This window comes from Aeromonas eucrenophila, from assembly GCF_000819865.1.
Taxonomy (GTDB): Bacteria; Pseudomonadota; Gammaproteobacteria; order Enterobacterales; family Aeromonadaceae; genus Aeromonas; species Aeromonas eucrenophila.
Genome location: NZ_CDDF01000016.1, coordinates 112,186 through 215,139, shown reverse-complemented (window position 1 = coordinate 215,139; position 102,954 = coordinate 112,186). Strand labels below are relative to the sequence as shown.

Here is a 102,954-nt window from a genome sequence, read left to right as displayed (position 1 = left end):
ATTCCGCCACCTTCGCACATTGTCATCAATCTTGTTTTACATGCCATCGATGGAGCATGTTGCAGTATGGTGCGAAGAGAGGGACTCGAACCCTCACATCCGTGGGACACTAACACCTGAAGCTAGCGCGTCTACCAATTCCGCCACCTTCGCATCACTGCGGTCGTGGATTCTATAGAGTTTTGGAGGGGCGTCAACAGCCAAAGGGGACTTTTTTCGCTGTTGACGGGTAAAGCCGTATTAAGGGCGCAAAACTTCAGCAATCAACGTCAGACAGAGGCCAGCGCATCCCGGTACATCTGTTCGTACAGAGGGACGGAGTCAGCCCAGTTGAAACGGGTCAGCATGGCGTTGTGCTGCACCTTGGCGAAACGAGCGGGCTCTTGCAGGTAGTGGAGCAGGCTGCGGCGCATGGCATCGAGCAGGGTGCTGGCGGTGGGGTCGTTGAAGCAGAAGCCGGTGGCCCGCTCGGGATCCGCATCCCAATCCACCACAGTGTCTCTGAGGCCACCGACGGCTCGCACCAGCGGCAGGGTGCCATAGGCCAGGCTGTACATCTGGTTGAGGCCGCAGGGCTCGAACAGGGAAGGCATCAGGAAGAAGTCGGCGCCAGCCTCCACCAGGTGGGCCAGTCGATCGTCGTAGGCGTTGATGAAGGCGAAGCGGTCAGGATGTTGCTGGGCGATGGCCTGCAGCTGGGCGGCGAGAGAGGGATCGCCGGAGCCGACGATCACCACCTGGACCTGATGCTGCAGGAACTTGTCCAGCGCCGGGATCAGCAGGTGAACCCCCTTCTGCTCTGTCAGGCGACATACCATGCCATAAATTGGCAGATCTGCAGCAGGAAGACCTGCCTCTTGCTGCAGGATCTGCTTGCAGACACGCTTGCCGGCCAGGTGCTCGACATCATAGGTGGTCGGCAGCAGGGCATCGGTGGCGGGATCCCAGTCCTGATAGTCGCAGCCGTTGAGGATGCCGCGCAGGTCGCTCGCCCGTTGCTGGAACACGCTGGCCATGCCGTGAGCGCCCAGGTGGGTCAGCAGCTCGCTGGCATAGTTGGGGCTGACCGCATTGATCTTGTCGGCATACAAGACCCCGCACTTGAGCAGGTTGATGTGGCCGTAGTCGTAGTTGATGCGCTGCTCGTAGTCACCTATCTCCGGCACGGCCCAGAACTGGGAGCGATCGAATACGCCCTGAAAGGCCGCATTGTGGATGCTGATCACCGAGCGGGTGCGCTGGAAAAACGGATTGCGGGCATGGCGGGTCTTGAGCAGCAGGGGCAGCAGGCCGGTGTGCCAATCGTTGCAGTGCGCTATGTCGGGGGCAAAATCGAGCTGCTCGCAGGCGTGCAGGGCCGCCGCCGCCAGGAAGGCGAACCGCTCACCGTTGTCGGGGTAGGCCTGATTGTTCTCGGCGTAGAGCTGGGGCCGGTCGAAATACTGCGGGCAATCGAGCAGATAGACGCAGATCCCGTCCAGCTCCAGCTGATGGATGCGATAACTGATGTCTGCCTTGTCCGGCGGGGTGGGCAGCCAGCGGGAGGCGATGAGCCTGGCTTCGTCCCGTCGTTTGAGGGTCTGGTAGAAGGGCAGGATGATGCGAACGTCGTGGCCCTCTCGGGCGAGGTACAGTGGCAGGGCCTTGGCCACATCCGCCAGGCCCCCGGTCTTCACCAGCCCCTCAACCTCAGAGGCAACAAACAGGATTTTCAGTGGGTTAATAGCCAACTCTTGCTCCCTTAGGTACCACGACGATACCGCCTTCAGATACGGTAAACCTCTCTCGGTCATGGTCCAGATTCTCACCGATCACGGTGCCGGGTGCAATTTCAACATTTTTATCGATGATGGCGCGTCGAATTGAGCAACCTTCCCCTATTTTTACGTCTCCCAGCAGCACGGATTCACTGATGTGACTGCAGGGGCCTATGTTGCAGCTAAAGCCCAGAATGGAGCGCTGGATCTGGCTGCCTTGAATGAAACAACCGCCCGAGATCAAGGAGTTGGCGATCTTGACCTTGCAATCCTCGGTGTCGATGAAGGTGGCGGGGGGCAGCGGCGGGTAGTGAGTGTGCAGCGGCCACTTGCGATTGTAGAGGGAGAAGGGGGCATCGTCGGCGACCAGGTCCATGTGTGCCTGCCAATAAGAGTCCAGCGTCCCTACATCGCGCCAGTAGACGTTGGGCTTCTCGCCAGGGATCCGGTTGCTGCTGTAGTCATAGACATAGACGGGGGTGCGCGGATAGAGGCTGGGGATGATGTCCTTGCCAAAATCGTGGCTGGAATTCTCCTCGGCGGCATCCCGTTTCAGCTCGCGATAGAGCGCCTCGGTCTCGAAGATGTAGTTGCCCATGGAGACCAGGGCCTGGGTGGGATCCCCCGGGATGTGTTTGGGGTGCTTGGGTTTTTCTTCAAAACCTATCATCCGCCCTTCCTGATCCACCTCGATCACCCCGAAGGCGCTCGCCTCCTCGATGGGCATGCGCAGGGCGGCGACCGTCATGGCGGCCGCCTTCTGTTTGTGGAAGGTCACCATCTGGCTCACATCCATCTTGTAGATGTGATCCGAGCCGAAGATGCAGACATGCTCGGGATCCGAGGTCTCGATGAAGCGCAGGTTCTGGTAGATGGCGTCGGCGGTGCCGTCATACCAGCGCTTGCCCATCCGCATCTGGGCGGGGATGGGGTCGATGAAACGGTCGGTGATGCCGACTATGTTCCAGCCCTTCTTCATGTGCAGATAGAGGGACTGGGACTTGAACTGGGTGAGCACATAGATGCGCAGGAAGTCGGCGTTGACGAAGTTGTTGAGGACGAAGTCGATCAGGCGGTAACTGCCGCCGAAGGGCACCGAAGGCTTGCTGCGGGTGGTGGTCAGCGGCTGGAGGCGAGTGCCTTCTCCTCCGGCCAGAATCATGGTCAATATGCCTGCCATCGTATTTCTCTCCCTGCTTGAAAAGGCTTTCATGTCGCTGCAAAAAAACACCCCTTAAGGGGTGGCAATCGTTTTTCTGGTACCTTATCAGATCCCGTATGGCACTCTCTACTCGTTTTATTACAACCGTTACATTTATTTACGCTTTGCTCAGATACACCTTGAATTTGGTGTCGCTGCCGATGATCTCGGTCCGTTTGAAGTGAGTGTCCAGTATAGGTTGATATCGCAGGAAGGCGTTGGCGACTATGGTCAGGGCGCCGTTGGCGGTCAGGAATTCGGGGGCCCTTGCCAGGAAGGTTTCGGTGGCGGTGTAGAAGGTCTTGAGCCCGGCATGGAAGGGGGGATTCGAGACAATATGTTGGAATTTTTCAGCCACATTGGAGTAGACGTCGGAAGCATAGACCTTGCCCTGCAGGCCGTTGACGGCCAGGGTGCGGCGGCTGGATTCCAGCGCCAGTGCGCTGATGTCCACCATGTTGACGGTCAGCGTCGGGTTGCGCTTGGCCAATACCGAGCCGATGACGCCGGCGCCACAGCCAAAATCGAGCAAGTTGCCCGTCATGGGCGGCAGGCTGGCCAGCAGCAGCTGGCTGCCGAGATCCAGGCCATCGGCGCTGAAGACCCCGGGCAATGCCATCACGGTCAGCGCCGTTTCGCCGGCCTGGCACTCATAACGGCTGAACCAGGCATCCAGCTCGAACGGGGCGACTGGCTTGCTGAGCTCGCCATGATAGAGGGAGCAGCGGCGTGCGGAGTCCCGCTTGATGGGTTGTTCACCATAGGGGGCCAGCAGCTTGTCGGCGCCGTTGATGCCGCCCCGGTTTTCACCGGCCAGCAGCAGATCGGCCCCGGTTTCCAGCAGGGGGGTCATCATGGCGAGCAGATATTGCGCCTCGGCCTTGGCCTTGGGCATCAGCAGCAGCAGGGCATCGAAGCGGGGGGCGCCGCCGAGCTGGTGATCGAACAGAATGTTGTCCCCAAGCGCCTCTTGCTGGCTGAGGTAGTAGCAATAGTCGGTGGTGAAGACCGTCAGGGAATCGGTCAGCTCGGCCAGCTGGTGGGGATAATCATCCTCCAGGGCGCCGCAGACCAACAGCCGCTTGCCGACAAAGAGGGCTTGGTTACGTTCCAGCATTTGGCTGACGGCACTGACAGGACGGCTCATTGGGACTCTCCACACAATTTTGGGCGGCCATTATACATGGCCGCTTTCGCCTTGACATTTATGCCGTGTTCCCGAAATATGCCAGACACCTTATTTAGCCAGAGATGATGCAATGCGGCTTCGCGTATCGAAACGAAAGCATAAACACAGCCTGAACCTTGGGCCTGCTGACGTGCGCGCGTAACCTCTCATCTCTGAGACGATTCAAGCCCCGGTAGCGACCCTCGTACCGGGGCTTTTTATTGACCCATCCATCTATTCAGGAGAAGGAAATCCCATGTTTCAAGGTTCGATAGTTGCCCTGATCACCCCATTTCGACAGGGCCAGCTGGATGAGGCCGCGCTGGCTCGTCTGGTGGAGTGGCACATAGAGCAAGGCACCCACGGCATAGTGCCGGTCGGTACCACGGGGGAGAGCCCGACCCTGACCCACGACGAGCACTGCCGGGTGGTGGAGCTGGTGGTCAAGCAGGTGGCGGGGCGCGTGCCTGTCATCGCCGGTGCCGGCTCCAACAATCCGGTCGAGGCCATCGAATACACCCGTCACGCCGAACAGGCCGGGGCGGATGCCACCCTGCACGTGGCCGGTTACTACAACCGCCCCAATCAGGAAGGCTTGTTCCATCACTTCAAAGCGGTGCATGACGCCACCACCAAGCCCATCATCGTCTACAACATTCCGCCGCGCGCCATCGTCGACGTGCAGCCTGCGACCCTGGCCCGCCTGGCCGAGCTGCCACGGATCGCCGGGGTGAAGGATGCCACCGGCGATCTGGCCCGTCCCTGGACCGAGCGCCAGCTGATCAAGAAGCCGTTTGCCTGGCTCTCCGGCGAAGATGCCACCGCGGTGGCCTACAACATCGGCGGCGGCCAGGGCTGCATCTCGGTGACCGCCAACGTGGCCCCCAAGCTGGTGGCCGAGGTGCAGAACCTGACCCTGGCCGGTGAATGGCAGGCTGCCCGCGAGTTGCAGGACAAGCTGATCCCCCTGCACCAGGCCATGTTCGCCGAGCCGAGCCCCGCCGGCGCCAAGTACGCCGTCTCCCTGCTTGGTTTCTGCAGCGAGGAGTGCCGTCTGCCGGTGATGCCCCTGTCGGAAGCGACCCGTGAGCGGATCCGCGCCGCCATGCAGGCATTGAATCTGTTGTAAAACTGGGCTCTGGATCGCGCTTTTGATTGCCCGCTCAATAAATGGCCGGGCTTTGCCGATATACTCGCTTGGATACATTTCAAGGACGAGTTGGCATGCAAGAATGGGATCCGGAGCACTTCACCAGTTTTGAACAGCTCTGTGAGGTGACGCTGGCCGCGGTCAGAGAGAAGACCGAGGCCGAACAGATCTATCTGTGGCTGCGGGCGCCTGCGCCCCAGCTCTACTGCTATCGACCCGAGCTGGGGTTGCTCTGCCTGCATGCCGACGCCCTGACCAGCCTGGATCTCCCCCTTGCCTTCATCGAACGCTCCCTCGTGCTCTGCCAGTTGCTGGTAGAACCTGTCACGCCGGCCAATGGGCTCTGGGAGAGCGTCGAACCCGAGGCGCCCCGTCTGCGCGCCAGTTTTCCCCTCAAACGCCACCAGGGGCTGGAAGCCGTGGTCTATCTGGAGACGAGGCGTCGCCTCGATCGCCTGCCAAGGCGCCACCAGCAGAGTATTCAGCTGCTTATGCACTATCTGGCAGCGGAACTGGATGGTAGAAGGCTCGCCAGCCAGGTGGATATGGAGCGGGATCAGCGGCTTCATACCCAGGCTGATCTCGTCCGCAGCCAGGCCTTGCAGGATGCCTTTCTCAGCATGTTGCAGGCGCTGCATCAGGTCGGGGTCCGGCTGTCGCGCTGTGACAGCGAAGAGCGCCTGCTGCACGATGCGGTGGCCCTCGCCCGCCAGGAGCTGCAGTTCGATCGCATCGCCATCTTCCTGATCGACCATGAGTGCAAGACCATGCACGGTACCTGGGGCACCAACGAGGCGGGTGAGCTGGTCGACGAGCGCCACTTCGTCAGCGCCATCCCGGAACATCCCATCGTGCAGGAGGCGTTGCGGCGCAAGGACTATGTGCTGGTGCTGGAGGACGCCCCGCTCTATTACGAGCAGCAGGAGGTGGGCCGTGGCTGGAATGCCATGGTGTCCCTGTGGGACGGGAGCACCCCCATCGGCTGGATCGCCGCCGACAACCTGCTCTGGCGCCGTCCCCTCAAGGCCTATCAGAGCGAGATCTTCAAACAATACGCCGCCGTGCTCTCCCAGTTGCTGATCCGCCAGCGTACCCAGGCCACCCTGGAGCGCTTCAACCGTGAGCTGGAGCAAAGGGTGCAGGAGCGGACCCGGCAGCTGGCCGATACCAACCGGGCGCTGGAGGAGGCCAACCGGCGTCTCTCCCTGCTGTCGCTGGAGGATCCCCTGACCGGGATCGCCAACCGTCGCCAGTGGGATCTCACCATGGAGCGGGAATGGGAGCGGGCGCGGCGTCATCAGGGGGTATTGGCGGTGCTGATGATCGACGTGGATGAGTTCAAGTCCTACAACGATCACTTCGGCCACGGCAAGGGGGATCAATGCCTGCAACGGGTCGCGGCCCTGCTGCAGGAGGCGGAGCGACGCCGTACCAATCTGGTGGCCCGCTATGGTGGCGAGGAGTTCGTGATCCTGCTGTGCGCCCCGCAGCCCGGGGAGGCGGAGCGGCTGGCGGAGCAGATCCACCGGGCGCTCGCTGAGCTGCAGATAGCCCATCCGGCCTCCCGGGTGGCGGAGGTGCTCACGGTCAGCATCGGCTTCAGCTATCTCATCCCCTCGGCGGACAAGGGGTGGCAGACCCTGACGGAGCAGGCGGATCAGGCGCTCTATCATGCCAAGTCCCAGGGACGAGCCTGCACCCTGGCGTATCGCTGAGCCCACCCCGGGCACGGCCAGCCATCTTCATTCGCGGTTTTGTCACGGGCGCTCGCCATCGGCAGGGCGCCTGCGATAAATGCGAGAGCAAGCGTTTCTCGGTATCTGGTGGATGGCGATGGGGCATGGCTCTGGCTAGAATGGGGGCCCATTTTCCACAGACAGATCCTGCACCATGACCCTATCCGGATTTCAAGGCCTGGTCTTCGACCTCGACGGCACCCTGGTGGACTCCATGCCGCTGCACCTGGCCGCCTGGGAGCATGCCGCCCGCGAGTTTGGCTTCCAGTTCGATGCCGACTGGTTCTATGAGCTGGGTGGCATGCCCAGCCGCAAGATAGCGCTGCTGGTGGCCGAAGTGCAGCAGATAGCGCTGGATCCCCTGCTGGTGACGCGCTGCAAGACCGAGCACTATGTGGCCAACTTGCACAAGGCAACCCCCTTCCCGGCCATGCTGGAGCTGGTCAAACGCTACCACGGCCAGATCCCCATGGGGATCGGCACGGGATCCCCCCGCATCAATGCCGAAGCCGTGCTGCGCAATACCGGGCTGGATCGCTACTTCCCCGTGGTGGTCACCGCCGACGATGTGGATCTGCACAAGCCCCATCCGGATACCTTCCTGCTGGTGGCGCGCCGATTGGGCATAGCGCCTGACAGCTGTCTGGTGTTCGAGGATACGGGCATAGGTGCCCAGGCCGGGCAAGCTGCCAACATGCAGGTATGCATGATCAAGGAAGGAAAACCGGTCGGATTGAGCTATTGAGATTGGCTTGCCGAGTCAGGCGAGGCGGGTCACTGGGTCGGGGCAGAGAAAAGCCCCACTCTCATACGGGACAGGCAATAAACATGAGAGTGGGGATGGCGTCGGTCAGCGGCTGACGCAGGACGACGAGGGGGCGAGCATCACTGCTCGCTGCTACCGCCTTGATTGTCATCATAACGGCCAGGAGCGCCATGGGGGCGCGGTGCCATGGAGACGCGCGGCTTGCGAGCGCGCTGGATGCTGACGGCAGGGCGGCCGGAGTGCATGGCGATGGTGGAGATCTTGGCCTTGTAAACCAGTTGCTGATTGCCATGGGCGTCGGTCAGCAGCACGCTGTACTGGTCGAAGCCACTGATGGTCCCTTCCAGTTTGATGCCGCTCACCAGGAAGATGGCGACCTGACTGCGGTTCTTGCGCAACCAGTTGAGGGCAGAATCTTGCCCGTTCCCAAGGGAGAAGGCTTGCTCAATCGTAGAGTAGCTTGGGGATTCAGTTGTCATAAATTATTGTCCCGCGGAAAAAAGTGGCGTTTGATTGTGCTAAATGACCACTGGCTTGTCAAAGCCATTCTCTTTCGCTACTGAAGCTGAATGAGCGAATGAACAGGGCTGGTGGTTAGCGGCGGTGACTGCAATAATTGGCGCCTCTGGCCGTTCGCGGCCTCCTGCTGGGGTCTTATCTTGCATTCGGTTTCACACCAACACCCAACCACCTATACCCATGACGCGACGGCCTGTGAAGAGTGCGACCTGCTGGTGCCGGCGACCACGCTCGCGGTAGGGGAGGCGAGCGACTGTCCGCGCTGCGGTCACGTCCTCAGCCGCCACCTGCCGCAGCAGGAACGCAGGCCGCTGGCCTACGGTTTTGCCGCCCTCATCATGTTCGGGCTCTCCAATGTCTTCCCCTTCATGTCGTTCTCGGCCAAGGGCCTCGGGCAGGAGATGACCTTCCTGCAGTGCATCACCACCCTGGTGGATCAGGGCTACCTGTTTCTCGGGGCCGTCTTGAGCCTGACCCTGATCGGTCTGCCGCTGGTCTACATCGGCTCCATCATGCTGGTGCTGTGGCGGCTCGACAAAGAGATGCACAGCAACGCCCTGCGCTCCCTCGGTCGTTTGCTGTGCCGGATCAAGCCCTGGCTGATGGTGGATGTCTTCCTGATCGGGGTGCTCATCTCCCTGGTCAAGCTGATGGGCATGGCCGACATCAAGATGGGGCTGTCGTTCTGGGCCTTCGTCGGCTACACCCTGCTGCTGATCAAGATGATCTCGTCCCTGGACAGGATGTGGCTGTGGCAGCGGCTGTTCGGCCGGGTCGAGGTGCAGGAGCCGGTGCCCGAAGCCAGCGCCCTGCAAGCCGGGCTGGTGGGCTGCCACATCTGTGGCGCCCTGAGCGAGGCCGGCGCCGACACCTGCTCGCGCTGTGGCGATCACCTGCATCAGCGCAAGCCAGGGGGCCTGAACCGCACCTGGGCGCTGCTCATCACCTCGGTGATCCTCTATATTCCCGCCAACCTCTATCCCATCATGGATACCGTGTTTCTGGGGGATGACAGCCCCTCGACCATCCTGGGCGGGGTGATACTGCTGTGGGCCATGGGCTCCTACCCCATCGCCGCCGTCATCTTCTTTGCCAGCGTGGTGGTGCCCATGGTGAAGATCCTGGCGCTGCTGTGGCTGTGCTTCATGGTGCAGCGCGGGGAGGTCAGCTCGCCCCTTGGCAAACTCAAGCTCTACCGCATGACCGAATTTGTGGGGCGCTGGTCGATGATCGATGTCTTCGTGGTGGCCATACTGGCTGGCCTCATCCGGCTCGACAATCTGATGACCATCTATCCGGGCCCCGCGGCCGTTGCTTTTGCCGGGGTCGTGTTGATCACCATGGTGGCCGCCATGAGTTTCGATTCCCGCCTGATCTGGGACTTACAACAAGGAGAGCGCGACCGTGAGTGAGCGTAAGAAAAGGTGGAAACCCGGCTCGGATTTTCTGAGCTCGGCCGCTGCCATCTGGATGGTGCCGCTGCTGGCGCTGTTCATCGGAGTCTGGATGCTGTTCCAGCACTGGTATTCACAGGGCCCCAGTTTCACCCTGACCGTGGCCACGGCCGAGGGCATAGTGGCGGGCAAGACGGTGATCCGCTCCCGGGAAGTGGAGGTGGGCCGCATCGAGGCGGTGGAGCTGAGCGATGACTACAGCCATGCGGTGCTCAAGGCGCGGCTGACCAATGCCGCCGCCGGCATGCTCAAGAAGGACAGCCAGTTCTGGGTGGTCAAGCCCCGAGTCGGGCGGGAAGGGGTCTCCGGCCTCGGCACCCTGCTCTCCGGCGCCTACATCGAGCTCTCCCCCGGCAAGAAGGGCCGGGCCCGCGGCGAATATGCCATGCTGGACAGGCCTCCGCTGGCCTCCCTGGATGCCAAGGGGCTGCGGCTCTCCCTCACCAGCAGCGATGCGAGTGCGCTGGGAGTGGGATCGCCCATCAACTACCAGGGCTTCACCATAGGCCAGGTGGAGGAGGCGAAATTCCTGCCCGAGAAGAGCGAGATGCAGTATCAGCTCTTCATCAACGCGCCTTACGACATCCTGGTGAGCACCAACTCCCGCTTCTGGCTGACTCCCGGTTTTGAAGTCTCCATGAGCAGCGAGGGGATGAAGGTCAAGATGGACTCCCTGGAGAGCCTGATCAACGGCGGCATCACCATGGGGCTGCCTCCGGGCTGGCTGCCGGGGGAAGCGGTCAAGCAGCAGGACGAGTTCGTACTGTTCAAGGATGAGGCGAGCGTGCTGGCCGGTAGTCTGAACCAGTTCATCGACTACGTCTTCCTGTTCGAGAACGACGTCGGTGGCCTGCATCCCGGTGCCGCCGTGCAGTACCGTGGCATCCGGGTCGGTACCGTCATCTCGGCTCCTTACCTCATCGACGATCAGGGTGTGCAGCTATTCAAGAGCCGCCAGATCCCGGTGCTTGCCCGCATCGAGGTGCAGCGTCTGTCCCATCGCTATGCCAACGCCGAGAAAGAGCAGTGGCGCGCCCTGTTCAACAAGCAGTTCAAGGAAGGCCTGAGGGCCAGCCTCAAGACCTCCAGCCTGCTGACCGGCGGCAAGGTGGTGGATCTGAACTTCTATCCGGAGGCACCTGCCTACCGGCCGATCAAGCTGGCGGGTTATCCGGTGTTCCCGACCGCCCAGGCCGGGCTGGATCAGATAGAGCGCAAGGTGAACCTCATCCTCGACAAGTTCGTCGACATGGACATGGCGACCACGCTCACACAAGTCAACAGCACCCTGGTGACCCTGGACAAGACGCTCAAGCACGTCAGCGCCGTGAGCAGCAATCTGGAGAAGTTCACCGGCCAGAGTGAGACCCAGCAGTTACCGGCGTCCCTCAACCAGAGTCTCAAACAGTTGCAGGAGACGCTGCAGACCTATGATGCCGGCTCCCAGACCAATCAGGAACTGCGGCAGTCGGTGCAGTCCCTCAATCAGCTGATGAGCGAGTTGCAGCCGCTGGTCCATTCCCTGAATGAGCAGCCGAGTTCGCTGATCTTCGACCGCTCTCGTCCCCGGGATCCTGAGCCCAAGCGAGGAAAATGATGAAAAAACGGATGATGACCCTGGCCTTGCTGGGGCTGCTGGCGGGCTGCAGCTCGGCCCCCACCAGCTTGCACTACTACTCGCTCGATACCGGCAGCCAGCCGGTGCCTGCCGCGGTGTCACAACCTCAGCACCAGCTGGTGCTGAGGCCCGTCGCCCTGTCGGGACAGCTCGATCGGGTCAGCCTGGTCTACCAGCTGGCAGGCAACGAGCTGCACTTTGCCGAGTACCATCGCTGGGCGGGTTCCCTTGATGCCCAGTTGACCCAGCTGACGCTGAACGGCCTCTCCAGCCGCCTGCCAGGCTGGGTGGTACGCCAGGATGGGGCCCGCAAGGGACCCGTGCTGAGCATCTCGGTGGAACGTTTCCAGGGGAGGGAGGATGGCCGTGCCCTGTTGAGCGGCCGCTGGCGGCTGCTGACGGAGGACGGGGTCGTGTTGCGGGACGTCCCCTTCCAGCAGGAGCGGGTGTTGCCTGCCGATGGCTATGGCGTGCTGGTGGACGAGCTGGGCCAGGGCTGGCAGCAGCTGCTCGACCAGATAGCGGCGGATGTGCGCGCAGGAGCCTGAACGAGGCAATAAAAAACGGGAGGCCAAGGCCTCCCGTTTTATTTGGTGTGGAGCGCGTGAGGTTACTGCTGTACCTCGGAGACCCCCTGTACCTTGACCTCTACCCGACGATCCGGGGCCAGGCAGACGATCAGCTCTTTCTTGGACTTGCTGGTGCAGCTCTCGCCCGTCACCGGATTGTTCTCGCCTTGTCCTTCCACGTTCACCTTGCCAGCGGGCAAGCCCTTGCCAATCAGGTAGTTGGCGACTGTCTGTGCACGCTGCTCGGAGAGCTTATGGTTGTAGGCATCGGAGCCGATACGGTCGGTGTAGCCGATGACGGTGGCGGAGCCATCCTTGGGTCTGGCTTCCTCGATCTGGCTGTAGAGGGTATCCAGCGCCTGACCTGCTTCCGGCTTGAGGGTGGCCTTGTTGAAGTCAAACAGCACATCCGAGCTCAGGGTGAACTGCTTGTCGACGACCACGGGCTCGGGCGCCGGCGCCGGGGCGGCGACCGGCACAGCTGCAGCTACCTGACCGAAGCGGTAGACGGCGGCCAGCGAGAGCAGGCCGTTATCCATGCGCAGGCCAGTATCCTCTCTGCTGCCGTAAGGAGAGCTGTACTGGTATTCGAGGCGGGCCGCCCAATCCAGGTTGAAGGCGTATTCGGCTCCGAGGGCCCCGACGAAGGTGAAGTCATTGTCACTGTCCAGATTGTCGCTGCTGGTCCAGCCATAGCCGCCACCGATGCGGCCATAGAGGTCCAGGTTGTCTGCAACCGGGAAGCCCAGCTTCAGCGTGAGCTGGGCCAGCTGCGCCTCGACAGAGTCGTTGAAGACACCGGCATTTCTGGTGCCGTTGTACTTGAGTTTGCCAAGGTAGTCGTAACCCAGTTCGATTCCCAGATTCTGGTTGATTTGGTAACCAGCGAAGGCACCGGCACCCACTTCATCGTCGTCTTTGTCTTCAGTGATGATGGTGTTGCTCTCGTCGACGCCGTAGAAGTTGGACCAACCCAGTTTGGCACCGCCATACCAGGTATTGTCTTGTCCGGCCGCCTGAGCGTTGGCCGCAAGCAAGCCTGAGACCAGCAAGGTAATCAGTGTTTTTTTCATATGAAGCCTCTGCAATTTTATCTGTGGAGAGATCGAACTCGTATCGCCTCTTTGGGTTGAGCCTGTAACCAGTCACAACATGTTTAAACGTAGACCGTTTCTTTTTAATCACAAGCAACTGATATAAAACATATTGTGATAACTATTCGCATCATAGAGGAGTTAAAAGAAGAAGGGGCTAGTATGGCTCCAATTTGTGATGGGCGTCATATGAGTTATTTTTTACAGACTGTCGTGGGGTTCAAAAAAGGCCGACGGATGTCGGCCTGTTGCAATGGGGTCATTACTGGGGGATGAACTCGTACTGTTGCTCGATAAAGGCTCCGGCCCGCTCGCTCAGGGCGGCGTGTACAAGGGTGGTGGGATGCACCTGATCCCAGAACATCTTGCCTTCGCAATTGAGCTCGCTTGCGCTGCGGCGGGCTATCGGGCTGGCGACGGCCTGGGCCAGCAGGGGGTTGCCGGTGATGGCGAGGCGCTCCTGCGGGGTGAAGGGGGCGAGTTGGCTGTCGGTGTTGGCATTGCGGGAGGCGAACGGCTTCCACACATAGCCGCCGTCGTAGCAGGCATTCTCGGTGTCACTCAGGCCGAAGTTCTGCGGCTCACGCAACATCTCGGCGAATTGCTTGTCGATCTCGAACAGCTTGACCAGGCCGGTGGGAGCCAGCTGGCGTGCCAGGTTCAGCAGTAACTCGTTGTGGTAGGCCGAGACATGGCTGGCTGCCTCCACCACCTTCTGGCTGCGGGCCGACGGGTTCTGGCCCAGATCCGGCAGGTTGAACAGCAGGATCTGCTTTGCGCCGTTCAGCACCAGGCGGTTGGCCGAGTCGCTGATGACGTCGCGCACCCGCTTGGCATCCTGCTCGGTGTTCCAGCCATAGGCCAGATAGTCGTTGGCGCCGACCCAGAGGATCACCAGATCGTCCGGCTTGAGGCTGTCTTTTGCCAGGAACTGGGTGATCTCGTAATCCAGGTTGTTGATGACCTGATACTTGGGGTTCCAGGAGATCTTGTTGTAGGCCACCGCGGTGGCGCCCCCTTCCGCCTCGTTGGCGATCTTCAGCCCTGGGAACTGTTGTGTCAGTTGCTCCAGCCAGACGGGCCCGTTGGAGAAGCGGCCCTGGTAGTAGGGCGGGCTGGAGGGGAGATAACCGCGCATCTTGTCGTACATCTTGCCGGTATCGGACAGGCTGTCACCAAACATCACTATACGGGAGAAGGCGGGGCGACTGTCGGCTGCCTGAACGCTCAGCGCGAAGAGTCCCACTACACATAGAAGCCATTTTTTCATATTGTCGTTCTCATTGAATTGGAAGCAGGCGGTACCTGCGGGCTGTTCCTCGATGGGACAACGCGGGCTGGGTACCCGTTTTGCCATGTTGCAGGGTATTTAGCCGAATAAAATTCTGCAGCATGGGATGTCGATTAAATCGATTACGGTCACACTCGACTCCCCCAGATGGGGGCCGCTTCACGTTTGTTTCACGGAGGAAGGGGCAAGATGGGCTCATACCGCAACGAACAGGAGCATGAAATGAACAAAGCAAGCGTAATCGGCCTGGTGGCCCTGATGTCCGTATCCTCTTTCGCCATGGCGGCCTACACAGGCCCGCAGGAGCAGAACAAGGTATCCGTCGCGCAGCTGAAAGACGTGGCGGATGACCAGTGGGTCACCCTGGAAGGCAAGCTGGTCAAGCATCTGGGTGGCGAGAATTACCTGTTCAAGGACAGCAGTGGCGAGGTGGAAGTAGAGGTGGATCAGAAGGTGTGGCGGGGCACCGAAGTAGGCCCGGACGATCTGATCCGCATCCGTGGCGAGGTTGACCACAGCTGGAACAAGACCGAGGTGGAGGTCGAGAGTCTGGAGAAGGTGGGCGCGGCGGCGCAGAGCCAGGGTGGCTTCATCGCCAAATAAGGCCAATCCCGGCACCAGCTGGCCAGATGTGAAGAGGGCGCTTGATATCAAGCGCCCTTTTTCATGCTGTCAGCCTAACCCGCCCGGCTGGCGACGGTACGCTTGAACCCCTTCTCGGCCTGATTGACCTTGTAGAGGTAGCGGCGCGCCTCCGCCTTGGGGTGTTGCTCGGTCAGCACCTGATAGACCGCCTCAGGGGAGAGCCGGTTGATCATGTCCGGTGCGGCCTTGCGGTTGCTGGAGAAGGTGTTGAGCACTCCACCGGCGCCGCCGTTATAGGCGGAGATCACCGCATAGCGACGGGACTGGGGATCCTGGATATCCGCCAGGTAGACGGTCTGCAGCAGGTGCAGATAAGCCGTCCCCACGTCGATGTTGTAGGCCGGGTTGAACAGGTCTTCCCGGGTCGGCTGGCCATTCTTGCCCTTGACCCGCACATAGACGTCCCGTCCTGCGGTAGCCGGGATCACCTGCATCAGACCATAAGCGTTGGCGTGGCTGACCGCATAGGGGTTGAAGCTGCTCTCGGTCTTGATCACCGCGTAGATCAGGCTCTCGGCGACCCCGTACTTGCGGGAGGCATCGCGGATGATGCTGGCGTACTTGTAACCGCGCCTGTCCTCATGGTTCGCCACCATGGGCATGTCGACGAAGAAGATGGTGCGGATGCCAAGGGTGCGCTTCTTCATCGCCGTGCTGAGCAGGTAGTCGGCATAGCGCTCGGCGCGCCAGTCGGAGCGGATCGGCTGACCCTGATTGTCCAGCACCTGGCCATAGAGGAAGGGCTCGCCGCCGGGCATGATCTCCCGATCCGAGTAGAGATCCACTTCCGCCGGATCGTCCGGGGTCAGCAGGGTCTCTATGATGGCACGGCGCAGATGGGCGCGGGGATCGATGCCAGAGACGGTCTCCACCATGATGTGGCCGTTGGAGAAGTCGATGTGGGCCCGGCTCTTGTACTGATCCGTGTATTTGACGTAGTCAAACTTGCCTGCGAACAGCGCCTCACGCCCCCAGATCTCGTTCACGTTATGGGAGAGCGCGCTGATCATGTGTTCAAAACCGCGCACGTCCTTGCCGTCGACCAGATCCTCCTCCTCTCCACCGGATTCGGGAGAAGAGGAGCAGGCAGAGAGAAACAGCAAGGCGCACAGCAGCCAAAAAATTCGACCCATAAGATCCTCAAGCTGGGCGGTGGGGCCGCCCGTCATTCATCGGCCGTGAGTCAGGAGAGATGGCCATCGATGGCCAGTGTGAGAATGCGTCCCCTGCTCACAAATAAATTTCACTGGCTGCGGGCGAGGAGAGGAATAGCCGTCCATAGCCTGGCGTTCTCACCGCTCATTGGCGGCGCCAAGAGCGGGATGACGGTCCACGGCCACATCTTGGATCCCTCTGCCTTGTTCACCGATAGCGCTTATTGGCTGGGAGGGGTGTAACCGTCGATGGCCACTTCACCCGCTTCGAACAGGTAGCTCACCATCTCCTTCTCCAGCAGCTGACGATGCTCGACGTTCATCATGTTCAGCTTCTTCTCGTTGATCAGCATCACCTGCTTCTTCTGCCATTCGGTCCAGGCTTCCTTGCTGATGTTGTCAAAAATCCGCTTGCCGAGTTCACCGGGATAGAGTTGAAAATCCAGACCTGGTGCCTCTTTTTTCAGACGCTGACAAAATACGGTACGGCTCATGTTGACCTCTATGGTTGTAAGTCCGGGTAGGCGAGCAGACGGGCCGTGGCGGCCGCCAACCCCACCTCGGCAGGATGGCGTAAGTTATACCAGAGTCGGGAATCCGCTTCCATGAGCAGCGGGGGCGGCGGGGCAGCCATTTCGATCAGCAAAGGCCGGATATCGAGGTGAAAGTGACTGAAAGTGTGGCGAAAGCCAGTCAGTTCCCGATAGTCGGTCTCGCCCAGACCCAACGCATTCAGGCGTCCCTCCACCTCGGCCAGCGACTCCACCTGCGGGAAGCAGTAGAGCCCGCCCCAGATCCCCTGCGGGGGGCGCTTCTCCAGCAGCAGCTGATCGCCGTGGCGAATGAGCAGCATGATGCCGGCACGGGCCGGGATGCTCTTCTTCGGTTTGCTGTTGGGGTAGGCGGTGGGATTGCCTTGCGACAGCCCCTGGCAATCGGCCTGCACCGGGCAGCGCTCGCAGGCGGGCTTGCTGCGGGTACAGACGGTGGCCCCCATGTCCATCATGGCCTGATTGTACTGGGCCACCCCGAGCCGCGGGGTGAGGCGGGTCGCCAGCTCCCAGAGATCGGTTTCCACCTGCTTCTGACCTGGCCAGCCCGGCAGCGCCAGCCAGCGGGTGAGCACCCGCTTCACGTTACCATCCAGGATGGCGTGGGGCTGACCCAGGGACAGGGAGAGCACGGCCCCCGCAGTAGAGCGACCAATGCCGGGCAGCGCCATCACTTCTTCCAGCCGTTCCGGAAACAGGCCGCCGTGCAGATCGCGGATAGTCTGGGCAGCCTTGTGCAGGTTGCGGGCCCGGGCGTAGTAACCGAGCCCGGTCCAATGGTGCAGCACCTCGTCAACGGGGGCATCGGCCAGGGCCAGCACGTCGGGGAAGCGGGCCATGAAACGTTCGTAATAGGGAATGACCGTGGCGACCTGAGTCTGCTGCAGCATGATCTCGGAGATCCAGACCCGGTAGGGGGTCTTGTCCTGCTGCCAGGGCAGGGTCTTGCGGCCGTGGATCTGGTACCAGTCCAGGATCCGGGTGGCGAAAGTTGCGTTGTCTGAGTTGCTCACATTATGCTCATGTTATTGATTTAAAACAAAAACGGCTAACGTGTAGCATTCTTGACGCTGATACCAGTGCAACGCCCGGGTGGCGAAAGTCGCGTTATCTGAATTGCTCACGTTGTGCTCATTTTGTGTTCGTTTTATCGATTAAAAAGGGGAGCTCTCGGGCTCCCTCTTGCAATAAGTGACTGGCCAGCGAGGCTGGCCAGTCGGGTTATCCGCGCCAGTCTTGCAGCGCCTTGAGGCTGGCGTGCTGGTTGCCGACCTGCAGGATGATGTAATCCTGGGCGATGGCGACCAGGGTCACCCCGGGGGCGACTTCGCTGCCCTCGTGCAGCTCCCGCCCGTTGATCACCACGGCTCGCTTGGCCGGGTCGGAGGAGTAGTTGTGGGCCCCGTAGGACAGGGGCGGCACCTGCTGTTTCAGGGCCGGATCCAGGGCGCTGAGAGGCATGGCCTGCGGACTGCTGGCCGCCGGTGCCGGGCTGGACTCTTCCTGAAGGGGCGTGTTGTTGAGCGCCTGCATGATGCGTTCGGCCAGGCTCTGGCCGTCATTGCTGGCGGCCGGGGCCGCCTGGGTCGGTGCGGCGGCTTTGGGGACAACCACCGGCTCCGGCAGCGGCGGGGGCAGGGGGCGCGTGACCATGGGCTTGGGCTCGACCCGCACGAAGGGAGGGGTCACCACCTCCTTTATCTCGACCTTCTGCTCTATGGGCCTGAGGTGATAGAGGTGCCAGCCGTAGTTGGCGCCCGCGCCCATGAGCAGGGCGAGGGGGGCCAGCAACCACCAGATCCAGCGGCGGTTCGGCTCCTCTTCCTGGCTTATGGGCAGGCCCATGAGCGGCATGTGGGGAGTGAACTGGGGTTGATCGGCCCGGCGCAGGGCTTTGAGCAGGGTAGACATCAGGAAGCCTCATCCATTTGGGGATCCATGGACTCGGCGGCCATGGTATCCAAATCGACCGGGACGCTGTTGCGCAGGGAATCATCTTCCAGTCTGGGCATGGGTTCACCGGCCTGCACGTTCAGTCGCAGCAGGGTATTGCTGCCGGCGATCCCGTCCGGAGCCAGCCCCTGCTCACGCTGGAACTGCTGCAGCTTGTTCTTGAGTTGGGCATCGAAGCGACTGACCTTGCGATCCGGTTGCTGCATGGCGCGGCTCAGCGCATTGTCCAGCCATTGCACCTGGGTCGGGCCGGCATTGCTGCCGATCAGGGTCACCCCGCCCTTGGGCATGCGCCACAGCAGGGTGTAGCTGCCACCCCAGACATCGGACAGCCACTGCCGGTCCACTTGCCAGCTCTGGTTGCCGATGAGCAGGTTGGCCTTGTCCGGGCCCAGGTTCACCAGGGTAGCGTAATAGATGCCGCCGGTCTCATCGGTCAGGCTGATCAGGGCCGGGTGTTGCAAGGCTTGCAGCTCCGCCAGGGAGGCATCCCCCTCCTGACAGCGCAGGCCGGCGCGGGGCGCGTTGTCACAGGTCGCCTCCTCCAGCTCGGTCTGGTAGCCCCACACCTTGTAGAGATTCTGCATGGCGCTGTCCGGTTCCAGCGCCTGATTGATGGCGCGGGTCAGCTGCTCCTGCTGCTCCGGGGTCTCGTCCACCTTGACCGGCACCTCCACCTTGACCAGGGGCCGGGCGGGGAAGACTCCGAACAACTGCCAGCCCCACCAGCCGGCGGCGACCAGCAGGGCCCCCACCAGGGCGACGGTGAGGCCGGATTGCCAGCTGCCCTCGTCGCGAATGCCGCTCACCTCATAGGCCGCCTGGCTGATGTCGCCATGCACTATCTTGTGGCTGCCACGAGCGAAGGCGGCGATCAGGGCGCGATCACAGATGAGGTTGATGAGCCGCGGTATACCGCCTGAGAGGCGGTGCAGGGTCAGTATCGCCTTGGGGCTGAAGATGGGCTGGATGCAGCCGGCCACCTGCAGCCGGAAGCGCACATAGGCGTCCACGTCCTGGCGCGACAGCGGCAGCAGGTGATAGCGGGCGGTGATGCGCTGAGCCAGCTGGCGCAGCAGGGGCTGGCGCAGCATCTGTTGCAGCTCGGGCTGGCCGATGAGCACCACTTGCAGCAGTTTCTTCTCGTCAGTTTCGAGATTGGTGAGCAGACGTAGCTGTTCCAGCACGCCTGGCAGCAGATGCTGCGCCTCATCCACGAGTACCACGGTACGTTTGCCTGCCGCCAGGTTGGCCAGCAGGTGATCGCGGATGAGGTCGAACAGCGGCTTGAGGCCGGCGTCTTTCTCATAGGGGAGCTGGAACTCGTCGCAGATGGCCGCCAGCAGATCCCGCTCGGTCAGGGAAGGATTGAGGATGTAGGCGATCTCGGTGTCGGCCGGCAACTGCTGCAACAGGCAGCGTGAGACGGTGGTCTTGCCCGTGCCCACTTCACCGGTGAGCAGCACGAAGCCTCCCCCGTCCTGCAACCCGTAGTTGAGGTGGGCAAGGGCCTCCCCGTGACGTTCGCTCATATAGAGGTATTTGGGGTTGGGCGAGATGGAGAACGGCGGCTCCGACAGACCGAAGAACTGTGTGTACATAAGGATCCATTCCATTGTTATGGCGGCAGGTTAAAGCCTCCCCACAGGGATGTCAAAGACCCGGATACCATAAGAGGAGTCTCCTGCCGGATGGCGAAAACGACGAGGGTGATCGGGATCGGATTATGGCGATAAGAAGTGGCTGGCCAGGGGGCGCTGTTCCTCTGTCATGACCCGGTTTGCGGGCCTGATATGAGGGGTATGGATGAGGGGAACGTCGTGTATGGCGGTCAAAAGCGGTATCATCGAGGCAAGTTATCGAGGCCGGTTTATCGAGGGAGAGTGCGCGTGCAGACTTATCTGGTTGGGGGGGCGGTCCGGGATCGCCTGTTGGGATTGCCGCAAGGGGACAGAGACCATCTGGTGGTCGGTGCCACAGTTCAGCAGATGCTGGCGCTTGGCTTCACCCAGGTTGGTCGCGACTTCCCGGTGTTTCTGCACCCCAAGACCCAGCAGGAGTATGCGCTGGCGCGCACCGAGCGCAAGCAGGGGCAGGGCTACACGGGATTTGTCTGTCACGCCGATCCGAGCGTCACCCTGGAGCAGGATTTGCTGCGCCGGGATCTCACCGTCAACGCCATCGCCGAGGATGAGAGCGGCCAGCTGCACGATCCCTATGGCGGCATTCAGGATCTGGAGGCGCGGCTGCTGCGCCACGTCTCCCCGGCCTTCGCCGAAGATCCCTTGCGCATCCTGCGGGTCGCCCGCTTCGCCGCCCGCTTCCATGCCCAGGGTTTCACCGTGGCGCCGGAGACGCTGGCGCTGATGCGGGAGATGACAGAGGCGGGTGAGCTGGCCCATCTGACCCCGGAGCGGGTGTGGAAGGAGCTGGAGAAGGTGCTGCTGGGGCCGACTCCCAGAGTCTTCTTCGAGGTGCTGCGCGAGTGCGGCGCCCTCAAGGCGCTGTTCCCCGAGCTGGACGCCCTGTTCGGGGTGCCGGCACCCGCCAAGTGGCACCCGGAGATCGACACCGGCATCCACACCCTGATGGTGCTGGATCAGGCGTGCCGCCTCTCCCCCGAATTGCCGGTGCGCTTCGCCGCCCTCTGCCACGACTTCGGCAAGGGGCTGACGCCGCCCGCGTTCTGGCCGAGCCACCACGGCCACGGCCAGAAGGGGCTGCCGCTCATTCGGGATTTCTGCGAACGGTTCAGGGTACCGAACGACTGCCGGGATCTGGCGCTGCTGGTGAGCGATCTGCACACCCATATCCACATCGCCTTCGACCTCAAGCCGGCGACCCTGCTCAAGTTGTTCGACAAGGCGGATGCTTGGCGCAGACCGGAGCGTTTCGCCCAACTGCTGGATGCCTGCCGCGCCGACTTCCACGGCCGTACCGGTTTCGAGGAGAAGGTCTACAGTCAGCCGGATTACGTGGCCCAGGCGCTGGAGGCGGCCCAGGCGGTGCCGGTCAAGGAGATAGTGGCGGCCGGCTTCAAGGGGGAGGAGATCCGCGAGCAGCTCGCCAGGCGGCGGCTCGACGCCATCAGCCGGGTGCTGGATGACTGGACCTTTATCGAGGAATAACTGCGTTTGTCGGGGCGATGAGCGAAGCCCCATCGGCCGCTTGAGGCCACCGAGACGTAAAAAAGCCCGAGTCAGTGACTCGGGCTTTTTGTCATCGGGCGCCTGGGCTTCAGGAGAAGCAGGCCTGCAGCACGTAGAAGATGGCGATGGCCAGGATGGCGCCGGCGGGCAGGGTGATGACCCAGGAGATCACTATGTTGCGCAGCACGCCGAGGTTCAGGGCCGCGATACCGCGGGCCAGACCTACCCCCATTACGGCACCCACCAGGGTCTGGGTGGTGGAGATGGGCAAGCCGGTACCCGAGGCGATCACCACGGTGGCGGCGGTGGCGAGCTGGGCGGCGAAGCCACGGCTCGGGGTCAGGTGAGTGATGCCCGTCCCCACGGTCGCCATCACCTTCTCACCCATGGTGGCGAGGCCGATGACGATGCCGATGCCGCCGAGCGGCAGGATCCACCAGGCGATGTGGGAGTTGCCGGTGATCTGGCCGGCGCTTTCCACGGTGGAGACCACGGCGGAGAGCGGGCCTATGGCGTTGGCCACGTCGTTGGAGCCGTGGGCGAAAGCCATGGCGCAGGCGGTGATCACCATCAGGATGCCGAACACCTTCTCCACGTTGGCGAAGTGCATCTTGTTGTCATCCTGCGGATTGTACTGCTGGCCGCGAATATAGAACCAGCCCGCGATGGAGAGCGCCACCGAGATGGCGATGGAGAGCAGTATGCCCTCGCCATCGCTCAGATGCAGACCGACGTGGGTCAACCCCTTCTTGATGGTCACCAGGCAGATGACCAGCGCGGTCAGGAACATATAGAACGGGACGTAGCGCTTGGCGTTGGCCAGCGGGTTGTCCGTGTCGAAGATGAGCTTCTGCACGCTGATGAACATGAAGTAGGCGATGATGCCCGAGATGGCCGGGGTGACGACCCAGGAGCCGACGATGCCGCCAAACTTGCTCCATTGCACCGCTTCCGGGCCTATGCTCACCACCCCGAAACCGACGATGGCGCCGATGATGGAGTGGGTGGTGGAGACGGGCCAGCCGAAGTAGGAGGCCAGGATCAGCCACAGACCCGCCGCGAGCAGGGAGGCGATCATGCCGAGTACCAGCAGATCCGGGGTATCGGCGAAGGCATTGGTGTCGATGATGCCGTTGCGGATGGTGGCCGTGACTTCGCCACCGGCCAGATAGGCGCCGGCGAACTCGAAGATCATGGCGATGATGATCGCCTGACGAATGGTCAGGGACTTGGTGCCGACCGATGTGCCCATGGCATTGGCGACGTCATTCGCCCCTATGCCCCAGGCCATCAAAAAGCCGAACAAGGCCGCCACGAGCACCAGGGTGGTGCCGTAATTTGCGATAATGTCCATTAGTAGTGTTTACCCAGTCAGTCGATTACGAACGAGCCAGCATCAGTTCCAGACGGGCGCCAACGCGCTCGGCCTGGTCAGCCAGGTCACCTACCCATTCGAGGATCTTGTAGAGGAACATAACGTCGATCGGATTGTACTTCTGCTCAACGGCTTGCAGCTGTTGGCGCAGCCCGATCTGCATGGTGTCAGTATCGTCCTCGATGAGATCCAGCTGGTGGATCATCTCGGCAACCATTTCAACTTCACGTCCTTTAAAGCCGGTTTCGAGCAGCTCATCGAGTTCTCCGATGGCTTTTTCGGCTTGGGCGGTCGCATCGATACAACGTTTGAGATAGGCCATGAAGTCGGCACGCATCTCGGTGGGGAATTCCATTTTACGGCCAAGCATACGGCCGGAGATATCCTTGGCACGGTTGGCAATCTTGTCCTGCTGGGTCAGCAGCTCCAGCAGGTCGGTACGGGCGACCGGCAGGAACAGACCACGAGGCAGTTTCAGACGAATTTCACGTTTGAGGATGTCCGCTTCTTTTTCCAGCTGGGCGATCTGCTGCCGGATCTTCTCGGCATCTTCCCAGCGGTCTTCGGCAACGGCATCAAAGAACGGAATGAGCTGCTCGCAGCACCGGTGAACCTTGACGATATGCTTCTGCAGCGGCTTGATGGGGGACTTGGCGAAAAGCCCCAGGATAGTATTTACTGGCATGGCCAAACCTGTGTCGGTGAAAAAACACTCGATACGATTTTAGGAGGGGCGCAGGATAACCGAACTATGCCCTTAATAAAACCGTGAATTAATCTGGATGATTCGCTGGCATTATATCCTCGCGATCGAGATTATGCCCCCCAAAGTTGCCTGCCGCCCGGAATGACTATGCAAACTGAGATCGAGATAAAGTTTTTTGTCGTACGCGACATTCAAGAGAAAATATCCAACTTACTGAATAAACTCGACATTATATCCCATGGTCTACTCGAACTCGGCAATGTCTATTTCGACACGCCGGATCTTGCCCTGCGCCGGCTCGACATGGGATTGCGGATCCGTCGCAGCGACAATTTCTCCGAGCAGACGATTAAATGTCGGGGTCAGGCGGTGGGCGGATTGCACGCTCGCCCCGAATACAACGCCCCCGTGATGGGGGAATTACCGACCCTGGCCAGCTTCCCGGACGACATCTGGCCGGCTCTTGCCGTACGCGACGAGATCCAGCCCCGACTGGTGGCCCAGTTTCGGACCGACTTCGTGCGCCAGCACTGGCTGGTGACTTTCGAGAGTGCCGGAGAGAGCGCCGAGATCGAGCTGGCCTGGGATCGGGGGGAGATTGTCGGTTCCCTGGGGAGTACCGATATCGACGAGCTGGAGCTTGAGCTCAAGTCCGGTGAGGCCAGCGCCCTGTTCGCCCTCGCTGCCGAACTGACCAGCTTGGGTGGCATCCGGCTGGGTGCCCAATCCAAGGCCCAGCGCGGCTACCGGCTGGCGGGGCTCGGCAAGGCGCTGGCGCCGTACCCCCTGCCGGATATGAGCGGGCTCGACACCAAAGCCTGCATCAGCCTCGGCCTGCAGCACTGGCAGCATCACGAGCAGCTCTGGCTGGAGAGCGAGGGGCCGACGCGGCAACAGGCTTGCCTCGGGATCCTGCAGGCCTGTGCGCTGGTGGCCGAGGCGACAGGCACCCTGGCGGCTGAACCCTCCTGGTTGCCAGAACTGCTGGCCCAGCAGGCCTCGCTGGTACAGGCGGCGGAGGGCGGCGACGAACGACTGCTGACGCTGTTCCAGCAGGCGGCATTCGTGAGACTGCAACTGGCGATCGCGGCCTGGTTGCATCTGGATGCCTGAGACCCGGCATCATCGGGTGATGGAAATAAAAAAAGGTGAGCTCGGCTCACCTTTTTTGTGCTCTGAAGGACAACTGACTGCGATCAGTTCACCACGGCCACGTTGATGCTGCCATTGCCCTGGGTCATGCGCACCCGGGCGCCCGGCACGAAGGTGGGGCTGGCCTTTTGCACCACCACTATGGCCTCACCGTTCTCTTTCTTGATCTCGAGCTCGACGCCGTCGACCTGGTTCAACTTGTCTCCGGCCGCCTTGCCCGCGGCGGCACCGGCGATGGCGCCACCCGCGGCGGCGATGTCGCTCCCCGTGCCGCCACCTATGGTGCTGCCGAGCAGGCCACCGACCACGGCGCCACCTATGGTGCCGAGGATGGCGTTGTCCTCACCCTGGATCTTGACCGCGCGGGTGGAGACTATGGTGCCGTAGCTGACGGTCTGTACCTGCTTGGCGCGATCCTTGGTGTAGACATCGCCGGAGTAGACGTCGCTGTTGGCACAGCCGGTGATAGCGGTGGTCGCGGCCAGCAGGGTGACGAGAGTGATACGTTTCAACATGATGAGCCTCCTGGGCGGACATCGGGTTAATCTGGTTGTTGCATTCAACTCTACGCCAACCGGATTGCGCATTAAACCCGCAAAGTGTAACCAAATATAAAATATCGGAGTCGAGAAGGTCCTTGCTGGGCTCAGGCCAGGGATTTTTCCAGCAGCAGGCGATCCTCTCCCGGGCCGAAATAGCCCGGCTCCTCGGCCAGCAACTCATAACCGAGGCGAAAGTAGAGGCGCTGGGCGGGATTGGCGGGATCCACCGTCAGCCTGACGCGCGCCGTCTGCAGCGTGCGCAGCCCTTGCTCCACCTGCAACATCATCCGCTCCGCCAAGCCGAAGCCACGGGCCTCGGGCAGCACGGCCAGCGACAGCAGCCAGCCCTGCGACCGATCCTGTCCCACTCCCCCCAGGGCATAGCCCAGCAGCCTGCCCTCCAGCTCCGCCACTATCAGCAGCTCGGGCCAGAGATCCATGGCTTGACGGAAGAAGAAGGCGGGATAGACCTCCTCCCCGAAGACGTCGGCGTCGAGTCGCCCTATGGCGTGCATGTCGGCGTGGCGGGCCACTCTCAAAACGGGGGGCTGGTGCATCCGGGCTCCTGTGGTTGGATAGCGACTGCCGGGGGCAGTCAAAAGGAGCCACAGGGTAGTGAGCGAGGCGGGTCTATGCAAGGGGGGACTCAGGGCGGGAGTGGTCTGCCCTGGGGTCGCTTGGGTGCCTTGCGGCGGCCGTCCAGCAGGTGGCGCAGGGCTAGCCAGGGGTGATGCCACAGCATGCGCGGGCCGCTCCAGCTCATGATCTGCTGGATTTGCTTGCGCATGGCGGGGGCATAGCAGTGGATGTCGCAGTTGGCGCAGGTCGGCTTGTTGGCCTGACCGTAACGGCAGCGGCGCAGCCGCTGGTGGGCGAATTCCCGTAACTGCTGGCAGTGCCGACAGTCGGGATCCTGATGATGATGGTCGCAGTAGAGACGGATCATGGCGCTGACCGTCAGCTGCTCCCGTCTGAGCCTGGGGTGCTCGGGTGCCTGGCTGGCACGGGCACTGCGACGAGTGCCGGGTCGTTCGATGTTCATGGTGGCCATTGTCCTGACCTGAGGGGCAGGGGTGTTGATTCAGGTCAAAGGCCGGGACAAAAAAACAGGGCCCTCGGGCCCTGTTTCGGCGGACAACCTGGGTTGTCTGCGATCAGATGAGGCTGGTCGCCTGCTCCAGCCAGGCGAGATCCTCGCCCTCCAGCAGCGGGCTCAGGCGGCGGAACACCTCGACGTGGTAGTCGTTGATCCAGCGGAACTCGTCCTGGCTCAGCAGGCTGCGATCGATGAGGCGAGTATCGAACGGCACATAGGTCAGCCGCTCGAAGCCCAGCATCGGCAGTTCGCCGCGCGGCTCCTGCTCGGTCACTATCACCAGGTTCTCGCAGCGGATGCCGAACGCATCTTCCCGGTAGTAACCCGGCTCGTTGGAGAGCACCATGCCCGGTTGCAGTGCCACCAGGCTGCCCTTGGGGGCAATGCGCTGGGGGCCTTCGTGCACGCTCAGGAAGTGGCCGACGCCGTGGCCGGTACCGTGGTCGTAGTTGTAACCGGCCTGCCACAGCGGCATGCGGGCCAGCACGTCGAGCTGGATGCCGGCGGTGCCGCGGGGGAAGCGCGCCTGATCCAGGGCGATGTGACCCTGCAGCACCCGGGTAAACATGGCTTTGTGCTCTTCACTCACCTCGCCGATCTTGACGGTGCGGGTGATGTCAGTGGTGCCGTCCAGATACTGGGCGCCGGAGTCCACCAGATAGATGCTGTCCTGGCCGAAGGCGCGCGGCACACCGTTGGTGTGACGGTAGTGGCACATGGCGGCGTTGGGGCCGAGCGCCGAGATGGTGTCGAAGCTCGGCTCCACATAGTGATCCTGCTCGTGGCGGAAGGCTTCCAGCTGATCTGCCAGGGTGCCTTCATCCACCCCCTGGTACTCGCCACTGGCGACCAGTCGGTCCAGCCAGGCGAGGAAGCGGGTGACGGCGACGCCGTCGCGCAGGTGGGCGGCACGCATGCCGGCCAGCTCAATCCCGTTCTTGCAGGCCTTTGGCAGCATGGTCGGATCCTGACCGGCAACCAGGATGGCGCCGGCCTCCTCCATGATGAGCTGGGTCCAGGCGTTGGCGGTGTTTGGATCGGCCAGCACCTTTTGCTGATCCTCACCGATGCGCCGCAGCACGTCACCCAGCTTGTCTATGGGATAGACGGAGACATCCTGCCCGACGTGACGGGTGAAGGCGATGCAGTCGATCTTGTCGGTGTCGACGAAGAAATCCATGCTGGTGTTGGCGTAGAGCACGGCGAAGCCCAGCACCACCGGCAGGCGCTCCACGTCGCGGCCACGCAGGTTGAGCAGCCAGTTGATGGGCTCGGCCTGGGTCAGCAGCACCGCATCCAGCCCGCGCTTGCGCAGATCGCTTGCCAGCAGTTCGCGTTTGGCTTGGCTCGATTGACCCGCCAGCTCCTCGCTGTAGAGGATGACCGGGGTCTTGGTGGGGACGGGACGATCCGTCCAGTGCAGGTCGATGGGGTTCTGCTTGACCCGCACCAGCTCGATGCCGCGATCGGCCAGCACGGCCTTGGCATTCTGATACCAGGCCAGGCTGTGCAGGCGGGCGTCGAAGCCGACCCGGGCGCCGGATGGCAGCTGCTCCGCCAGCCACTGCACATGGGGATCTTCGTTGAGATGGAGAAACTCGAACAGCGCGGCCGGTGCCTGCATGCGGGCTTGCACAGTGTAACGACCGTCGATGAACAGGGCCGCCCGCTGCGCCAGTATGATGGCGAGCCCGGCGGAACCGTTGAAACCGGTGATCCAGTCCAGACGCTCGGCATGGGCGGGAATGTACTCCCCCAGGTGCTCGTCGTCGTGAGGAACGATGAAGGCGTCCAGTTCTTGACTGGCCAGAGTGACCCTGACCTGGGCGACGCGGCTTTCAATAATCTCGAATTGATTCATGTCGTTACTGCCAGATTGTGGTGATGTGAGTGTTCACTGATGGTGGCTGCCTGCCAGGATCTGTCGGATCGACTGGCCGGCCGCCTCGATATGTTGTTTGAGCAGAACCACCGCCTCGTGCTTGCGGCGGGCGCGGCACAGCTCCAGCAATTTGGCGTGCTCGCGCTCGGCCTTGTCCACCCCGTCCTGGGCAAACAGCAGCTCGAAGCGCACATAGCGATCACAGCTCTGATTGATCTGGGCGATCAGCTCCAGTGCCTGAGGGCGATTGGCAGCCTGATAGAGGGTGGCGTGAAAACGGTGGTTCAATTCGGCCCAGTGTTCGATCTGGGTGCCGGACTCGAGCGCCAGATCAAACTGGGCCAGGATGGCTTGCGCCTGGGCGAAGGTTTCCTCCGTCATCAGGTCGACGGCGTGGAACAGGGTATCGGCTTCCAGCAAGGCTCGCAAATAAAAGAGCTCCTCGATGGCCGAGGCGTCCAGCATGGTGACCACGGCGCCGCGATGGGCCTCGAACTTCACCAGCCCCTGGGCCTCCAGCTGCATCAGGGCTTCGCGCACCGGGATGCGGCTCACCGCCAGCTCCTTGGCGATGGCGTCCTGGCGCAGGGGGGCGCCGGCGGCAAATTCGCCGCGCAGGATCCGGCTGCGGAGGTTCTCCATCACCATCTGGGTGCGAGTCTTGTAGGGTGGGTTCATGCTCGGGTCACGGGGCAGGTTGCAAAATTGTATATTGTATAAAGTTTGGCTGAATCTAACGCGCAACCGCCCGCAAGGCAAGGCTTGGGGGGAGCCATATGCCGCGCATCGGCCAAAAAAATACCGGTCAGCAGGGCTGACCGGTATGCAATGCAACGAAATGGCGGGTTGGATTAGAGCTGCGGGCCCGCAGCGACCAGCGCCTTGCCTTCGTCGTTGTCGGTGAAGCGCTCGAAGTTCTTGATGAAGCGCCCCGCCAGATCCACCGCCTTGGCATCCCACTGCGCCTTGTCGGCGTAGGTGTCGCGCGGGTCGAGGATGGCCGGGTTCACGTCATGGAGCTCGGTCGGCACTTCCAGGTTGAAGATGGGCAGCACCTTGGTGGGCGCCTGCTCGATGGAACCATCCAGGATGGCGTCGATGATGGCGCGGGTGTCCTTGATGGAGATGCGCTTGCCGGTGCCGTTCCAGCCGGTGTTGACCAGATAGGCTTCGGCGCCCGCCGCTTCCATCCGCTTCACCAGCTCCTGACCGTACTTGGTCGGGTGCAGGCTGAGGAAGGCCGCCCCGAAGCAGGAGGAGAAGGTGGGCGTCGGCTCGGTGATGCCACGCTCGGTACCGGCCAGCTTGGCGGTGAAGCCGGACAGGAAGTGGTACTTGGTCTGCTCCTTGGTCAGCTTGGCGACCGGGGGCAGCACGCCGAAAGCATCCGCGGTCAGGAAGATCACCTTGGTGGCATGACCCGCCTTGGAGACCGGCTTGACGATGTTCTCGATGTGATAGATGGGGTAGGAGACCCTGGTGTTCTCGGTGCGGGAGCCATCATCGAAGTCGATGGTGCCGTCGGCCGCGACCGTCACGTTCTCCAGCAGCGCATCGCGGCGGATGGCGTGGTAGATGTCCGGCTCGGCCTCTTCGGAGAGCTTGATGGTCTTGGCGTAGCAGCCCCCTTCGAAGTTGAACACGCCGTTGTCATCCCAGCCGTGCTCGTCATCGCCGATCAGCTGACGCTTGGGATCGGTGGAGAGGGTGGTCTTGCCGGTGCCGGACAGGCCGAAGAAGATGGCCACGTCGCCGTCCTGACCCACGTTGGCGGAGCAGTGCATGGAGGCGATGCCGCGCAGGGGCAGGAAGTAGTTCATCATGGAGAACATGCCCTTCTTCATCTCGCCACCGTACCAGGTGCCGCCGATGAGTTGCATCTTCTCGGTCATGTTGAAGGCCACGAAGTTCTCGGAGTTGAGCCCTTGTGCCTGCCAGTCCGGGTTGGTGCACTTGGCACCGTTCATCACCACGAAGTCCGGTTTGAAGGTCTTGAGCTCCTCCTCGCTCGGGCGGATGAACATGTTCTTCACGAAGTGTGCCTGCCAGGCCACCTCGGTGATGATACGCACCGCCAGGCGGGTGTCCGGGTTGGCGCCACAATAGCCATCCACCACGAACAGACGCTTGCCGGAGAGCTGCTTGGTCACCAGGGATTTCAGATGTGACCAGACTTCCGGGGTAATAGCTTTGTTATCGTTTTTACCCTGGTCAGACCACCACACAGTATTCTGGGTAGTAGCGTCTTTGACGATATATTTATCTTTCGGGGAACGACCGGTGAAGATACCGGTATTGACATTGACGGCGCCAAGCTCGGTGACGACGCCACGTTCGAATCCTTCCAAGTCTGGGCGGGTCTCTTCCGCGAAGAGCTGCTCGTAGGAGGGGTTGCGAACGATTTCCTGGCTGTTTTTGATGCCGTACTGGTCCAGTTTCAGTTGTTGGGCCAGGGCGGGTTCTACCACGATAGTCATTATATTCTCCTGGGTTCAGAGGTTTGTAGGGTTCTATCTGACGTCCATACTACTACCTAGGTGGTAGTTTATAGAGATCGCCATCAAACTTTATAAAATAGGGTATTTTTTTGTTATTTAAGTTAAAGGCGGGTTTTGCCCGCCTTCATTTAGTGTAACTTGTTTGCATCATTACCGGGAGCCCTGCTGAACAGGGTTTCGATGTCTGTCCCATCGAATTGGTACTCGGCGCCGCAATAGTCGCAGTGCATGTCGATCTTGCCGAGCTCCTGCACCATGGCTACCGCTTCTTCCTTTTCTATCTGCAGCAGGGCCCCTTCGCAGCGGGCGCGGGAGCAGGTGCAGCGGAACTCGATGGCCTGGGGATCGAACACCCGCACCTTGTCCTGGTGGTAGAGGCGGTAGAGGATCTCCTCGGCCTCGAGGCCAAACAACTCTTCATCCTTGATGGTGCTGGTGAGCTGAGTCAAGTGATCGAAGTCGGCGCTGTGATCCTCGCTCTGGGCGGGCAATGCCTGCAGCAGTATGCCAGCGGCGCGGGGGGAACCCTCGTGATGGCCGGTGCGGATCCAGAGCTTGGTGGCGAGCTGCTCGGACTGGGCGAAGTACTGCTCGAGGCAGCCTGCCAGGGTGTCGGCCTCGAGGGCTATGATGCCCTGATAGCGCTCCCCCTGCTCCGGGGTGATGGTGATCACCAGCTGGCCGTTGCCGACCAGGCTCTGCAGCTTGCCGTCGCTCGGCAGTTCCCCTTCATAGCGTGCCACGCCGCGCAGTTGCTGGTTGTGATCGCCATTGATCACCGCCAGGCGCACCGGACCGTCCCCTTGCAACTGCACGGTGATCGAGCCTTCAAACTTGAGGGTGGCGGTCAGCAGGCTGGTGGCGACCAGCAGCTCACCCAGCAGTTTTTGCACCTGTACCGGGTAGTTCTGGGCTTCGACTATGTGACGGTAGGTGCGATCCAGCTGGACCAGCTCCCCCCGCACTTCGTACTCTTCGAACAGATAGCGATACAGGAGATCTTGGTTACTCATCATGCATTCCTAGGGTTTTCTTGGGGGAAATAGACAAAAACATTGTTAAACAGCCGGTTAGGAACTTATCCCCCCAGCTGTCGTCATAAAATGGCCACTCGGGCGAGTCAGTATTGTTTGACCTTGAGCAGCTGGCGTCGTTCCTGCTTGTCGGGGCGACGCTCGGGACTGGGGGCAAACTGGCTGTTGAAGCGCCTCGCCTCGCTGTTCTCGGCCCGCTTCTTCAGGCTCTGCTCGGTCTCTTCATAGAGCAACTGGGCGAGGGGAGCGGACTTGCGCTGCTCGCTGACCTGCAGCACTCTAACCTCTCGCTCGTCCTGGCCCTGCCAGACACGAATGAGGGCACCGGCCTCGACGACCTTGCCCGGTTTGCTGCGCTGACCGTTGTAGTGCACCTTGCCGCCGTCGATCTGATCGCGGGCCAGGCTGCGGGTCTTGTAAAAACGCGCCGCCCACAGCCACTTGTCGAGGCGGACCTGAGTGCTGTTTTCTGCTGGATTCGGCATGAATCGGCTCCGGGATGGCTAAAAGAGGAGCCTGATTATACCAGAGGCGGGCCCCGGGATAGAAACAGGGGGGGTGATGGTGTGACGGAATCTGGATTTTCGCCGCTTCATCCCATCCGGTTGGTTGTCTCTGGGGTCATTGCCGTACACAATAGCCAACCGATTTGGATGCCAGAACAATTTGATAACCATGCCGCTACCGTTCAGGGATGACTTGTTGAGCTCCCTTCTGGCCCGTTGCAAGCGCGCGCCACTCTCTCGTTTCAGCCAGCCTCTGTTCTGGCTGTTGTTGTTGCTGCTGGCTCAACAGTGCGCCGGGCTCACCTGGCGTCTATTCAGTCTGACCCAAACCACCCAGAGCCAGCCCTGGCAGCCGTCGATCGCGACCAGCCAGGGGGCGGGCGCCTCCCGGCTCGATCTCAGCGGCCTCAGCCGCCTCTCCCTGTTTGGCAAGGCGCAGCAGTTGCAGCCAGACCAGGCGGCCCAGATGGTCGCGGCCGATGCCCCCAAGACCCAGCTCAGTGCCCAGCTCAACGGGGTGCTGGCGAGCTCGGATCCGGCCAAATCCATCGCCATCATCGCCCACAACGGCTTGCAGAACTCCTACGGCATCGACGACTACATCGACGGTACCCAGGCCAAGATCCGCCAGATATTCGCCGATCGGGTGATCATCTTGCGCGACGGTCGTGACGAGACCCTGATGCTGGACGGGGAAGAGTACGGCAAACCCCTGCCCAAGGTGGCACCGCCGAAGGAGAACAAGCTCTCCTCGGTGCGCGGCGAGCTGATGGGCAACCCGGGCAAGATCACCGATTACCTCAATATTTCCCCGGTTCGGGTGGATGGCCGCATGGCCGGCTACCGCCTCAACCCGGGCAGCAACCCTGAACTGTTCAATCAACTCGGGCTGGTCGCAGGGGATCTGGCGATCAGCATCAATGGTCTGGATCTGCGGGATAACGCCCAGGCCATGCAAGCCATGCAACAGATGGCTGGTGCCACGGAAATGACCGTCACCGTAGAGCGGCAAGGACAGCCCTACGACGTTTATATCGGCTTGTCAGAATAATGAATTGGAGTAGCACCAAGAATGAGAAATAAAGGGAAGGGCTGGCGCTTTGCCACGGTTGCGGCGGCCTTGATGATGGCAGGCTCAGCCTGGGCCACCGAGTATGCCGCCAGTTTCAAGAATGCCGACATCGAAGAGTTCATCAACACCGTCGGCAAGAACCTGAACAAGACCATCATCATAGAGCCCTCGGTGCGTGGCAAGATCAACGTCCGCAGTTACGATCTGCTCAATGAGGATCAGTACTATCAGTTCTTCCTGAGCGTGCTCGATGTCTATGGTTTCGCCGTGGTGCCCATGAACAACGGGGTGCTCAAGGTGGTGCGCGCCAAGGATGCCAAGACCTCCGCCATCCCGGTGGTGGATGACAGCAATCCTGGCGTGGGCGACGAGATGGTGACCCGGGTAGTACCGGTGCGCAACGTCTCGGTGCGTGAACTGGCCCCCCTGCTGCGCCAGCTCAACGACAACGCCGGTGGCGGCAACGTGGTGCACTACGAGCCGTCCAACGTGCTGCTCATCACCGGGCGTGCCGCCGTGGTCAATCGGCTGGTGGAAGTGGTGCGCCGGGTGGATCGCGCGGGCGATCAGGACATGGACGTCATCAAGCTGAAATACGCCTCCGCCGGCGAGATGGTGCGGCTGGTGACCAACCTCAACAAGGATGGCAACAACCAGGGCGCCAACGCCTCCCTGCTGCTCTCTCCCAAGGTGGTGGCGGACGAGCGCACCAACTCCGTGGTGATCAGCGGTGAGCCCAAGGCGCGGGCCCGCATCATCCAGATGGTGCGCCAGCTCGACAGGGATCTGCAGAGCCAGGGCAACACCCGGGTCTTCTACCTGAAATATGGCAAGGCCAAGGATCTGGTGGACGTGCTCAAGGGCGTCAGCTCCAGCATCGCGGCCGACAAGAAGGGCGGCGGTGCGGCAACCAACACCGGGGGCGGCGCCAGCATCGGCGGCGGCCAGCTCGCCATCTCCGCGGACGAGACCACCAACGCCCTGGTGATCACCGCCCAGCCTGACGTCATGGCCGAGCTGGAGCAGGTCATCGCCAAGCTCGACATCCGCCGCGCCCAGGTGCTGGTGGAGGCGATCATCGTCGAGATTTCCGACGGTGACGGCCTGAACCTCGGGGTGCAGTGGGCCAATGCCAACGGCGGTGGCACCCAGTTCACCAACACCGGTCTGCCCATCGGTCCCGCCATCATCGCGGGCAAGGACTACAAGGACAACGGCAACACCGACGGACTCGAGAACCTGCTCGGCAACTTCAGCGGCATGGCCGCCGGTTTCTACAAGGGCGACTGGGCCATGCTGGTGACGGCGCTGTCGACTAACACCAAGAACGATATTCTGTCGACCCCGAGCATCGTCACCATGGACAACAAGGAAGCCTCCTTCAACGTCGGCCAGGAAGTGCCGGTGCAGAGCGGCTCCCAGAGTTCCACCACCAGCGATCAGGTGTTCAACACCATAGAGCGCAAGACGGTGGGTACCAAGCTGGTGGTGACGCCCCAGATCAACGAAGGGGACTCCGTCTTGCTCAATATCGAGCAGGAGGTCTCCAGCGTGGCTCAGGCCCAGGCGGCCGGTACCGCCAACCTGGGCCCTACTTTCGATACCCGCACCGTTAAGAACGCCGTGCTGGTCAAGAGTGGCGAAACCGTGGTGCTGGGCGGCCTGATGGACGAGCAGACCAAGGAGCAGGTCTCCAAGGTGCCTTTGCTCGGCGATATCCCGGTACTGGGTTATCTGTTCCGCTCCACCTCCAACACCACCTCCAAGCGCAACCTGATGGTGTTTATCCGGCCGACCATCTTGCGTGACGCCAACGTCTACTCCGGGGTCTCCAGCAACAAGTACACCCTGTTCCGGGCCGAGCAGCTGAACCTGGCCGCCGAGGAGGGCTATGCTACCTCGCCCGCTCGTCAGGTGCTGCCCGCCTACGGTCAGGACGTGATGATGTCCCCCGAGGTGCAGCAACAGATCGAGAAGATGAAGGCGCAGCAGCAGGCGACCGCCAACGGGGTCAAGCCCCAGGCGCAAAGCCAGGCTCCGGCGCAGGGACAACCCTTCGTGCAGAGCAAGCCCTGATGGCGGCCTATCAACTCGATGACAGCGAGCTGCCGGCCGAGCTGCCCGAGCTGCCGTTTGCCTTCGCCCGCAACTTCGGGGTGATCCTGACCGAGCGGCAAGGGGCGCCCGTGCTGCTGTGTCGCCAGGGGGTGGCACCCCAGACCCTGCTGGAGGTGCGGCGGGTGGCGGGTTGCGGCTTTGCCATCGAGCAGATGGACGGCGATGCATTCGAAGAGCTGTTGATGGTCCACTATCAGCGCGACTCCTCCGAGGCGCGCCAGCTGATGGAGGATCTCGGCAACGAGATGGACTTCTTCGCCCTGGCCGAGGAGCTGCCCCAGAGTGAGGACTTGCTCGACGCCGACGACGATGCCCCCATCATTCGCCTCATCAACGCCATGCTGAGCGAGGCGATCAAGGAAGAGGCGTCCGACATTCACATCGAGACCTTCGAGCGGGTGCTGGTGATCCGGTTCCGCATCGACGGTGTGCTGCGGGAGATCCTGCGGCCCCATCGCAAGCTCGCATCGCTGCTGGTATCGCGCATCAAGGTCATGTCCCGCATGGACATCGCCGAGAAGCGGGTGCCTCAGGATGGCCGCATCTCCCTGCGCATCGGCGGCCGCGCCGTCGACGTGCGGGTGTCGACCATGCCCTCCAGCTACGGCGAGCGGGTGGTACTGCGACTGCTCGACAAGAACAACGTGCGGCTCGAGCTCAAGCAGCTCGGCATGACGCTGGCCAATCGCAAGATCATCAGCGAACTCATTCGCAAGCCCCACGGCATCATACTGGTGACGGGCCCGACCGGTTCGGGCAAGTCCACCACCCTGTATGCGGCGCTGTCCGAGATCAACTCGCGGGATCGCAACATCCTGACCGTCGAAGACCCCATCGAATATGACCTGGAAGGGGTCGGCCAGACCCAGGTCAACGCCAAGGTCGACATGACCTTCGCCCGCGGCCTGCGCGCCATCCTGCGTCAGGACCCGGACGTGGTGATGGTGGGGGAAATTCGCGACCTCGAAACCGCCCAGATCGCGGTGCAGGCGTCCCTCACCGGTCACCTGGTGATGTCGACCCTGCACACCAACACCGCCATCGGCGCCATCACCCGGATGCGGGACATGGGGATAGAGCCCTTCCTGCTCTCCTCATCCCTGCTCGCCGTGCTGGCCCAGCGGCTGGTACGCACCCTCTGCCCGGATTGCCGCGCCCAGCACCCCATCACGGAGCAGGAGCGGATCGCCATGGGCATGGAACTGGCGCCGGAGCAGCAGATGTGGCGCCCGGTCGGCTGCGAGCAGTGCAACCACACCGGCTATCGCGGCCGGACCGGCATCCACGAGCTGGTGGTGATCGATGACGGGGTGCGCGAGGCGATTCACAGTGCCAGCGGTGAGCTCGCCATCGAGCGGCTGATCCGCGGCCATACCCCCAGCATTCGTCGCGACGGCATCGACAAGGTATTGCTCGGCCAGACCAGTCTGGAAGAAGTGCTGCGCGTGACCCGGGAAGACTAAGATGGCAGCGTTCGAATACAAGGCTCTCGACGGTCGGGGCAGAAACAAATCCGGGGTGATGGAGGGTGACTCCGCGCGCCAGGTGCGCCAGTTGCTGCGCGAGCAGGGCTTGACCCCGCTTGAGGTGAACGAGACCACCGAGAAGGCGAAGCGGGAGGCGAATCGCTTCGTGCTGTTCAGACGCGGCGCCTCCACCTCCGAGCTGGCGCTGATCACCCGTCAGCTGGCGACCCTGGTCGGGGCCGGCCTCACCATCGAAGAGGCGCTCAAGGCGGTGGCCGAGCAGTGCGAGAAGGCCCATCTGCGCAGCCTGGTGGCGACGGTGCGCAGCAAGGTGGTGGAGGGGTATTCCCTTGCCGACTCCCTCGGTGCCTTCCCCCATGTGTTCGATCAGCTGTTCCGCTCCATGGTGGCGGCGGGGGAAAAATCCGGCCACCTGGAGAAGGTGCTGAACCGGCTCGCCGATTACACCGAGCAGCGCCAGCACATGCGCACCAAGCTGCTGCAGGCGATGATCTACCCCATAGTCCTCACCTGTGTGGCCATCGGCGTCATCTCCATCTTGCTCACCGCCGTGGTGCCCAAGGTGGTGGCCCAGTTCGAACACATGGGCCAGCAGCTGCCCGGCACCACCCGCTTTCTCATCGGCACCAGCGAGCTGATGCAGCACTACGGGCTCTGGTTCCTGCTGGCGCTGGCGCTGGGGGGCATGGTCTGGCGTTGGTGGCTCACCGACGAGACGCGGCGCCGCCACTGGCACGGCATCTTGCTGCGCCTGCCGGTCATAGGGCGGGTCAGTCGTGGCCTCAACACCGCCCGTTTCGCCCGCACCCTGAGCATCCTCAATGCCAGCGCTGTGCCGCTGCTGGAGGGGATGAAGATCTCGGGGGAAGTGCTCTCCAACGACTTCGCCCGTACCCGCATCGGCGAGGCCAGCGAGCGGGTGCGCGAGGGTACCAGCCTGCGCAAGGCGCTGGCTGAAACCAAGATTTTTCCGCCCATGATGCTGCACATGATCGCCTCCGGCGAGCAGAGTGGCGAGCTCGACAGCATGCTGGAGCGGGCGGCGGACAACCAGGACAGGGAGTTTGAAACCCAGGTGAACATCGCACTCGGGGTATTCGAACCCATGCTGGTGGTCTCCATGGCCGGGGTGGTGCTGTTTATTGTGATGTCGATCCTGCAGCCGATCCTCGAGCTCAACAATATGGTGAATTTATGATGCTGGCGTGCGGGTGACTTCGGCCGATCCTGCAGTCAATTCGCTCGAACTCAACAACATGGTCAATCTCTGATGGCTCTGGCCGTCTCAATTCGTTAGGAGCAAGTAGTATGCACAAGCGTCGTCAAGCCGGTTTTACCCTGCTGGAAGTCATGGTGGTCATCGTGATCCTGGGGATCCTGGCCAGTCTGGTGGTGCCCAACCTGATGGGCAACAAGGAGAAGGCGGATCAGCAGAAGGCGGTCTCCGACATAGTCGCGCTGGAAAATGCCCTCGACATGTACAAGCTGGACAACAACCGCTACCCGACCACAGAGCAGGGACTGGATGCCCTGGTCAACAAACCGACCGCGTCCCCCGAGCCGCGCAGCTACCGGGAAGGGGGCTACATCAAGCGCCTGCCGCAGGATCCCTGGGGTAACCAGTATCAACTGCTGAGTCCGGGTCAGTTCGGCAAGATCGACATCTTCAGCACCGGGCTGGATGGCGAAGCCGGTACCGACGATGACATCGGCAACTGGAATCTGAAGGATTTCCAATAAGTGCTTGATCGCACTCTGGTTCATCACCCCTTGCCGGGCCTGCCTCTATGAGGCAGGCCCCGTCTCGCCAGTCCGGTTTCACCCTGCTGGAGGTGTTGCTGGTTGCCATGCTGATGGGGCTGGTGGCCACCGCCGTCGTCCTCAGTATGGGGGGCGTCAAGGGCGATCGGGAGCTGGACAAGCAGGCGCGCCGCTTCATGGCGACCCTGCAGCAGGCCCAGGAGTATGCGGTGATGGATGGCCGTCTGTTGGGGCTGCGGCTCGAGGATCACGGCTGGCAGTTTATGTCCCGCGCGGCCAAAGACAGAAAATGGCAGGCGCTGACCGGCGACAAGATCCTGGGGCCGGTCGAGCTGCCGGAGGAGATGACCCTGAGCGTCGAGCTGGAGGGTTTCAGCTGGCGTACCGACTCGGACGAGAAGACCGAGCAGGGACGTGACGAGAAGGAGCGTACCCCCCAGATCCTCATCTTCCCGGGGGGGGAACTCACCCCCTTCGTGCTGAGCCTGACCCAGCAGGATGACGAGACCCCCTACCTGCGCACGGTCAAGGGGGACGAGTTCGGCCGCCTGACCCTGTTGCAAGATGAAGAGGAAGAGGAGTGAACGGCCGCGGCATGGGTAACATGAACGCCCGTGGCATGACGCTGCTGGAGGTGATGGTGGCGCTGGCAGTGTTCGCCATCGCCGGGCTCGCGGTGATGAAGACCGCCAGCGAGCACCTGTCCGGCCTCAACTACCTGGAAGAGAAGACGCTGGCGACCTGGGTGGTGGAAAACCAGCTGGTGCAGCAGAAGCTCGAAGCCAAGTGGCCTGGGGACAGCTGGGTGGAAGGGGAAGAGGAGCTGGCCGGGCAGACCTGGTACTGGCGCTATCGCGGCGTCGCCACCGCCGACAACAACTTCAAGGCGCTGGACATGGAGGTGCGCACCGCACCCAAGGCAGAGAGCCCCGTGACCATGATCCGGACCTATATCAGTCGATGAAAGTTCATCTGAATTTAAGCAGCCACCAGGGTGGTTTTACCCTGCTGGAGATGCCGATGGGGCCATCGCCGGTACAACGGCAGCGCATTCGGCAGGCGGGTTTCACCCTGTTGGAGACGCCTATGGTGCCATCGCCGGTACAACGGCAGCGCATTCGGCAGGCGGGTTTTACCCTGCTGGAAATGCTGGTGGCCATCGCCATCTTCGCCAGCCTGAGCATGGGCGCCTATCAGGTGCTGCAGGGGGTGCTTACCAGCGACGAGGTGGCCAAGAAGAAGGAGGCGCGGCTATCCGAGCTGCAGCTCGCCTTCAGCCTGCTGGAACGGGACGTCAGCCAGATGGTGCCCCGCAGCGGTCGCATCGACGGCGAGAACAACAAGGTGCTGCTGGCGGCTTCCCGCTTCGGCCAGCAGAGCGATGACTGGGGCATGGCCTTCATCCGCGGTGGCTGGCTCAACCCGGACGGCATACTGCCGCGCTCCGGCTTGCAGCGGGTCGGCTGGCGGCTCAAGGAGCAGACCCTGGAGCGGATGAGTTACCTCTATCCGGATCCGGTGATCGGCACCGAGCCCCGCATCCAGCCCGTGTTGACGGGGGTGACGGCGCTGCGGCTCTATTTTTACGACAAGGGGCAATGGAAGGAAGAGTGGACCCAGCGCGACGTGCTGCCCTATGGGTTGGCGGTGGAGCTGGATCTGGCGGATTACGGTACCATTCGCCGGCAGTTCTTGATTGGGGCCGGTGGCCAGAGGGCTGAGAATGGCAGCTGATCGTCGTTTTTCCCTGACCGTCACTGAGGGTGACGGTACCATTCGTCATCATCAGTTCCTGATCGGGGCTGGTGGCCAGAGGGCAGAGAATGGCAGCTGATCGTCGCACTCGCCCAGGTCGGCAGGGGGGCATGGCCCTGCTGGTGGTGTTGCTGATCCTGTCGGTGATGGTGATCGTCGCCAGCAACATGAGCGGCCGGTTGCAGCTCGAGCTGCGCCGCACCAGCAACCTCACCATCGGCAAGCAGGCCTGGTGGTATGCCATGTCGGCGGAGGCGCTGGTGATCAAGGTGCTCAATCAGGACTTCAAGGACGACAAGGACGTGGTGAACCTGAATCAGAACTGGGCCCGTGAGGACGGGGTCTTCCCGGTGGATGACGGCACCCTGTCCGGGCGGGTGCGGGATCTGCAGTCCTGCTTCAACCTCAACAGCCTGAGCGTGCCCCTCAAAGAGGGAGAAGACGGCGACGATCTTGAGAAACAGCCCTATGCGGTCAAGGCGTTCCGGGCCCTGCTGGGGGCGCTGGAGGTCGACGATTACGAGGCGGTGCAGCTGACCGATGCCATCCGCGACTGGACCGACAAGGACACCCAGCTGGTCTCCAGCAACGGGGCCGAGGATGCCTATTACGAGGGGCTCAATCCCCCCTATCTGACGGCCAACCAGTGGATGCTGGGGACGGATGAGCTGCGGGCGGTACGCGGGATGAGCGGTGAGCTTTATGCCCGGCTGGCCCCCTATGTCTGCGCCCTGCCCAACGACAAGCTGGTGGTGAACATCAACACCATCAAGCCCGAGCGGGCGGCCCTGCTGGTCGGCCTCTATCAGGGCAAGATATCCCTCGACGATGCCAAGCAGGTGCTGACCAGCCGTCCCAAGAAGGGGTGGAAGGAGAAGAAGGAGATGACGGATGAGCTGCCAGTGCAGGCGAGTACCATCACCGGACTCGAGGCCGCGCTGGGTGTCACGAGCAACTTCTTCGAGGCCAGCCTGCTGGCGGAAGTGGGGGATGCGCGGGCCCGCCTTAAGACGGTGTTCCAACGCGGCAAGGACAACAAATTGGTGATGTTGCGCCGTCTGAACGATGGCGCCGAATAACAGGGAGACGGCCGGCCCAAGGCCCCGCCTGTCCGCCCCCTTAATAGCAGCCCGAGGCTGCGACCCCGCCCATCGACATGGATGCTGGCGGCCATGGCAGGAGAATTATTTGTGAGCGAGAGTCTGGTCATCCGGCTGGGGACCAATGCGCAGCAGCCGGTGCAGTGGCTGGTGTGGTCGACGCAGGAGCAGGAGATCATCGCCTCCGGCACCCTGGCCTCGGCCCATGCCCTCGGCGAGCTGCAGGAGCGTGCCGGTGGCCGCCCCGTGGTGACCCTGGTGCCCGGCAGCGATCTTATCTTCCGGCGGGTCAGCCTGCCGGGCAAGTACAGCCGGCAGGCCGCGGCGGCGCTGCCCTATCTGCTGGAAGAGCAGATCGCCTCCGACGTGGACGCCCTGCATCTGGTGGTACTGGGCCACCAGGGCAACGAGGTGGATCTGATGGCGGTGGACAAGGCGAAGATGCAGATCTGGCTCGGCTGGTTGCAGCAGGCCGGTCTCAAGAGCCTGCAGCTGTTGCCCGATGTGCTGACCCTGCCGCTGGCCAGCGAGGGCTGGTCTGCCTTGCAGCTAGGTGAGGAGTGGCTGCTGCGCCAGGGCCCTCGCCAGGGCATAGTGGCCGAGGAGTCCCTGCTGGCCATGCTGCTGGCGGCCCAGCCCGAGCCCGTCACCATTCACAGCCATACGCCGCCGCCCGCACTGGCGGGCGCCAACTGGCAGGCGGCGGATCCCGAACTGCCCATGCTGCTGCTGGCCAAGGGGGCGCTCGGCTGCCAGGCGAACCTGTTGCAGGGGCCCTATCGACCCCAGACCGAATACTCCCGCTACTGGTTGCAGTGGCGCAAGGTGGCGGTGGTGGCGGGGCTCTTGCTGCTGGTCGCCCTGACCCAGCGCGGCGTGCACCTCTATCAGCTGGCGGAGCAGGACAAGGCGCTCAAGGCCGAGATCAGGCAGGTCTACGCCCGGATCTTCCCGGGAGAGACCCGCATCGTCAACGTGCGCAGCCAGATGACCCAGCACCTCAAGCAACTGGGTCAGGCGCCTCAGGACGGGATCCTGCTGTTGCTGACCGAGCTGGCGCCGGTGTTTGCCGAGGTGCCCGGTCTCAAACCCGAGGTGCTGCGCTTCGACGCGACCCGCGGGGAGCTCAGACTGCAGGTCACGGCGCCCGGCTTCACCGAGATAGAGCGTTTCCGCGAACTGGCGGGCAAGCGCTTCGAGGTGCAACAGGGGGAGGTGCGCAGCACCGAGGGCAAGGTCGAGGGGGCGCTGGTGCTCAAGGGTAAATCATCATGATGGACAAACTGCAAGGCTGGTGGCATGGCATCAGCACCCGTGAACAACGGCTGGTGGCGGTGGGGGGCAGCTGCCTGCTGATCGGGCTCTGCTACTGGGCCATCTGGCAACCCGTTGCCAATCGCATCGCCGAGCGGGAGCGGCAGGTTGTCAATCAGCAGCAGACGCTGGCCTGGCTGAAGGAGAAGGGGCAGGAGGTGCTGGCCATGCAGGGCAGCAGCGGACGCCAGATAGACACCAGCGGCACCCTGGATGGGGTGGTAAACCGCACCGCCTTCAACCAGAAGATCAAGATAGCCCGCCTGCAACCTCAGGGGCAGGAGCTGCAGGTATGGATAGATACGGTACCGTTCGATGCGCTGCTGCTCTGGCTGGCGACCCTCTCCGATCAGCACGGGGTGCAGGTTCAAGTCATCGAAGTGGCCCGTGAGAATCTGGCACCGGGTCTGGTCAAGGTCAGACGTTTGCAACTGAGTCGTCCCCAATGAAGCGTAATATTCTGATAGCAATCCTGTTTTTGGTGGCCTATCTGGGTTTCCTGCTGGTGCAGCTGCCGGCCTCCCTGGTGGTGCGCTATCTGCCGTTGCCCGCCAACATGGTGCGGCTGGAGGGGGTGAGCGGCACCCTCTGGAGCGGCCAGGTGGCGCGCCTGCAATACGCCAGCGAGTCGCTGACCCAGTTGCGCTGGGATCTCAACGGCTGGTCGCTGCTGCGCCTCGCCCCCGAAGCCTCGGTGCGCTTCGGCGAGCGCAGCGGCCTCAACGGCCAGGGGGTTGTGGGTTGGAGCGGCGCGGCCTTCGGCCGGGACATCACCCTCAATGTGCCCGCACCCTGGTTGCTGGAGCGGGTGCCCATGCGCCTGCCCTTCCCGCTGCAGGCGGCGGGCCAGCTACAGCTCAAGGTGGATCAGTTCGCCCAGGGCAATCCCTGGTGTGACAACCTCTACGGCAACCTCTATTGGTATGGCGCCGAGGCCGATACTCCGGCGGGCAAGCTGGTGCTGGGGGATCCCGAGGTCAAGCTGACCTGCCTCGACTCCAAGCTGGTGGCCGAGCTCAAGCAGGGTTCGGAGGCGGTGCAGGTGCAGGGCAAGCTGGAGCTGCAGAGCAACCGCCAGTACCTGTTCCAGGGCTCCCTCAAGCCGGGTCCCGAGTTGCCGGATCAGATGAAGCAGGGGCTGCCCTTCCTCGGCCAGCCCGATGGTCAGGGGCGCTTCCCGCTGCGCTATCAGGGCCGGATATAAGATAGCCTTGAATAAACGACACCCCGCTTCTGCGGGGTGTTTTGTTATGGGGTCGGGGAGAGCTCGTCAGGGGCAATGCCACCGGTGGGCGCCGTGATCAGGTGATTGAGGAAGCAGCCGAACAGCTCGGCCTGTGAGCCGACGCGTAGCTTGCCGTAGAGGTGTTTGCGGTGATTCTTCACTGTGCCGCCGCCTATCCCCAGCGCCGTGGCGATGGCCTCGGTATCCAGCCCCTGCAATAGCAGGCCGGCCACCTGCCGCTCCCGGCGGGTCAGCAGATCCCCGCCGACGCTGGCCATCGCCTGCGCCACCCTCTCTTTCAAGTCGGTCCCTTCCAGGCCGGCGGCGCCACTCTCCGCCAGCAGGGGCCGGGCCGCCGATACAGGCTGGGCCCGTAGCCAGTGCTGGCGACAGAGGGAGTGTATCAGCGGGAACAGCTCCTCCAGCCTGGCCCGCTCACTCGGGCTCAAGGGGCGGCGCTTGCCGAGGCGCCCCAGAAACAGCACCAGGGTCAGCCCGGCTCGAATGGGCAGGATCAGCCCCACCTCCTCCTGCCAGCCGGTAGCCTGATAGAAGCGTCTCTGGTAGTCCGGATCCAGCGGGCCCACCTCTGCCTGGGTCCATACCCCGGCCTCCAGACCGTTTGCCAACGCCAGCATAAAGGGATCCTGACCGAAGTCGCCGGCGAGGTAGCGATCGAACAGCAGCGCCCTCTGATGGCTCAGGTTGTCGTAGAGGTAGACGGGACGCTGACCGACCCCGAGCAGCAGGGCACAATCGAAGGGGACCTGCTGCTGGATGAGCCGCACCAGGGTGGCTGGAAAGGTGCTGCCATGCAGGGCATCGACGGCATCGGTCAGGGCGCTGGTGAGCGAGGGGTGGGTCATGGCGGCGTTGGTTCCCGTCGAGGGCGGCATTGCCCAGGACGGGAATGCTAGCACGAAGGTGGCAAAACTGTCCCCAAAGGGACATGGCCGTGGGACTGTGGCAACGGGAATATGGGAGCTTTTCCCCCGCACCCCGGAGAATCCATGACAGACCCCCAGTTGCTCGATGAGCTGACCCAGCGCGGCCTCATCGCCCAGAATTCCGATCCCCAGGCGCTGGCCGCCCACCTGAGCGAGCCGCGCACCCTCTATTGCGGCTTCGATCCCACCGCCGGCAGCCTGCACATCGGCCACCTGGTGCCGCTCTTGATGCTGCGCCGCTTCCAGCTCGCCGGCCACAGACCGGTGGCGCTGGTGGGAGGCGCCACCGGGCTCATCGGCGATCCCAGCTTCAAGGCGACCGAGCGCAACCTCAACGGTGCCGATACGGTGCGGGCCTGGGTCGCCAGCCTGTCGACCCAGATCGCCGCCCTGCTGCCCGAGGGGGAGGGGATGGCGGCGCCCCAACTGGTCAACAACGCCGACTGGATGGGGCAGATGTCGGCCCTGGATTTCCTGCGGGACGTGGGCAAGCACTTCTCGGTCAACGCCATGCTGGCGCGGGAGTCGGTGCGCCAGCGTCTGGCCCGGCCGGATCAGGGCATCTCCTTCACCGAGTTCTCCTACGCCCTGTTGCAGTCCCAGGACTTCGCCGTGCTGCATCAGAAACTCGGCTGCACCCTGCAGATCGGCGGCAACGATCAGTGGGGCAACATCACCAGCGGCATGGATCTGACCCGGCGCCTGCATCAGGCCCAGGTTTTTGGCATGACCCTGCCTCTCATCACCAAGGCCGATGGCACCAAGTTCGGCAAGACCGAGGGGGGGGCCATCTGGCTGGATCCCGCGCTCACCTCCCCCTACGCCTTCCACCAGTTCTGGCTCGGCACCGCGGACGAGGACGTCTACCGCTTCCTGCGCTACTACAGCTTCCTGCCGCTGGCCGACATCGCCGCGCTGGAGGCCGAGGACGCCGGCCGCCAGGGCCGCAAGGGGGCGCAGCAGGTGCTGGCGGATGAGCTGACCGCCCTGGTGCACGGGGAAGCCGAGCTGGCCGGCGCACGCGCCCTCGGCGAGCTGCTGTTCAGCGGCCGGGTGGGGGATCTTGACGAGGCACAGCTGGAGCAGCTGGCGGGCGGCGGCCTGCCGACCACGACCTGGCAACAAGAGGGGGAGCTGGTGGTGCTGCTGGTGGCGACCGGCCTCGCCAGCTCGAAGCGGATCGCCCGCGAGCTGCTGGCCGCCGGTGCCATCATGGTCAACGGCCGTTTGGTCGAGGGGAATGAGTTGGCTGAGACCGACTGGCGCTTTGGCAGCTTCCTGCTGCTGCGCCGGGGTAAGAAGCAGTATCACCTGGTGCAACGCCCCTGACAGAGCCCCCTCTGCCGGAGGGCGCCGCTTGGCGATTGGCTCGGGTAATGAGTGGATCACCCGGTGCCATTAACTGGTGACGGGAACTCGGTATCCCAGCGGATCTTTAAGGCCGCTTTCCCGCCTCGGCCCCGTGGTGTTCGGAGTGGGAGTCGTTTACTCTTGAAGCACGATTTTTTAACGAGCTGTCAGCCCCCGATGAGTGACTCCCACAAGCGCAAACCCGTACACCTCAGTGTCGAGACCCTGGCTCAGGACAAGAGCAAGCCGGAGATCCTCAAGGCCGAAATCGTGGCCGAGAGCCGGCTGTTCAAGGTGGAATCCCTGCACCTGAAATTCAGCAACGGGGAAGAGCGGGTGTACGAGCGGATGCGGGGGGGCAACCGGGGCGCCGTCATGGTGGTGCCGCTGTATGACGCCCATCACCTGCTGCTGGTGCGCGAATACGCGGCGGGTACCCACAGTTACGAGCTGGGCTTCCCCAAGGGGCTGATCGATCCGGGCGAGAACGCCTTCGAGGCGGGCAACCGGGAGCTGATGGAGGAGGCGGGCTTCGGTGCCAACCGCCTGATCCCCCTCAAGCAGGTGTCCCTGGCCCCCGGCTACTTCTCCAGCCGGATGGACATACTGCTGGCCCTGGATCTCTACCCGGAGCAGCGCATCGGCGACGAGCCCGAGCCCCTCGAGGTGATCCCCTGGCCGCTGAACCGCATCGACGAATTGCTGGCGCGCCCGGACTTTACCGAGTCGCGCAGCATCAGTGCCCTGCTGCTGGCCCAGAAATGGCTGGCGGAGCAGGAAAAATAGCCCCTCGAGGGCGCAAAGATAATCAAAGACAGAGGGTAGCAATATGCAGGAGTTGTTGGCCTGGGTGCCTGGGGTCAAGGAGATAGCCCGCGAAGCGGGGCGGATCCTTCACGAGATCTATCACGGCGGTCAGTTCGAGCGTCAGCTGAAGGAGGATGCGACCCCGGTCACCAGTGCCGATCTTGCTGCCGATGCCTACCTCAAGCAGGCGCTGTCGGCGCTCACTCCCCATATCCCTGTGCTGACCGAAGAGGCGGCCGATGTGCCCTTCAGCCAGCGGGCCAACTGGCGCCAGTACTGGCTGGTGGACCCCCTCGACGGCACCGGTGAGTTCATCGCCGGCAGCGGCGACTTCGCTACCCTGATCGCCCTGGTGCAGGACAACGTGCCGGTGCTCGGGGTCATCTACGCCCCCGAGTCCGACGTGCTCTACTGGGCGGTGCGCGGTCACGGCGCCTTCAAGGAGGCCGCCGGCGAGATCTACCCCATCAGCGCCATGCACCACGAGCACGATCAGCCGGATGCGCTGGTGGTGGCCATCAGCCGTCGCCAGAAGCTGGAGATGCTGACCCGCCGCCTCAACCCGGCCATCAACTACGAGCTGATCCCGCTCGGCTCCAGCTCCCTGAAGTCCTGCCTGGTGGCGGAGGGGGCGGCCGATTGCTATGTGCGGCTCGGCCCTACCGGCGAGTGGGATACCGCCGCTGCCCAGTGTATCGTCGAGGCGGCGGGGGGTCGCATCCTCAGCCTGGCGCTGCAGCCGCTGAGCTACAACGAGACGGAGTCGCTGGAGAACCCGGACTTCATCGTGATGGGGGATCCGGCGCTGGCCTGGGGCAAGATCCTGGCCCACTGAGCAGGCTGAGATTTCATTGTCTCGACATCCACAGGGCGGCCTCAGGGTCGCCCTGTTCATTAGTGCTATTCGCTGGCTTTATGACGCTTAGCAGGGATATCCGCTGGCAAGGTGCGACAACCGCAGTGATTCGTAATCGCCAGGTCATTCGCTGCGAGATGATTAATCGTGTAATTCTGGCAATTCCACATCTATCAAAATAAAAAATTAACCAGAAGTGATATTTTGGTTTTATATATCGCCATATTGCCTAAATTCAGATTTGATGAATTATGAGGATGAGATCCTGCTCCCAATCTCACTGGCCGACGCGAGCTTTGGCAGTGGGATCTGCCAGTGTCGAATTTTGAGAATTAAATGCTGAGATAGCACAATAACTGCAGATTTAAATACTGACAAAAAGTGAATTAACGATGAGTTTATCTGCAGAGGTCACCCGGGAGCTGTCCGGTTCCCAATCCGTCGTCGCCCACACCGGCTGGCGTCGTCACGACACCCACTGGGTCATCAGCCTGTTTGGCACCGCCGTCGGCGCCGGCATCCTGTTCCTGCCCATCAATCTGGGGCTCGGCGGCATCTGGCCGTTGATCATCGTCGCCGTGCTGGCCGGCCCCATGACCTTCCTGGCCCATCGCGGGCTGGCGCGCTTCGTGCTCTCCTCCTCCCGCCCCCATGCCGACTTCACCGAGGTGGCGGAGGAGCACTTCGGCAAGATGGCCGGCCGCCTCATATCGGCGCTCTATTTTCTCTCCATCTTCCCGATCCTGCTGATCTACGGTGTCGGCCTGACCAACACGGTGGAGAGCTTCATGATCAACCAGCTCGACATGGCCGCCCCGAACCGGGTGATGCTCTCCGGCGTGCTGGTGTTCGCCATGATCGCCGTGATGATGGCGGGGGAGAAAGCCATGCTGCGCGCCTTCGCCTTCATGGTCTACCCGCTGGCGGCCATTCTGGCGGCCCTCTCCTGCTACCTCATTCCCCAGTGGCAGTGGCCACAGATGACTGCCTTTGAGGGGGCCAGCTTCCTCAACACCGTCTGGCTGGCGCTGCCGGTGACGGTGTTCGCCTTCAGCCATGCCGCCGCCATTTCCGGCTTTGCCAACGTGCAGCGGCGGGAATACGGCGAGCAGGCGGAGGCCAAGAGCGGTCTCATCCTGCGCAACACCACCGTCATGCTGGTGGGCTTCGTGCTGTTCTTCGTCTTCTCCTGCGTGCTGAGCCTCTCCCCGGTCCAGCTGGCCGAGGCCAAGGCTCAGAACGTCTCGGTGCTCTCCTATCTCGCCAACATCACCGACAACCCGGTGATAGTGACCCTGGGGCCGCTCATCGCCTTCATCGCCATCAGCTCCTCCTTCCTCGGCCACTTCCTGGGGGCGCGGGAGAGCCTCAAGAGCCTGATCGCCAAGCCCACCGGCCTGTCGCTGGCCAAGGCCGACAGGCTCGGCATCGCCCTGATGTTCTTCGCCATCTGGGGGGCGGCGGTCATCAATCCCGGCATCCTCGGCCTGATGGAGACCCTCTCCGGCCCCGTCATCGCCATGATCCTGTTCATCATGCCGGTGGTGGCCATCTACAAGGTGGAGGCGCTGGCCCGCTTCCGCCAGGGCTGGACCAACGGCTTCATCCTGCTGACAGGGTCGCTGGCGGTCTCGGCGCTGCTGTTCAGCCTGCTGAAATAACTCGTCAGGCAAGACGCAGACAAGAGAGGCGACCCCGGGGTCGCCTCTCTCGTTTTATCCGACGGTGGTTGCCGTTTTATCCGCTGACTCAGCCCAGCTTGGCGCCATTCTCCACCGCCTGCTCCGGGATGGCCATCACCACGGCGCCGTCCGCCCGGTAGAAGCCGGTGAGCAGAAACTCCGATTGGATGGGGCCTATCTGCTTGGGGGGGAAGTTCACCACCGCCACTATCTGGCGGCCCACCAGATCCTCCGCCTGATAGAGGTCGGTGATCTGGGCGCTGCTCTTGCGCACGCCGAGCTCGGGGCCAAAGTCCGCCCATACCTTGTAGGCGGGCTTGCGCGCCTCGGGGAAGGGCTCGACCCGCACCAGGGTGCCGACCCTAAGTTCCACCATCTCGAAATCCTGCCAGCTTATGGTCTGCATCTTTGCTCCTCGAATCTGCCTGCTGTGTCTGAGCACCAGCATGCCCGATCCGGGTCCGGCTTGTCTTCGGCGGCGAGCCGACCCGTTACGGCAAGCGGCCGTTTTGCTGGCGCCAGGCGGAGGGCGTCAGCCCGGCTTCGGTGAGGAAGCGCTCGGCGAAGGCCCCCTGATTCTGATAGCCACAGCGGCAGGCTATCTCGCCGATGGGCAGGGCGGTCTGGGCGAGCAGGGTGCGGGCCAAGGTCATGCGCCGCGCCCGGATGTAGTGGGAGACGCTCATGCCGAGCTGTTGGCGAAAGGCGTGCTTGAACTGGCTCTGGCCTAGGCAGGCGAGGGCGGCGAGGCGTGCGTTGCCGAGGGGTTCTGCGAGGTGGGCCTCGATGTGGCGCTGCACCCGTGCGATGCGGGGATCGATGCGGCTCGGGGGAAGGCGTGGCTCCTGCTGCCCGGCCAGCAACTGGAGCCAGACCTGCTCCATACCCTCGATGTGGCGGCCCTGGCCGACCAGCTGGCGCAGGAAGGCGAGGTAGTGGCGCTGGGGTTCATCCAGCTCGATAAAGGGGCGCTCACCCAGGCTGCTCGGCAGCCAGGAGCTCTCCTGCACCAGGAAGGAGAGGGCCGGATCGGCGGCGTAGTCGTGGCGCAGACCTGGGGCTATGACACAGGCGAAACCGGGGAGGAGGCGTTGCCCCTGGCCCTGCACCTCTATCTCGATGGGGCCGTCCAGGGGGATCACCAGCTGGGCGAAGTCGTGGTGGTGGCTGCTGATGTCGCGCTGGTAGCGGCGCAGGCTGAACGAAGGCGTGGGTGCCGACGGGGGAGCAGATAGCGATGACGCGGCACCGGGCCGCGTCATCGAAGGAAGATTGCTATTGGGCATAGGCAATGCTGCCAGGGTTATTCTGCGTCGAAATCTTCGATCTCCTTGCCGAGCGCTTCCATGATGGCGCGCGCCTCGGCAGGGACGCTGTCCGGGTGATCCTTGCGCAAGTCGTCGTCACCGGGCAGCGGCTGGCCGGTGAAGGCGTGCAGGAAGGCTTCGCAGAGCAGCTCGCTGTTGGTCGCATGACGCAGGTTGTTCACCTGACGACGGGTGCGCTCATCGGTCAGCACCTTCAGCACCTTGAGCGGGATCGAGACAGTAATCTTCTTGACCTGTTCGCTCTTCTTGCCGTGTTCCGCATAGGGGCTGACGTAGTCGCCGTTCCACTCTGTACCCATGATTCACCTGTTCTCATTTGGCCGTGAGCGCGGATTTTAACCCTTACGGAATTAGATGGCAATCCAACAGCAAAGCCATTTAGACGTCTAGAAGTGTTGACGGCTTTTTTGCGCTGGCGTAAGGTGGTTCACCATAGGCCAGCAATGGCAGGATAGCCGTGGCAGAGGCACAGCGGCCATCGCCCAGCGACAGTTCAAGGAGAGAGTGACATGACCCACAAGGCCACCCTGGCGGTACGTACCGGGATTGAGACAGACCAGCAACACGGTGCCGTGGTGCCGCCCATCTACCTCTCCAGCAACTACACCTTTGCCGATTTCGGCGAACCCCGTCAATACGATTATGCCCGCTCCGGCAACCCGACCCGCACCAACCTGGCGGACGCGCTGGCGGTGCTGGAAGGAGGGGCGGGCGCCGTAGTGACCGGCACCGGCATGGGCGCCGTCCACCTGGTGACCACGGCCCTGCTCAAGGCCGGTGATCTGCTGCTGGCTCCTCACGATTGTTACGGCGGCACCTGGCGCCTGTTCGAATACCTGGCGGCCAAGGGCCACTACCGGGTGCAGTTCGTGGATCAGGGGGACGAGGCGGCCCTGGCCGAGGCGCTCGCCCAGAAACCCGCGCTGGTGTGGGTGGAGACTCCCTCCAACCCGCTGCTGCGGGTGGTGGACGTGGCTGCCATCGCCGCCGCGGCCCACGAGGTGGGCGCCCAGGTGGCGGTGGACAACACCTTCCTCTCGCCGCTGTTGCAGCAGCCGCTGACCCTCGGCGCCGATGTGGTGGTGCATTCCACCACCAAGTACATCAACGGCCACTCCGACGTGGTGGGCGGAGTCGCCATCGCCAAGGAGCAGGCACTGGCCGACTCCCTGGTGTGGTGGGCCAACTGTCTGGGGCTGACCTCGGGTGCCTTCGATTCCTACCTCACCCTGCGGGGGCTTCGCACCCTGGCGCCGCGCCTGCGCACCCATCAGGAGAACACGGACAGGATCCTCGCCTTCCTGCAGCAACAGCCGCTGGTGAAGACGATCTATCACCCCAGCCTGCCGAGTCATCCGGGCCACGAGATTGCGCGCCGTCAACAGTCCGGCTTCGGCGCCATGCTAAGTTTTGAGCTCGATTGCAACGAGGCGGGGCTGCGCGCCTTCCTGGATGCGCTGCGCCTCTTCTCGGTGGCGGAATCCCTCGGCGGGGTGGAGAGTCTGGTGGCCCATCCCGCCAGCATGACCCACAGGGCTATGACCCCGGCGGCGCAACAGGCGGCGGGCATCAGCGCCCAGCTGCTGCGCCTGTCGGTGGGCATAGAACACGGCGAAGACCTGGTGGCCGATCTGGCCCAGGCATTTGAACAGGCGCAGTTGGCGCAACAGGCAAACTAATAACGACACGGCAGCCAGCCGCACGGAGAGGGTATCGGCAGGTGCGTCGACCCCACGGACAGGGCGTGCTGCCGGCAGCAAGACGCAGGAACAGGTGGTGATCTAAATGGAACAGCAGCAAGGAGAGGTAGCAGTGGCAGCAGAAGCGGTACAAAAGCGGCGCCATGTGCACAAGTTTGGCGGCAGCAGTCTGGCGGATCCGGTCTGTTATCGCCGGGTCGCGGCCATCGTCGAGCAGCAGGTCGGCGGCCATGAACTGATCGTGGTCTCCGCCGCCGGCAAGACCACCAACCGGCTGATCCAGCTGGTGGAGCTGGCGGAAGCCGGGGACGAGGCCGCCGGCGAGGCCATCACCGCCCTGCACGCCTATCAGCAGAGCCTGATCGACGGCCTGCTGGAAGGGGAATTGCTGCTCGACTTGAGCAAGCAGCTTGCCGACGATACCCAGCTGATCGCCAAGACCCTGGAGGGGCAGTTCGATCGCTTCGAGCGCAACGGCCTGCTCGCCTTCGGTGAGGTGTGGTCGGCACGCCTGTTGGCTGCCCTGCTCAGCAGCCGTGGCGAGCCCGCCATCTGGCTCGACGCCCGCAGCTTCCTGCGCGCGGAAGACGGCGCCCTGGTCAAGGTCAACACCGCCATCTCCAGCGAGCTGCTCAAGGCCCGTCTGGCGGAGCATCCCGGCCGCATCGTCGTGACCGGCTTCATCGCCGCGGATCTGGAGGGGCGCTCCTTGCTGCTCGGCCGCAACGGCTCCGACTACAGTGCTAGCCTGTTGGCGGCGCTGGCGGATGGGGAATCCACCACCATCTGGAGCGACGTAGCCGGGGTTTACAGCGCGGATCCGCGTCGGGTCAAGGAGGCGCGCCTGCTGGAGCGCCTGAGCCTGGCGGAGGCCAACGAGCTGGCCCGTCTCGGCTCCTCCGTGCTGCATTCCCGCACCCTGCAGCCGGTGGCCGACAGCCGCCAGCGCCTGACCCTGCGTTGCAGCTACAACCCGGACGAGGGTTGCACCCACATACTGCGCCGGGCACCGCGCTCCGGCGGCGCCCGCATCGTCTCCTCGGTGGATCAGATTGCGCTGATCGAGCTCAAGGTGCTGCCCCAGACCAGCTATGAGCAGACGGTGGCGACCATCGAGGCCCATCTGGCCCGCCATCGCCTCCACCCGCTCACCCTGCAACGCCAGCCGGATCGGCGGGTGCTGCGTCTGGCCTACACCCTCGAGGTGGCGGAAGGTGCCTTCGAGGTGCTGCGGGACTTCCAGCTGCAGGGCAGCTTCACCGGCCTCATCCAGAAGGAAGGCTTCAGCCTGGTAGCCCTGGTCGGCGCCGGGGTGACCGATAACGCCGAGCAGTGCCACCGCTTCTATCAGTTGCTGGCGGATCAACCCCTGGAGTTCGTGCAGGTGGCCAGAGACGGCCTGAGCCTGGTGGCCGTACTGCGTCAGGTGGTGCTCGAGCCCCTGCTCATCGCCCTGCACAGCGCTCTGTTCAGCCGTCCGACCCGGGTCGGCCTGGTGGTGTTCGGCAAGGGCAACATCGGCGGCCACTGGCTCAGCCTCTATGGCCGCGAGAAGGCGCGCCTCGAGCACGAGCTCAATCTGGCGCTTACCCTGTACGGGGTGTTCGACTCCAAGGGCGGCTTGCTGGACGAGGAGGGGCTGGATCCCCTCAAGGTGCGTGACAGGTTCGATCCCAAGCCGCTGATCTGGCCCGAACTGTTGGGTCAGCTGGAGCAACACGGCTTCGATGCCCTGATCGCGCTGGACATGACCGCCAGCGAGACGGTGAGCCGTTACTACCCGGACTTCGCCCAGCTCGGCATTCACATCATCGCCGCCAACAAGTTTGCCGGCGCCGCCGAGAGCGAGTTCTACCAGCGCATCAAGCAGAGCTGCCGGGATCACCAGGTGCAGTGGCGCTACAACGCCACCGTCGGGGCGGGCCTGCCCATCCAGTCCAGCATCCAGATGCTGCGCCAGAGTGGCGATCGCATTCAGGGAGTCTCCGGCATCTTCTCCGGCACCCTCTCCTGGCTGTTCCAGCAGTATGACGGCAGCCGCCCCTTCTCCGAGCTGGTGGACGAGGCCTGGCAGCACGGCCTGACCGAGCCGGATCCGCGGGAAGATCTTTCCGGCCAGGACGTGCGTCGCAAGCTGTTGATCCTGGCGCGGGAGGCGGGCTTCGAGCTGGATTCCGCCGACATCGAGCTGGAAAACCTGGTGCCCGTGCCCCTGCGCAAGGCCACCACGGATCAGTTCATGGACAGGCTCAAGGAGCTGGATGCCCCCATCCTGACGGCGTTCGAGGGCGCGCAGCGGGTCGGCAAGGTGCTGCGCTACGTGGCCCGCTTCGAGCACGACGGCAAGGCCAGGGTCGGGCTGGAGGCGCTGGAGCCCCACCACCCGTTCGCGAACCTGCTGCCTTGCGACAACATCTTCGCCATCGAGAGCGACAGTTATCGCACCAACCCCCTGGTGATCCAGGGGCCGGGGGCGGGGCGTGAGGTGACGGCGGCGGCGATCCAGTACGATCTCTGGCAGATCTGCGCCAGCCTCTGAGAACCTGTGCACGATCTTGCTACGAGGCCGTGATCAAGGCTCATGCGCTACTCGGAATCCTCACGTATGTCTATACGCTCCGGTTCCTGCGCTGCTCTTTACCTTGCTGACGACCTCTCGCGACAGGTCGTCGACAGGTCGTCGACAGGTTCTAAGGCGGCATAAAGAGAGGAAAACAGAAGAGGCGCCCCGGGGCGCCTCTTCTCATTGGATGTGATTGGATGGCGAGCTCGCCCTACCAGAGCACGCTACCCAGCAGGGGAGCGAGCAGCACAGTGGCCATGCCGGCGATCATCATCACCATGCTGGAGACCACCCCCTCCTCGTTGCCCATCTGGTAGGCCCTGGCGGTGCCGGCGCCGTGGGCCGAGGCGCCAAAGCCCGCACCCTTGCCGAGCCGGCTGCGGATGGCGAGCACCGTCAGCACGCTCTCGCCGACCGCCATGCCGATCACCCCGGTCAGCACCACGAACAGGGCGGTGAGATCGGCATTGCCACCGACCGATCGGGTCGCCTCTACCGCGAAGGGGGTGGTGATGGATCGCATGGCCATGCTGCGTTGCAGCAGTTCTGAGAGGTGCAGCCAGCGGGCCAGCAGCACTGTGCTGCCCACCGCCATGATGACGGAGGCGATGACCCCCACCGAGAGCGACAACCAGTGGCGACGCATCAGCTGGCGGTTCTCGTAGACGGGCACCGCGAAGGCGACGGTGGCGGGCCCCAGCAGCCAGAGCAGCCAGTGGGATTCGGCCATGTAGTCCTGATAGGGGATCTTGAACAGCATCACCATCGCCACCAGCAGGGCGGGTGCCAGCAGCAGGGGCATCAGCGGCAGTATGCGCTTGCGGGCATAGAGCCACTTGCTGGCGTAGTAGAACAGCAGGGTGAGGGCGAAACAGAGCAGGCCGAGCAGGGTATCAGACATGGCGACGGCTCCGGCGGGCCAGCATCAGTTCGAAGCGATAGACTCTGTCCACCACCAGTGCGGTAGTGCCAAGCACCAAGATTGTGCTAATCACCAGCACCAACATGATGCGCCATCCCTCTTGCAGCAGCAGATCCTGATAGTTGATCACGGCCACCACGGCGGGCACGAAGAACAGCAGCATCTCCGCCAGCAGCCAGCGGGCACCGGCGCTGAACCAGCGGACCTTGACCACCCCGAGCAGGATGCAGGCGAGCAGCAACAGCATGCCGGTCAGGTTGGCGGGCAGGGGCAGGTGGAAGGTGCGTACCGCAGTGTCCGCCAGCAGCCAGATGGCGGAGAGCAGGACGATTTGGAAGGGAGTCTGTAGCCAGCGCAGGCAGAAGGTTTTCATGATGCAGGTCTTTCTGTGAATCTGGTCACAGTATAGGAGGCTGGTAAACCTGCAAAAAATGAATTTAAATTATGAAAAATATGCCAATTTGGCATTATTTAAATTCCACCACCACGAGCCCCGCCATGGACATCCGAGCCCTGCGTTACTTCGTCGAGCTGGTGCGGGAGCAGAGCTTCACCCGCGCCTCCGAGAAGCTGTTCGTCACCCAGCCCACCATCAGCAAGATGATCCGCAGCATGGAGGAGGAGTTGGGCCAGCCCCTGCTCAACCGGGCGGGACACAGCTTCACCCTGACCGACAGCGGCCAGGTGCTATTCGCCCGTGGCCAGCTCATCTTGGCCCAGATGCAGCAGCTGGAGGCCGAGCTCGCCGACCTGCAGAGCCTGCAGCACGGTCGCCTCGCCCTCGGCATCCCCCCCATGGTAGGCCACGTCTATGCGGATCTCATCCGCACCTATCGCAGCCGCTATCCCAGGGTGGAGCTCTCCATCGTCGAATACGGCGGGCGCCGCATCGAGCAGGCGGTGCTGGAGGGGGAGCTGGATCTCGCCATCACCATGCTGCCGACCCGGGAGGAGGGGGACTTGAGTGCCCTGGCGCTGGACAGCTACCCCATCCAGGTGGTGCTGCCGGACTCGCCGCGCTGGCGGGCCTACACCGAGATCCGGCTGGGAGACTTGAAAGAGGAGCCCTTCCTGCTCTACACCCAGGCCTTCACCCTGAGCGAGCGGCTGGAGCAGGCGTGCCAGCAGGCGGGCTTCACCCCCCAGGTGGCGGCGCGCAGCAGCCAGTGGGACTTTCTCACCGCCATGGTGCGCAGCGGCATGGGAGTCGCCTTCCTGCCCGAGCCCATCTGCCGGCGGTTGACCCCGGATGGCCTGGTGCTGCGGCCACTGTTGCCCGAGCTCAGCTGGCGGCTCGGGGTGATCTGGCCGGCCAGGCGCTACCTCTCCCGCACCGCCGAGGCCTGGCTCGCCCTGTGCCGGGAGAGCCAGGGCATGCCCTTATCGGCCAGCTCTGAAGCTGGGCATACGGGGCCGGAAGCCTAGGATCTCGTCAGCTCACCGAGCTGGCGACAGAGCCGGCGCAGGGTCTGGTTGTCGAGGCAGCCAAAGCCCAGCAGCCAGCCCTCCCGGGTCGGCGTGCCAAGGTAGAACTGCCCGAGGGGGCGCAGCCCCAGCCCCAGAGCATTGGCGCCATCCGTCCAGCGCGCCTCGCCGCCAGGGGGTAGCAGCACGGCGCACTGCAGGCCGGCACCGCTGTGGATGGGGGTGAGCTCGGGGCAGTGCAGGGCCAGCTCGGCCAGCAGCAAATCTCGCCGGCTCTGGTAGATCAGCCGGCTCTGGCGCAGGTGAGCGGCGAAGTGGCCGGCCCGGATGAAGTCCGCGGTGACCGCCTGCTGCAACTGGTTGCTGTGGCCATCGACGGCGGCGCGGGCCCGGCTGAATGCCTCCATCAGGGGGCGCGGCAGCACCAGATAGGCGAGGCGCAAGGAACCGAACAACACCTTGCTGAAGGTGCCCACGTAGATGACCCGCCCCTGGCTGTCGAGCCCCTGCAAGGCGGGCAAGGGGCGCTGATCGTACTGATATTCCCCGTCGTAATCGTCCTCCAGGATCCAGGCACCGTGGCGCTCGGCCTCGGCCAGCAAGGCCATCCGGCGCGGCAGGCTCATGGGCACCCCGAGAGGGTACTGGTGGGCCGGGGTGCAGTAGATAAGTCTGGGCTTCGGATGTTCCCCCGTTGGGTTGAGCCCCTCTTCGTCCACCGGCACCGGATGGAGGCGGGCACCGGCGCTCTCCATGGCGGTGCGCGCCCCTGGGTAGCCCGGCTCCTCCACCCAGACGGTATCGCCGGCATCGATCAGCAGCTGGGTCGCCAGCATGATCCCCTGCTGGGAGCTGGTGAGGATCAGGATCTGATCTGGCTCGCACTGCACCCCGCGCGACTGCACCAGATAGCTGGCGATGGCGCTGCGCAGGGCCTCCAGCCCCTGGGGATCCCCGTAGTTCATCCAGTCACAGGCATTCTGGCGCCACTGTTGCTGCATCAGCCGGCCCCAGATGGCCTGGGGGAAGAGGCGAGGATCCGGCTGGCTGGAGGCAAAGGAGTTGCCCACCTCGGGCACGTCGTGACAGGCGCCCCCCGCCGCCATCTCCTGACCACGGCGGGAGAGCCCCGCCGCCGACTGGGGTGGCCGCCGGGTCGGACGCACCGCCGCCAGCGCCACGAAGCTGCCGGCCCCCACCTTGCGTACCAGATAACCCTCCGCCTCCAGTCGGCCGTAGGCCAGCTCCACCGTACTGCGGGAGACGCCGAGATCCCGGGCCAGCATGCGGCTCGCGGGCAGTCGGCTGTGCTGGGGTAGGTGACCGGCCAGTATGGCTTCGCGTAATGTGCGCACCAGCTGTTCATGTAGAGGCAGGTCGTTTTGCTGCTGGTCGGCGAAGAGCGTCGGCAGGGCGGTCATATTGGGCTCCTCATGGACCAGGGCAGATGACCCCCCACCAAGATGGCGCCGCGCAAGGTGCGCACCAGCTGCTCGTGCAGGGGCAGGTCGTTTTGCTGCTGGTCGGCGAAGAGCGTCGGTAGGGCGGTCATGGTTCTCTCCAGAGTTGGCTGGGGTCGCATAATTGGTCTGCCCATCTTGGCAAAATTGGTCGGCGTGGCAAGGCCATTTTCTCGCTACATTGAGTGAACGGAGCGGGTTTTATCCATCACAAGGAGTCGGGATGTCTGAATTTGGTGCGGTGATCAGCTGGCAGCGGGGGAGCGATGAGCCCTTCGTGGATCAGCGTTACAGTCGGGCCCACAGCTGGGAGTTTGACGGCGGCGTGCGGGTGCCGGCCTCCTCTTCCCCCCATGTGGTGCCCTTGCCCTATTCGGTGGCGGAGCACGTCGATCCGGAAGAGGCCTTCGTCGCCTCCCTCTCCAGCTGCCACATGCTGACCTTCCTCTGGCTGGTGGCCAGGGCAGGCTATCGGGTGGAGAGCTACCGGGATCAGGCGGTCGGCATCATGGAGGCGGACGAGCGCGGTCGCCAGTCCATCACTCGCGTCACCCTGCGCCCCAGGGTGGTATTCGGGGGAGGACGCCAGCCAACTCTGGTTGAGCTGGAGCGGTTGCACCATCAGGCCCACGAGGAGTGTTTCATCGCGAACTCGGTCAGAACCCTGGTCACCACAGAAGTCGTGGCCTAATCACAAGGAGATTTCACATGAGTCAGGTATTGAGCACAGGGGTGGCGAGCCCCGCCGAGGCCAGCGCCTTCTTCGAGGCCCAGCTGGCATATCGCACCGATCCGGCGGATCTGGCCGCGGATCTGCTGAGCGGGGAGGCGGGTGAGGGCGGGAAGATAGTGGTCATCGATACCCGCTCTCCCGCGCACTACGCCGAGGGCCATATCCCGGGGGCGGTCTCTTTTCCCCATCGCACCATGAACCCGGCCAGCACGGCGGCCCTGCCGAGAGACAAGGTCTATGTCTGCTACTGCGATGGCATCGGCTGCAACGGCTCGACCCAAGGGGCCTACAAATTGGCGGCGCTGGGCTTTCGGGTGAAAGAGTTGATCGGTGGCCTGCACTGGTGGCGTCAGGACGGTTTCGCCGTCGCCACTGGCGGCGAGGCCGGTGTCTTGTTGGAAGGAGGGATCGCCTGTGCCTGTTAAGCCATCGATGAACGAGTTCGATCAGCCAGTTGGCGCCGAGGTGCCGGGCTGGGCGGGGGCCGAGTTTCCACCCCACGCTGAGTTGAGCGGTTGGGGCTGCCGGTTGGAGCCGCTGGATCCCGAGCGTCACTGCGGCTCGCTCTGGCAGGCGTTTGGCGCCGACAGCGGGGCCATGTGGACCTATCTCACCAGTGGCCCCTTCGAGGATGAGTCGGCCATGCTGGCCTGGCTGCAACAGAGCGCCGCCAAGGCGGATCCCCAGTTCTACGCCATCGTCGATGAAGCGAGCGGCAAGGCGCTGGGGCTCGCCAGCTACCTGCGCATCGATCCCGTCGCCGGCAGCATAGAGGTGGGTTGGCTGCACTTCTCCCCCGCCATGCAGCGCACCCGCCTCTCTACTGCGGCCATGGCGCTGATGATGGGCAACGCCTTCGCGCTCGGCTACCGGCGCTACGAGTGGAAGTGCAATGATCTCAACTGGCCCTCCCGCCATGCGGCGCTGCGGCTCGGCTTCAGCTACGAGGGCACCTTCCGCCAGGCCCGGGTGGACAAGGGGCGCTCCCGCGATACCGCCTGGTTCTCGGTGATCGACGGCGAATGGCCGGCCCTGAAAACGGCCTTCGAGCGCTGGCTGGCGGATGAGAATTTCGATGGGCAGGGGCGCCAGATATTGCGCCTCTCAGATCTCCGCCTGCCGCACCAAGGGTGATCAGGCTGGCATCCATGGCTGGCTTATAAGAGTGGCAGGCCCATAAAACGAGAGAGGCCCCGGATTGCGGGGCCTCTCTCGTTCATTCTGCGGCTTAGTCGTGATGATCGCCAATGGGGGCGGCAATCCACTTCATCAGGGTCAGCATGTCTTGGGGCGCAACCCCCACCGAGAGGCCGCGCTTGCCGCCGCTCACCAGGATCTCATCATACTGCATGGCGGAGTCGTCCAGCACGGTCGGCAGCAGCTTCTTCTGGGCCAGCGGGCTGATGCCCCCCACCTTGTAACCGGTCAGCTTCTCGGCCTCCGCCGGCTTCATCATCTCCACCTTCTTGAGCCCCGCCGCCTTGGCGAGCTGCTTCAGGCTGCACAGGCCCGATGACGGCACTATGGCCACCACCGCCTGCTTGTCGTGATGGGCGATCAGGGTCTTGAACACCTGGGCCTCCGGCAGGCCGAGCTGGGTCGCGGCATGCTTGCCGAAATCGTCGTGGGCCTCGCACTCGTAGGGGTATAGCTTGTGGGGGATCTTGAGCTTTTTCAGCAGGTTGATAGCGGGTGTCATCAGATTTCCTCGAGCCGGAACAAGGCCAGACAGTCTGCGCCCAGTCGGCTGGTGTGGCAAGAGGTGCCCGGATCCTGCGCGGCTCCCGGGTATGGCTGGCGTGGCCCGGTTGAAAATGCGTGGGCCTATGAGCTGAGATCTTGATCCCCCATGTCTACACTGGATGTGGCTAGCTGCTGGCGATACGAAAGGAATCGTGGCCATGAATACCCCAGTGTTCAGCTCCCTCGACATTAACGCTCTCGGTCGTTACGACGCCCTGGCCCGATTGACCGCCCTCGATCGCGCCTATGGCATCGTCGAGTTCGACCTCACTGGCCGCATCATCTCGGTCAACGCGCTGTTCTGCACCATCCTCGACTATCAACCGGAGGCGCTGATCGGCCAGTCCCACCTGCTGCTGCTACCTCCCGAGCAACATGGGGAGCACGAGCACTTCTGGCAGGGGGTGCTCTGCGGCAAGATCCACACCGGCGCCTTCCACCGCATCGCGCGGGGCGGCAGGAGCGTCTGGATCCACGCCACCTACACCCCGATCACCGACGAGGCGGGCGCCTTGCTCGGGGTGATCAAGCTGGCCCACGACATCACTCCCGAAGTGCTGGCGGAGCAGCGCGTCGAGCAGCAGAGCCAGCTGTTCGACATCATAGTCGCCGCCCATCAGGGCTTTCTGCTGGATCGCAACCTCGCCTCCGCCTGCGACACCGTGTTCGAGCGGCTGCTCAGCGTCAGCCAGAGCGCCTATGGCTTCATCGGCATAGTCCAATACGAAGACGGGCAACCCAGCCTCTACGTTCCCTCCATCTCCAATCTCTCCTGGGACGAGGCCACCCATGCCTGGTACGAGCAACAGCGCCAGAGCCGGGGCGGGCTCATCTTCAGCAAACTCGACAACCTGTTTGGCCATGTAGTGACCCACAACACTCTGGTGTGCTGCAACGATCTGCCGCGCCATCCGGCGAGCCGCGGCACCTCCCCCCGCGGTCATCCGCATCTGGACTGCTTCCTCGGCATTCCGCTGCGCCACAAGGGGGAGGCCATCGGCATGATCGCCCTGGCCAACCGCCCGGGTGGCTTCGACGAGACATTGGTGACCCTGCTCGAACCGCTCACCACGGCCCTCGGTACCCTGGTTCACGCCCGTAATCTGGAGGACGAGCGCAGCCGGATGGAGCGGGAGCTGCGCTTCAACGCCGAGCACGACTTTCTCACCAAGCTGCCCAACCGCAGCCACTTCTTCAGCCAGGCCAACCCCTTGCTCGAGCGTTTCCTGCGCCACCCGGCCGAGGGGGAAACCTGCTGCCTTGCCCTGATCGACATCGATTTCTTCAAGCAGATCAACGATGAACATGGCCATCTTGCCGGGGATGCGGTGCTGGAGACGCTGGCCCAGCTGCTGATGCAGGCGGTGCGCGGCAGCGATCTGGTGGCGCGCTTCGGCGGGGAGGAGTTCATCATGCTGCTGCGCGGCGTCACCCTGGGCGATGCCCAGTCTCTGATGGATCACCTCCGCCAGAAGATAGAGCGCCACCCCTTCCTGTATCAGGAGCGGCAGATTGCCGTCACCATCAGCGTGGGCGTCACCCCCTATCAGCCGGATTACCAGCGGGTGGACGACTGGCTGCAATGCGTCGACCTGCGCCTCTACGAGGCCAAGCGCCTCGGCCGCAACCGCATCGCTTAGGGCTTGCCAGACATCGGGAGGGAATATGTGCGGAAATAAAAAGGGCGCCTTATGGGCGCCCTTTTTGCGTTGGATACGAGGTTCGTGATCAACCCGTGTTACGCATGCCTGCGGCTATGCCGGCGATGGTGACCATCAGCGCCTGATCCAGCTCGGGGTGCAGGGTCTCGGCGTGGTTGCGCGAGCGACCCAGCAGTTCGACCTGCAGCACGTTGAGCGGGTCCGTGTAGGGGTTGCGCAGCTTGATGGACTCCTGGATCCAGGGTTGGTCATCGAGCAGATCCCCTTGCGGGCGCAGCTCCAGCACCACTCGGATGGAATCGGAGAGTTCCTGACGCAGCTGGGTGCCGAGGGCCCACAGCTCCTGCGGCACCAGGCGGGTGTCGTAGTACTCCGCCAGCCAGAGGTCGGCCTTCAGGAACACCATCTCCAGCATCTCGAGGCGAGTGCGGAAGAAGGGCCACTGGCGGCTCATCTCGTCCAATACGGCCTTGTGACCGTCGTCGATGGCCTGCTGCAGCCCCTTGTTGGCGCCGAGCCAGGCCGGCAGCATCAGCCGGTTCTGGGTCCAGGCGAAGATCCAGGGGATGGCGCGCAGGCTCTCGACGCCGCCGTTCGGCTTGCGCTTGGCGGGACGGGAGCCGAGCGGCAGCTTGCCGAGCTCCATCTCCGGGGTGGCGGCGCGGAAGTAGGGCACGAAGTCGGGATGACCGCGCACTATGCTGCGATAGTGCTCGCAGGAGGCCTCGGCGACCTGCTCGATCACGGCGCGCCAACTCTCTTTCGGCTTCGGCGGTGGCAGCAGATTCCCCTCCAGCACGGCGCTGGTGTAGAGGTTCAGGCTGTTGAGGGCGACCTTGGGCAGTCCGAACTTGAAGCGGATCATCTCCCCTTGCTCGGTCACTCGCAGACCGCCGCGCAGGGATCCCGGCGGTTGAGACAGGATCGCCTGGTGGGCGGGGGCGCCGCCACGACCGACGGTGCCGCCACGGCCGTGGAACAGGGTCAGCCGCAGGTTGTTGGCCTCGGCCAGCGCCACCAGGGATTCCATGGCGGCGTACTGGGCCCAGCCAGCGGCCATCATGCCCGCATCCTTGGCGGAATCCGAGTAGCCGATCATCACGTATTGACGGCCCTGGATGTAGCCGCGATACCAGTCCACCGACAGCAGGCGCTCCATCACGGCGGTGCCCGCCATCAGATCTTCCTGGGTCTCGAACAGCGGGGCGACCGGCATGCGGAACTTGCAACCGGCCTCTTTCAGCAGCAACTGCACCGCCAGCACGTCGGACGGGGCGCCCGCCATGGAGATGATGTAGATGCCGAACGCATCCGGGTCGTGCTCGGCGATCACCCGGCAGGTGTCTATGGTCTCGCGGGTCTCGGCGCTCGGCTCCCAGTCGGTCGGGATCAGCGGGCGGCGGGAGTTCAGTTCATTGAGCAGGAAGGCCTGCTTGTCGTCCTCGCTCCACTCGGCGTAGTCACCCATGCCCAGATAGCGGGTCAGCTCGGAGAAGACCTGGCCGTGACGCTCGCCGTCCTGGCGGATGTCGAGCTTGACCAGGTGGATGCCGAAGCAGGCCAGCTTGCGCAGCACGTCCAGCAGCATGCCGTCGGCGATGTTGCCCATGCCGCAGGCGTGCAGGGAGTGGTAGCAGAGCTCCAGCGGCTCGCGCAGCTGGGCCGTGGTCTTGATGAGATCCCGGCTCTCGCTCACCTGACCCTGCACCTTGGCGGTCAGGTATTCCTGGGTCTCGCGCAACTGTTCGCGCAGCTCGCGCACCAGGGCGCGGTAGGGCTCGGGGTTGTCGCCGACCCGCTCGCGCAGCTCGGGGGTACAGTCGGCCATGGAGAGCTCGGAGGTGAGCTCCCGGATGTCCTTGTTGAACAGGCTCACCGCCATCCAGCGGCCCAGCTCCAGCACCTCGGCGGTCACCTTGGCGGTGACGAAGGGGTTGCCGTCACGATCGCCGCCCATCCAGGAGGTGAACTTGACCGGCGCGGCATCCAGCGGCAGCCGCACACCCAGATGGTGCTGCAGGCGCTCGTCCAGGTTGCGCATGAATTCGGGAATGGCGGGCCAGAGGCTGTTTTCCACCACGGCGAAGCCCCACTTGGCTTCGTCCACCGGGGTCGGCCGCTGTTCGCGGATCTCGTTGGTGTGCCAGGCCTGATTGACCAGCTGTTCGATGCGATTGAGGATCTTGTCCCGCTCGCGGGGCAGCAGATCGGACAGCTCCAGCGCTTCCAGGCAGTCGTTGAGCTGCACGTGCTTGTGGATCAGGGTACGACGGGTCACCTCGGTCGGGTGAGCGGTCAGCACCAGATCGATGTCCAGCTCGCGCACGGCCTGGATGATGGCCTCCTTGGAGAGATTGGAGGCCTCGAGTTTGGCGAACATCTGCTCCAGCGGATCCGGGGTGCAGACCTGCTCTTCGCAGCGGCGGGAGATGGTATGGAACTGCTCCGCCACGTTGGCCAGGTTGAGGAACTGGCTGAAGGCGCGTGCCACGGGCAGCAACTCGTCATCGGAGAGGGTGCGCAGGGTCTCGAGCAAGCGTTCCCTGTCTGCTTCATTGCCCTTGCGGGAGGATTTGGCCAGCTGACGAATGGTCTCGATCTTGTCGAGGAAGGCCTGTCCCTGATGATCCTTGATGGACTTGCCCAGCAGTTGGCCCAGCATGCCTACGTTGGCGCGTAGAGCGGCGTACTTTTCGTTCATTCCACATCCTTATTTTGTTGGTGCCTCAACCTTCCTCGGCGAGAGACAGCCTCACTTATTGTTGTGCGATTACAACATATGCTCCGTCATCTTAGGGGGACAATCTAGCCAGATTGTCTGCGCAAGGTCAAATAACAGGCCGATACAGAACATGTATTTCCTTCACCTGTCCCACCTCGGCATGTCATGTAACTTACTTACAATCCCCTCGTCCTAGACACAGAAACGCCGGATCAGGTGTTGCAACACCGCCGTGGTCGGTTTGACGAACGACAGATCCAGATACTCGTCCGGCTGGTGCGCCTGGGCGATGTGGCCGGGTCCCAGCACTATGGTTTCACAGCCGAGCAGCTGGATGAAGGGGGCCTCGGTGCAATAGTTCACGGATTCGGCCGCCCGGCCACTCGCCAACTCGGCCTCGCGCACCAGATCCGAGTCGTCCTTGCAGGCGTAGGCGGGAATGGGCTCGTGCAGGTGCTGCAGATGCAGGCAGCCCGGCTGGTGGATTTCGATGGGGGAGAGCGCCTCTTTGAGCATGCCCATCAGCTCATCCGGCCCAACCTGCGGGGTGGGCCTCATGTCGATGTGCAGCTCGCAGCAGCCGCAGATGCGGTTCGGGCTGTCGCCCCCCTGGATGTAACCCAGGTTCAGGGTCGGCTGGGGCACCGCGAACCTATGATCCGCGTATTTCTCCTTCAGGCTGTGCTGCAGCTTGAGCACCTGGCCCATGGCCTGGTGCATGATCTCCAGCGCATTGACGCCGTTGGCGGGATCCGAGCTGTGACCGCTCTTGCCCGTGATGCGAATGGCCTCGGACATGTGTCCCTTGTGGGCCACCACGGGCACCAGGCCGGTCGGCTCGCCGATCACCGCGTAGTCCGGCTTGAGCTCGGCCGCCGCGGCGATGGCGCGGGCGCCGGCCATGGTGGTCTCCTCGTCGGCGGTGGCCAGGATGCGCAGGGGCTTGCTCAGGGTGGTGAGATCGATCTCTTTGAGCGCCTCCACGATGAAGGCGAAGAAGCCCTTCATGTCGATGGTGCCGAGCCCGTACAGGCGGTTACCCTCCTCGGTCACCTTGAAGGGATCCTTGCTCCAGCCTCCCTCATCGAAGGGCACGGTATCGGTGTGGCCCGCCAGCAGCAGGCCCCCTTCTCCCTGGCCGATTGTGGCCACCAGATTGAACTTGCCGGGCAAGTCCGGCAGCGCCGTCACCTCGCAGTGAAAGCCGAGCTGGCCGAACCAGTCCGCCAACAGCCGGATCACCGCTTCGTTGCTCTGATCCCAGCGGGGATCCGTGCTGCTGATAGAGGGAATCGCAATAATATTCTTATAAAGTGAAAAAAAATCCAGATTGGCCATCAGCTGCTCCTTGCGTCCCCGGAATGTTTCTGTTAGAAAATACAAATGCAAAGTGAGTGCATGAATATTCTTTTCAAGTGCTCATCGACAAGGCTTCTAGTTGTAAGGGAAAGTTAATGTTCTGTCACCTGATCTGTAACCGACGACACAACCCCGCCTGATTGCCCCTCCGCACTCGCTGCGTCAAAGGGGCGATAGATCACCCCTTGCACCACAGCATCGCGCTGTGAACTTCGAACCCAGACTTGGAATACTCAACAATGCTTAACACCGTTATCGTCGGTGCCAGTGGCTACGCGGGAGCCGAACTGGCCGCACTGGTCCAGAACCATCCACAACTCAAGCTGTTCGGCCTCTATGTGTCGGCGGGCAGCCAGGATGCGCACAAGCGTTTCTCCTCCCTGCATCCCCAGTGGGTCGGCGCGCTGGATCAGCCGCTGCTGCCCCTGGACGAGGACGGCATGAGCCGGATCCTGACCCAGGCCGATCTGGTGCTGCTGGCCACCGCCCACGAGGTGAGTGCCGAGCTCGCGCCCAAGTTCCTGGCCAAGGGGCTGCCGGTGTTCGATCTCTCCGGCGCCTTCCGGGTCAAGGATCAGGCGTTCTATTCCTCCTTCTACGGCTTCACCCACCAGAGCGAGCAGTGGCTGGACAAGGCCGCCTACGGCCTGGCGGAGTGGAATGCCGATGCCATCCAGGCCGCTCAGCTGATTGCGGTGCCCGGTTGCTACCCGACCGCGTCCCTGTGCGCCCTCAAGCCGCTGCAGCAGGCGGGTCTGATTGCCAACGGCTGGCAGCCCATCATCAACGCGGTCTCCGGCGTCTCCGGCGCCGGTCGCAAGGCGGCCATCGGCACCAGCTTCTGCGAGGTGAGCCTGAATCCCTACGGTACCTTCAATCACAGGCACCAGCCGGAGATCAGCCACCACCTCGGCAAGGAGGTGCTGTTCCAGCCCCACCTCGGCAACTATGTGCGCGGCATTCTGGCCACCATCTATGTGCAGCTCGCGGACGGCGTGACGCCGACCCAGGTGGATCAGGCCTACCTCAAGGCTTACGAAGGCAAGCCCCTGGTGCGCCTCACCGGCCAGATGCCCTCCATTCGCGGGGTGGCGAACACCCCTTACTGCGATCTCGCCTGGCAGCAGCAGGGCAACATGCTGGTGGTGGTCTCCGCCATCGACAACCTGCTCAAGGGCGCCGCCTCTCAGGCGATGCAGTGCATAAATATCAAGTTTGGGTTTGAACCGGCCACCGGCCTGATTTAAGGACTTAAAGGAAGGATTGCGACGATGGACAAGCAGACGCTGGTAATCAAGTTGGGTGGGGCATTGATCGAGAACGACGAGGCGTTGACCGCCCTGTTCGCCACCCTCAAGAGCTTCTTGGACGAGCAGCATAGACCCCTGGTGCTGGTGCACGGCGGCGGCTGCCTGGTGGACGACCTGCTCAAGGGGCTGGGACTGACTTCCACCAAGAAGAACGGCCTGCGGGTCACCCCGTTCGACCAGATCCCCTTCATCGCCGGCGCCCTGGCGGGCACGGCGAACAAGATGATGATGGCCAAGGCCATCGCCACCGGCACCCCGGCGGTAGGGCTCTGCCTCGCCGATGGCGGCCTCTGTCAGGTGACCCAGCTCGATCCCGAGCTCGGCGCCGTCGGTGACTGCCAGCCGGGCAACCCGGCGCTGGTGCAGGGCATCCTGGGACAGGGCTTTCTGCCGGTGGTGAGCTCCATCGGCATCACCGCCGAGGGTCAGCTGATGAACGTCAACGCGGATCAGGCGGCTACCGCCATCGCCGAGGCGCTCGGCGCGGATCTGGTGATGCTGTCCGATGTGAGTGGCATCCTGGATGGCAAGGGCAAGCTGGTGCCGCAGCTGGACAAGGCGACCGCACTGGATCTGATGGAGAAGGGGGTCATCCGGGATGGCATGGCGGTCAAGGTGAAGGCGGCCCTGCACGCCGCCGAGACTCTGGGCAAGCCGGTCTGCGTCGCCAGCTGGCGCTACCCGGATCAGCTGCTCAAGCTGTTGGCGGGCGGCTCCGTCGGCACCCAAGTCACCCTCTAACCCTGGCCGGAAAAAGGAACATCCGATGCAACATCTTCTGAAAGACAGCGATTTAAGCAAGGCCCAGATCGAGGCGCTGATCGCGCTCGGTAAATCGGTCAAGGCCGATCCTAAGAAGTACAGCCAGGCCCTGGCGGGCAAGAGCGTGGTCACCCTGTTCGAGAAGCCTTCCCTGCGCACCCGGGTCACCTTCGACATCGGCATCGCCCGCCTCGGTGGTCACAGCGTCTACCTGGATCAGCAGAACGGGGCGCTCGGCAAGCGCGAATCGGTACAGGATTTTGCCGCCAATCTGTCCCGCTGGTGTGACGCCATAGTCGCCCGGGTGTTCGACCACCAGACGCTGGTGGGCCTGGCCGAGCACGGCAGCGTGCCGGTGGTGAACAGCCTGTGCAACCTCTACCATCCCTGCCAGGGACTGGCGGACTTCATGACCATAGCCGAGCACTACAGCGATCTGTCCAAGGTAAAGCTCGCCTATCTGGGTGATGGCAACAACGTCAGCCACTCCCTGCTGCTGCTGGGGGCGACGCTCGGCACCGACGTGACCCTGGTCTGCCCCAAGGGCCACGGCCCGGATACCCAGATCTTCCTGCAGGCCCAGGCGCTGGCGGCCCAGTCCGGCGCGCACATCCATATCAGCGATGACGTGGGCGCCATCGAGGGTTTCGACGTGGTTTATACCGACACCTGGGTTTCCATGGGTGACAACACGCCAATGGAGCAGGTAAAAGATATCTTCATGCCTTATCAGATCAACCAGGCCCTGCTCGACCGGACCGGCATCCAGCACGTGCTGCACTGCCAACCGGCGCACCGGGAGCTGGAGATCACCTCGGAGGTCATGGACGGCCCAGCCTCCCTCATCCTGGATGAGGCAGAAAACCGGATGCATATCCAGAACGCCGTGCTGCTGACCCTGCTTGGGCACAAGTGACGCGGCAACCGAGCCTGAATCAAACACCTTATCGAATCATCATGGAGAGAAGTAAATGAGCGGAATCAACAAGATAGTACTGGCTTACTCGGGCGGACTGGATACCTCGGCCATCATTCCCTGGCTCAAAGAGAACTATGACGCGGAAATCATCGCCTTCGTCGCCGATGTCGGCCAGGAGCGCGACGATCTGGAAGGGATCGAGCAAAAAGCTATCGCCTCCGGCGCCACCAAGTGCATCGTCAAAGACCTGCGCGAAGAGTTCGTCAAAGAGTACGTCTACCCGACCCTGAAGACCGGCGCCGTCTACGAAGGCACTTATCTGCTCGGCACCTCCATGGCCCGTCCCATCATCGCCAAGGCCATGGTGGAAGCGGCCCTGGCGGAAGGCGCCGACGCCATCTCCCACGGTTGTACCGGCAAGGGCAACGATCAGGTGCGTTTCGAAGGCGCCGTGGCGGCCCTGGCACCGCAACTCAAGGTGATCGCCCCCTGGCGTCTGTGGGACATGCGCTCCCGTGAGGATCTGCTGGCCTATCTGGAAGCCCGCGATATCCCCTGCAAGGCGACCCTGAAGAAGATCTACAGCCGCGATGCGAACGCCTGGCACATCTCTACCGAGGGTGGCGAGCTGGAAAGCACCTGGAACGAGCCGTCCGAAGCGGTCTGGCAGTGGACCGTCTCCGCCGAGCAGGCACCGAACGAGCCGGAATACGTCAAGCTGACCGTGGCCCAAGGCGAAGTGGTGGCGGTCGACGACCAGCCGCTGACCCCGCACCAGATCCTGATGACCCTGAACGAGCGTGCCGGCAAGCACGGCGTGGGCCGCATCGACATCACCGAAAACCGCATGGTGGGCATGAAGTCCCGTGGCTGCTACGAGACTCCGGGTGGTACCGTCATGGTCGCCGCGCTGCGCGCCGTGGAAGAGCTGGTATTGGATCGTCCGACCCGCGCCTGGCGCGAGAAGCTGGGTGCCGAGTTCTCCCACCTGGTCTATGACGGTCGCTGGTTCACCCCGCTGTGCAAGGCCATTGTCGCCTCCGCCAACGCCATCGCCGAGGATCTCGACGGCGAAGTGATCCTGAAGATGTACAAGGGTCAGGTCACCGCGGTGCAGAAGAAGTCGCCGAACAGCCTCTACTCCGAAGACTTCGCCACCTTCGGCGCCGACGAGGTGTACGACCAGAGCCACGCCGAAGGCTTTATCCGTCTCTACACCCTGGCAAGCCGTATCCGCGCCATGAAGGAGCAGCACCAGGCCATCGGCGGCGACCATACCCACGGCTAATGTTCCGGTTTAACCCGCTAACACCGGTGAGGGGGCTTGGCCCCCTCACTTATAAGCGGCGACTTGATTCCCTCGTCTGTAAGTGAGGGATGGATAACCGGTGAGCTGTGACAAGAGCGGCAGCACCCTGGCCGCTTCTGTGAGATAACAGGGGCGGTCATTGGCGCCGCCCTCACCCTAGCCCTCTCCCAGAGGGAGAGGGAACCGATCGAGGTTAGGTGTGGTGGAGGTGGCTGCTCATTTTTTGTTGGCAGATTAACCACGATTTACCCGTAGAGCACCGTTTTGCTCCCTTCTCCCCTCGCGGGAGAAGGGTTGGGGATGAGGGGGGCGGTAACTGTAACCGCACCGATAGCCACCGCACTGTTATGCAGAAAAATACAGGGCAAGATTTCAGCGCGCAGGCCAAGGGGCCGCGCGAGTGCGGCAGGCGCAAGACGCCTACCGGCAACGTATTCAAGGAGAGCAGTATGGCACTTTGGGGTGGACGCTTCAGTCAGGGAGCAGACAGCAGGTTCAAGCAGTTCAACGACTCCCTGCGCTTCGATTACCGGTTGGCGGAGCAGGATATCCAGGGCTCCATGGCCTGGGCCCGCGCCCTGGTCAAGGTCGGTGTATTGACCAGCGAAGAACAGGCACAGCTGCAACAGGCGATGGAAGTGCTGCTGGCCTCGGTGCAGCAGGATCCCCAGCAGATCCTGAGCTCGGATGCCGAAGACATCCACTCCTGGGTCGAAGGGAAGCTGATCGACGCCGTCGGGACCCTCGGCAAGAAGCTGCACACCGGCCGCTCGCGCAACGATCAGGTCGCGACCGACCTGAAACTCTGGTGCAAGGCCCAAGGGGAGCTACTGCTTGCCTCCATCACGGGGCTGCAGCAGGGGCTGGTGGCGTCTGCTCGTGCCAATCAGGCCGCGGTGCTGCCGGGCTACACCCATCTTCAGCGCGCCCAGCCGGTCACCTACACCCACTGGGCCTTGGCCTATGTGGAGATGCTGGAGCGGGATCACTCCCGTCTGCAGGATGCATTGAAGCGCCTCGACACCAGCCCGCTGGGTTGCGGCGCCCTGGCGGGCACCGCCTATGCCATCGACCGGGAAGCGCTGGCGCTGGACATGGGCTTTAGCGGCGCGACCCGCAACAGCCTGGATTCGGTGTCGGATCGGGATCACGTGGTGGAGCTGATGCACGTGGCATCCCTCTCCATGGCGCACCTGTCGCGCTTCGCCGAGGATCTTATCTTCTACAACACCGGCGAGGCGGGCTTCGTCGAGCTGTCCGATGCGGTCACTTCCGGCTCTTCCCTGATGCCGCAGAAGAAGAACCCGGATGCGCTCGAGCTGATCCGTGGCAAGACAGGCCGGGTGGTCGGCGCCCAGATGGGCATGCTGATGAGCCTCAAGGCGTTGCCGCTGGCCTACAACAAGGACATGCAGGAAGACAAGGAAGGGCTGTTCGATGCCCTCGACACCTGGCACGACTGCCTCGACATGGCGGCGCTGGTGCTGATCGATCTCAAGGTCAACGGTGAGCGCACCAAGGCGGCGGCTCAGGGCGGCTACGCCAACGCCACCGAGCTGGCGGATTACCTCGTCGCCAAGGGCATCCCGTTCCGCGAGGCACATCATATCGTCGGCGAGACTGTGGTCTACGCGATCGGCGTGAAGAAGCCGCTGGAGGGCCTGTCTCTGCCCGAGTTCCAGCGCTTCAGCCCGGTGGTGGAAGAGGACGTCTATCCGAACCTGGAGCTGGAAGCGACCCTGGCCAAACGGGTAGCCAAGGGCGGCGTCGCCCGGGAGCAGATCGAAGGCGCCCTGGTTGCCGCCGAAGCCTGGCTGGCCAAACGCTAGAATAAACAACTCGCTGTCCGAAGGAGTCAAAAACGGCAACCCTATGGTTGCCGTTTTATTGTCTTGGCAGTCCTTATCCTGCCAAGATGGAAGGCCCTGCCGCACAGGGTGATCCGGGTCTAGTCGCAAAAGGAAACTTGCCATATGAAAGTACTGATATTGCCAGGGATAGGAAACTCGGGGCCGGATCACTGGCAGAGCCATTGGGAGCAAGCCAACCGTGGCTATAGCCGGGTTGAACAGCTGGATTGGGACAGCCCGGCGTGCAGCGACTGGGTTGCGTCGCTCGAGGCCAGCGTCAAACACCATGGCGAGGAGACGATCCTGGTCGCTCATAGCCTGGCATGCCTGCTGGTCGCCCACTGGGCGGCGCAAACCGAGTTGACGATCAAGGCCGCCTTGCTGGTGGCGGTGCCAGACCCTCTGGGCCCGGTATTTCCGAGCCAGGCGACGGGGTTTGCACCCTTGCCAATGGCGAGCCTGCCGTTCAAATCCATATTGATTGCCAGCGCCGATGACCCCTATGGTGACATTGCCCACTCGGAGCAATGTGCGGCCAGCTGGGGCAGCACTCTGGTGAACATAGGCGAGGCGGGCCATATCAATGGCGCCAGCGGCCTGGGTTCCTGGCCGGCGGGCCATGAGTGGCTGCAAGCGCTTGCCAGGACCTGATGGCCCTGAGCTGAATATCCGTGCTCGCCGAGGCGAGCTCTTCCCGAATGGAACTCGGGTCTTTCCACCGTCCAAGGAGTGATTATGTATCTGCCAACCCATTTTGCCGTCACAGATCCCGAGGCGCTGCACGCGCTGATGCGGGCCCATCCGCTGGGGGCCCTGATCACTCAGGGCAAGGGAGGGTTGGATGCGGATCACCTACCGTTCGAATTCGATGCAGGGGAAGGGGAGCATGGCGTCCTGCGCGCTCACGTAGCCCGCAACAACCCGCTCTGGCAGGCGGTGACGGACGGGCAGGAGGTGCTGGTGCTCTTCAAGGCCGCCGACGGCTATGTCTCCCCGAACTGGTATCCGAGCAAGCAGGAACACCATAAGCAGGTGCCGACCTGGAACTACGCCGTGGTGCATGCCCACGGCCGCATCCGGGTACGCGACGATGCCCGCTTCGTGCGCCGCCTGCTGGCGAGCCTGACGCGGGTTCATGAGGCAGCCGAGTCCAGCCCCTGGAAGATGGCGGACGCGCCGCGAGACTATCTCGAGGCCATGGTGGCGGCCGTGGTCGGTATCGAAGTCGAGATAAGCGAGCTGGTGGGCAAGTTCAAGCTGAGCCAGAACAAGGAGGGGGCGGACCGGCAGGGAGCCATAGATGCTCTGCAGACCAAGGGCCAGACGGCGCTGGCAGAGGCGATGCAACGCCGACCATCCTGATAGAGGCAGTGATAAATACCAACCTTGCTACATATAGCGAAACGGCAACCTGTTGGTTGCCGTTTAAACGAAATATTTCACTGCTTTCTGGCGCCGTGTCGTCAGCTCCTGGGGCTCAAAGCTCCTTGAAAGGCCGCCGCTTCTCCTCTTCGATGACGATGGCCTCTAGGTTGGCGACCCGCTCCTGCAGCTCCTTGATGATCATGTCCTGCTTGCCGAGACGGTCGGTGATGCGGGCATCCCCCAGCCGGTAGCGGGCACGCTTGCCGAGATAGCCGAACAGCACGCTGATAAAGACGATCAGGACTATGCCTGTCCACATGGTCATAACGGACTCCTTTCGTTCAGAGCTTGCGTGACTGCGCAATACCCCCATTCTCGGCCCTTCTCCCGCCGGAAGGGAAGGGGAAAACAGCGGCCATATCGGTCTGTACTGTTCAGCTCCAACCTGATCTTTCCCCCCGGAGAGCCATAAGGGGAAGATAAACCCTCAAGCTCCCTGCCAGAGCGGTCGTCCGACCCAGAGTCCCCACAGGGTCAGGTGCAGCAGCACGATAAACCAGAACACCAGCCGGTAACTTCCCTTCTGGGTCTTGTGGCGCAGCCAGTGGCGGGCGATAAGCGCCCCCGGCCAGCCGCCGAGCAGCTCCAGCAGGTGCAGACGGGATTCCGGCACGCGCCAGCCGCCGCGCACCGCCTGGCGTTTGTCATGGGCGTAGGCCAGCGCCGTCAGCAGGCTCATGGTGGTGACCAGAGCCAGCGGCCACCAGTTGGCGTCCTGAATGCCGATCCAGCCGGTCCAGAGCAGGGGGAGCAGGGCGAGCCAGATCATGATGTCAGTTCCAGATCCCGTGGCTCGTCCGGGCTCAACGTGCGGATGACTCTGGCCGGGTTGCCCACGGCCAGAGAGTCTGCGGGTATGTCGCGGGAGACCACGGCGCCGGCGCCTATGATGGATCTCGGCCCTATGGTGACGCCGGGGCAGATGATGGCGCCGCCACCTATCCAGCAGTCATCGCCGATGCGCACCGGCTTGTTGTAGGCGGTCCAACTGCGACGCTCCAGGTGGTCCAGGCTGTGGGTGGCAGTGTAGATCTGCACGTTCGGGGCCAGCAGCACATGGTTGCCGATATGCACCTCGCCGACGTCCAGTATGGTGACGTTGAAGTTGAAGAAGGTCTTCTCGCCGATATGGATGTTGCGGCCAAACTCGCAGGTGAAGGGGGTGCTGATCCAGCACGAATCCGGGCACTGGCCGAACAGCTCGCCACACAGGCGCTGGCGCAGGGGATGATCCCCGGAGGAGGAGCCGTTGAGCTGGGCCAGCAAGGCCTGGCCGCGGATGCGGTCGTTTGCTATCTCCTCGGTCTGGGTGAGGGGGCCACCCGCCAGAATGTTGTCCCAATCACTCGCCATGCTCGTCTCTCCTCCGATGCCAAGAGGCGCCAGTATACCTCTGTTGTCGGGTGCCGTCAGGAGCCGATGTCCAGCAGGGGCAGGATCAGCAGCGCCGAGACGAGATAGGGCAGCATGACCCGCAGCCCCAGCCGGCGGCCGCCTATCACCAGGGCCAGCAAGCCTTTCACCAGGGAGTTGACCAGCCCCGCCAGCAGTATGCCCCGGGCCGCCACCGCCAGCGCCAGATCCTTGTGGGCGAGCTGGGAGAGGGAGAGGGTGATGGCGTCCACATCCGTGATGCCTGACACCAGCGACAGCAGATAGACCCCGGAGTCGCCGACCCTGCCCTGCAGCAGTGTCGCCATGAAACCGATCAGCGCCAGCAGCAGGCCGAACTTGATGGCGGTGACGAGATCCAGCGGATTGCGGGTTTCGGGCTGCACCGGGTTGTCGCTGGTTTCCTCCCGCTGGCGCCAGAACCAGAATGCGAAGCCGTAGACGGTGGCAGCCAGCAGCAACAGGGGGGCAGCGAGGCGCATCGCCAGCTCGGTGTGGATCAGCAGCACCAGCACCAGCAGCCGCAGCCACATGGTGGCCCCCGCCAGCAGTATGCCAGTGGCCAGCAGCCGTTCCAGCCCCGGCTGCTCCTTGTTGAGGCGGGCGAACTGCAGGGTGAGGGCGGTGGAGGAGGCAAACCCCGCCAGCATGCTGGTGAGCACCAGCCCGGAGCGGGTGCCGAGCAGGCGCACCGCGAAGTGGCCCGAGAACGAGATACCGGCGATCACCACCACCATCAGCCAGATCTTGAAGGGATTGAAGGCGTTGAGCGGCCCCATCTCGGTGTTGGGCAGCACCGGCAGCAGCACCAGGGAGATGAGCAGGAAGCGCAGGGTGGCGTGAAACTCGGTCTCGCTCAGGAACAGCATGCCCTGCTGGATCTGGCCCTTGAGCCCCATCAGCAGGGCGGCCAGCACGGCGCAGGCTACCGCCTCGCTCGGGCTTTGCAACACCGACATCAGCCCCAGCAGATAGGTGAGCACCATGGCCACCGAGCTGGTGAGGCCGAACTCCCCTTGCCAGCGCTGGGCCAGCCAGACCGAGAGGCCGCAGCCGATGACGACCGCCAGCAGGCCGAGCAGTGCCAGCCAGGCACCCAGGGTCGGCAACAGCAGGGCGCAGACACCGCCGAGCAGGCCGATGAGGCCATAGGTCCGCATCCCGGCGATGCGCTGGTTATCCCCTAGCTGGCGTACCTGCCAGCCGCGCTCCAGCCCGATGATGAGCCCGATGGCCAGTGACACCAGGGCGCCGTAGACGGGTTCGGCCTCTATCCACATGGGGTTCTCCTCTCAAAGCTGTCCCTGTCAGGATGGCACAGGCGCCGGGTGGGCAGGGGGAGCTGGCTCACAGAGCGAGTGCGGCGAATGGCCCCATTTTCGGCACATAAAAAAAAGGCGCCACCCATGGGGGGGACGCCTGTAAAGTCAAACCTCGCGGTTGGCGGACCAACGGAACCAAAGGATCACACACACTTCACACACTCAGCACTTCCTTGGGTGGCGGGGATCAGCCCTGCCACTTGCCTCCTTCCACTATGACATCGTTGGGATCGGTGTCGGCGCTCAGTTTCTCACGCACGTACTGGTCATAGAGCTTGAGCAGGTACTTCTCTTCCCCCAGCTTGGCGAGACGGTCGTTGACCCAGTCACGCAGCTCGATATTGCCCTTCTTCACCGCCGGCGCGATCGGATCTTCCGAGCCCAGCTTCTGGGGCAGCACGCGATAGCCCGGATTCTCCTTGGCCCAGCTGAACAGCACCAGGTTGTCCTGGGCATAGGCATCGCCGCGGCCCTGGGCCAGCGCCTGCAGGGATTCGGAGTTCTTCTCGAACTTGAGCACCTTCCAGTCCGGGTGGTTGCGGGTCAGCCAGATATCGGCGGTGGTGCCGGTGGTGACGATCAGGGTCTTGTCCGCCAGATCGTCCAGCCCTTTGGCGGCGCTCTGCTCCGGCACCAGCACCTGCACCGCTACCCTCAGGTTTGGGTTGGTGAAGTCCACCACCTCGCGCCGCTCCGGGGTCACCGTCATGTTGGCGAGGATCAGATCCACCTTGTCGCTCTGCAGGAAGGGGATGCGGCTGGCGGGCTCGACCGCCACGAATTCGATCTTGTTCTCGTCCCCCAGCAGATCCTTGGCAAAGCGGCGGCCGAGATCGGTGTCGAAGCCCACGTAGCGCCCCTTCTCATCCACGAAGCCGAAGGGGGGCTTGTCGGTGAAGACCCCGACGATGAGCTTGTCGCGGGCCTTGATCTTGTCGAGGGAACCGTCCGCCGCCTGGGCGGCGCCGCTGGCGATCCCGAGCCCGATCAGGGCGCTAAACAGAACCGAAGTAATTTTCTTCATGCTGACTCCTTTCGTTTGATGACATTTGTATAAGAAAACTTGGCGAGGAACTGGCGCGCACGCTGACTCCTCGGGTTATCGAAGAACTGGTGGGGGGCGGCCTGCTCCAGGATGTGGCCCTCCTCCATGAAGACGATGCGATCCGCCACCGCCTGGGCGAACGCCAGCTCGTGGGTGACGATGAGCAGCGTCATGCCGCTGCCGGCGAGATCCCGGATCACCTCCAGCACCTCCTGCACCATCTCGGGATCCAGGGCGGCGGTGACCTCGTCGAACAGCATCACCTGGGGGTTCATGCACAGGGCCCGCACTATGGCGATGCGCTGCTGCTGGCCGCCGGAGAGCTCGCGCGGATAGGCGTGGCGCTTCTCCCAGAGGCCCACCCGGGTCAACAGCTGCTCCACCTGCAACAGGGCCTCGGCCCGTTCCCGCCTCTGCACCTGAAGGGGCCCGAGCAGCACGTTCTCCAGCACGTTCAGGTTCGGGAACAGGTGATAGCTCTGAAACACCATGCCGATGCGCTGGCGCACGCGTTGCCAGTCGGTGCCGGCATCCAGCCGTTGGCCGTCGAAGCGGATCTCGCCGCCCTGAATGGGCTCGAGCCCGTTGAGGGTGCGCAGCAAGGTGCTCTTGCCGCAGCCGCTCGGCCCCAGGATGACGATCACCTCACCGGCTTGTACCTTGAGGCTGACCCCGTCCAGTACCCGGTTCTGACCGAATTGTTTGCTGACAGCATTGAGTTCAAGCAGAGGCGTCATACCGCATTACCCCATTTTTGCTCGAGCCGGCGCGAGGCGAGCGAGAGCGGATAGCAGACCAGAAAGAAGAACAAAAACAGCAGGCCGTAGATGAGCAGGGAGGCATAGGTGCGCTCTATGATCTGCTGGCCCACCTTGATCACCTCCACTACCCCGATCAGCACCGCCAGGGAGCTGGTCTTGATGATGCGGGTGTGGATGTTGATGGTGGGCGGCGTCAGCCTCTGCAGCGCCTGGGGCAGCAGCACGTGGCGATAGAGCTGCCAGCGGGAGAGGCCGAGGGCCAGCCCGGCCTCCTGCTGACCACGGGCTAGGGATCCCAGCCCGCCGCGCACCACTTCCCCTACCTCGCTCGCCCCCCACAGGGAGAGCACCAGCACGGCGCACCAGAAGGCCGGGATGTCGAGGCCAAAGACGATAGGCAGCCCGAAGAAGAACAGATAGAGCCACACCAGCACTGGCACCACCCGAAACAGCTCCAGATAGACTCGCAGCACCCCCTGGGTCAAGCGACCGCCCTGCTGCGCCAGTACGCCGTAGCCAAGGCCACCCAGGGTGGCGAACAGGATGGCGAGCAGGGAGATGGCGAGGGTCTGGCCCGCGCCGATCGCCAGCAGGGGCAGGGCCTGGCCCAGCAACTCAGAAACCGGAGAGGCCATAATCATCCCTCCCTTCCAATGCGTGTTGTGTGGGTGACGGCAGCGGCATAAAGATCCGTGCCCACATGGGGAGCCGCGACTGCATCAGCGACTCAGTGACCGAACTGACCATGTTGCAGCCTCCTCTCCAGTACCCGTAAAGCTAGAGACAGCGGCAGGAAGATCAGCACGCACATCAGGGTCAGCACCGCCAGCATCTCGTAGGTCTTGTAGTAGAGGGCGATGTAGTTCTTGGTGGTGTAGAGCAGCTCGGGCACCGCCACCGCCGAGGCGACCGTGGTCTCTTTGAGCAGGAAGATGAAGTTGGCAAAGAGCGCCGGCAGGCTGGCAAGCCAGGCCTGAGGCAGCTGCACGTGGCGCAGCAGCTGCCAGCGGGAGAGGCCGATGGCCTGGCCTGCCTCCAGCTGGCTGGCGGGCACCGCCGCCACCCCGGCCCGCAGCGCCTCTGTCAGGTAGCCGCCGCCGAGGAAGGTCATGGCGATCACCGCAGTGGTGAAACCCGATAGTGACAACCCCAGGGCCGGCAGCCCGAAGTAGAGGAAGAACAGCTGGATCAGCAGCGGCGTGTTGCGGGCCAGCTCCACATAGCCGCGCACCAGGGGGCTGAGCGCCGGCTTGTGCAGCCCTAGCAGCCCTACGTTGAGCAGGGCCACCGCGAGGGAGGTAGCGATGACGATGGCGCCAAGCTGCAAGGTGACCCAGACCGACTTGCCGAAGGCGGGCAGGGTGGAGAGGATGAAGGCCCAGTCGAAGGTCATGCGGGGATCCTCCCGTCACGGCGCAGCCGCTGGGGCAGCACAGTGATCGAATCCGGATACTTGATGCCGGCGCCGGTGTTGAGCACCACCACCCGTTCGTGCTCCTTGATCCAACCCGCTTCCCGCAATTGGCGGGCGGCGGCGAAGGCGGCGGCCCCCTCCGGGCAGACGAAGCTGCCCTCCCGGGAGGCGAGTTGGCGGATCTCTGTCTGGATGGCCTTGTCGTCCACCGCGATGGCATAGCCGTTGGTGTTGTAGAGGGCGTCGAGCACCAGGAAATCCCCCAGCGCCTTGGGCACATTGATGCCAAAGGCCAGGGTCTGGGAGTCCGGCCAGAACGCGGACTCCTGCGCGCCTTGCTGCCAGGCCTGCACTATGGGGGCGCAGCCGCTCGCCTGCACAGCCACCAGTCGGGGTAGATCCCCTTTTATCCAGCCGAGTTCCTGCAACTCCCGCAGCGCCTTGTAAATGCCGATGAGACCGACGCCGCCACCCGTGGGGTAGAGGATCACGTCCGGCAGGGTCCAGCCGAACTGCTCGGCGATTTCCAGCCCCATGGTCTTCTTGCCCTCGATGCGATAGGGCTCCTTCAGGGTGGAGGCGTCGAACAGGGACTGCTCCGCCACTGCCTGGGCCACCTGGCGACCGGCGTCGCTGATGAGGCCGTCCACCAGATAGAGGCGGGTGCCGGCCAGGGAGGTCTCCAACCGGGTGATGGCGGGGGCCGCCTGGGGCATGACGATGGTGCTGCGCAGTCCGGCGCGAGCACCGTAGAGCGCCCAGGCCGCGCCGGCATTGCCGTTGGTGGGCATGGCGAAGTGAGTGACGCCGAGCTCGCGGGCACGGGACACGCCGACCGCGGCGCCCCTGGCCTTGAAGGAGCCGGTGGGGATGATGCTCTCATCCTTCATCCAGAGATCCGGGATACCTATCTGCTTGCCCAGGGTCGGCAGGGGCAACAGCGGGGTGAAGCCCTCTCCCAGGGTGACCACCTGAGCGGGATCCTGCACCGGCAGCAGCTCGTGATAGCGCCACAGGGTGGCGGGACGACCCAGCAGATCGGCCGGTCGCCAGACCTGCTTCAGGGCCTCGAGATCGTAGCTTGCCAAGAGCGGCGCCCCGACCCGGCTCAGTTGCTGGGGCTGATCGGCATCATGGATCTCGCCTGTCTTGCTGCAGCGCAAATGTGAGAGATAGCTGTACGGCATGGAATATCCTGAGCGGGTCGCTGTGGTCAGTCAGTTATGCCATCCTGTGACCCAAGTGCCGGATAACAAACAAAATAAAGCGCAAAACCAAAGTGAAAAAGCGGATATGCCGGGGCCGGTGGCTGCTCCGGCGTCCGGTGGCATCGCTTTTTTGAGAGAGCGTAGGCGGCCGCCAGGACCATGAATTCGGGGTCTCCGGGAGGGAGCCCGAAGGGACGGCCGCGACCATCCCTGTCTCGGTATTTCCCCGTTTTGGCGGCAGTGCGCCATCTGTCATCCCCCCGGTGGTATAGTCAGCCACAGGATCTGCATTGAGGTGCCATCGTGAAGAAGATCATCTACATACTGTTGGGGCTGGCGTTGGCCGCCCTGATCGCCATCGCCGCCCTGGTCAGCCTGATCGACCCGAACCAGTTCAAACCCCAGCTGGCGGAGCAGGTGAAAAAGAACACGGGCCGCGAGCTGGTGATGGAAGGGGACATCGGCTGGCGCTTCTGGCCGAGCCTCGGCCTCTCTCTCGAGAAGGTTGCGCTGCGCAACCCTGCCGGTTTCGCCGAGCCGGATCTCATCCGGGTCGAGCGGGGGGACGCCTCGGTCGCCCTGCTGCCGCTGCTCTCTCACCGGCTGGAGATAGGCGAGATCACCCTGAACGGGGCCCATCTCTTCATCCAAACCAGGGCCGATGGCAGCTCCAACCTGCAGGATCTCGTCCTGGATCAGGGCAAGAGCGCATCACCCGCGGGCGAGGCCTCCGCGCCCGCCAGCCCGGCGACCGGGGAGGAGAGCAAGCCCTGGCAGATCGAGTTGCAGGGGGTGGTGCTTGAGCAGGCCAGCGCCCTGGTGCGGGACGATCGCAAGGGCACCGAATCGCGCCTCGAGCGGCTCGACCTCAATCTGGGCAAGCTGACCCTGGATCAGTGGGTGCCGGTGACCCTGGCTGCCAAGGGAGAGCAGGGCAAGCTGGCCTTCGATCTCAAGGGGCAGGCACAGATCAAGCTGGCCGAAGATGCACGGGACAGCGCGCTGAAAGAGCTGACCCTGAGTGGCAGCCTGAGTGCGCCGGCGCAGCGACTGGATGGCTTCAGCCTCAAGGCCGATCGACTGGCGCTGGGGGAATGGAGCAGCCTGAACCTGAGCCTGAACGGCGCCGAGGGGACTGGGGATAAGCCGGCCGTCGCAGGCTCGCTGGAGGGCACCCTCAAGGCCCGACTCGACAAGGATCTGCAACTGCTGGAGGTCTCGGATGCGGTGCTGAGCGCCAATCTGAAGGGGGAGTCCCTGCCGCGCCCGCAGCTGGCCCTCAAGCTGGCGGGCTTTGCCCGCGCCGAGCTGGACAAGCAGCTGATCACCCTTAGCAATCTGGTGATAGGGGCGGATGATGCGCTGTTAAGCGGTAATGGCGAGATAACACTCGGCTCCGTGCCCAGGGTGGAGTTCGATCTCAAGGGGGACAAGCTGGATCTCGACGGCTGGCTCGGCAAGCAGGGCGAGGCCAAGGCCGTAGCCCCGTCGCCGGCGGCCGCCAGCCCGGCACCGGCCGCACCGGCTCAGAAAGCTCAGGCCCTCTCCGCGGTGGAGCCTGACCTGAGCGCCCTCAAGCGACTCGATCTGGCCGGACGCTTGCAACTGGGCAGCCTGAGGGTGAAGGGGCTGGATCTCAGCGCCGTCGATCTGCGGATCGCCCTGGCCGGGGGTCAGCTCAGCCTCAGCCAGTTCAGTGCAGGGGTGGCCGGTGGTCAGGTGAGCGCCAACGGGGTGCTCGATGCCCGCCAGCAACCCGCCAGCTATCAGGTTCACAAACGGGTGCAGGGGGTGGATGTGCGCCCGCTGCTGCAGACCCTGGCCCAGAGCGATCTGCTGGAAGGCAAGGGAGATCTCGAGGTACAGGTGCAGGGCCGCGGCCTGTCCGAACAGGCGTTGCACAGTCAGATGCAGGGCAAGGTCAGCCTGGCGCTGCACGATGGTGCCCTGCACGGCATCAACCTGGCGCAGATGATCCGCGAGGCGCGGGCCACTCTGACCGGCAAGGGCGCCGAGCAGGTCAAGGAGGTGCGCAAGACCGACTTCAGCGCTCTCACCGCCAACTTCCAGCTCGCGAACGGGATTGCCAGCAGCAACGACATTCAGCTGGCTGCCCCGGCCCTGCGGGTGCAGGGACAGGGCCAGACAGCGCTGGTGCCCGAGACCCTCGACTTCCTGTTTTTGACCTCGGTGGTCGAGAGCAGCAAGGGGCAGGGGGGCAAGACGGTGGATGAGCTCAAGGACATCAGCATTCCGGTGCGCATCGGCGGTCACTGGCAGGCGCCCAGCTATCGGCTCGATGTGAAGGAGCTGCTCAGCAACAACAAGGTGCTGGAGGAGAAGGCCCGCAAGGAGGCCGAGCGCGGCCTCAAGAAGCTGTTGGGCGACAAGGCTGACGACGAGGGGATCAAGGGGGCGGCCGATCAGCTGCTCAAGGGGCTGTTCAAGTAAGGACGCCAGCAGAGACCATGATCACGACAACGGGCCCGGCGGGCCCGTTTTATTTATCCGCCTGGCGGCAGTCCGTCCCTTTCAACCTCAGGCGGTATGGCCGTCAAAGGCGATTGCGAAGTCAGGCATCCGGCGGAAAAGATCCCAAAAAAACAGGCCGGTTGCCTTGTCAGGCACCGGCCATGCAAGTGTGGCGTCGCGCGCTTAGCGAACCTTGCCACCCTTGGTGTTGCACTCTTCCCGGGTCATGCTGCGGGTGCTCTGATCCTTGCAGACGGATTGGCCCGTGCAGTTGCTCATCGCCATACACTGAACCTGATCCTCGCCATGCTGTCCCGTGTTGGCGGCCATGACTGCGCCAGAGAGGGAGACAGCCGCCATCGCCAGAGCGGCGACGGCCAGACGGTTGAGGGTGTTGCGGATTGCGTGCATCTTCTACTCCTTGGACATTTCGGCACTCGGCCAGTCTTGGTCGGGTGTCCGCTTGACGTCATCTTGGTGAGAAGCTGACCTCCGGCACTGCTCTCGGGGAGGCTGTGACTCACGGATCCTATTACGATCCGGCTGGTGCAACTGGATCATTCCGGATCGCACCGACGACGCTCATTCAAACAAGACCGGTGTGATGACCGCGCGCGTTCATGAAAAATGCACCTGTAAGGGCGCCTCACGACAAGGAATGCAGGTCCATGGCGGCCGTTGCAGTTGGCCGGCCATGGGGTAATATCGGGGGCCAGCAAGGGTGATGAACAAGGAGGCGTGATGAACAGGATTGCACTGATCACCGGTGGTGGCAGAGGGATAGGGACGGCGACCGCCCGCCATCTGGCGCGGCAGGGCTACCAGCTCTGCATCAACTATCGCCATGACAGGGGGTCGGCCGAGGCGTTGGTGGCCGAGATCCGGGCGCAGCATTCAGTCCCCTGCATCGCGGTACAGGCCGACGTCAGCGTCGAGGCCGAGGTGATGCGGTTGTTTGACGAGATGGATCTCCGGCTCGGGCCCATCACCCATCTGGTCAACAACGCCGGCATCTTGCAGCCCCAGATGCGTGTGCTGGAGATGAGCGCCGAGCGGATCAACAAGACCCTGACCACCAATGTCACCAGCTACTTCCTGTGTTGTCGCGAGGCCGTGCGCCGGATGGTGCCGGGTTGCGCCATCGTCAACGTTTCCTCGGCCGCCGCTCGCTTGGGGTCTGCCGGTGAGTACGTGGATTACGCCGCCTCCAAGGGGGCCATCGACGTGCTGACCAAAGGGTTGTCGCTGGAGGTGGCGGCCCAGGGGATCCGGGTCAACGGGGTACGACCCGGCTTCATCCATACCGACATGCATGCCGATGGTGGTGAACCCGGCCGGGTGGAGCGGGTGAAGGGAAATATTCCGCTGCTACGGGGTGGTCAACCAGCAGAAGTCGCTGCAGCCATCGCCTGGCTGCTGTCGGATGAGGCCTCTTACGCCACCGGCACCTTTATCGACGTGGCCGGCGGGCGCTGAGGGTATTGCAGAGAGCGTGAAAGGGGGGGAGGCCTCCCCCCAATAGCAGGGTTATTCGTAGACGGCCGTTGCGGTCAGCAATTGGTCGGCAAGAGTAAATATCTCATCTACTGAGTCAATGGGGTGTCTGGTTTCTTTTTTGTCGTTATCAAACAATCCAATATATTTTTGCTTGGCATTAAAATGTAATCGGCAAAGTGGCTTTCGGTTATTATCGTCGAGCAAGATACCAAAATAACTCTGAGTGTCTCTAGCCGCTATTCTGGTTACATCAAAATTCTGCCTCAGAATGGCTTTGACAACGTTAAAGGCTTCCATCTCTTCGATGGTGGTATCGACCTTTGATTTCTCCTCCATATCGTCGGTCTCATTACTGCCATTCAATGCACCATTATCAAGTGCTGGTATAATGGCCGAGGTACTGACGCTGCTGCCGATGGCTGATTTCAATCTGGCATTGATGCTGTCATTGAGGAATTGGCTTAGCGCTTTCTTGGTAATATCAGTGAAGGACTGTTTGACTCGAGCGGTGAGTACACCGTCATAGATTCGAGATGCGAAGAATTTCACGAAGTCTTCTTCCGGTGCTCCAAATTGTTCTGAGAGCAGCTTTTTGATCTGGCTGAGATATTTTAGTTCTCCTGCCGCATCAACCACAGATTCGACATCGAAGGAAGTCTTGGTCAGCTTCAAAACCTCGGGGACTACGTGCTCATCAATATCCTCAAGATCCAGAGTCAGAAATGGCTTCTCATCCATTTTGTTTGGTGCATCAAGGTCTGTATAGAACTCATATTGAGCACCATTCGTCAGAATACCTATCCGGGCATTGGTGACAGAAAAATAGCGAAAGAGCTGACCAGAATGTTTGGCTGACAGTTTCTCGCTGTATTTCTTGCATTCAACCAAAATTTGAACCTGCCCATCTTTGAGAATGGCATAGTCAACTTTCTCTCCTTTTTTGATCCCGGTGTCGGCAGTGAATTCCGGGATCACCTCGGTAGGGTCGAAGACATCGTAGCCGAGTACACGATGGAGAAATGGCATTACAAATGCGTTTTTGGTTGCTTCTTCGGTCGTGATCATCGACGACTGCTGAGCGATTTTTTTGGCCAAACTTTGTAACTGTTCTGAAAAGTCCATTATTTCCTCTCTGCATCGATGTGTAGTGTTGGCACAATTCGACTGGTGTTTGACTCTCATCACCCCGAGAAAGCAATACGATGGTGACCCAGGCACACCCTATCTCTGCTTAATATTCAGCAAAGTGCCATACGATGCCAAGGCTGGGATGCTTGAAACAGGATCCAGCTCACCGCTATTGATTGTTTTGTGAAAGGCATCTGGATAGAGGTGAGTACATATGTGAAAAAGGGCGCCGTGGCGCCCCTTGTTGCTGACTCATTCCCCGAGCTGTTGTCGCCAGACCGCCAGCACATGATCCCGTTCGGCCAGCAGTTGATCGTCCCCCACCTTGCGAGAGATCTCCGACAGATTGAGGCGGTGGCCGAGGTTGCGGATCTCCAGATAGGCCTGCTTCAGATTTTCCGCCTGCTCCAGACTGAGTACCCCCGCCAGCACGCACTCATCGAAGATGCGCACGTTATCGGACCAGCGGGTCAGGGCGTCCGGTTCCCCATTGGCGTGGGCCAGCACCAGGTATTGGGCGATGAACTCGATGTCCACCATACCGCCGGGAGACTGCTTGAGATCGAACTCCCCCTCGCCGGCCTTGAGCAGGTGATCCCGCATCTTCTGGCGCATCTCGCGTACCTCTTTTGCGAGGAGGGAGAGGTCGCGCTCCTTGGCCAGCACGGTGCGGCGGATCCGGGCAAATTCGGCGATGACAGTATCGTCCCCGTAGATGGGGCGGGCTCGCACCAACGCCTGATGCTCCCAGGTCCAGGCCTCCTTCTGCTGATATTGCTCGTAGGCGGAGAGGGAGGAGACCAGCAGACCGGCGTCGCCGCTGGGGCGCAGTCGCATGTCGATCTCGTACAGAATGCCGGACGGGGTGCGGGTGCTGAACAGGTGTAGGATCCGCTGGGCCAGGCGCAGGTAGAACTGGCGGCTGTCGATGGGTTTGCGGCCATCGGTATAGCCGTTGGGATCGCCGCCGTGCAGGAACACCAGATCCAGATCCGAGCCGTAGCCGAGCTCGATGCCGCCGAGCTTGCCGTAGGCCACCACGGCGAAGCCGCGTCGATCGCTCAAAGCCACCTCGGGGGGCACACCGTAGCGCTCGCTCATCTGGGCCCAGGCCTGATTGACCACCTCCTCCGTGATGGCCTCCGCCAGCCAGGTGAGGTGGTCGCTCACCTTCATCAGCGGCAGGGCGCCGGCGATGTCGGCGGCGACGATGCGCAGCAACTGCACCTGCTTGAACTGGCGCAGGGCCTCCATCTGCTGCTCCACGTCCTCCTCGGGGATGCGCAGCAGGAACTGGCGTAGCTGGGGCTTGTACTGATCCAGCGGGGTCGGGTGGTAGAGGTGCTGGGGATCCAGCAGCTCGTCCAGCAAGATGGGGTAGCGGGCGAGCTGCTCGCTCACCAGGTGGCTGGCATCGCACAGCCGCACCAGCTGGCGCAAGGCGGCCGGGTTTTCCGCCAGCAGTTGCAGGTAGGCGCTGCGGGTGAAGATGCGGGTCAGCAGGGTGCAGACCCGCTCGAACAGCCGGGCCGGTTGCTCGCTGGCCACCACCAGTCGCAGCAGCTCCGGCATCAGGGCATCCAGGGCGACGCGCCCCTGAGGGCCGACCTGGCGACGCCGGTACTCCTCCTTGAAGCGCAGCAGGGCGGCGCAAAGCGGGACCGCATCATTCACTCCCTGTGCCCCTAACAACTTCTCCAGCTCGGCGGCGTCGAGCTCGGTGCGCCACAGATCGAGCCAGAGCTGATCCAGATGGGAGGATGCCTCCTTCTCTTCCCCCACCACGGCGACGAACTCCTGATGAACGGCGGCCATCTCCTCGTCGAGATGGGCCATAAAGGCGGTCCAGTCATCGAAGCCCAATGCGCAGGTCAGCCGCTGGCGATCCCGCGGCTCGGTGGGCAGGGTCTGGGTCTGTTGATCGCCGATCTCCTGCAGTATGTTCTCGACCCGGCGCAGGAAGCGGTAGGCGCCGAGCAGCCGCGCGCAACGCTCGGCATCGAGGGCGCCACAGGCGGCGATGGCCGCCAGCGCCTCTGGCAGGTGGCGCACCCGCAGGGCGGGTTCGCGGCCGCCACGGATGAGCTGCAGCGCCTGGGCGATGAATTCCACCTCGCGAATGCCGCCAGCGCCGAGCTTGATGTTGCCCTCTAGCCCCTTGCGGCGCACCTCGGCGGCGATCATCGCCTTCATCTGGCGCAGGCCGTCGATGACCCCGAAATCGATGTAGCGGCGGAACACGAAGGGGCGCAGCAGCTCGGTGAGCGCCTGGGCGTGTTCGCACTGGGCGCCCAGCACCCGCGCCTTGACCATGGCGTAGCGCTCCCAGTTGCGGCCGTGGTGCTGGTAGTAATCCTCCATGGCGGCAAACGAGATGGCGAGCGGGCCCGCCTCGCCGAAGGGGCGCAGCCGCATGTCGACTCGAAACACCTGACCGTCCTGGGTCGGCTGGTGCAGGGCGTTGATCAGGCGCTGGCCGAGCTTGATGAAGAACTGCTGGTTCGCCAGCTCCCGCCGCCCGCCGACGGTGTAGCCGTTGTCGGGGAAGGTGAAGATAAGGTCGATGTCCGAGGAAAAATTCAGCTCGCCGCCGCCGAGCTTGCCCATGCCGAGGATCAGCAGCGGTTGGGGATCCCCGTTGCCGTCCACCGGGGTGCCGAGCTCGGCGCACTGTTTGGCGTAGAGCCAGTCCCGGGCGCCGCAGATCAGCGCATCCGCGAGTTTGGTGAGGTGGATAAAGCTCTCTTCCACCTCCGCATGGCCCAGCAGCTCGCGCCAGGCGATCACCAGCATGCGGCTGCGTCTGAACTGGCGCAGGGCACGCTTGAGCGCCTCCTCGTCGTTCACCCCGGAGAGCAGGGTCGCGAGATCCGGCTCATAGGCGGGCCAGCGCACTTGCCGAGCGAGATCTCCCGATGCCAGGGTTTGTTCCAGCAGTTCAGGCTGCTTGATAAGGGAATCTGAGACGAAGTCGGAGAGGCCGAACAGGGTGAGCAGCGTTTGCTGCTGATCTTGGGGCAGATCCCCATAGCCGGGGGCCAACTCGAGCAGCCGTTGCCACTGGCGCCGGGCCTGCTCTTGCAACAGGGAAGGAAGAGCGGGGGAAACAGACGAGAGAGAAGAGGAATGCTGGGCCACGGTTGCCGTCCTTGTGATTAACGGATCTGCACATTGAGTAGAAACATCGGCAGCCAATCTATCACTGCCGCCCCGCCTCGTCACAGGTCGAGGAAAAGAACCATGATCCGGCAAGGAAAATGGTCCCTCGGGGCGGCAAGGGCTCAAGTGCGCCGATAGATCTCGGGGTCGTATTTTTCCATCAGGCTGGCGGGGCTGGCCGGCGGCCTGAAGCCAACGCCGGCGTAGAGGGCATGGGCATCCGAGGTGGCCAGCATGAGGCGGCGTAGTCCCTGCAACTCGGGATGGGCTAGGATGGTGGCGATCAGCGCCTTGCTGTGGCCCTGGCCACGATGGGCGGGCAGCACGAACACATCGGCCAGGTAGCCGAAGGTGGCCTTGTCGGTGATGACCCGGGCGAAGGCGACCTGCTGGCCCGCCAGATAACCGCCGAAGCAGAGGGAATGGTTGATGGCCCGTTGCACCGTGGAGAAGGGGATGCCGAGGCTCCAGTACGCCTCCTCGGACAGGAAACGGTGGATCAGCGGCACATCGAGCCGCCCCTTGTCGTCGCTGATCTCCAGCGCAAGTTCTGTGGTCTGCATCCTGGCTCCTTGCCGTGATAAAAAAGAAAGGCCCTCGCGGGCCCTCCAGTTTACTCAATCTGACCTCTCAGGCTAGCCTCCGTGCGCGCGGCCTTTGAATGCCTGTCGTGCCGTCAAGCCAGCTTGAAGGCCTGGATGAGATGGCTGTTCAGGGGCTGGCGGTGTTCCTTCCCCGTTCTGACAGCTTGCCGTGGCATCAATGAAAAAGGCCCCTTGCGGAGCCTCTCAACATACCGGCATGTCCCGATCAGGCGAGCTTGAAGGCTTGAATGTGGGAGTCCAGGGTCTGGCTGTGGTGCTCCACCAGTTCGGAGGCCTCCCGCAGTTCCCGCAGCACCACCACGGATCCTTCCACCACCTGTTTGACCTGCTCCAGGTTGGCGTTCATCTCCTCGGCGACCGAGCTCTGCTGCTCGGAGGCGGTGGCGATCTGGCGGTTCATGTCGGCCACTCCCTGTACCCGCTGCACTATGGTGGCGAGCTGATCGCCGGCCTGGGTCACCTGCTCCACCCCCTTGTCGGCCTGCTGCACGCTCTGGGCCATCAGGTCGACGGCCTGGCGGGCGTTGCCCTGCAACAGCTCTATCATCTTCTGGATCTCGACGGTGGCAGCCTGGGCCCGGTTCGCGAGCTCGCGCACCTCGGAGGCCACCACGGCGAAACCGCGGCCCGCTTCGCCGGCGCGGGCGGCCTCGATGGCGGCGTTCAGCGCCAGCAGGTTGGTCTGCTCAGAGATGCTGCGAATGGTGTCCACCACGGAGCCGATGCGATCGACCCCCTGCTCCACCGCATTGACCACGTCCGAGGAGCGCTGGATGTTGCCGGACAGGGTGTCTATGGTGTTGACGGTGTCGGCCACGCAGCGGCTACCCTCCTGGGCAAGCTGGCTGGCATCGGCGGTGGCGTGGGAGGCTTGCTCCGCATGATTGGCGACCTCGCGAATGGCGCCGACCATCTGGCTCATGGCGCTCGCCAGCTGCTCTATCTGGGTGAACTCCTCGTTGATGGCCTCGTTGGCCTCCTCCATGCACAGGGTGACCTGGGAGGCGATGTCGTTGAGCTCCTTGCAGGCGACTCGCTGGGTGCCGAACACCTGCTTGAGGTTCTCCTGGGAGTGGGCGACCGCCTTGGCGATGTCGCCGAATTCGTCGCGGGACTTGAGCAACACGCTGTGGCTGAGATCCTTGCGCGCGAAGCGCTCGAGCAGACCCACCAGGTAGTGCACCTGCTTGACCATGAGGCGAGAGCCGGTCAGCAGCAAGACGACGAAGATAACCCCCATCAGCGCCGTCTCCATGACGCCGGTCCAGAGCAGGCGATCGGCGATGGCATTGGCCTTGGTGGCCTCTATTCCCTCCGCCAGCAGAGTGGTCTCCAGATTGCTGGCATCAAACCAGAGCTTGGCCAGCAACAGCAGTGTGCTGAACACCATGAGCAGTACCACTTTGGGCACCAGCCGGATATTGCTCATTCGCCGTTCCAGCGGGTTTAACTGCATAATCTTTCTCCTTCTTTGATGGCGGTTTTCCTTTGTCCTCAGGACTATCGGCATTATCTTCCTTTTTATTAATTCGCACTGTGCTTGAAGTAGGAAAATGTATGCGACATCACTTAACTCATCTGCGCACCATGGATCTGCTGATGGCGTTTCTGTCGGTGATCTCCGTTGGTCTGGTGGCTGCCCGCTGGTGGGGACATAACGAATGGAGCCCGCAGACCCTGCAGCTGTTCTATGACGTCGACAGCCTGATCTGCTACTTCTTCCTCGCCCACTTCGCCTATGGCTGGGTGCGGGCCCCCGACAAGCTGGCCTTCTTCAAGGCAAACTGGTTCTATCTGCCGGGCAGCCTGCCCATGGTGGAGCAGTTGCGCTGGGCCCGGCTCATCCAGCTGTGGCGGGTTTATCAACTGCTGCGGGACAGGCCGGATCTGCTCACCATGTTTCGCCGCGAGCGCAACGAGACGACCCTGTCCGGCATCCTGTTCCTGTTCTTCCTGCTGCTGGGGGTGGGCTCGGGGGTGATGTATTGGCTCGAGACGGGCAAACCAGACAGCCTGATCCAGACCCCTTATGACGCGTTCTGGTGGACGCTCGTCACGCTATCCACCGTGGGATACGGGGATCTGGTGCCCAAGACGGAGGAGGGGCGTTTCGTCGCCAGCCTGCTGATCCTGTTCGGGGTCGGGCTGTTTGGCGCCCTCAGCGGCTTCATGGCCAGCCTGTTCGTCCATCCCGGACGGACCAGCGACGATGATGCCCAGTGGCGACGCCAGCACAATGAACAGCAGGCGCTGTTGCTGCAAGAGCTCAAGGCCCTGCGCGAAGAGGTGAAGTCCCTGCGCCAGCCTTAGCCTCCGGCGTCTGGAATGGTCGCGTGGCAAACGGGAGAAGATGCGAGACAGCTCTCAGGGAGGGGGAAGACGCTTTTCTTTGCTTGTCCTTTGACCCGCCAGCAGCTTAACATTCGGCCTGTCACCTAACTCAACGAAGAGAATCGATCGACCATGCGCGCCCTTCTCGGGATCCTGATCTGCTTGTGTGCCCAACAGGCACTGGCCGATACCCGTTATGTTTCAGACGACATATTTACCTTTATCCACAACGGTCCTGGTACCCAGTACCGGATCCTCGGCAGCGTCAAGGCCGGTGAACCGCTGGAGGTCAAGGCAGTGAACAACGAGGCCGGTTTCACCCAGGTGGTGGGCGGTCGCGGCCGCGAGGGCTGGATCAAGAACGCCGAGCTGCAGACTGGCATCAGCCTGCGCGAGCGCCTGCCCCAGGTTGAGAAAGCGCTGGAAGAGGCCAAGGCCCGCCTGCTGAATCTCAACGGCGACAACGAGCGACGCTTCACCGAGAAGGATGGCCAGATCGCCGAACAGACCAAGGAGATCGCCAGCCTGAAGGCACAGCTCGCCAGCCAGAGCGATGAGATGGGGAGTCTGAAGGAACAGAACGACGCCCTGACCCAGAGCTATGACAACCAGGAGCACGACATGCAGATGGACTGGTTCATCCGCGGTGGTGCCATGGTGGGTGGCGGCATCCTGCTGGGTATCCTGTTGCCCATGCTGCCTCGCCGTCGCAAGAGCAGCGAGCGCTGGATGAACTGATCGGTATCCTGTTGTCCATCATTCTGCCTCGCCGTCACAAGAGCAGCGAATGCTGGATGAACTGAATCGTACGGATCGGTTGAAAGAGAGAGGGGTCGCCAAGGCGGCCCCTCTGCTTTTGGGCGGCAAGATAGTCGATGCCGTGACCATCTTGGGGTCGCCTCCGGCCCTGCCCGATCGTAAGATAAACCCCACTTGTCCGTGCCTCGCACGCCCTTCTCAACAAGAGCTTTCATCTTATGTCATTGACCGAACAGGCCCGCTGGTTCGTGCTGGGGGGCGATCATCTCGTCCTGCTGGATGCGCAGGGTCAGATCCCGCAAGGCTCGCGTGCCTGCTTGCCACCACCGCTGCAAGATGCCCCGTTCGAGCACTTCGACGACTGGGATGGTGCACCCTGCTACCTGCTGGATCTGGGGGCCGATGCCGATGTGCAGGCCATGGCGGGCTTGCGCCAGCTGATGGTCGGCGGGGATGAGGAGGGGTTTCGCCTCGCCGGCCGCGCCTGGCAGTTGGCGACCTTTCGTCGCAGCCACCGCTTCTGCGGTGAGTGTGGCGCCCCCATGGCCCCCAAGAGCGGGGAGTGGGCATTGGGATGCAGTCAAGGCCACCTAGTCTACCCGCGCATCTCCCCCTGCATAATCGTGGCGGTGCGCAAGGGGCCGGCCGTGCTGCTGGCGGCCCATCGCCGTCATTATCAGGCGGAGGATCCCATGTACACCGTACTGGCCGGCTTCGTGGAGGCGGGGGAGAGCCTGGAGCAGTGCGTGGCGCGGGAGGTGTTCGAGGAGAGCGGCATCCGGGTCGACAATATCCGCTACGTGGCGAGCCAGCCCTGGCCCTTCCCCCACAGCCTGATGATGGGCTTCACCGCCGACTACCAGAGCGGCGAGATCAGGGTGCAGGACGAGGAGCTGGTGGCCGCCGACTTCTTTGAGGCCGATGCGCTGCCCCGGTTGCCGCCCCAGGGCACCATAGCGCGGCGACTGATCGCGCTGTGCCTCGGCGACGGGGTCTGACGGAGCCCACCCCGGCGGGAAAGCGGGGGCCCTTGTTTGCGCCCCCTCACATCTTTGCACTCGAACCGGCCAGCCAGTGCGTTTGGGCCGCCCTTCCCCCCACACAAAGTGGTATCATATCCGCCATTTTATGCTGGATATGACTCAGGAACTGGGATGAAAGAGCTGAAGAACGATCGATACCTGCGTGCCCTGCTGCGCCAGGAAGTGGACATGACCCCGGTGTGGATGATGCGTCAGGCCGGCCGTTACCTGCCGGAATACAAGGCGACCCGCGCCGTCGCGGGGGACTTCATGTCCCTGTGCCGCAACGCCGAGCTGGCCTGTGAGGTCACCCTGCAACCCCTGCGCCGCTATCCACTCGATGCCGCCATCCTCTTCTCCGACATCCTGACCGTCCCCGACGCCATGGGGCTCGGCCTCTACTTCGAGCACGGCGAAGGCCCGCGCTTCGAGCGGCCGATCACCTCCATGGCCGACGTGCAGGCGCTGCCTATTCCGGATCCGGAAGACGAGCTCGGTTACGTGATGAACGCGGTGCGCACCATCCGCCGTGAGCTCAAGGGCGAGGTACCGCTCATCGGTTTCTCCGGCAGCCCCTGGACCCTGGCCACCTACATGGTGGAAGGCGGCAGCTCCAAGGCGTTCACCAAGATCAAGCAGATGATGTACGCCGAGCCCATGACCCTGCACCTCTTGCTCGACAAGCTGGCGGACAGCGTCATCTCCTACCTCAACGCCCAGATCAAGGCCGGTGCCCAGTCGGTCATGGTGTTCGACACCTGGGGCGGCGTGCTGACCCCGCGCGATTACCGTGACTTCTCCCTGCAATACATGCACAAGATCGTCGACGGCCTGATCCGCGAACATGAAGGCCGCCGCGTGCCGGTGACCCTGTTCACCAAGAACGGTGGCCAGTGGCTCGAGCAGATCGCCGCTACCGGTTGCGACGCGCTGGGCCTGGACTGGACCACCGACATCGCCGACGCCAAGCGCCGGGTGGGTGACAAGGTGGCGCTGCAGGGCAACATGGATCCCTCCATGCTCTACGCCGCCCCCGCGCGCATCCGCGAAGAGGTCGCCTCCATCCTCGCCGGTTTCGGTCAGGGCAACGGCCACGTCTTCAACCTGGGTCACGGCATCCATCAGGATGTGGACCCGGAGCACGCCGGCGTGTTTGTGAACGCGGTGCACGAGCTGTCCGCTCAATACCACGGCCGCTAAGGCGACAGAATCTGTATGACGACGGGGCCTGCTGGCCCCGTTTCGTTTCTGGCGATCCGGTGTTGAGGGCCTGTCGCCTGGGCGGCACTGTTTGGGAGCTGCGCAGGGGCCCCGGCTCGGGTTACACTGCGCCATCTGTGGCGGTGGCCACACACAAGATGAGCGACAGCCGGTGGGGACGCGTCTCGGCCGACTCGCTCGCCATGCAGGAGGCAGAATGAGCAAGACATCGTGGGATTGGGGCATCGATCTGGGCGGGACCAAGTGCGAGTGCGTGGTGCTGGCGGGTGACGAGGTGCTGCTACGACATCGCATCCCCACCGAACGCCACGGCGGTTATCAGCACATGATCGGCCAAATTGCCAAGCTGGTGGAGGAATGTGCCGAGAAACTCGGCCAGCGCCCCAGTGTCATCGGCATGGGCACGCCGGGGGCGCGAGATCCCCAGACCGGCTTGATGAAGAACTGCAACACCACCGAGCTCAACGGCAAGCCGTTCAAGGAAGATCTGGAACGCAGGCTGGGCGTGCCCGTGCTCATCGCCAACGACGCTAACTGCTTCGCCCTGGCGGAGACCCACCTGGGGGCGGTGCGCCAGCACCATCCCCAGGCCAAGGTGGTGTTCGGCATCATCATGGGTACCGGGGTCGGCTCCGGCATCGTCATCAACGGCCGGATCCTCAACGGTCACCACGGCATCGCCGGGGAGTGGGGCCACAACGTGCTCTCTCCCGACGGTCCCGAGTGTTACTGCGGCAAGCGCGGCTGCGTCGAGACCTTCATCAGCGGCCCCGCCCTGGAGGCCTGGTACGAGGCCAAGGCCAAGCGTCACCTGTCGCTCGCCAAGATAGCGGCAGCCAGCGCCCACGACCATGTGGCCAAACTCACCATCGACCGGCTGCACCTGCTGTTTGGCCAGGCCCTGGCCAACGTGGTCAACATCCTGGATCCGGATGTCATCGTCATCGGTGGCGGGGTCGGCAACGTGCAGAGCCTCTACACCGCGGGTCGCCAGACGGTGCTGCCCTTCCTGTTCAACCCCCGTTTCGCCACGCCCATCATAGCGCCGGCGCTGGGGGACAGTGCCGGCGTGTTCGGGGCGGCGCTGCTGGCCCGGGGCGTCTTCCAGGATGCCCTGCTGTCGTGAGCCATCCACAGGCCCTCTTTCGTCGTTGTTAAGGACAGAGTTTTTCCATGATCAAGATTGCCATCAACGGGTACGGGCGCATCGGCCGCAACGTGCTGCGGGCCCTCTACGAGAGCGGGCGCGACAAGAACATCAAGATAGTCGCCATCAACGAGTTGGCGGCCCCCGAGGCCATGGTGCACCTCACCCGCTTCGACACCAGCCACGGTCGCTTCCACCATCCGGTGCAGCTCGCGGGCAACAGCATGCTGGTGGGGGAGGATCTCATCTCCCTGTTTGCGGAGCGTGATCCGGCCAATCTGCCCTGGCGGGCGCTGGGGGTGGATGTGGTGCTGGACTGCACCGGGGTGTTCGGCTCGCGGGCCGATGCCGAGCTGCATCTGGGGGCGGGGGCGGGCAAGGTCTTGTTCTCCCATCCGGCCGAGGCGGACGTGGACGCGACAATCGTTTTCGGGGTGAACCACCAGGTACTGACGGGAAGGGAGCGGATCGTCTCCAATGCCTCCTGTACCACCAACTGCGTGGTGCCCGTCATCGAAACATTGCATCGAGAATTCGAGATAAATTGTGGTACTATTACGACAATTCATTCGGCCATGCACGATCAGCAAGTCATCGATGCCTACCACAGTGACTTGCGCAGAACCCGAGCAGCCAGCCAGTCCATCATCCCGGTGGATACCAAGCTGGCAAAGGGGCTGGAGCGTATCCTGCCCCACTTCGCCGGCAAGTTCGAAGCGATCGCGGTACGGGTGCCGACCATCAACGTCACCGCCATGGATTTGAGCATTACTGTTCGTAAAAAAGTGACAGTTAGTGACGTAAATCAAGCCCTGCAACGGGCATCCAGAGGTACATTAAGCGGTATCCTGGACTACACGGAAGAGCCTTTGGTCTCCGTAGACTTTAATCATGATGCACACTCCTGCATCATTGATGGTACCCAGACTCGGGTGAGCGATGCCAACCTCGTCAAGATGTTGATGTGGTGTGATAACGAATGGGGCTTCGCCAACCGCATGCTGGATACCACCCGGGCCATGATGGCCGCATGCTGAGAGCGTGCACCGGGCGCAAGGTTACTGTTTTTAACATTACCTGAAAATATAGAGGACTGAATATGTCTGTTATCAAGATGACCGACCTGGATCTGGCGGGAAAACGCGTTCTGATCCGTGCTGACCTGAACGTACCGGTAAAAGACGGCAAGGTCACTTCCGACGCACGTATCGTGGCAACGCTGCCGACCATCAAGCTGGCTCTGGAAAAGGGCGCCAAGCTGATGATCACCTCCCACCTGGGTCGTCCGACCGAGGGTGAGTACAACGAAGAGTTCTCCCTGGCTCCGGTTGTCAACTATCTGAAAGACGCTCTGTCCTGCCCGGTCCGCCTGGCCAAGGATTACCTGGATGGCGTAGACGTCGCCGCCGGTGAGCTGGTCGTGCTGGAAAACTGCCGCTTCAACAAGGGCGAGAAGAAGAACACCGAAGAGCTGGCCAAAAAATACGCCGCCCTGTGTGACATCTTCGTAATGGATGCATTCGGTACTGCTCACCGCGCCGAAGGCTCTACCCACGGTGTGGCTCAGTATGCCCCCGTCGCCTGTGCCGGTCCGCTGCTGGCCGGTGAACTGGAAGCCCTGGGCAAAGCCATGCTCAAGCCCGAGCGTCCCATGGTTGCCATCGTTGGCGGCTCCAAGGTCTCCACCAAGCTGACCGTGCTGGAATCCCTGTCCAAGATCGCTGACCAGCTGGTGGTCGGTGGTGGCATCGCCAACACCTTCATCGCGGCTGCCGGTCACAACGTCGGCAAGTCCCTGTGCGAACACGACCTGCTCGACACCGCCAAGAAGCTGGCCGCCGAGACCAACATTCCGGTCACCACCGACGTAGTCGTGGGCTCCGAGTTCTCCGAGTCTACTCCGGCCACCATCAAGTCCGTCTCCGACGTGACCGACGGCGACATGATCTTCGACATCGGCCCTGACTCTGCCAAGGCCCTGGCCGACATCATCATGAACGCCAAGACCATTCTGTGGAACGGCCCGGTCGGCGTGTTCGAGTTCGACCAGTTCTCCGCAGGCACCAAGGTGATTGCCGAAGCGATCGCCGCCTCCCCGGCCTTCTCCATCGCTGGCGGTGGTGACACCCTGGCCGCCATCGACAAGTTCGGCATCGCCGACAAGGTCTCCTACATCTCCACCGGCGGCGGTGCCTTCCTGGAGTTCGTAGAAGGCAAGGTACTGCCGGCGGTTGCGATGCTGGAACAGCGCGCCAAAGCCTAATTGACCCGGGACGGGGGGCAAAAGCCTCCCGTTTCGTTTATCATGTGACCGCTGTGCCAGTTCATGATGAACCCCCCATTTTTTATTAACGGCATACGAGAACAGGACGATTTAACATGTCTAAGAAAATTTTCGACTTCGTAAAACCCGGCGTGATCACTGGTGATGACGTTCAGAAAGTGTTCGCCATCGCGAAAGAAAACGGCTTCGCTCTGCCAGCCGTCAACTGCGTCGGTACCGACTCCGTCAACGCCGTACTGGAAGCTGCTGCCAAGGTCAAAGCGCCGGTCATCGTTCAGTTCTCCAACGGTGGTGCCGTGTTCACCGCCGGTAAGGGCCTGAAGCTGGAAGGCCAGCAAGCCGCCATCCTGGGTGCCATCTCCGGTGCCAAGCACGTTCATGCCGTTGCCGAAGCCTATGGCATCCCGGTTATCCTGCACACCGACCACGCCGCCAAGAAGCTGCTGCCGTGGATCGACGGTCTGCTGGACGCGGGCGAGAAGCACTTCGCCGAAACCGGCAAGCCGCTGTTCTCCTCCCACATGCTGGATCTGTCCGAAGAGTCCCTGGAAGAGAACATCGACATCTGCTGTGAGTACCTGGTACGCATGGCCAAGATGAACATGACTCTGGAACTGGAACTGGGTTGCACCGGTGGCGAAGAAGACGGTGTGGACAACAGCCACATGGACCAATCCGCCCTGTACACCCAGCCGGAAGACGTGGCCTACGCCTACGAGCGTCTGTCCAAGATCAGCCCGCGTTTCACCATCGCTGCCTCCTTCGGCAACGTGCACGGTGTATACAAGCCGGGTAACGTCAAGCTGACCCCGTCCATCCTGGACGCTTCCCAAAAGTACGTTTCTGAGAAGTTCGGTCTGCCTGCCAAGTCCCTGGACTTCGTGTTCCACGGTGGTTCAGGTTCCACTCTGGAAGAGATCCGCGAATCCATCTCCTACGGCGTCGTGAAGATGAACATCGACACCGACACCCAGTGGGCTACCTGGGAAGGTCTGTTGCACTTCTACAAGACCAACGAAGCTTACCTGCAGGGTCAGCTGGGCAACCCGGAAGGCGCCGACAAGCCGAACAAGAAGTTCTACGATCCGCGCGTATGGCTGCGTGCCGGTCAGACTTCCATGATCGCCCGTCTGGAGAAAGCCTTCTCCGACCTGAACGCCATCAACGTACTGTAATTCGTTACCGTACCTTGCATGCATGAAGAGGCGCCCCACGGGGCGCCTTTTTTATGTCCCTCGGTGACGGTACTGCGCAGATAAGGTGTCCTTCGGGACACCTTTTGCATTTCTGTGATCCCGGCAGGCTGGATCCGGGTCCATGGGCTGGGTATTATCGATAACAGATCGTTTAATTTAGTAAACGAATGCGACCAAGGCAGGATGCTGAGCATGCACACAGGAAGACAGGGACATCAGGAGCACGTCGCCTCCTACTATGCGGCGACCCGCAACGACCATCAGCAGTGGCCCGAGCTCAGTGGTGAGCTGGAAGCCGACGTCTGCATCATAGGTGGCGGCTTCACCGGCCTCAACACCGCCATCAATCTGGCACAGGCGGGCTACAAGGTGGCCCTGCTGGAGGCCAATCGCATCGGCTGGGGGGCGTCCGGTCGCAACGGTGGCCAGCTCATTCGCGGCATAGGCCACGACACCAGCCAGTTTGCCCGCTGGATCGGCGAGCAGGGTGTGCGGGAGCTGGATCTGATGGGGCTGGAGGCGGTGGAGCTGGTGCGCCAGCGCATCGAGCAGTTCAACATCGACTGCGATCTGCGCTGGGGCTATTGCGATCTCGCCACCAAGGCGCGCCACCTCAAGGGGTTTGAGGAGGATGCCGAGCACCTGGCCAGCCTGGGCTACCAGCACGAGGTCAGGCTGGTGCCCGGCAGCGAGATCCACTCGGTGGTGGGGTCGGATCGCTACCTCGGCGGCCTGATTGACATGGGCTCGGGCCACCTGCATCCCCTCAACTTGGCGCTGGGCGAGGCCCGCGCCGCCGCGAGTCTGGGGGCCTCCCTGTTCGAGCAATCCCGGGTGATCCACATCGACTACGGCGATCGGGTGCAGGTCACCACGGCCCACGGCCGGGTCAGCGCCGACTACCTGGTGATCGGTTGCAACGCCTATCTCAACGAGCTCAATCCCGATCTGGGGGGCAAGGTGCTACCGGCGGGATCCTATATCCTCGCCACCGAGGTGCTGGAGAAGCGACTGCGCCAGCGCCTGCTGCCGCAGAACATGGCGGTCTGCGATCAGAACGTGGCGCTCGACTACTACCGGCTATCCGCCGATGGCCGCTTGCTGTTTGGCGGGGCCTGCAACTATTCGGGCCGGGATCCCAAGGACATCAAGGCCTTCATGCTGCCCAAGCTGCTGCGGGTCTTCCCGGAGCTCGCGGGTACCGCCATCGAGTTCCAGTGGGGCGGCATGATCGGCATAGGGGCGAACCGCTTGCCACAGATCGGGCGCCTCAAGCAATATCCCAATGTGTTCTACGCCCAGGCCTATTCGGGCCATGGCCTCAATGCCACCCACATGGCGGCCAAGCTGGTGGCGGAGGCGATCGCAGGGGAGAGCCGCGGCTTCGATCTGTTCAGCAGCGTGCCCCACATGACCTTCCCGGGCGGGCCTTCCCTGCGCTCCCCCCTGCTGGCGCTGGGGATGCTGTGGCACAGGATGAAGGATCTGCTGTGAGGGGATGACCGGCGCCAGGAAGGCGCCGGATTAATTCGGGAAAGGATGCTCTTGAAGGCAGGGGGTCGGGCCCTCAAGGCCTGAGGGAAATCAGGACGCGGGAGTGTCCGCTTGGTGCGTCTGGCCGGGCTCGGCGAGGCGCCAACCCTGCTCGGTCTTCATCATCCAGACCTCGGTCTCCTGGGCCAGTGCCTGGCCGGCCTCGAACTCGCCGTATTTGCGCTCCAGCTCCATCAGTCCCATCTCCTGCTGGAAGGGGCCGACTC

97 protein-coding genes and 1 tRNA gene (1 of these 98 only partly in view) are annotated in these 102,954 nt (G+C 62.9%); 50 read left to right on the top strand and 48 right to left on the bottom strand.

Annotated features, from left to right (window positions below; translation table 11 throughout):
• Window positions 1–67: 67 nt before the first annotated feature.
• The 4 genes from BN1124_RS17010 to rsmC all read right to left on the bottom strand — a co-directional run bounded on the left by BN1124_RS17010 (window position 68) and on the right by rsmC (window position 4,105).
• Window positions 68–153, bottom strand: a tRNA-Leu gene (locus BN1124_RS17010).
• 116 nt (window positions 154–269) lie between these two features.
• Window positions 270–1,730 carry a glycogen synthase GlgA gene (glgA, locus tag BN1124_RS17005; RefSeq protein WP_042643832.1) on the bottom strand — a complete coding sequence of 487 codons (1,461 nt, stop codon included), beginning with the start codon at window positions 1,728–1,730 and terminating at the stop codon, window positions 270–272.
• The gene (gene glgC, locus BN1124_RS17000; protein WP_269429058.1) at window positions 1,720–2,970 is read right to left on the bottom strand and encodes a glucose-1-phosphate adenylyltransferase; all 1,251 of its coding nucleotides are present in this window, start codon (window positions 2,968–2,970) and stop codon (window positions 1,720–1,722) included. The genes glgA and glgC overlap by 11 nt, the downstream gene beginning before the upstream one ends.
• Window positions 2,971–3,076: 106 nt before the next feature.
• Window positions 3,077–4,105 (bottom strand): 16S rRNA (guanine(1207)-N(2))-methyltransferase RsmC, encoded by a 1,029-nt coding sequence (gene rsmC / locus BN1124_RS16995; protein WP_042643828.1) that lies wholly within the window; start codon window positions 4,103–4,105, stop codon window positions 3,077–3,079.
• A 277-nt stretch (window positions 4,106–4,382) separates the two neighbouring features.
• On the opposite strand from rsmC, the gene dapA reads away from it, so the two are divergent.
• From dapA to BN1124_RS16980, 3 genes are all read left to right on the top strand, one after another.
• A complete protein-coding gene (gene dapA / locus BN1124_RS16990) occupies window positions 4,383–5,255 on the top strand; it encodes a 4-hydroxy-tetrahydrodipicolinate synthase (protein WP_042643826.1) in 873 nt (290 codons plus the stop codon).
• A gap of 95 nt (window positions 5,256–5,350) precedes the next feature.
• Window positions 5,351–6,991, top strand: a complete 1,641-nt coding sequence (locus tag BN1124_RS16985; protein WP_042643824.1) for a GGDEF domain-containing protein — start codon at window positions 5,351–5,353, stop codon at window positions 6,989–6,991.
• 175 nt (window positions 6,992–7,166) lie between these two features.
• Window positions 7,167–7,757, top strand: coding sequence for an HAD family hydrolase (locus tag BN1124_RS16980; protein ID WP_042643822.1), 591 nt, complete (start codon window positions 7,167–7,169; stop codon window positions 7,755–7,757).
• Between the two features lie 140 nt (window positions 7,758–7,897).
• Here BN1124_RS16980 and hfq read toward each other — a convergent pair whose 3' ends face one another.
• Entirely contained in the window at window positions 7,898–8,257 is a 360-nt protein-coding gene (hfq, locus tag BN1124_RS16975; RefSeq protein WP_033128946.1) for an RNA chaperone Hfq, read from the bottom strand.
• Between the two features lie 180 nt (window positions 8,258–8,437).
• Between hfq and BN1124_RS16970 the strand changes: the two genes are divergently transcribed.
• From BN1124_RS16970 to BN1124_RS16960, 3 genes are read left to right on the top strand one after another with little or no spacing between them, the layout of a single operon-like run.
• On the top strand, window positions 8,438–9,709 hold the full coding sequence (locus BN1124_RS16970) for a paraquat-inducible protein A (protein WP_042643845.1): 1,272 nt from the start codon (window positions 8,438–8,440) through the stop codon (window positions 9,707–9,709).
• Window positions 9,702–11,348 carry an intermembrane transport protein PqiB gene (gene pqiB / locus BN1124_RS16965; RefSeq protein ID WP_042643820.1) on the top strand — a complete coding sequence of 549 codons (1,647 nt, stop codon included), beginning with the start codon at window positions 9,702–9,704 and terminating at the stop codon, window positions 11,346–11,348. Before BN1124_RS16970 ends, pqiB begins: the two co-directional genes overlap by 8 nt.
• Window positions 11,348–11,917 carry a PqiC family protein gene (locus BN1124_RS16960; protein WP_042643818.1) on the top strand — a complete coding sequence of 190 codons (570 nt, stop codon included), beginning with the start codon at window positions 11,348–11,350 and terminating at the stop codon, window positions 11,915–11,917. The genes pqiB and BN1124_RS16960 overlap by 1 nt, the downstream gene beginning before the upstream one ends.
• 62 nt (window positions 11,918–11,979) lie before the next feature.
• On the opposite strand, the gene ompA is transcribed toward BN1124_RS16960, so the two are convergent.
• Window positions 11,980–13,011 (bottom strand): porin OmpA, encoded by a 1,032-nt coding sequence (ompA, locus tag BN1124_RS16955; RefSeq protein WP_042643815.1) that lies wholly within the window; start codon window positions 13,009–13,011, stop codon window positions 11,980–11,982.
• A 283-nt stretch (window positions 13,012–13,294) separates the two neighbouring features.
• Window positions 13,295–14,302, bottom strand: a complete 1,008-nt coding sequence (locus tag BN1124_RS16950) for an SGNH/GDSL hydrolase family protein (protein WP_042643813.1) — start codon at window positions 14,300–14,302, stop codon at window positions 13,295–13,297.
• A 243-nt stretch (window positions 14,303–14,545) separates the two neighbouring features.
• On the opposite strand from BN1124_RS16950, the gene BN1124_RS16945 reads away from it, so the two are divergent.
• Window positions 14,546–14,926: a YgiW/YdeI family stress tolerance OB fold protein gene (locus BN1124_RS16945; RefSeq protein ID WP_033128941.1), complete on the top strand. Its 381-nt coding sequence runs from the start codon at window positions 14,546–14,548 to the stop codon at window positions 14,924–14,926.
• A gap of 74 nt (window positions 14,927–15,000) precedes the next feature.
• Here the strand turns inward: BN1124_RS16945 and mltC are convergent, their stop codons facing one another.
• The 5 genes from mltC to BN1124_RS16915 form a co-directional block, all read right to left on the bottom strand.
• On the bottom strand, window positions 15,001–16,101 hold the full coding sequence (mltC, locus tag BN1124_RS16940) for a membrane-bound lytic murein transglycosylase MltC (protein WP_033128940.1): 1,101 nt from the start codon (window positions 16,099–16,101) through the stop codon (window positions 15,001–15,003).
• Window positions 16,102–16,343: 242 nt separating this feature from the next.
• The gene (locus tag BN1124_RS16930) at window positions 16,344–16,616 is read right to left on the bottom strand and encodes an oxidative damage protection protein (protein ID WP_033128939.1); all 273 of its coding nucleotides are present in this window, start codon (window positions 16,614–16,616) and stop codon (window positions 16,344–16,346) included.
• 8 nt (window positions 16,617–16,624) lie between these two features.
• A complete protein-coding gene (mutY, locus tag BN1124_RS16925; RefSeq protein ID WP_042643809.1) occupies window positions 16,625–17,686 on the bottom strand; it encodes an A/G-specific adenine glycosylase in 1,062 nt (353 codons plus the stop codon).
• Window positions 17,687–17,894: 208 nt separating this feature from the next.
• Entirely contained in the window at window positions 17,895–18,584 is a 690-nt protein-coding gene (exeB, locus tag BN1124_RS16920; RefSeq protein WP_042643807.1) for a GspB family T2SS assembly factor variant ExeB, read from the bottom strand.
• On the bottom strand, window positions 18,584–20,227 hold the full coding sequence (locus BN1124_RS16915) for an ExeA family protein (protein ID WP_042643805.1): 1,644 nt from the start codon (window positions 20,225–20,227) through the stop codon (window positions 18,584–18,586). Before BN1124_RS16915 ends, exeB begins: the two co-directional genes overlap by 1 nt.
• Before the next feature lie 288 nt (window positions 20,228–20,515).
• On the opposite strand from BN1124_RS16915, the gene BN1124_RS16910 reads away from it, so the two are divergent.
• Entirely contained in the window at window positions 20,516–21,754 is a 1,239-nt protein-coding gene (locus BN1124_RS16910; RefSeq protein ID WP_042643803.1) for a multifunctional CCA addition/repair protein, read from the top strand.
• A 109-nt stretch (window positions 21,755–21,863) separates the two neighbouring features.
• Here BN1124_RS16910 and BN1124_RS16905 read toward each other — a convergent pair whose 3' ends face one another.
• Window positions 21,864–23,129, bottom strand: coding sequence for an inorganic phosphate transporter (locus BN1124_RS16905; RefSeq protein WP_042643801.1), 1,266 nt, complete (start codon window positions 23,127–23,129; stop codon window positions 21,864–21,866).
• Window positions 23,130–23,154: 25 nt separating this feature from the next.
• Window positions 23,155–23,835 carry a TIGR00153 family protein gene (locus tag BN1124_RS16900; protein ID WP_042643799.1) on the bottom strand — a complete coding sequence of 227 codons (681 nt, stop codon included), beginning with the start codon at window positions 23,833–23,835 and terminating at the stop codon, window positions 23,155–23,157.
• A 168-nt stretch (window positions 23,836–24,003) separates the two neighbouring features.
• Here BN1124_RS16900 and BN1124_RS16895 point away from each other — a divergent pair, with 168 nt between their 5' ends.
• Window positions 24,004–24,969 carry a CYTH domain-containing protein gene (locus BN1124_RS16895; RefSeq protein ID WP_042643797.1) on the top strand — a complete coding sequence of 322 codons (966 nt, stop codon included), beginning with the start codon at window positions 24,004–24,006 and terminating at the stop codon, window positions 24,967–24,969.
• Between the two features lie 83 nt (window positions 24,970–25,052).
• Here the strand turns inward: BN1124_RS16895 and BN1124_RS16890 are convergent, their stop codons facing one another.
• From BN1124_RS16890 to hslR, 8 genes are all read right to left on the bottom strand, one after another.
• Window positions 25,053–25,523, bottom strand: a complete 471-nt coding sequence (locus BN1124_RS16890) for an outer membrane lipoprotein (protein WP_042643795.1) — start codon at window positions 25,521–25,523, stop codon at window positions 25,053–25,055.
• A gap of 131 nt (window positions 25,524–25,654) precedes the next feature.
• Complete coding sequence (locus tag BN1124_RS16885; RefSeq protein ID WP_042643793.1) at window positions 25,655–26,107, bottom strand: GNAT family N-acetyltransferase; 453 nt, start codon at window positions 26,105–26,107, stop codon at window positions 25,655–25,657.
• A gap of 89 nt (window positions 26,108–26,196) precedes the next feature.
• Entirely contained in the window at window positions 26,197–26,592 is a 396-nt protein-coding gene (locus tag BN1124_RS16880) for a nitrous oxide-stimulated promoter family protein (RefSeq protein ID WP_042643843.1), read from the bottom strand.
• Window positions 26,593–26,704: 112 nt separating this feature from the next.
• A complete protein-coding gene (locus BN1124_RS16875) occupies window positions 26,705–28,507 on the bottom strand; it encodes an aminopeptidase P family protein (protein ID WP_042643791.1) in 1,803 nt (600 codons plus the stop codon).
• Between the two features lie 33 nt (window positions 28,508–28,540).
• On the bottom strand, window positions 28,541–29,206 hold the full coding sequence (locus tag BN1124_RS16870; RefSeq protein ID WP_042643789.1) for a GntR family transcriptional regulator: 666 nt from the start codon (window positions 29,204–29,206) through the stop codon (window positions 28,541–28,543).
• Between the two features lie 173 nt (window positions 29,207–29,379).
• Window positions 29,380–31,005 (bottom strand): phosphoenolpyruvate carboxykinase (ATP), encoded by a 1,626-nt coding sequence (pckA, locus tag BN1124_RS16865; protein WP_042643787.1) that lies wholly within the window; start codon window positions 31,003–31,005, stop codon window positions 29,380–29,382.
• Between the two features lie 149 nt (window positions 31,006–31,154).
• Window positions 31,155–32,039, bottom strand: a complete 885-nt coding sequence (gene hslO, locus BN1124_RS16860; protein WP_042643785.1) for an Hsp33 family molecular chaperone HslO — start codon at window positions 32,037–32,039, stop codon at window positions 31,155–31,157.
• Window positions 32,040–32,146: 107 nt separating this feature from the next.
• Entirely contained in the window at window positions 32,147–32,545 is a 399-nt protein-coding gene (gene hslR, locus BN1124_RS16855; protein WP_042643784.1) for a ribosome-associated heat shock protein Hsp15, read from the bottom strand.
• Window positions 32,546–32,762: 217 nt separating this feature from the next.
• Here hslR and exeC point away from each other — a divergent pair, with 217 nt between their 5' ends.
• From exeC to exeN, 12 genes are all read left to right on the top strand, one after another.
• Window positions 32,763–33,617, top strand: a complete 855-nt coding sequence (gene exeC, locus BN1124_RS16850; RefSeq protein WP_269429057.1) for a GspC family type II secretion system variant ExeC — start codon at window positions 32,763–32,765, stop codon at window positions 33,615–33,617.
• 21 nt (window positions 33,618–33,638) lie between these two features.
• Window positions 33,639–35,714, top strand: coding sequence for a GspD family T2SS secretin variant ExeD (gene exeD, locus BN1124_RS16845; RefSeq protein WP_042643780.1), 2,076 nt, complete (start codon window positions 33,639–33,641; stop codon window positions 35,712–35,714).
• On the top strand, window positions 35,714–37,219 hold the full coding sequence (exeE, locus tag BN1124_RS16840; protein ID WP_042643779.1) for a GspE family T2SS ATPase variant ExeE: 1,506 nt from the start codon (window positions 35,714–35,716) through the stop codon (window positions 37,217–37,219). The genes exeD and exeE overlap by 1 nt, the downstream gene beginning before the upstream one ends.
• A gap of 1 nt (window position 37,220) precedes the next feature.
• Window positions 37,221–38,441, top strand: coding sequence for a GspF family T2SS innner membrane protein variant ExeF (exeF, locus tag BN1124_RS16835; RefSeq protein ID WP_042643777.1), 1,221 nt, complete (start codon window positions 37,221–37,223; stop codon window positions 38,439–38,441).
• Between the two features lie 110 nt (window positions 38,442–38,551).
• Window positions 38,552–38,983: a GspG family T2SS major pseudopilin variant ExeG gene (exeG, locus tag BN1124_RS16830; RefSeq protein ID WP_033128920.1), complete on the top strand. Its 432-nt coding sequence runs from the start codon at window positions 38,552–38,554 to the stop codon at window positions 38,981–38,983.
• 47 nt (window positions 38,984–39,030) lie between these two features.
• A complete protein-coding gene (gene exeH, locus BN1124_RS16825) occupies window positions 39,031–39,588 on the top strand; it encodes a GspH family T2SS minor pseudopilin variant ExeH (RefSeq protein ID WP_042643775.1) in 558 nt (185 codons plus the stop codon).
• A 20-nt stretch (window positions 39,589–39,608) separates the two neighbouring features.
• Window positions 39,609–39,968, top strand: a complete 360-nt coding sequence (exeI, locus tag BN1124_RS16820; protein ID WP_042643841.1) for a GspI family T2SS minor pseudopilin variant ExeI — start codon at window positions 39,609–39,611, stop codon at window positions 39,966–39,968.
• A gap of 122 nt (window positions 39,969–40,090) precedes the next feature.
• On the top strand, window positions 40,091–40,738 hold the full coding sequence (gene exeJ / locus BN1124_RS16815; protein ID WP_042643773.1) for a GspJ family T2SS minor pseudopilin variant ExeJ: 648 nt from the start codon (window positions 40,091–40,093) through the stop codon (window positions 40,736–40,738).
• Window positions 40,739–40,827: 89 nt separating this feature from the next.
• Complete coding sequence (gene exeK / locus BN1124_RS16810) at window positions 40,828–41,838, top strand: GspK family T2SS minor pseudopilin variant ExeK (protein ID WP_042643771.1); 1,011 nt, start codon at window positions 40,828–40,830, stop codon at window positions 41,836–41,838.
• Window positions 41,839–41,949: 111 nt separating this feature from the next.
• On the top strand, window positions 41,950–43,134 hold the full coding sequence (exeL, locus tag BN1124_RS16805; protein ID WP_156128413.1) for a GspL family type II secretion system protein ExeL: 1,185 nt from the start codon (window positions 41,950–41,952) through the stop codon (window positions 43,132–43,134).
• Window positions 43,131–43,622: a GspM family type II secretion system protein ExeM gene (exeM, locus tag BN1124_RS16800; protein WP_042643767.1), complete on the top strand. Its 492-nt coding sequence runs from the start codon at window positions 43,131–43,133 to the stop codon at window positions 43,620–43,622. The genes exeL and exeM overlap by 4 nt, the downstream gene beginning before the upstream one ends.
• Window positions 43,619–44,377: a GspN family type II secretion system protein ExeN gene (exeN, locus tag BN1124_RS16795; RefSeq protein ID WP_042643765.1), complete on the top strand. Its 759-nt coding sequence runs from the start codon at window positions 43,619–43,621 to the stop codon at window positions 44,375–44,377. Before exeM ends, exeN begins: the two co-directional genes overlap by 4 nt.
• 44 nt (window positions 44,378–44,421) lie before the next feature.
• Here the strand turns inward: exeN and BN1124_RS16790 are convergent, their stop codons facing one another.
• Window positions 44,422–45,264 (bottom strand): helix-turn-helix transcriptional regulator, encoded by an 843-nt coding sequence (locus BN1124_RS16790; RefSeq protein ID WP_042643763.1) that lies wholly within the window; start codon window positions 45,262–45,264, stop codon window positions 44,422–44,424.
• Window positions 45,265–45,408: 144 nt separating this feature from the next.
• Here BN1124_RS16790 and tyrS point away from each other — a divergent pair, with 144 nt between their 5' ends.
• The 4 genes from tyrS (at window position 45,409) to BN1124_RS16770 (ending at window position 50,019) form a co-directional block, all read left to right on the top strand.
• Window positions 45,409–46,674: a tyrosine--tRNA ligase gene (gene tyrS, locus BN1124_RS16785; protein WP_042643761.1), complete on the top strand. Its 1,266-nt coding sequence runs from the start codon at window positions 45,409–45,411 to the stop codon at window positions 46,672–46,674.
• A 198-nt stretch (window positions 46,675–46,872) separates the two neighbouring features.
• Window positions 46,873–47,481 (top strand): ADP compounds hydrolase NudE, encoded by a 609-nt coding sequence (gene nudE / locus BN1124_RS16780; protein WP_042643759.1) that lies wholly within the window; start codon window positions 46,873–46,875, stop codon window positions 47,479–47,481.
• A 43-nt stretch (window positions 47,482–47,524) separates the two neighbouring features.
• Window positions 47,525–48,337, top strand: coding sequence for a 3'(2'),5'-bisphosphate nucleotidase CysQ (cysQ, locus tag BN1124_RS16775; RefSeq protein ID WP_042643757.1), 813 nt, complete (start codon window positions 47,525–47,527; stop codon window positions 48,335–48,337).
• 413 nt (window positions 48,338–48,750) lie between these two features.
• Window positions 48,751–50,019 carry an aromatic amino acid transport family protein gene (locus BN1124_RS16770; RefSeq protein ID WP_042643756.1) on the top strand — a complete coding sequence of 423 codons (1,269 nt, stop codon included), beginning with the start codon at window positions 48,751–48,753 and terminating at the stop codon, window positions 50,017–50,019.
• 88 nt (window positions 50,020–50,107) lie between these two features.
• On the opposite strand, the gene BN1124_RS16765 is transcribed toward BN1124_RS16770, so the two are convergent.
• The 3 genes from BN1124_RS16765 to metJ all read right to left on the bottom strand — a co-directional run bounded on the left by BN1124_RS16765 (window position 50,108) and on the right by metJ (window position 51,667).
• The gene (locus BN1124_RS16765) at window positions 50,108–50,446 is read right to left on the bottom strand and encodes a tRNA-binding protein (RefSeq protein ID WP_042643755.1); all 339 of its coding nucleotides are present in this window, start codon (window positions 50,444–50,446) and stop codon (window positions 50,108–50,110) included.
• Between the two features lie 85 nt (window positions 50,447–50,531).
• Complete coding sequence (locus BN1124_RS16760) at window positions 50,532–51,302, bottom strand: AraC family transcriptional regulator (protein ID WP_042643754.1); 771 nt, start codon at window positions 51,300–51,302, stop codon at window positions 50,532–50,534.
• Between the two features lie 41 nt (window positions 51,303–51,343).
• Entirely contained in the window at window positions 51,344–51,667 is a 324-nt protein-coding gene (gene metJ / locus BN1124_RS16755) for a met regulon transcriptional regulator MetJ (protein ID WP_042643753.1), read from the bottom strand.
• 210 nt (window positions 51,668–51,877) lie between these two features.
• Between metJ and metB the strand changes: the two genes are divergently transcribed.
• Window positions 51,878–53,047 (top strand): cystathionine gamma-synthase, encoded by a 1,170-nt coding sequence (gene metB, locus BN1124_RS16750; RefSeq protein WP_042643752.1) that lies wholly within the window; start codon window positions 51,878–51,880, stop codon window positions 53,045–53,047.
• 106 nt (window positions 53,048–53,153) lie between these two features.
• Entirely contained in the window at window positions 53,154–55,607 is a 2,454-nt protein-coding gene (locus tag BN1124_RS16745; protein WP_042643751.1) for a bifunctional aspartate kinase/homoserine dehydrogenase II, read from the top strand.
• Between the two features lie 235 nt (window positions 55,608–55,842).
• Here BN1124_RS16745 and BN1124_RS16740 read toward each other — a convergent pair whose 3' ends face one another.
• Both BN1124_RS16740 and BN1124_RS16735 read right to left on the bottom strand, forming a co-directional pair.
• The gene (locus BN1124_RS16740) at window positions 55,843–56,532 is read right to left on the bottom strand and encodes an LrgB family protein (RefSeq protein WP_042643749.1); all 690 of its coding nucleotides are present in this window, start codon (window positions 56,530–56,532) and stop codon (window positions 55,843–55,845) included.
• The gene (locus BN1124_RS16735) at window positions 56,525–56,926 is read right to left on the bottom strand and encodes a CidA/LrgA family protein (protein ID WP_042643746.1); all 402 of its coding nucleotides are present in this window, start codon (window positions 56,924–56,926) and stop codon (window positions 56,525–56,527) included. Before BN1124_RS16735 ends, BN1124_RS16740 begins: the two co-directional genes overlap by 8 nt.
• 125 nt (window positions 56,927–57,051) lie before the next feature.
• Here BN1124_RS16735 and BN1124_RS16730 point away from each other — a divergent pair, with 125 nt between their 5' ends.
• The gene (locus BN1124_RS16730) at window positions 57,052–57,978 is read left to right on the top strand and encodes a LysR family transcriptional regulator (RefSeq protein WP_042643744.1); all 927 of its coding nucleotides are present in this window, start codon (window positions 57,052–57,054) and stop codon (window positions 57,976–57,978) included.
• On the opposite strand, the gene pdxR is transcribed toward BN1124_RS16730, so the two are convergent.
• Together pdxR and BN1124_RS21780 are read right to left on the bottom strand one after the other, a co-directional pair.
• Entirely contained in the window at window positions 57,975–59,399 is a 1,425-nt protein-coding gene (gene pdxR / locus BN1124_RS16725) for a MocR-like pyridoxine biosynthesis transcription factor PdxR (RefSeq protein WP_042643742.1), read from the bottom strand. The two genes, BN1124_RS16730 and pdxR, sit on opposite strands and share 4 nt — an antisense overlap.
• Window positions 59,396–59,530: a hypothetical protein gene (locus tag BN1124_RS21780; protein ID WP_269429056.1), complete on the bottom strand. Its 135-nt coding sequence runs from the start codon at window positions 59,528–59,530 to the stop codon at window positions 59,396–59,398. Before BN1124_RS21780 ends, pdxR begins: the two co-directional genes overlap by 4 nt.
• A 131-nt stretch (window positions 59,531–59,661) precedes the next feature.
• Between BN1124_RS21780 and BN1124_RS16720 the strand changes: the two genes are divergently transcribed.
• The 3 genes from BN1124_RS16720 to BN1124_RS16710 are packed head-to-tail and all read left to right on the top strand — an operon-like array spanning window position 59,662 to window position 61,305.
• Window positions 59,662–60,129, top strand: a complete 468-nt coding sequence (locus BN1124_RS16720) for an OsmC family protein (protein WP_042643740.1) — start codon at window positions 59,662–59,664, stop codon at window positions 60,127–60,129.
• Between the two features lie 17 nt (window positions 60,130–60,146).
• Entirely contained in the window at window positions 60,147–60,596 is a 450-nt protein-coding gene (locus BN1124_RS16715) for a rhodanese-like domain-containing protein (protein ID WP_042643738.1), read from the top strand.
• A gap of 7 nt (window positions 60,597–60,603) precedes the next feature.
• Window positions 60,604–61,305 (top strand): GNAT family N-acetyltransferase, encoded by a 702-nt coding sequence (locus tag BN1124_RS16710; protein ID WP_042643736.1) that lies wholly within the window; start codon window positions 60,604–60,606, stop codon window positions 61,303–61,305.
• Between the two features lie 94 nt (window positions 61,306–61,399).
• On the opposite strand, the gene ybaK is transcribed toward BN1124_RS16710, so the two are convergent.
• Window positions 61,400–61,870 (bottom strand): Cys-tRNA(Pro) deacylase, encoded by a 471-nt coding sequence (ybaK, locus tag BN1124_RS16705; protein ID WP_042643734.1) that lies wholly within the window; start codon window positions 61,868–61,870, stop codon window positions 61,400–61,402.
• Between the two features lie 202 nt (window positions 61,871–62,072).
• Here ybaK and BN1124_RS16700 point away from each other — a divergent pair, with 202 nt between their 5' ends.
• The gene (locus BN1124_RS16700) at window positions 62,073–63,554 is read left to right on the top strand and encodes a sensor domain-containing diguanylate cyclase (protein ID WP_042643732.1); all 1,482 of its coding nucleotides are present in this window, start codon (window positions 62,073–62,075) and stop codon (window positions 63,552–63,554) included.
• An 88-nt stretch (window positions 63,555–63,642) separates the two neighbouring features.
• Here BN1124_RS16700 and ppc read toward each other — a convergent pair whose 3' ends face one another.
• Window positions 63,643–66,276, bottom strand: coding sequence for a phosphoenolpyruvate carboxylase (ppc, locus tag BN1124_RS16695; RefSeq protein ID WP_042643730.1), 2,634 nt, complete (start codon window positions 66,274–66,276; stop codon window positions 63,643–63,645).
• 213 nt (window positions 66,277–66,489) lie between these two features.
• Window positions 66,490–67,635, bottom strand: a complete 1,146-nt coding sequence (gene argE / locus BN1124_RS16690) for an acetylornithine deacetylase (protein WP_042643728.1) — start codon at window positions 67,633–67,635, stop codon at window positions 66,490–66,492.
• Between the two features lie 260 nt (window positions 67,636–67,895).
• Between argE and argC the strand changes: the two genes are divergently transcribed.
• The 7 genes from argC (at window position 67,896) to BN1124_RS16655 (ending at window position 75,168) form a co-directional block, all read left to right on the top strand.
• Window positions 67,896–68,903 (top strand): N-acetyl-gamma-glutamyl-phosphate reductase, encoded by a 1,008-nt coding sequence (gene argC / locus BN1124_RS16685; protein ID WP_042643726.1) that lies wholly within the window; start codon window positions 67,896–67,898, stop codon window positions 68,901–68,903.
• 24 nt (window positions 68,904–68,927) lie between these two features.
• Entirely contained in the window at window positions 68,928–69,707 is a 780-nt protein-coding gene (argB, locus tag BN1124_RS16680) for an acetylglutamate kinase (RefSeq protein WP_042643724.1), read from the top strand.
• A 25-nt stretch (window positions 69,708–69,732) separates the two neighbouring features.
• A complete protein-coding gene (locus BN1124_RS16675) occupies window positions 69,733–70,644 on the top strand; it encodes an ornithine carbamoyltransferase (protein ID WP_042643722.1) in 912 nt (303 codons plus the stop codon).
• Window positions 70,645–70,699: 55 nt separating this feature from the next.
• On the top strand, window positions 70,700–71,935 hold the full coding sequence (locus BN1124_RS16670; protein ID WP_042643720.1) for an argininosuccinate synthase: 1,236 nt from the start codon (window positions 70,700–70,702) through the stop codon (window positions 71,933–71,935).
• A 470-nt stretch (window positions 71,936–72,405) separates the two neighbouring features.
• Window positions 72,406–73,785 (top strand): argininosuccinate lyase, encoded by a 1,380-nt coding sequence (gene argH / locus BN1124_RS16665; protein ID WP_042643719.1) that lies wholly within the window; start codon window positions 72,406–72,408, stop codon window positions 73,783–73,785.
• A gap of 144 nt (window positions 73,786–73,929) precedes the next feature.
• Complete coding sequence (locus tag BN1124_RS16660; RefSeq protein ID WP_042643718.1) at window positions 73,930–74,457, top strand: RBBP9/YdeN family alpha/beta hydrolase; 528 nt, start codon at window positions 73,930–73,932, stop codon at window positions 74,455–74,457.
• 84 nt (window positions 74,458–74,541) lie between these two features.
• Complete coding sequence (locus tag BN1124_RS16655) at window positions 74,542–75,168, top strand: FMN-binding negative transcriptional regulator (protein WP_042643716.1); 627 nt, start codon at window positions 74,542–74,544, stop codon at window positions 75,166–75,168.
• 115 nt (window positions 75,169–75,283) lie between these two features.
• Here BN1124_RS16655 and BN1124_RS16650 read toward each other — a convergent pair whose 3' ends face one another.
• The 9 genes from BN1124_RS16650 to BN1124_RS16610 form a co-directional block, all read right to left on the bottom strand.
• On the bottom strand, window positions 75,284–75,496 hold the full coding sequence (locus BN1124_RS16650; protein WP_042643715.1) for a hypothetical protein: 213 nt from the start codon (window positions 75,494–75,496) through the stop codon (window positions 75,284–75,286).
• 162 nt (window positions 75,497–75,658) lie between these two features.
• On the bottom strand, window positions 75,659–76,000 hold the full coding sequence (locus BN1124_RS16645; protein WP_042643713.1) for a DUF1294 domain-containing protein: 342 nt from the start codon (window positions 75,998–76,000) through the stop codon (window positions 75,659–75,661).
• Window positions 75,997–76,584 (bottom strand): sugar O-acetyltransferase, encoded by a 588-nt coding sequence (locus BN1124_RS16640; protein ID WP_042643711.1) that lies wholly within the window; start codon window positions 76,582–76,584, stop codon window positions 75,997–75,999. The genes BN1124_RS16645 and BN1124_RS16640 overlap by 4 nt, the downstream gene beginning before the upstream one ends.
• Before the next feature lie 56 nt (window positions 76,585–76,640).
• Window positions 76,641–77,903, bottom strand: a complete 1,263-nt coding sequence (locus BN1124_RS16635) for an MgtC/SapB family protein (RefSeq protein WP_042643709.1) — start codon at window positions 77,901–77,903, stop codon at window positions 76,641–76,643.
• Between the two features lie 229 nt (window positions 77,904–78,132).
• Window positions 78,133–78,969: a transporter substrate-binding domain-containing protein gene (locus BN1124_RS16630; RefSeq protein ID WP_042643707.1), complete on the bottom strand. Its 837-nt coding sequence runs from the start codon at window positions 78,967–78,969 to the stop codon at window positions 78,133–78,135.
• Window positions 78,966–79,727, bottom strand: coding sequence for an amino acid ABC transporter ATP-binding protein (locus tag BN1124_RS16625; RefSeq protein ID WP_042643705.1), 762 nt, complete (start codon window positions 79,725–79,727; stop codon window positions 78,966–78,968). Before BN1124_RS16625 ends, BN1124_RS16630 begins: the two co-directional genes overlap by 4 nt.
• Entirely contained in the window at window positions 79,724–80,386 is a 663-nt protein-coding gene (locus BN1124_RS16620) for an amino acid ABC transporter permease (RefSeq protein WP_042643703.1), read from the bottom strand. Before BN1124_RS16620 ends, BN1124_RS16625 begins: the two co-directional genes overlap by 4 nt.
• Window positions 80,387–80,478: 92 nt before the next feature.
• Window positions 80,479–81,144, bottom strand: coding sequence for an amino acid ABC transporter permease (locus tag BN1124_RS16615; protein WP_042643701.1), 666 nt, complete (start codon window positions 81,142–81,144; stop codon window positions 80,479–80,481).
• A complete protein-coding gene (locus BN1124_RS16610; protein WP_042643699.1) occupies window positions 81,141–82,352 on the bottom strand; it encodes a threonine synthase in 1,212 nt (403 codons plus the stop codon). The genes BN1124_RS16615 and BN1124_RS16610 overlap by 4 nt, the downstream gene beginning before the upstream one ends.
• A 324-nt stretch (window positions 82,353–82,676) precedes the next feature.
• On the opposite strand from BN1124_RS16610, the gene BN1124_RS16605 reads away from it, so the two are divergent.
• Window positions 82,677–84,824: an AsmA family protein gene (locus tag BN1124_RS16605; RefSeq protein ID WP_042643697.1), complete on the top strand. Its 2,148-nt coding sequence runs from the start codon at window positions 82,677–82,679 to the stop codon at window positions 84,822–84,824.
• A gap of 204 nt (window positions 84,825–85,028) precedes the next feature.
• Here the strand turns inward: BN1124_RS16605 and BN1124_RS16600 are convergent, their stop codons facing one another.
• Window positions 85,029–85,256, bottom strand: coding sequence for a hypothetical protein (locus BN1124_RS16600; RefSeq protein WP_042643695.1), 228 nt, complete (start codon window positions 85,254–85,256; stop codon window positions 85,029–85,031).
• Window positions 85,257–85,586: 330 nt separating this feature from the next.
• Between BN1124_RS16600 and BN1124_RS16595 the strand changes: the two genes are divergently transcribed.
• A complete protein-coding gene (locus BN1124_RS16595) occupies window positions 85,587–86,321 on the top strand; it encodes an SDR family oxidoreductase (protein WP_042643693.1) in 735 nt (244 codons plus the stop codon).
• Between the two features lie 51 nt (window positions 86,322–86,372).
• Here the strand turns inward: BN1124_RS16595 and BN1124_RS16590 are convergent, their stop codons facing one another.
• From BN1124_RS16590 to BN1124_RS16575, 4 genes are all read right to left on the bottom strand, one after another.
• Window positions 86,373–87,464, bottom strand: a complete 1,092-nt coding sequence (locus BN1124_RS16590; protein WP_042643691.1) for a type I restriction endonuclease — start codon at window positions 87,462–87,464, stop codon at window positions 86,373–86,375.
• Between the two features lie 258 nt (window positions 87,465–87,722).
• Complete coding sequence (gene glnE / locus BN1124_RS16585) at window positions 87,723–90,608, bottom strand: bifunctional [glutamate--ammonia ligase]-adenylyl-L-tyrosine phosphorylase/[glutamate--ammonia-ligase] adenylyltransferase (protein ID WP_042643690.1); 2,886 nt, start codon at window positions 90,606–90,608, stop codon at window positions 87,723–87,725.
• A gap of 143 nt (window positions 90,609–90,751) precedes the next feature.
• Window positions 90,752–91,192 carry a GNAT family N-acetyltransferase gene (locus BN1124_RS16580; RefSeq protein WP_042643689.1) on the bottom strand — a complete coding sequence of 147 codons (441 nt, stop codon included), beginning with the start codon at window positions 91,190–91,192 and terminating at the stop codon, window positions 90,752–90,754.
• Window positions 91,193–91,439: 247 nt separating this feature from the next.
• Window positions 91,440–92,690 carry a methyl-accepting chemotaxis protein gene (locus tag BN1124_RS16575; RefSeq protein ID WP_042643687.1) on the bottom strand — a complete coding sequence of 417 codons (1,251 nt, stop codon included), beginning with the start codon at window positions 92,688–92,690 and terminating at the stop codon, window positions 91,440–91,442.
• Window positions 92,691–92,722: 32 nt separating this feature from the next.
• Between BN1124_RS16575 and BN1124_RS16570 the strand changes: the two genes are divergently transcribed.
• The 9 genes from BN1124_RS16570 (at window position 92,723) to BN1124_RS16525 (ending at window position 102,688) form a co-directional block, all read left to right on the top strand.
• Window positions 92,723–93,544 carry a potassium channel family protein gene (locus tag BN1124_RS16570; protein WP_042643685.1) on the top strand — a complete coding sequence of 274 codons (822 nt, stop codon included), beginning with the start codon at window positions 92,723–92,725 and terminating at the stop codon, window positions 93,542–93,544.
• A gap of 153 nt (window positions 93,545–93,697) precedes the next feature.
• Window positions 93,698–94,303 carry a TIGR04211 family SH3 domain-containing protein gene (locus BN1124_RS16565; RefSeq protein ID WP_042643684.1) on the top strand — a complete coding sequence of 202 codons (606 nt, stop codon included), beginning with the start codon at window positions 93,698–93,700 and terminating at the stop codon, window positions 94,301–94,303.
• 239 nt (window positions 94,304–94,542) lie between these two features.
• Window positions 94,543–95,322, top strand: a complete 780-nt coding sequence (gene nudC / locus BN1124_RS16555) for an NAD(+) diphosphatase (protein WP_042643682.1) — start codon at window positions 94,543–94,545, stop codon at window positions 95,320–95,322.
• Window positions 95,323–95,478: 156 nt separating this feature from the next.
• A complete protein-coding gene (gene hemE, locus BN1124_RS16550; protein WP_042643681.1) occupies window positions 95,479–96,546 on the top strand; it encodes a uroporphyrinogen decarboxylase in 1,068 nt (355 codons plus the stop codon).
• Between the two features lie 217 nt (window positions 96,547–96,763).
• On the top strand, window positions 96,764–97,693 hold the full coding sequence (locus tag BN1124_RS16545; protein WP_042643680.1) for an ROK family protein: 930 nt from the start codon (window positions 96,764–96,766) through the stop codon (window positions 97,691–97,693).
• Window positions 97,694–97,740: 47 nt separating this feature from the next.
• Window positions 97,741–98,751, top strand: coding sequence for an erythrose-4-phosphate dehydrogenase (gene epd, locus BN1124_RS16540; protein ID WP_042643679.1), 1,011 nt, complete (start codon window positions 97,741–97,743; stop codon window positions 98,749–98,751).
• Window positions 98,752–98,813: 62 nt separating this feature from the next.
• The gene (locus BN1124_RS16535) at window positions 98,814–99,977 is read left to right on the top strand and encodes a phosphoglycerate kinase (protein WP_042643678.1); all 1,164 of its coding nucleotides are present in this window, start codon (window positions 98,814–98,816) and stop codon (window positions 99,975–99,977) included.
• A 116-nt stretch (window positions 99,978–100,093) separates the two neighbouring features.
• A complete protein-coding gene (gene fbaA, locus BN1124_RS16530; RefSeq protein ID WP_042643677.1) occupies window positions 100,094–101,173 on the top strand; it encodes a class II fructose-bisphosphate aldolase in 1,080 nt (359 codons plus the stop codon).
• Window positions 101,174–101,377: 204 nt separating this feature from the next.
• The gene (locus BN1124_RS16525) at window positions 101,378–102,688 is read left to right on the top strand and encodes an NAD(P)/FAD-dependent oxidoreductase (protein WP_042643676.1); all 1,311 of its coding nucleotides are present in this window, start codon (window positions 101,378–101,380) and stop codon (window positions 102,686–102,688) included.
• Window positions 102,689–102,778: 90 nt separating this feature from the next.
• On the opposite strand, the gene BN1124_RS16520 is transcribed toward BN1124_RS16525, so the two are convergent.
• On the bottom strand, window positions 102,779–102,954 hold the final stretch of the coding sequence (locus tag BN1124_RS16520; RefSeq protein ID WP_042643674.1) for a hypothetical protein. The gene runs 265 nt beyond the window's last position; 176 of the gene's 441 nt are visible here — the last part of the coding sequence; its start codon lies beyond the right edge, outside the window; it ends in the stop codon at window positions 102,779–102,781.

Excerpts from the sequence above, each read along its gene's own strand:
- BN1124_RS16960 (WP_042643818.1), top strand. The coding sequence starts at position 11,348 with ATGAAAAAACGGATGATGACCCTGGCCTTGCTGGGGCTGCTGGCGGGC.
- hfq (WP_033128946.1), bottom strand. The coding sequence starts at position 8,257 with ATGACAACTGAATCCCCAAGCTACTCTACGATTGAGCAAGCCTTCTCC.
- BN1124_RS16720 (WP_042643740.1), top strand. The coding sequence starts at position 59,662 with ATGTCTGAATTTGGTGCGGTGATCAGCTGGCAGCGGGGGAGCGATGAG.
- exeD (WP_042643780.1), top strand. The coding sequence starts at position 33,639 with ATGAGAAATAAAGGGAAGGGCTGGCGCTTTGCCACGGTTGCGGCGGCC.
- pckA (WP_042643787.1), bottom strand. The coding sequence starts at position 31,005 with ATGACTATCGTGGTAGAACCCGCCCTGGCCCAACAACTGAAACTGGAC.
- metB (WP_042643752.1), top strand. The coding sequence starts at position 51,878 with ATGACCCACAAGGCCACCCTGGCGGTACGTACCGGGATTGAGACAGAC.
- epd (WP_042643679.1), top strand. The coding sequence starts at position 97,741 with ATGATCAAGATTGCCATCAACGGGTACGGGCGCATCGGCCGCAACGTG.
- ppc (WP_042643730.1), bottom strand. The coding sequence starts at position 66,276 with ATGAACGAAAAGTACGCCGCTCTACGCGCCAACGTAGGCATGCTGGGC.
- BN1124_RS16890 (WP_042643795.1), bottom strand. The coding sequence starts at position 25,523 with ATGTTGAAACGTATCACTCTCGTCACCCTGCTGGCCGCGACCACCGCT.
- exeG (WP_033128920.1), top strand. The coding sequence starts at position 38,552 with ATGCACAAGCGTCGTCAAGCCGGTTTTACCCTGCTGGAAGTCATGGTG.
- glgC (WP_269429058.1), bottom strand. The coding sequence starts at position 2,970 with ATGAAAGCCTTTTCAAGCAGGGAGAGAAATACGATGGCAGGCATATTG.
- BN1124_RS16870 (WP_042643789.1), bottom strand. The coding sequence starts at position 29,206 with ATGAACCCACCCTACAAGACTCGCACCCAGATGGTGATGGAGAACCTC.
- BN1124_RS16765 (WP_042643755.1), bottom strand. The coding sequence starts at position 50,446 with ATGCAGACCATAAGCTGGCAGGATTTCGAGATGGTGGAACTTAGGGTC.
- BN1124_RS16915 (WP_042643805.1), bottom strand. The coding sequence starts at position 20,227 with ATGTACACACAGTTCTTCGGTCTGTCGGAGCCGCCGTTCTCCATCTCG.
- BN1124_RS16670 (WP_042643720.1), top strand. The coding sequence starts at position 70,700 with ATGAGCGGAATCAACAAGATAGTACTGGCTTACTCGGGCGGACTGGAT.
- BN1124_RS16595 (WP_042643693.1), top strand. The coding sequence starts at position 85,587 with ATGAACAGGATTGCACTGATCACCGGTGGTGGCAGAGGGATAGGGACG.
- exeK (WP_042643771.1), top strand. The coding sequence starts at position 40,828 with ATGGCAGCTGATCGTCGCACTCGCCCAGGTCGGCAGGGGGGCATGGCC.
- BN1124_RS16620 (WP_042643703.1), bottom strand. The coding sequence starts at position 80,386 with ATGGCCTCTCCGGTTTCTGAGTTGCTGGGCCAGGCCCTGCCCCTGCTG.
- BN1124_RS16610 (WP_042643699.1), bottom strand. The coding sequence starts at position 82,352 with ATGCCGTACAGCTATCTCTCACATTTGCGCTGCAGCAAGACAGGCGAG.
- BN1124_RS16875 (WP_042643791.1), bottom strand. The coding sequence starts at position 28,507 with ATGAATCAATTCGAGATTATTGAAAGCCGCGTCGCCCAGGTCAGGGTC.
- BN1124_RS16625 (WP_042643705.1), bottom strand. The coding sequence starts at position 79,727 with ATGACGCCTCTGCTTGAACTCAATGCTGTCAGCAAACAATTCGGTCAG.
- BN1124_RS16525 (WP_042643676.1), top strand. The coding sequence starts at position 101,378 with ATGCTGAGCATGCACACAGGAAGACAGGGACATCAGGAGCACGTCGCC.
- BN1124_RS16900 (WP_042643799.1), bottom strand. The coding sequence starts at position 23,835 with ATGCCAGTAAATACTATCCTGGGGCTTTTCGCCAAGTCCCCCATCAAG.
- BN1124_RS16905 (WP_042643801.1), bottom strand. The coding sequence starts at position 23,129 with ATGGACATTATCGCAAATTACGGCACCACCCTGGTGCTCGTGGCGGCC.
- BN1124_RS16650 (WP_042643715.1), bottom strand. The coding sequence starts at position 75,496 with ATGACCATGTGGACAGGCATAGTCCTGATCGTCTTTATCAGCGTGCTG.
- BN1124_RS16950 (WP_042643813.1), bottom strand. The coding sequence starts at position 14,302 with ATGAAAAAATGGCTTCTATGTGTAGTGGGACTCTTCGCGCTGAGCGTT.
- BN1124_RS16640 (WP_042643711.1), bottom strand. The coding sequence starts at position 76,584 with ATGGCGAGTGATTGGGACAACATTCTGGCGGGTGGCCCCCTCACCCAG.
- BN1124_RS16635 (WP_042643709.1), bottom strand. The coding sequence starts at position 77,903 with ATGTGGATAGAGGCCGAACCCGTCTACGGCGCCCTGGTGTCACTGGCC.
- exeF (WP_042643777.1), top strand. The coding sequence starts at position 37,221 with ATGGCAGCGTTCGAATACAAGGCTCTCGACGGTCGGGGCAGAAACAAA.
- argE (WP_042643728.1), bottom strand. The coding sequence starts at position 67,635 with ATGGCCAATCTGGATTTTTTTTCACTTTATAAGAATATTATTGCGATT.
- exeM (WP_042643767.1), top strand. The coding sequence starts at position 43,131 with ATGATGGACAAACTGCAAGGCTGGTGGCATGGCATCAGCACCCGTGAA.
- BN1124_RS16675 (WP_042643722.1), top strand. The coding sequence starts at position 69,733 with ATGCAACATCTTCTGAAAGACAGCGATTTAAGCAAGGCCCAGATCGAG.
- BN1124_RS16565 (WP_042643684.1), top strand. The coding sequence starts at position 93,698 with ATGCGCGCCCTTCTCGGGATCCTGATCTGCTTGTGTGCCCAACAGGCA.
- argH (WP_042643719.1), top strand. The coding sequence starts at position 72,406 with ATGGCACTTTGGGGTGGACGCTTCAGTCAGGGAGCAGACAGCAGGTTC.
- BN1124_RS16745 (WP_042643751.1), top strand. The coding sequence starts at position 53,154 with ATGGAACAGCAGCAAGGAGAGGTAGCAGTGGCAGCAGAAGCGGTACAA.
- hslO (WP_042643785.1), bottom strand. The coding sequence starts at position 32,039 with ATGAGTAACCAAGATCTCCTGTATCGCTATCTGTTCGAAGAGTACGAA.
- rsmC (WP_042643828.1), bottom strand. The coding sequence starts at position 4,105 with ATGAGCCGTCCTGTCAGTGCCGTCAGCCAAATGCTGGAACGTAACCAA.
- BN1124_RS16715 (WP_042643738.1), top strand. The coding sequence starts at position 60,147 with ATGAGTCAGGTATTGAGCACAGGGGTGGCGAGCCCCGCCGAGGCCAGC.
- BN1124_RS16790 (WP_042643763.1), bottom strand. The coding sequence starts at position 45,264 with ATGACCCACCCCTCGCTCACCAGCGCCCTGACCGATGCCGTCGATGCC.
- BN1124_RS16760 (WP_042643754.1), bottom strand. The coding sequence starts at position 51,302 with ATGACGCGGCCCGGTGCCGCGTCATCGCTATCTGCTCCCCCGTCGGCA.
- BN1124_RS16630 (WP_042643707.1), bottom strand. The coding sequence starts at position 78,969 with ATGAAGAAAATTACTTCGGTTCTGTTTAGCGCCCTGATCGGGCTCGGG.
- BN1124_RS16945 (WP_033128941.1), top strand. The coding sequence starts at position 14,546 with ATGAACAAAGCAAGCGTAATCGGCCTGGTGGCCCTGATGTCCGTATCC.
- exeJ (WP_042643773.1), top strand. The coding sequence starts at position 40,091 with ATGGTGCCATCGCCGGTACAACGGCAGCGCATTCGGCAGGCGGGTTTT.
- mltC (WP_033128940.1), bottom strand. The coding sequence starts at position 16,101 with ATGGGTCGAATTTTTTGGCTGCTGTGCGCCTTGCTGTTTCTCTCTGCC.
- BN1124_RS16710 (WP_042643736.1), top strand. The coding sequence starts at position 60,604 with ATGAACGAGTTCGATCAGCCAGTTGGCGCCGAGGTGCCGGGCTGGGCG.
- pdxR (WP_042643742.1), bottom strand. The coding sequence starts at position 59,399 with ATGACCGCCCTGCCGACGCTCTTCGCCGACCAGCAGCAAAACGACCTG.
- BN1124_RS16655 (WP_042643716.1), top strand. The coding sequence starts at position 74,542 with ATGTATCTGCCAACCCATTTTGCCGTCACAGATCCCGAGGCGCTGCAC.
- ybaK (WP_042643734.1), bottom strand. The coding sequence starts at position 61,870 with ATGACACCCGCTATCAACCTGCTGAAAAAGCTCAAGATCCCCCACAAG.
- BN1124_RS16700 (WP_042643732.1), top strand. The coding sequence starts at position 62,073 with ATGAATACCCCAGTGTTCAGCTCCCTCGACATTAACGCTCTCGGTCGT.
- exeN (WP_042643765.1), top strand. The coding sequence starts at position 43,619 with ATGAAGCGTAATATTCTGATAGCAATCCTGTTTTTGGTGGCCTATCTG.
- BN1124_RS16895 (WP_042643797.1), top strand. The coding sequence starts at position 24,004 with ATGCAAACTGAGATCGAGATAAAGTTTTTTGTCGTACGCGACATTCAA.
- BN1124_RS16590 (WP_042643691.1), bottom strand. The coding sequence starts at position 87,464 with ATGGACTTTTCAGAACAGTTACAAAGTTTGGCCAAAAAAATCGCTCAG.
- BN1124_RS16545 (WP_042643680.1), top strand. The coding sequence starts at position 96,764 with ATGAGCAAGACATCGTGGGATTGGGGCATCGATCTGGGCGGGACCAAG.
- argC (WP_042643726.1), top strand. The coding sequence starts at position 67,896 with ATGCTTAACACCGTTATCGTCGGTGCCAGTGGCTACGCGGGAGCCGAA.
- BN1124_RS16615 (WP_042643701.1), bottom strand. The coding sequence starts at position 81,144 with ATGACCTTCGACTGGGCCTTCATCCTCTCCACCCTGCCCGCCTTCGGC.
- exeE (WP_042643779.1), top strand. The coding sequence starts at position 35,714 with ATGGCGGCCTATCAACTCGATGACAGCGAGCTGCCGGCCGAGCTGCCC.
- BN1124_RS16885 (WP_042643793.1), bottom strand. The coding sequence starts at position 26,107 with ATGCACCAGCCCCCCGTTTTGAGAGTGGCCCGCCACGCCGACATGCAC.
- metJ (WP_042643753.1), bottom strand. The coding sequence starts at position 51,667 with ATGGGTACAGAGTGGAACGGCGACTACGTCAGCCCCTATGCGGAACAC.
- cysQ (WP_042643757.1), top strand. The coding sequence starts at position 47,525 with ATGCAGGAGTTGTTGGCCTGGGTGCCTGGGGTCAAGGAGATAGCCCGC.
- ompA (WP_042643815.1), bottom strand. The coding sequence starts at position 13,011 with ATGAAAAAAACACTGATTACCTTGCTGGTCTCAGGCTTGCTTGCGGCC.
- hslR (WP_042643784.1), bottom strand. The coding sequence starts at position 32,545 with ATGCCGAATCCAGCAGAAAACAGCACTCAGGTCCGCCTCGACAAGTGG.
- BN1124_RS16535 (WP_042643678.1), top strand. The coding sequence starts at position 98,814 with ATGTCTGTTATCAAGATGACCGACCTGGATCTGGCGGGAAAACGCGTT.
- BN1124_RS16600 (WP_042643695.1), bottom strand. The coding sequence starts at position 85,256 with ATGCACGCAATCCGCAACACCCTCAACCGTCTGGCCGTCGCCGCTCTG.
- BN1124_RS16770 (WP_042643756.1), top strand. The coding sequence starts at position 48,751 with ATGAGTTTATCTGCAGAGGTCACCCGGGAGCTGTCCGGTTCCCAATCC.
- nudC (WP_042643682.1), top strand. The coding sequence starts at position 94,543 with ATGTCATTGACCGAACAGGCCCGCTGGTTCGTGCTGGGGGGCGATCAT.
- BN1124_RS16660 (WP_042643718.1), top strand. The coding sequence starts at position 73,930 with ATGAAAGTACTGATATTGCCAGGGATAGGAAACTCGGGGCCGGATCAC.
- nudE (WP_042643759.1), top strand. The coding sequence starts at position 46,873 with ATGAGTGACTCCCACAAGCGCAAACCCGTACACCTCAGTGTCGAGACC.
- BN1124_RS16740 (WP_042643749.1), bottom strand. The coding sequence starts at position 56,532 with ATGTCTGATACCCTGCTCGGCCTGCTCTGTTTCGCCCTCACCCTGCTG.
- argB (WP_042643724.1), top strand. The coding sequence starts at position 68,928 with ATGGACAAGCAGACGCTGGTAATCAAGTTGGGTGGGGCATTGATCGAG.
- exeI (WP_042643841.1), top strand. The coding sequence starts at position 39,609 with ATGAACGCCCGTGGCATGACGCTGCTGGAGGTGATGGTGGCGCTGGCA.
- fbaA (WP_042643677.1), top strand. The coding sequence starts at position 100,094 with ATGTCTAAGAAAATTTTCGACTTCGTAAAACCCGGCGTGATCACTGGT.
- BN1124_RS16730 (WP_042643744.1), top strand. The coding sequence starts at position 57,052 with ATGGACATCCGAGCCCTGCGTTACTTCGTCGAGCTGGTGCGGGAGCAG.
- exeB (WP_042643807.1), bottom strand. The coding sequence starts at position 18,584 with ATGTCTACCCTGCTCAAAGCCCTGCGCCGGGCCGATCAACCCCAGTTC.
- hemE (WP_042643681.1), top strand. The coding sequence starts at position 95,479 with ATGAAAGAGCTGAAGAACGATCGATACCTGCGTGCCCTGCTGCGCCAG.
- BN1124_RS16580 (WP_042643689.1), bottom strand. The coding sequence starts at position 91,192 with ATGCAGACCACAGAACTTGCGCTGGAGATCAGCGACGACAAGGGGCGG.
- BN1124_RS16985 (WP_042643824.1), top strand. The coding sequence starts at position 5,351 with ATGCAAGAATGGGATCCGGAGCACTTCACCAGTTTTGAACAGCTCTGT.
- BN1124_RS21780 (WP_269429056.1), bottom strand. The coding sequence starts at position 59,530 with ATGACCGCCCTACCGACGCTCTTCGCCGACCAGCAGCAAAACGACCTG.
- BN1124_RS16980 (WP_042643822.1), top strand. The coding sequence starts at position 7,167 with ATGACCCTATCCGGATTTCAAGGCCTGGTCTTCGACCTCGACGGCACC.
- BN1124_RS16735 (WP_042643746.1), bottom strand. The coding sequence starts at position 56,926 with ATGAAAACCTTCTGCCTGCGCTGGCTACAGACTCCCTTCCAAATCGTC.
- tyrS (WP_042643761.1), top strand. The coding sequence starts at position 45,409 with ATGACAGACCCCCAGTTGCTCGATGAGCTGACCCAGCGCGGCCTCATC.
- BN1124_RS16645 (WP_042643713.1), bottom strand. The coding sequence starts at position 76,000 with ATGATCTGGCTCGCCCTGCTCCCCCTGCTCTGGACCGGCTGGATCGGC.
- dapA (WP_042643826.1), top strand. The coding sequence starts at position 4,383 with ATGTTTCAAGGTTCGATAGTTGCCCTGATCACCCCATTTCGACAGGGC.
- exeH (WP_042643775.1), top strand. The coding sequence starts at position 39,031 with ATGAGGCAGGCCCCGTCTCGCCAGTCCGGTTTCACCCTGCTGGAGGTG.
- BN1124_RS16930 (WP_033128939.1), bottom strand. The coding sequence starts at position 16,616 with ATGAGCCGTACCGTATTTTGTCAGCGTCTGAAAAAAGAGGCACCAGGT.
- BN1124_RS16880 (WP_042643843.1), bottom strand. The coding sequence starts at position 26,592 with ATGAACATCGAACGACCCGGCACTCGTCGCAGTGCCCGTGCCAGCCAG.
- BN1124_RS16575 (WP_042643687.1), bottom strand. The coding sequence starts at position 92,690 with ATGCAGTTAAACCCGCTGGAACGGCGAATGAGCAATATCCGGCTGGTG.